The following is a 102,399-nucleotide window of genomic DNA, read 5'->3' on the forward strand; positions in this document are numbered from 1 at the left end:
CGCCACTACGCACACGTTGACTGCCCGGGCCACGCCGACTACGTCAAGAACATGATTACCGGTGCTGCCCAGATGGACGGCGCTATCCTGGTTTGCTCGGCCGCTGACGGCCCGATGCCGCAAACGCGTGAGCACATCCTGTTGGCCCGTCAGGTTGGCGTGCCGTACATCATCGTGTTCCTGAACAAGTGCGACATGGTCGACGACGCCGAGCTGCTCGAGCTGGTCGAAATGGAAGTGCGCGAGCTTCTCTCGAAGTACGACTTCCCGGGCGACGACACCCCGATCATCAAGGGTTCGGCAAAGCTGGCACTGGAAGGCGACAAGGGCGAGCTGGGCGAAGTGGCCATCATGAACCTGGCCGACGCACTGGATTCGTACATCCCGACGCCGGAGCGCGCTGTCGACAAGCCGTTCCTGATGCCGGTGGAAGACGTGTTCTCGATCTCGGGTCGCGGCACGGTGGTGACGGGTCGTATCGAGTCGGGCGTGGTCAAGGTCGGCGAAGAAATCGAAATCGTCGGTATCAAGATGGATGGCGACAAGCCGCACATCGACAAGACGACCTGCACGGGCGTTGAAATGTTCCGTAAGCTGCTCGACCAAGGTCAAGCAGGCGACAACGTCGGTATTCTGCTGCGCGGCACGAAGCGTGAAGACGTTCAGCGTGGTCAGGTTCTGGCCAAGCCGGGCTCGATCAAGCCGCACATGGAATTCACGGCCGAAGTGTATGTGCTGTCGAAGGACGAAGGTGGTCGTCACACCCCGTTCTTCAACAACTATCGTCCGCAGTTCTACTTCCGTACGACGGACGTGACGGGCTCGATCAGCCTGCCGGCCGACAAGGAAATGGTGATGCCGGGTGACAACGTGTCGATCGCTGTCAAGCTGATCGCCCCGATCGCCATGACCGAAGGTCTGCGCTTCGCAATCCGCGAAGGCGGCCGTACGGTCGGTTCGGGCGTCGTTGCCAAGATCGTTGCCTAATTGACGATCTGATGAAGCGGTTGCCGGTTCGCCGGTAGCCGCTTCTCGCAGGTTTTTTGCTCTTTGTGATTTACCCGGCGCCCGAACGAGGGTTGCCATGCTCTTTGGAGAATTTCCATGCAAAACCAAAAGATTCGTATCCGCCTGAAGGCTTTCGACTATCGCCTGATCGACCAATCGGCAGCCGAAATCGTTGAAACCGCCAAGCGTACCGGCGCAATCGTCAAGGGCCCGGTGCCCCTGCCGACGCGTATCGAGCGTTTCGACATCCTGCGTTCGCCGCACGTCAACAAGACGTCGCGCGACCAGCTCGAAATCCGCACGCACCAACGCCTGATGGACATCGTCGATCCGACGGACAAGACCGTTGATGCGCTGATGAAGCTCGACCTGCCGGCTGGCGTCGACGTCGAAATCAAGCTGCAGTAAGGCTTGCGAGCGGTTTCGCTCTTGAAAGCCCCGCCAATGCTGGACCCGGCGGGGCTTTTGTTATGTGATTTAGCAACACTTGTCAAGCGATAAAAGTCCGCCTATAATGGCGGGCTCAAGTGTAGTTTTGAAAAGATGGCCCACGTCCGTGGACCATCCTTTTGTCATTTAGCCCCGGCCAATCGCAGTCGGGAATGGAGAAAATCATGAGCCTTGGCCTTGTCGGTCGCAAGGTTGGCATGACGCGTATTTTCACGGACGACGGCGATTCGATTCCCGTCACCGTGCTCGACGTGTCTAACAACCGCGTGACGCAAATCAAGACGGATGAAACGGACGGCTATACCGCCGTTCAAGTCACTTTCGGCAATCGCCGCGCCACGCGCGTGGTCAAAGCCGCCGCCGGTCACTTCGCGAAAGCAGGTGTCGAAGCCGGTGAAATCCTCAAGGAATTCCGCGTTGACGCTGCCAAAGCTGCTGAACTGCAGCCGGGCGCAGTCGTTGGCGTCGATCTGTTCCAAGTGGGCCAGAAGGTCGACGTGCAAGGCACCTCGATCGGTAAGGGCTACGCCGGTACCATCAAGCGTTACAACTTCGCTTCGGGCCGCGCATCGCACGGTAACTCGCGTTCGCACAACGTGCCGGGTTCGATCGGTATGGCGCAGGATCCGGGCCGTGTGTTCCCGGGTAAGCGCATGACGGGTCACCTGGGTGACGTCACCACGACGGTGCAGAATCTCGAAATCGCGCGCATTGACGCTGAACGTGGCCTGATCTTCGTGAAGGGTGCCGTTCCGGGCGCCAACGAAGGCAAGGTTTTCGTGACCTCGGCCGTCAAAGCCAAACTCGCGAAGGGAGCGTAACAATGGAACTGAAGCTCCTGAATGAGCAAGGTCAGGAAGGCGCTGCGGTCAACGCGTCGGACGTCGTGTTCGGCCGTGACTACAACGAAGCGCTGATCCATCAGGTTGTGGTGGCTTATCAAGCCAACGCCCGCAGCGGCAACCGTGCGCAGAAGGACCGTGAACAGGTCAAGCACACGACGAAGAAGCCGTGGCGTCAGAAGGGTACGGGCCGTGCTCGTGCCGGTATGTCGTCGAGCCCGCTGTGGCGCGGCGGTGGCCGTATCTTCCCGAATTCGCCGGAAGAGAACTTCACCCACAAGGTCAACAAGAAGATGTACCGCGCTGGTGTGTGCTCGATTCTGTCGCAGCTCGCCCGTGAAGGTCGTCTGTCGGTCGTCGAAGACATCAAGCTTGATGCCCCGAAGACCAAACTGCTCGCTGAAAAGATCAAGGCCATGGGTCTTGAGTCGGTGCTGCTGATCACGGATAGCGTGGACGAGAACCTGTTCCTGGCCTCGCGCAATCTGGCTCACGTTGCCGTCACCGAGCCGCGTTTCGCCGACCCGCTGTCGCTCATCTACTTCAAGAAGGTGCTGCTGACGAAGGGCGCGATCGCCAAGATTGAGGAGATGCTGTCATGAGCGACGTGCGTAAAAACGACCATCGTCTGTACCAGGTCTTGCTCGCGCCGGTGATCTCCGAGAAGGCGACGCTGGTGGCTGACAAGAATGAACAAGTGGTGTTCCAAGTTGCACGCGATGCGAACAAGCAAGAAGTGAAGGCTGCAGTTGAGCTTCTCTTCAAGGTTGAAGTCGAGTCGGTGCAAATCCTGAACCGTAAGGGCAAGCAAAAGCGCTTTGGCCGCTTCATGGGTCGTCGCGACCACGAGAAGAAGGCTTACGTGAGCTTGAAGCCGGGTCAGGAAATCAATTTTGAAGCGGAGGCCAAGTAATCATGGCACTCGTCAAAACGAAACCGACGTCGCCGGGCCGCCGTTCGCTGGTCAAGGTCGTCAACAAGGATCTGCATAAGGGCAAGCCGTTCGCCCCGCTGCTCGATACCAAGAGCAAGACCGCTGGTCGTAACAACAACGGTCACATCACCACCCGTCACATGGGTGGCGGTCACAAGCAGCACTACCGTATCGTCGACTTCCGTCGTAACAAGGACGGCATCACGGCGAAGGTTGAGCGTCTTGAGTATGACCCGAACCGCAGCGCGAACATCGCACTGCTGTGCTACGCCGACGGCGAGCGTCGTTACATCCTTGCACCGAAGGGCATGACCGTCGGCCAGCAAGTGGTGAGCGGCTCGGAAGCTCCGATCAAGGCTGGCAACACGCTGCCGATCCGTAACATTCCGGTCGGTACGACGATCCACGGCATTGAACTGCTGCCGGGCAAGGGCGCGCAAATCGCCCGTGCCGCCGGTACGTCGGCAATGCTGCTGGCACGCGAAGGCACGTACGCTCAAGTGCGTCTGCGTTCGGGTGAAGTGCGTCGCGTGCACATCGAGTGCCGCGCGACCATCGGTGAAGTCGGTAACGAAGAGCACAGCCTGCGCCAACTGGGCAAGGCCGGTGCAAAGCGTTGGCGCGGTATTCGCCCGACCGTTCGCGGTGTGGCGATGAACCCGGTGGATCACCCGCACGGTGGTGGTGAAGGTCGTACGGCTGCTGGTCGTCATCCGGTCAGCCCGTGGGGTCAGCATACCAAGGGTAAGCGTACCCGCTCGACCAAGCGCACCGACAGCATGATCGTTCAGCGTCGCAAGAAGCGTTAATTGGAGCTAGCAAATGACTCGTTCTGTTAAAAAAGGTCCGTTTTGCGACGCTCATCTGCTGAAGAAAGTGGAAGCAGCAGCCGCATCGCGTGACAAGAAGCCGATCAAAACCTGGTCGCGTCGTTCGACCGTCCTGCCCGATTTCATCGGCCTGACGATCGCCGTACACAATGGCCGTCAACACGTGCCGGTGTACGTGACGGAAAACATGGTCGGCCACAAGCTGGGTGAGTTCGCACTCACCCGTACCTTCAAGGGCCATGCGGCCGACAAGAAGGCGAAGAAATAAGGGGCCGATCATGGAAGTGAAAGCAATTCATCGCGGTGCCCGTATCTCGGCGCAGAAGACGCGTCTGGTCGCTGACCAGATCCGCGGCCTGCCGCTGGAGCGTGCGCTCAATGTTCTGACCTTCTCGCCGAAGAAGGCCGCGGTCATCATCAAGAAGGTGCTCGAGTCGGCTATCGCCAACGCCGAGCACAATGAAGGTGCTGACATTGACGAGCTGCGCGTTAAGGGCATCTTCGTTGACAAGGCGACCTCGCTCAAGCGTTTCACCGCGCGCGCCAAGGGCCGTGGTAACCGCATCGAGAAGCAAACCTGTCACATCACTGTGACGCTGGGCAACTAAGGGGTCACGATGGGACAGAAAATTCATCCGACTGGCTTCCGTCTGGCTGTCAGTCGTAACTGGGCTTCGCGTTGGTACGCGAACAACCAGGATTTCGCGAAAATGCTGCAGGAAGATATCGGCGTTCGCGATTACCTGAAGAAGAAGCTGAAGAACGCTTCGGTTGGCCGCGTGGTCATCGAACGTCCGGCCAAGAATGCTCGCATCACGATTTTCAGCTCGCGTCCGGGCGTTGTGATCGGCAAGAAGGGCGAGGACATCGAAATCCTCAAGGCTGAGCTGCAAAAGCGCATGGGCGTGCCCGTGCACGTGAACATCGAAGAAATCCGCAAGCCGGAAACCGATGCGCAGCTGATCGCCGACTCGATCGCTCAGCAGCTCGAGCGCCGTATCATGTTCCGTCGCGCAATGAAGCGCGCGATGCAGAACGCGATGCGTCTGGGTGCCCAAGGCATCAAGATCATGAGCGCTGGCCGTCTGAACGGCATCGAAATCGCTCGTACCGAGTGGTACCGTGAAGGTCGTGTGCCCCTGCACACCCTGCGCGCTGACATCGACTACGCAACCTCGGAAGCGAAGACGACGTACGGCATCATCGGTATCAAGGTGTGGGTGTACAAGGGTGACACGCTGGGCCGCAACGACGCTCCGGTGGCTGAAGAGCCGGCCGAAGAAAAGCGTCCGCGCCGCAACGCGCGTCCGGGCGACCGTCGCCCCCGTCGTGACGACGCTGGCGACAAGGCCGGTGCGAAGCGCGGTGGTGCACGCCGTCCGGCTGGCAAGCCTGAAGGCGACGCCAAGACTGGAGAATAATCATGCTGCAACCGAAACGCAGAAAGTATCGCAAAGAGCAGAAGGGCCGTAACACTGGCGTCGCCACCCGTGGCAACGAAGTGTCGTTCGGCGAATTCGGCCTGAAGGCGGTCGGTCGTGGTCGTCTGACGGCTCGTCAAATCGAAGCTGCTCGTCGTGCCATGACCCGCCACATCAAGCGCGGTGGTCGTATCTGGATTCGTATCTTCCCGGATAAGCCGATCTCGCAAAAGCCGGCAGAAGTGCGTATGGGTAACGGTAAGGGTAACCCGGAGTACTACGTCGCCGAGATTCAGCCGGGCAAGATGCTGTACGAAATGGACGGTGTGGATGAAGCGCTGGCGCGCGAGGCGTTCCGCCTGGCCGCAGCCAAGCTGCCGATTCAGACGACGTTCTTCGTACGTCGCCTTGGCGCCTGAAGGGAGAATTTGAAATGAAAGCATCCGAACTTCGTGCCAAGGATGTCGACGGCCTGAACAAGGAACTGTCGGATCTGTTGAAGGCCCAATTCGGTCTTCGCATGCAAGCGGGCACCCAACAGCTGAGCAACACCAGCCAGCTGAAGAAGGTGCGCAAGGACATCGCGCGTGTGCGTACCGTGTTGACTGAGAAGGCGAGCCAGAAATGAACGATACCGCTAAGACTTCGCTGAAGCGTACCCTCGTTGGTCGCGTCGTCAGCGATAAGATGGACAAGACGGTTACCGTGCTGATCGAGCGTCAAATGAAGCACCCGCTCTACGGCAAGTACATCGTGCGCTCGAAGAAGTACCACGCGCACGACGAAACCAACCAGTACAAGGAAGGCGACCTGGTCGAGATTCAAGAATCCCGTCCGCTGTCGAAGACCAAGGCCTGGACGGTTGCCCGTCTCGTGGAAGCTGCCCGTATCATCTAAGGCAGTCTGAAGCGAAGGCTTGACTTGCAAGTCCGGAATTATCATTGTATAATTCCGGACTTTCCGCTTCTTTCGCCAAAACCGGTCTTTGGTTTCGCAAGGGAGTGGATGGCTTCCGAAGCCGATTCGTATCCTCTACGGGTCTGGTCGAGGTAGCAAGGTTGTCCACTTTTGAACGACTCAACCCAAACGGCACCCTTTGGTGCTGACGGGGACCAAGACTGACCGACGCCTAGGTGTCGGATTAAGTTGGGAAGATAACACCATGATTCAAACTGAAACCCGGCTCGAAGTAGCCGACAACACCGGTGCGCGCGAAGTGATGTGCATCAAGGTGCTGGGCGGCTCCAAGCGTCGCTACGCCGGCATTGGCGACATCATCAAGGTCAGCGTGAAGGATGCTGCCCCGCGTGGTCGCGTCAAGAAGGGCGAAATCTACAACGCAGTGGTCGTGCGCACCGCCAAGGGCGTGCGTCGCCAGGACGGCTCGCTGGTCAAATTCGACGGCAACGCCGCCGTGCTGCTTAACACCAAGCTCGAGCCGATCGGCACCCGTATCTTCGGGCCGGTTACGCGTGAACTGCGTACCGAACGCTTCATGAAGATCGTGTCGCTGGCCCCGGAAGTGCTGTAAGGAGCCGACACATGAACAAGATTCGCAAGGGTGACCAAGTCATCGTTCTGACGGGCAAGGACAAGGCCAAGCGTGGCACGGTTCTCGCCGTTGATGGTGACAAGCTGGTCGTCGAGGGCGTGAACGTTGCCAAGAAGCACGTGAAGCCGAACCCGATGAAGGGCACGCAAGGTGGCGTGGTCGACAAGACGATGCCGATCCACGTTTCGAACGTGGCGCTGGTGGATGCCAATGGCAAGCCGTCGCGCGTGGGCATCAAGGTCGAAGACGGCAAGAAGGTCCGCTTCCTCAAGACGACCGGTGCGGTCGTCGGTGCCTAAGTCGCAGGGAGTATAGATAATGGCCCGTTTGCAAGAATTCTATAAGGACAAGATTGTCGCCGAGCTCACCAAGCAGTTCGGTTACAAGTCCGTCATGGAAGTGCCGCGCATCACCAAGATCACCCTGAACATGGGCCTTGGTCAAGCCGTGGCTGACAAGAAGATCATTGAGCACGCCGTTGGCGACCTGACGAAGATCGCCGGCCAGAAGCCGGTGGTGACGAAGGCTCGCAAGGCTATCGCCGGTTTCAAGATCCGCGAAGGTTACCCGATCGGTACGATGGTGACGCTGCGCGGCGAGCGTATGTTCGAATTCCTGGATCGTTTCATCACCGTGGCTCTGCCGCGCGTGCGTGACTTCCGTGGTATTTCGGGTCGTGCGTTCGACGGTCGTGGCAACTACAACATCGGTGTGAAGGAACAGATCATCTTCCCCGAAATCGAGTACGACAAAATCGACGCACTGCGTGGTCTGAACATCAGCATCACCACGACTGCGAAGACTGACGAAGAAGCCAAGGCTCTTCTGTCGGCGTTCAAATTCCCGTTCCGTAACTGAGGTAATCGTGGCTAAACTGGCACTTATCGAACGCGAAAAGAAGCGCGCCCGTCTGGCGGCGAAGTACGCTACCAAGCGTGCTGACCTCAAAGCGATCATCGAAGACACCAGCAAGTCGGAAGACGAGCGTTATGAAGCACGTCTGGCGCTGCAACAGCTGCCGCGTAACGCCAACCCGACGCGTCAACGCAATCGTTGCGAGCTGACCGGTCGTCCGCGCGGTACCTTCCGCAAATTCGGCCTGGCCCGTAACAAGATCCGTGAAATCGCCTTCCGTGGCGAAATCCCGGGCGTGACCAAAGCAAGCTGGTAATAGGAGAAGCACCATGAGCATGAGCGATCCTATCGCCGATATGCTGACTCGCATCCGCAACGCTCAGATGGTTGAGAAGGCATCGGTGAAGATGCCCTCGTCCAAGCTGAAGGTCTCGATCGCCAAGGTCCTGAAGGACGAAGGCTACATCGAAGACTTCGCGGTTGAAGCAGAAGAAACCAAGCCGGTGCTGAACATCGCACTGAAGTACTACGCTGGCCGTCCGGTGATCGAGCGCCTCGAGCGCGTTTCGCGCCCGGGTCTGCGTGTGTACAAGAGCCGCAACGACATCCCGCAGGTCATGAACGGCCTGGGCGTTGCAATCGTCTCGACCCCGAAGGGCGTGATGACGGATCGCAAGGCACGCGCCACTGGCGTGGGCGGCGAAGTCATCTGCTACGTGGCCTAACCGAGGAGAGTTGAAATGTCTCGAGTAGGTAAGAGTCCCATTGCACTGCCGAAGGGCGTTGAAGCAACGCTGGCTGGCAATGTGCTGACGATCAAGGGTGCCCTGGGTTCGCTGACCCGCGGCGTGAACACCCTCGTGAACGTCAAGATCGAAGACGGCACCATCACCTTCGCCCCGGCCGACGAAAGCCGCGAAGCGAACGCGCTGTATGGTACGGAACGTGCACTGGTCAACAATATGGTGACCGGTGTGAGCAAGGGTTTCGAAAAGAAGCTGCAACTCGTTGGCGTGGGTTACCGTGCCAAGGCTGAAGGTAACAACCTGAAGCTCGAGCTGGGTTTCTCGCACGATGTTGTGCATGCCATGCCGGAAGGCGTGAAGGCAGAGACCCCGACGCAGACGGAGATCATCATCAAGGGCGTTGATAAGCAACGCATCGGACAAGTGGCTGCGGAAGTTCGCGGTTACCGTCCGCCCGAGCCCTACAAGGGTAAGGGCGTCCGCTATGCGGACGAGGTGGTGATCCTCAAGGAAACCAAGAAGAAGTAAGGGTGCGAAACATGGACAAGAAACAATCTCGTGTGCGCCGCGCTCGCCAGACTCGTATCAAGCTGGCAGCTCAGAAGGTGCATCGCCTTTCCGTGCATCGCACCAACGTGCACATTTACGCGCAAGTTTTCTCGGAAGACGGCACGCAAGTGCTGGCCAGCGCTTCGACGCTGGAAGCCGAAGTGCGCAAGGAACTGGGCGACAAGGAAGGCAAGGGTGGCAACGCCGCCGCTGCTGCGTTGATCGGTCGTCGTATCGCCGAAAAGGCGAAGGCTGCCGGCATCGAAAGCGTGTCTTTCGACCGCTCGGGCTTCCGCTATCACGGTCGCGTCAAGGCTTTGGCCGACGCAGCCCGTGAAGCCGGCCTCAAGTTCTAAGTAAGGATCCGTCATGGCAAAGATGCAAGCGAAAGTTCAGGCTGACGAACGCGACGACGGCCTTCGCGAGAAGATGATCGCGGTCAACCGTGTCACGAAGGTTGTGAAGGGTGGCCGTATTCTCGGTTTTGCCGCGTTGACCGTGGTTGGTGACGGCGATGGCCGCATCGGCATGGGCAAGGGCAAGGCGAAGGAAGTCCCGGTTGCCGTTCAAAAGGCAATGGAACAAGCCCGCCGTAACATGTTCAAGGTCGCCTTGAAGAACGGCACCCTGCAACATAACGTTCTCGGCCAGCATGGCGCCTCGCGCGTCCTGATGTCGCCGGCGAAGGACGGTACCGGCGTGATCGCTGGTGGCCCGATGCGCGCGGTGTTCGAGGTGATGGGCGTGACCAACGTGGTGACGAAGAGCCTTGGCTCGACGAACCCGTACAACCTGGTCCGCGCCACGCTCGACGGCCTGAAGAAACAATCGACTCCTGCTGACATCGCCGCCAAGCGTGGCAAGTCGGTGGAAGAGATCCTCGGCTAAGGGTGATCAATATGTCGCAGCAAACTGTGAAAGTTAAGCTGGTCAAGAGCCTGATCGGTACGCGCGAAGAACATCGCGCCACCGTCAAGGGCCTGGGCCTGCGTCGCCTCAATTCGGTCAGCGAGTTGCAGGATACGCCCGCTGTGCGGGGCATGATCAACAAGGTCTCGTACCTTGTGAAGATCGTCGACTGAGCGAGGGCAAAATGGAATTGAATTCGATTAAGCCGGCAGAAGGCGCCAAGCACGCCAAGCGCCGCGTCGGCCGTGGCATCGGTTCGGGTCTGGGTAAAACCGCCGGCCGTGGTCACAAGGGTCAGAAGTCGCGTTCGGGTGGCTTCCACAAGGTGGGCTTCGAAGGCGGTCAAATGCCGCTGCAACGTCGTCTGCCGAAGCGTGGCTTCAAGTCGCTGACGCGTCGTTTCGTGGGCGAAGTTCGTCTGTCCGATCTGAACAGCCTGCCGGTCGATGAGATCGATCTGCTGGTGCTGAAGCAGGCCGGTCTGGTGAGCGAGCTGTCGCTGTCGGCCAAGATCATCGCCTCGGGCGAGATCACCCGCAAGGTCGTTGTGAAGGGTCTGGGCGTCACCAAGGGTGCGCTCACGGCAATTCAGGCGGCTGGCGGTTCGGTCGCTGAGTAAGTTAGGACACCCCGGAGCCATCATTGGCCAAGTCTCCTAATCTCGCTAAGCCTGGTACGCAGGGCCCGAAGTATGCGGATCTGCGCCGGCGGCTGGTTTTTCTGCTGCTGGCGTTGATCGTCTACCGTATTGGTGCGCATATCCCGGTGCCGGGCATCGACCCCGATCAGCTGGCGCAGTTGTTCCAGCGCCAGTCGGGCGGGATCCTGGGCATGTTCAACATGTTCTCTGGCGGTGCGTTGTCGCGTTTCACGATCTTCGCGCTGGGGATCATGCCGTACATTTCGGCGTCGATCATCATGCAGTTGCTGGCGATGGTTTCGCCGCAATTGGAAGCATTGCGTAAGGAAGGCCAGGCCGGACAACGCAAGATCACGCAGTACACCCGGTATTTCACGGTGGTGCTTGCGCTCTTCCAGGCAGCTGCAATCGCGGTGACGTTGGAGAGCGAGCCGGGGCTCGTCGTCGATCCGGGCATGTTGTTCCGCCTGACGACGGTGATCACGCTCGTGACCGGCACGATGTTCCTGATGTGGCTGGGTGAGCAGATCACCGAACGCGGCCTCGGTAACGGTATCTCGATCATCATCTTCGGTGGTATCGCGGCCGGTTTGCCGAACGCTGTGGGTGGCTTGTTCGAGCTCGTCGGTACCGGTTCGATCGGTCCGTTCTCGGCGATCGTGATCTGTGCCCTCGTGGTACTCGTGACGTTCTTCGTCGTTTTCGTGGAACGTGGTCAGCGCAAGATCCTTGTGAACTACGCGAAGCGTCAGGTCGGCAACAAGGTCTACGGTGGTCAGGCTTCGCACCTGCCGCTCAAGCTGAACATGGCAGGCGTGATTCCGCCGATCTTTGCATCGTCGATCATCCTGTTCCCGGCAACGATCGCGAACTGGTTCGGCGCGGGTGATAACGCGCGCTGGCTCAAGGACATCGCGGCGAAGTTGTCGCCGGGTCAGCCGATCTACGTGATGCTCTACGCACTGGCGATCGTGTTCTTCTGCTTCTTCTACACCGCACTGGTGTTCAACAGCAAGGAGACCGCCGAGAACCTGAAGAAGAGCGGAGCGTTTGTCCCGGGGATTCGTCCGGGCGACCAGACGGCGCGGTATATCGACAAGATCCTGACGCGCCTCACACTGGCCGGCGCAGCATACGTCACCCTGGTGTGTTTGCTGCCTGAGTTCCTGGTGTTGCGTTGGAATGTCCCGTTCTACTTCGGTGGAACCTCACTGCTGATTATCGTGGTGGTGACGATGGACTTCATGGCGCAAGTGCAGTCGTATGTGATGTCGCAACAGTATGAGTCGCTGCTCCGCAAGGCGAATTTCAAGGGCGGCAATAACATGACGCTTCGCTGATCCGGGATCATGTCGAAAGACGACGTTATTCAAATGCAGGGTGAGGTCCTTGAAAACCTCCCCAATGCCACCTTCCGGGTAAAGCTGGAAAATGGCCATGTAGTACTCGGACATATTTCCGGCAAGATGCGGATGCATTACATCCGCATCCTTCCTGGGGATAAGGTGACGGTAGAGTTGACGCCCTACGATCTGTCGCGTGCGCGGATCGTCTTCCGGGCGAAGTGATTAGAGAGAGGGAATTGTCATGAAAGTTTTGGCATCTGTTAAGTGCATCTGCCGCAATTGCAAGTTTGTGAAGCGCAAAGGCGTGCTGCGCGTGATCTGCAGCTCGGATCCGCGCCACAAGCAACGTCAGGGCTAATCGGCCTTTAACGCTATTTAGTTGGGGAATTACGAATGGCTCGTATCGCAGGGGTTAACATCCCGAACCACCAGCACACCGCTATCGGCCTGACGGCTATCTACGGTGTCGGTCGCACGCGCGCTCGTCAGATTTGCGACGCCGCTGGCGTGGCGTACTCGAAGAAGGTCAAGGACCTCGACGACGCCGATCTCGAAAAGCTGCGTGACCAGGTTGGTCAATACACGGTCGAAGGCGATCTGCGTCGTGAAGTGACCATGAGCATCAAGCGCCTGATGGATCTGGGCTGCTATCGTGGCATGCGTCACCGCAAGGGCCTGCCGCTCCGCGGTCAGCGCACCCGTACCAATGCGCGTACCCGTAAGGGCCCGCGTAAGGCCGGCGTCTCGCTGAAGAAGTAACCAGAGGATAGGAACTCATGGCTAAGCAACAGAACAACGCCGCTTCGCAGCGCGTTCGCAAGAAGGTCAAGAAGAGCGTTGCAGAAGGCGTCGTGCACGTCCACGCTTCGTTCAACAACACCATCATCACGATCACCGATCGTCAGGGCAATGCGCTGGCATGGGCGACGTCGGGTGGCCAGGGCTTCAAGGGTTCGCGTAAGTCGACCCCGTTTGCTGCCCAGGTTGCTGCTGAGTCGGCTGGTCGCGTGGCACTGGAATACGGCGTGAAGAACCTCGAAGTTCGCATCAAGGGCCCGGGCCCGGGTCGCGAATCGGCGGTTCGTGCGCTGAATGCGCTGGGTATCAAGATCACGGCCATCTCGGACGTGACGCCGGTCCCGCACAACGGCTGCCGCCCGCCGAAGCGTCGTCGTATCTAAGACGCTTCAGAAAATCCTGCTATAATCGCGGGTTCGCGCACGGTCTCGGCCGTGCGCGTAGTAATTTCTAAGACCACCGTCCGGTACATTGGTACCGGACTTGCGTAGTGGACAAAGTTCATTACGTCAAATTTTGAGATAAAGGAACAACCGTGGCACGTTATATCGGCCCGAAGGCCAAACTCTCCCGTCGTGAAGGTACTGACCTCTTCCTGAAGAGCGCACGTCGCTCGCTCGCCGACAAGTGCAAGCTGGATAGCAAGCCGGGTCAGCATGGCCGCACGTCGGGTGCTCGTACGTCGGACTACGGCAACCAGCTGCGCGAAAAGCAGAAGGTCAAGCGTATTTACGGCGTGCTTGAGCGTCAGTTCCGTCGTTATTTCGCGGAAGCCGACCGCGTCAAGGGCAACACGGGTGAAAACCTGCTGCAACTGCTCGAGTCGCGCCTGGACAACGTCGTGTACCGCATGGGCTTCGGCTCGACGCGCGCTGAAGCGCGCCAACTCGTTGGCCACAAGGCAATCGTGGTGAACGGTGTCGTGTCGAACATCCCGTCGATCAAGGTCAAGGCCGGCGACGTGATCGCCGTGCGCGAAAAGTCGAAGAAGCAAGTGCGTATTCAAGAAGCACTGACGCTGGCTGAGCAAGTCGGTTTCCCGATCTGGGTTTCGGTTGACGCCAAGAAGATGGAAGGCACTTTCAAGGCACTGCCGGAACGTAGCGATATCGCGGGCGACATCAACGAAAGCCTGATCGTCGAATTGTATTCGCGTTAATCCGTATGATGCTTGACGCGCCTCACGGCGCGTTTTGCGTTCCGTGCAGGTTGTCACCCATCAGCCTTATCGGTGTAACGAGCCGAGGGTATTGAAAAGGAAACCTATGCAAACCAGTTTGTTGAAGCCCAAGATCATTGCGGTTGAGCCGGTCGGTGAGCATCACGCCAAAGTCGTGATGGAGCCGTTCGAACGTGGCTATGGCCACACCTTGGGCAACGCGCTTCGCCGCGTGCTGTTGTCGTCGATGGTGGGCTATGCGCCGACCGAAGTGACGATCGCCGGCGTTGTGCATGAATATTCCACCATCGATGGTGTCCAGGAAGATGTCGTCAACTTCCTGTTGAACCTCAAGGGTGTCGTGTTCAAGCTGCATAACCGTGACGAAGTCACCGTTACGCTGCGCAAGGATGGTGAAGGTGTGGTGCGCGCTTCGGATATCGAAGTGCCGCATGATGTGGAACTGATCAACCCCGATCACGTGATCGCGCATCTGGCCAAGGGCGGCAAGCTCGACGTTCAGATCAAGATCGAGAAGGGTCGTGGTTATGTCCCGGGTAACGTGCGCCGTTATGGCGACGAGTCGGCCAAGGTTATCGGCCGTATCGTCCTCGACGCGTCGTTCTCGCCGGTCAAGCGCGTGAGCTATGCGGTCGAATCGGCCCGCGTGGAACAGCGTACCGACCTGGACAAGCTCGTGATGAACATCGAAACCAACGGTGTTGTGTCGCCGGAAGAAGCGATCCGTCAATCGGCTCGCATCCTCGTCGACCAGCTGTCGGTGTTCGCTGCGCTGGAAGGCACGGAAGCCACCAGCGAAGCGCCGTCGCGTGCGCCGCAGATCGATCCGATCCTGCTGCGTCCGGTGGACGATCTCGAGTTGACGGTGCGTTCGGCCAACTGCCTGAAGGCCGAAAACATCTACTACATCGGCGACCTGATCCAGCGTACCGAGAACGAATTGCTCAAGACCCCGAACCTGGGTCGCAAGTCGCTCAACGAGATCAAGGAAGTGCTTGCCTCGCGTGGTCTCACGCTCGGCATGAAGCTCGAAAACTGGCCGCCGGCCGGTCTCGAGAAGTAAAGTGTAATGACATGGCCGCCCTCGGGCGGCCGTGTTGCTACGTAAGTGCGGCGCGTCGGAGTGTTCCGATACGGCCGAATGCGAAGGTACCGGCCCGCGGTGTTTGTCACCGATAGAAGAGCTTGGTCGAAAACTCTGTTTAAAGGAAAGTTGAAATGCGTCACCGTCATGGTTTGCGTAAACTGAATCGTACCAGCAGCCACCGTCTGGCTATGCTGCGTAACATGTCGAACTCGCTGCTCCAGCACGAAGCCATCAAGACCACGCTGCCGAAGGCCAAGGAACTGCGTAAGGTCGTCGAGCCCCTCATCACGCTGGGCAAGAAGGACTCCGTGGCTAACCGTCGTCTGGCGTTCAACCGCCTGCGCGATCGTGACATGGTCACGAAGCTGTTCAACGAACTCGGCCCGCGTTTTGCCAACCGTCCGGGCGGCTACCTGCGTATCCTGAAGATGGGTTTCCGCGTGGGTGACAATGCGCCGATGGCTTTCGTCGAACTGCTGGATCGTCCGGAAGTTGACACGGAAGCGCCGGAAGTCGCTGAGTAAGCGATTTGCGCGACGGTCTTTCAAGACTGTCAGCCGTAAAGAAAAAGCCAGGTCATCGACCTGGCTTTTTTCATTTTGAGGCGTTGTCTGAGCGAGCGCTCGGACGCGTCTGGAAATCACCTACCATGCGCACACGTTTCGCAGTGTCGGTGTACAGTGAACAACCTTGCGCTTGAACGGTCTACCGCACATCATGGATGCCCTTCTTATCGTCATGACGACCTTCCCTGACGAGGCTAGCGCCGACGCGGCGACGGACGGCATGCTAGCTGGCCGTCTGGCGGCATGCGTCCAGCAACTGGCGCCAGTGCGTTCGAGCTATCGCTGGCAAGGCAAACGCGAAACGAGCGTCGAAGTGCCACTCATGATCAAAACGACTGCCGCGCGCTACAGCGCTTTGGAGCAGTACATCAAAGAACACCATCCTTATGACGTCCCGGAGATCGTCGCATGGCCGGCGAGTGTGGCGTTGCCCGCGTATGCGCGTTGGGTCGAGGATGAGACGCGGGGGGAATTGCATGTTTGACCTGAAGACGATGGCAGCACCGGGGCTCGATGGAGCGCATGGCTTCACCCGTGAGGCAATGAAGCATCGCGCTCAGCAACTGTGGTCGTTCGCGCTGATGATGCTGGTGATCGTGCTGACAGTGGGCGTGGGGCGTGCCCATGCCGCCGACGATTTCCTGGACCCGGACGTCGCCTTCAAGGTGTCGAAGACGGAACAGCCCGGCGCTGTGTTGTTGCACTTTGAAGTCGCCAAGGGCTATTACCTCTATCGGGAGCGATTTGCGTTTGCTGCCGATAATCCTGCGGTAACGCTTGGTACACCGGAATTTCCGAAAGGCGAAGTCAAGCATGACGAGACTTTCGGGAAGGACATGGAGGTGTACCACGAGCCGATCGAGGTGCGTATCCCGATCAGCAAGGCCAATGGCCCGTTCACGCTGAATGTGACGATGCAGGGTTGTGCGGACAAGGGGTTGTGTTACCCGCCGATGGACAAACCGCTGAAGATCTCTGCGGCTGCGGTGGGCGGTGCCGGAGGGAGTGGGGCGAGTGTTGTGCCGGGCGCCGGTGCAGCAACTCAGGCGCTGTTGGGCGGTAACTCGTCGGCGGCGAATGATGCGTCTACCGCTGCGCCGGTTGTGACCGCTAACGCTTCGGGCGGATGGTTGTCGGCTCGTGAAGATTACAGCGAAGCCGAGCGCATTCTCTCGGGCGGTAGCTTTGTGCTCGCTCTGGCTATCTTTTTTGCGCTCGGAGTTGGATTAGCTTTCACGCCTTGTGTGTTGCCCATGGTGCCGATTCTGTTGTCGATCGTGGCCGGGCAGGAAGCGAGTCGGGGCAAGGCGGTGCGTCTGGCTATCGCCTACGTCCTCGGTATGGCCATTGTGAACACGGTCATCGGGGTTGCCGCCGGCCTGCTCGGGCAAGGTTTGATTGCGTTCCTGCAAGCACCGTGGGTCCTCGCACTGTTTGCCCTACTGATGGTCATCCTATCGCTGTCGATGTTCGGCATGTACGAGATTCAGTTGCCTGCGGCATTGCGCGACAGAATCGACAACGCCGCACGCCAGCAAAAATCCGGGCAATGGATTGGCGCGGCGATGATGGGCGTGTTGTCGGGGCTGATCGTCAGCCCATGCGTCACGGCACCGCTGGCAGCGGCGCTCGCATTCATCGCCAAGACCGGAGACGCGGTGTTCGGCGGCGCAACGCTTTTCTCCCTGTCGCTGGGTATGGGGCTGCCGCTCGTGATTCTGGCTGGTGGAGGCGGTGCATTGCTGCCGCGCGCCGGGGCCTGGATGGACGGTGTGAAGCGCTTCTTCGGCTTCCTTCTGCTCGGTGTGGCGTTGTGGATCGTTCGCCCGCTGCTGGCAACGCCCGTGCTGTTGCTGGGGGCAGGCGTGCTCCTGCTGGTTGCCGCCACGTTCATGCGCGTTTTCGACAACTTACCGGATGGCGCGAGTGGCGCCCGTCGTCTGCTTAAGGGCCTGGGCGTTGCCGTTGCCTTGTTGGGGGCCGTCGCTCTGGTGGGCGCAGCGGCTGGCGCGCGCGATCCATTGACGCCGTTGGCGGGGTTGTCGGCGGTAGCCTCAGGGAGTGCCAATGCGGGTGCGCCGACAACGGAAGGCGTCAAGTTCCAGCGTGTACGCAGCAACGCTGAGCTGGATCAGGTGGTGGCGACGGCGGGGCGTCCGGTGATGTTCGACTTCTATGCGGACTGGTGCATTAGTTGTAAGGAAATGGAGCGCTTTGTTTTCACCGACCCGCGTGTCAAAGCGCGTCTGGATCAAATGGTGCTCGTGCAAGCCGACGTGACGGCCAACAACGCCGACGATCAGGCATTACTCAAGCGTTTTGGATTGTTTGGGCCGCCGGGGATTATCTTCTTCGACGCAAGCGGCAAGGAAGTCGCCGGGACGCGCGTCATTGGGGCTCAGTCTGCGGATCAATTTCTCCGAAGCCTCGACAAGGCATACGGCCCCGCCGTTTGATGCGGCTATTCAGGTGGATGTCGCGGTATCGGACAGCGCCACAAATTGCCGATATTTCGTTTTCGGCGGGAACGTCAGTCCGACGTCCCCGCTCACCATATCGGCAGACGCTCGCTTAGGCTTGCGAGCGAATCAGGCGTGCCGCGTCCAGCGCGAAGTACGTCAGGATGCCATCGGCGCCCGCACGCTTGAAGGCGAGCAGCGACTCCATCATGACCTTGTCGTGATCGAGCCAGCCGTTCTGCGCGGCGGCCTTTAGCATCGCGTATTCACCGCTCACCTGATAGGCATACGTGGGGAAGCGGAACTCATCCTTCACACGACGCACGATGTCGAGATACGGCATGCCCGGCTTGACCATTACCATGTCGGCACCCTCGTCGATATCGAGTGCGACTTCACGCAGCGCTTCGTCCGAATTGGCCGGGTCCATCTGGTAAGTCATCTTGTTGCTCTTACCGAGGTTCGCCGCCGAGCCGACGGCGTCGCGGAACGGGCCGTAGAAGGCGGATGCATATTTGGCGGCATACGCCATGATGCGCGTGTGGATGTAGCCGCCGGCTTCCAGGGCTTCGCGGATCGCGCCGATGCGACCGTCCATCATGTCGGAAGGTGCGACGATGTCCACACCGGCTTCAGCCTGAGTGAGCGCTTGCTGAACGAGGAGGCGCGTCGTCACGTCGTTGATGACGTAGCCATTCTCATCGAGCACGCCGTCCTGACCGTGACTCGTGTACGGATCGAGCGCGACGTCCGTCAACACACCGAGATCCGGGAAATTGCGCTTGAGCTCGCGAACGGCGCGAGGAATCAGGCCGTCAGGGTTGGTGGCTTCGATGCCATCGGGTGTCTTGAGCGAGGCTTCGATGTTCGGGAACAACGCGATGACGGGCACGCCGAGCGTGACGCATGTGTCGGCAACGCGCAGCAGTTCGTCGACGGAGACCCGTTCGACGCCGGGCATCGAATCGACGGCTTCACGGCGCTTCTCGCCTTCGAGCACGAACACCGGATAGATGAGGTCGTCGCAAGTCAGATGGTTTTCGCGCATCAGACGGCGCGAGAAGTCGTCGCGTCGCATGCGGCGCGGGCGAAGCAGGGGGTAGGAACTCATGCGATCGGTCCTTTGGACGAAGAATGGCGCGTCGGAAATTCCCACGAGTCGGTTGTTTTGACGTGTCCCGAAAACGGTGATGTCGTTGCGACTGGCTCAACGATTCCGTAAGAGGGAAGGCGCGCAAAAAAGGGCGCTTGCCGGGAAACTTTCGAACGCATGGTATATCATACCAACCGGATGTTCGCACTGTGTGTGACGTCCCCCGCTTCTCCTCCCTGAGCGGGCGCCTGTCGTTCTACGATAAGGCTTATTTAAACCCGCCGTGCCTACACGGCGGTTTTTTTATGTGCGCTCGAATCGTTGCAACGTCCGGGCAATGGTCAAGCAACGTCCCTGAACGGTGCGCGTTCTGTCGGTTTCTCGTCGGTATCGTCCATTCGGACGATGGTCGCCCTCTGTCGCTTCGCGCCATCGATCCAGTTCAGAACCAACCGACGTAGGGCCCAGCCCGCCGCGACGATTTGTCGCGCTCGGTATGTGCGTTGAACGTCTACCTTAGAAAGCTGGCGTGTCGAGCGAAAATGGCGTTTAAAACGCTAAACCGTAACCGGAGTCAGTGTCTTGCCATCGCGGCAAGCCACCCGTCGGATACGTCAGGATATACGCCGGATGTGCCGGATCTGCGGGGGATATCCGACGAGGAAAGGCTTACTTTTTCGCAGCGTCTCGTGCCGGAATGGCGAGCCAGTCCTCGAGCACGCGCTGCGCGGCATCGACACCGGTCCGCTTGAGCGACGAGAACAACTGCGCCGTGAATTGCGGTGGCACAGACGGATCGTCGGACGGCAGGCCGTCGGTGCGCGGCAACGCGGACAGACGCTTTTGCGTCTCGCGCAGCACGTTCGTGGATTCCTGGCGCGTGAGCTTGTCGGCCTTCGTCAGCAGCGCGTGGATGGGGCGCCCCGTCGGCATGAACCAGTCGATGAGCTCGCAGTCCAGGTCCGTGAACGGACGGCGCGAGTCCATCACGAGCACCAGGCCGCGCAACTGCGGGCGCTGCACCAGATAGTCGCCGAGAAGCTGCTGCCAGTGCACCTTTACGCCGCCGCCGACCTCGGCATAGCCGTAACCGGGCAAATCGACGAGATAGCCGTAAAGGTGCTCAAGGTGAGCGATCTCGAAATAGTTGATGTGTTGCGTGCGGCCCGGCGTCTTGCTGGAGAACGCAAGACGCTTCTGATTGCACAGGATGTTGAGCGCGCTGGACTTGCCCGCGTTCGAGCGGCCCGCGAAGGCGACCTCGGGCACGGCCGTGGGCGGCAGGTCGCGCAAATGATTGACGGTCGTAAAGAAGCGGGCTTGATGAAGTAGGGACATGACGGAAACCGGGGAGCGCAGCAACCATTGGCATCGGGCTGCAACGCGGGCGCAGGCACGCAAAAACGGCAGGTTCGGCGCCCGCCGGCGACAGGCCGGGAAGCCCCGTTCTGCGGCCTTCTACATGGAATCCCCTAAAGCCGGGGAAAGTCTTTATTGTACAATATGAAAGTTAACCTTGGCCTTGCCAGGGCTTGCCCGAACGTCTCGCGCGCCGTGAGGTTGGAGGAGAAACGCGGCGTCGGACGGTGAGTTCGAACGACCGATTTCCCGACAAAACAGATATAAGGTGTGCGAATGAACCGAGGAGTGTGGAAGTCTCTCGCTGCAACACCATTGGCGCTGGCATGCTTTCTTCTGAGCGGTGCAGGACAAGCCGCCGAGCCTCAGACGCCCGCCAAACCCGATCTGGCCCGGGGGCAGGCCATCGCCAGTCAGGTCTGCGCCGCGTGCCACGCGGCCGACGGCAACAGCACCGGTGGGGCTTATCCGAAGCTGGCCGGTCAACATTCCGAATATCTCTACAAGCAGCTCGTCGACTTCAAGGCGCAGCCCGGCAAGACTCCCGCGCGTAACAACCCCATCATGGCCGGTATGGTCGCGGCGCTCTCCGATCAGGACATGCACAACGTGTCGGCGTACTTCGCGTCACAGACGGCAAAACCGGGGGCCGCGCGCAACAAGGACACCGTGCCGCTCGGCGAGAAGATTTACCGTGGCGGCATCGCGGAGAAGGGCGTGCCGGCCTGCGCCGCGTGTCATGGCCCGACGGGCGCAGGCATGCCGTCGCAGTACCCGCGTCTGTCCGGTCAGTGGGCGGAGTACACCGCGGCTCAGCTCGTGGCGTTCCGCGATGAAACGCGCGGCAACAACGCGCCGATGCACACCATCGGTGGCCGTCTGTCAGACAAGGAAATCAAAGCCGTCGCGGATTACATCGCCGGTCTGCGCTAAGCGTGATGATCGGGAGCCCTGCCCTGACACCATGTGAACGTCAGGGTATATTCGCTGACTTATAACGAAACCAGTCACGGCGCCGCAGAGCGACGGGAGCGAACTGGTTTAGCATACACAGGGTGGCGGGCGCGTGAGATACGCGTCCCCGCCCTTTTTTGTTGTCGGAAACAGGATGAGCATCAGTACCTCCGGAATGCAGATCAAGGGAGCGCAACGATGGGTGCGCGACGGCGTCGAGCTGGTCAGCTCGATGCGCTTCGCCATCAGTCTGCTCACCGTGCTCGCGATTGCCAGCATCGTTGGCACCGTGCTCAAGCAGGGCGACCCTTACCCCAATTACGTCAATCAGTTCGGTCCGTTCTGGGCCGACGTCTTTCGCTCGCTCGGGCTGTACACCGTGTACAGCTCGTGGTGGTTCCTGCTGATCCTCTTCTTCCTGATGGCGTCGACGACGCTGTGCATCGTGCGCAACGCGCCGAAGATGATCGCGGACATTCGGAGCTGGCGCGATCACGTGCGCGAAGGCAGCCTGCGTGCGTTCGGTCACAAGGCCGAATACGTCGGGCCGTTGTCGCGTGTCGATCTGCTCAAGCGGGTGACGGGCTATCTCGGACATCGCGGTTACCGCTTCGTCGTGCGTGAGCGCGAAGGCGCGACGCTCGTGGCCGCGAAAGCCGGGGCGATCAACAAGATCGGCTACATCTTCGCGCACAGTGCGATCGTCATCATCTGTCTGGGTGGCCTCGTGGACAGCGATCTGCTGATTCGTGCCCAGATGGCGCTGTTCGGCAAATCGCCGCTGCAAGGCAATGCAGTGATCGCGCAGATTCCGGAGACACATCGTCTTTCGCCGAACAACCCCGCTTTCCGCGGCTACGCATTCGTGCCGGAAGGCGGCAAATCGACGACGGCGATTCTGAATTTTCAGGATGGCTCGGTGGTGCAGGATCTGCCGTTCGCCATCGAACTGAAGAAATTCCACGTCGATTACTACTCGACCGGCATGCCCAAGCTCTTCGCGAGCGACATCGTGGTGACCGATCCCGAGACCGGCAAGACGATGGATGCGACCGTGAAGGTCAACGAGCCTTTCATTTACAAGGGCGTGGCGATTTATCAGTCGAGCTTCGAGGACGGCGGCAGCAAACTGAAGCTCACCGGTTACCCCATGCACGGCGCGACGGATCGCACCTTCGCGTTTTCCGGCGACATCGGCGGCTCGACCCAACTGCGCGGCGGTGCGGCCGGCAAGGACGAGTACACGGTCGAGTTCAGCGACTTCCGCGCCATCAACGTCGAGAACATCAGCAATGGCAGCGGCGAGCGCGACGTGCGCGGCGTGGCCCGCAAGTCGCTGCGCGATGACCTGAGTGCGCAACTCGGTTCCGGCGCGCGCTCCGATCTGAGCAAGGACCTGCGCAACGTCGGCCCGTCCGTGCAGTACAAGGTACGCGACCGTAGCGGTCAGGCGAAGGAGTACCGCAATTACATGCTGCCGATTCTGGTGGAAGACGGCGAGCGTGTATTCATGACGGGGGTGCGTGACACCCCGGATGGCCCGTTCCAGTATCTGCGCATCCCGGCGGACGCCGATGGCTCCGTCAAACAATGGATGCTGTTGCGCGCCGCCCTTCAGGATGACGGTGCCCGCGGCGAGGCTGCGCGTCGGTTCGCGGCGCAGTCGCTGCCGGCGCAAACGTCTGCCGAACTGCGTGGTCAGTTGCAGGAGAGTGCCAAGCGTGAGCTGGATCTGTTCGCGGGGGCGATTCCGGCGAGCAAGGATGGCCATGCTACGGGCGGTTTGCAGGCGATCGCCGAATTCGTGAACGAGAAGGTACCGCCGGAGCAGCAGTCGAACGCAGCGGTCATGTTCCGACGCATTCTGGACGGCGCGATCTGGCAGCTCTGGCAGGTCGCCCGCGAGAAGGCCGGTCAGCCCGAAATGGCGCCGGCGCCGGAGAGCGAGCGATTCGTGCACACGGCTACCAACGCGCTGTCCGACAATTTCCTGTACGACGCACCGGTCTTCCTGCAGCTCGATTCGTTCGAGCAAATCCAGGCCAGCGTCTTCCAGCTCACGCGATCCCCGGGTAAAAAGATCGTGTATCTTGGCAGCTTACTGCTGGTGCTCGGCATTTTCTCGATGTTCTACGTGCGCGAGCGGCGTTTGTGGCTGTGGGTCAAGGACACGCCGGAGGGTGGCAGTTCGGTGTTGATGGCGGTGTCGACGACGCGTCGCACACTGGACTTCGAAAAGGAATTCGCCCGCACGAAGGCGGAGATGGACGAGATCGTCACAAAACGATGAGGGTGAGACAGATGGAGTTATCCCAGGGCTATTCAGAGATCTCGTGGCTGCGCCGCCGCAGTATCGGCGACTGGTTGTTCGCGCTTGCGCTGGCAATCGGTGCGGGTTTCGCGCTCAACCGCTACGGTCACTACATGGATTACTACGAGCACACGATTCTGGTGCTCGCGGTGCCGACCTTTGCCGTGCTTGGCTGGCATTGGCGCTCAGTGCGCTGGCTGATGGCCGGGATCGCAATCCTCGCGCTTTCGGGCATCGGGATGTATCACCATGATCTCGCGCGCGCCGATCAGGCCTTCTTTCTGAAGTACTTTCTGTCCAGTCAGTCCGCCATTCTGTGGATGAGCGCGCTGTTTTTCCTGTCGACACTCTTCTACTGGGGCGGCCTGCTGGCCCGTTCGCCGTTCGGGGCGAGTGTGGGCTCGTCGTTGTGCTGGGCGGCCGTGCTGCTCGGCTTCACCGGCATGATGGTGCGTTGGTACGAGTCGTATCTCGTCGGCGCGGACGTCGGTCACATCCCCATCTCGAACCTGTACGAAGTGTTCGTGCTGTTCTGCCTGATCACGGCGCTGTTTTACCTGTATTACGAGCAACGCTACGAAACGCGCTCGCTCGGACCGTTCGTGTTGCTGGTGATCAGCGCGGCCGTGGGTTTCAACCTCTGGTACAGCGTGGCGCGCAGCGCTTACGAGATTCAGCCGCTGGTACCCGCGCTTCAGAGCTGGTGGATGAAGATCCACGTGCCGGCGAACTTCATCGGCTATGGCACGTTTGCACTGGCGGCGATGGTGGCCGTGGCGTATCTGCTCAAGTCGAGTGAAAACAAGCGTCTGGTTGCGAAGGGCAAGCCGCTCGATAGCGGGTTCTTCTCGTCGCGCCTGCCATCGCTCGAATTGCTCGACGATGTGATGTACAAGGCGATCGCCGTCGGTTTTGCGTTCTTCACGATTGCGACGATTCTCGGCGCACTCTGGGCGGCAGACGCCTGGGGCGGCTACTGGAGCTGGGATCCCAAGGAGACGTGGGCACTGATCGTCTGGCTGAACTACGCAGCGTGGTTGCACATGCGCCTCATGAAGGGGCTGCGTGGCGTGGTCGCCGCGTGGTGGTCGCTGACGGGGCTGCTGATCACGACGTTTGCGTTCCTTGGCGTGAACATGTTCCTGTCGGGATTGCATAGTTACGGACAGCTCTGACGCATAAGGCTGGCGTCTGAATTTGACGATCCGGGCGATCCAGGCCGTTCGGGCTCGAAAAGCCGCCGCACCGAGGTGCCGGCGGCTTTTTTCATCGTGACGTATGATTTCCCGCAGTGTCACCTCGGGAACGACGTCAATCGCGCGTCAGTCATACCGGGCACGAGGCATCTCGGCAATATCGGCACATCAGGCGAGCCTGGAGGGCGCATCATGAGTACGAACAAGTCGCTTCTGCGCGGGGCGAACATCCCGGCTAGCCACATTACGCCGCGTGACGTGGCGACCGGGCGGCGGCGTTTCCTGCAGGCTTCGAGCGTCGGGTTGACGGGCCTGGGGGGCGCCGCGCTGGGCCTCCTGCCTTCGGGGGCCTTTGCGGCTGACAGCCCGGGCACCGGACTGAGCAAGCTCGCGGCGACACGCAATACGCGATATGTCGTCACCGACAAGCCGACCGACATCAAGGATGTCACCACCTACAACAACTTCTACGAATTCGGCACCGACAAGTCCGACCCGGCGCGGCGTGCAGGCACGCTCAAGCCGCGTCCGTGGCAGGTGGCCATCGAGGGAGCGGTGAAACAGCCGAAGGTCTACGACCTCGATGCGTTGCTCAAACTGGCGCCGCTCGAAGAGCGCGTCTATCGGCACCGCTGCGTGGAAGGCTGGTCGATGGTCATTCCGTGGATTGGTTACTCGCTGTCCGAGCTCATCAAACAGGTGCAGCCCACGGGCAACGCGAAATACGTGGAGTTCGTCACGCTGGCCGATCCGAAGCAGATGCCCGGGCTGTCGTATCCGGTGTTGAGCTGGCCGTATGTGGAAGGCTTGCGGATGGACGAAGCCATGCACCCGCTCTCGCTGCTGACGTTCGGTCTGTATGGCGAGGTATTGCCGAATCAGAACGGCGCGCCGGTACGCATGGTGGTGCCCTGGAAATACGGCTTCAAGAGTGCCAAGTCCATTGTGAAGATCCGTTTCGTCGAGAAAATGCCGCTGACGAGCTGGAATCGTGCCGCATCGGACGAGTATGGTTTCTACTCGAACGTGAATCCGGAAGTCGATCATCCGCGCTGGAGTCAGGCTACCGAACGTCGCATTGGCGACGGCGGCATTTTCACCCCCAAGCGCAAGACACTGATGTTCAACGGATACGGTGAACAGGTCGCCAGCCTGTATCAGGGCATGGATCTGCGCAAATTCTTCTGAGCTTCCCAGCGGATACGCCGTGCCGACATCCCCTTCTCATTCGTCCGGCGAGCCCGGGCACGGGCGCAACGATGCGCAAGCGACACCGACAGTCGGCCCGGCGACCCGTGCCGGCGTTACCAGGCGTCCCGCGCAACGCTGGCTCGTGTGGGTCAAAGCGGTGGTTTTCCTGCTCGCGCTGGTGCCGCTGCTGCGGCTTGTCATCTATGGCGCGACGGACCAGTTGGGCGCAAATCCCGTCGAATTCATCACCCGATCGACAGGGACCTGGACGCTGGTGATGCTCTGCATCACGCTGGCCATCACCCCCGTGCGCCGCATGACCGGCATGACCTGGTTATTGCGATGCAGACGCATGCTCGGACTGTTCGCGTTTTTCTACGGCGCGCTGCATTTCGCGACGTATTTCTGGCTGGATCAGTGGTTTGACTGGACGAGTATCTTGCGCGACGTCACCGGCAAACGCCCGTTTATCACCGTGGGGTTTGCGGCGTTCGTGCTGATGGTGCCGCTGGCGCTGACGTCCCCGCACGCGATGGTGCGATGGCTGGGCGGGCGGCGCTGGCAACAACTGCATCGCGCGATTTACGCGATTGCCGTGCTAGCGATCCTGCATTACTGGTGGATGAAGGCGGGCAAGAACGACCTTGCCCAACCGGCGATCTATGCGATCGTTGTGGCGGGCCTGCTTGGCGCCCGCGTGATCTGGGCGCTGCGCAGGCCGCGAACTCAGACGTTGCCGGGCAGCAGTCGCTCGCCGGCAAACAGCGATTCGACCGTCTCGCGTTCGCGCACGAGATAGGCGTCGTTGCCATCGACCATGACTTCGGCCGCACGCGGACGCGTGTTGTAGTTGGAGCTCATCGTAAAGCCGTAAGCGCCGGCCGAGCGAATCGCGAGCAGATCATCCGGCTCGATGGCCAGCGCCCGGTCGCGACCGAGCCAGTCACCGCTTTCGCAAACGGGGCCGACGACATCGTAGGTACTTGCCTCGCCCGTGCGGCGTGCGACCGGGTCAATGCGGTGATACGCCTCGTACATTGCCGGACGCGCCAGATCATTCATCGCCGCGTCGACGATGGCAAAGTTCTTGGTCTCGCCGTGCTTGAGGAATTCCACGCGCGTGAGCAGTACACCGGCATTACCCACGAGCGAGCGGCCCGGTTCGAACAGCACCTGCCGATGGCCGTGACCGCGCTTGGCGATGTGGTCGAGCAGCGTCGTGGCGAATGCCGTGATATCCGGCGGGGTTTCGTCCGTATAGGTGATGCCCAGACCACCCCCCACGTCGATGTGATGCAGCGAGATACCTGCGGTTTCGAGCTTTTCGACGAGATCGAGGACCTTGTCGGTGGCGTCGAGATACGGTGAGATCTCGGTGATTTGCGACCCGATGTGGCAATCGATGCCGACAACTTCGAGGTGCGGCATGGCGGCCGCCGCACGATAGGCGTCGAACGCTTCTTCATAGGCCACGCCGAACTTGTTGCCGCGCAGGCCTGTGGAAATATAGGGGTGCGTCTTGGCGTCGACGTTCGGATTCACGCGCAACGAGACACGTGCACGCTTGCCCATCTGCCCCGCCACTGCATTGAGCCGGTCGAGTTCCGGGCGCGATTCCACGTTGAAGCAGAACACGTCCTTTTCCAATGCGTAGCGCATTTCGTCCGCGTGCTTGCCGACACCGGAAAACACGGCGCGCCTGGGATCGCCACCCGCGGCGATGACACGCGCGAGTTCGCCGGCCGACACGATGTCGAAGCCTGCACCGAGTTTGGCGAAGACGCCGAGCACTGCGAGGTTCGAGTTGGCCTTGGCTGCGTAGTGCACCGCCGCGTTACGGCCTTCGCATGCTTTGGCATAGGCCTGATAGGCCTGCGTCAGGGCCGCCTTCGAATAGACGTAGAGCGGGGTGCCGAAGCGTTCGGCAAGCGCGGGGAGGGCTACGCCCTCGGCGTGGAGTACGTCGTCGCGGTAGGAGAAAATGGCGTCGGACATCGCAGAAACTCGGTAATCAACTGGGCAACTAGGGGGCGCCGGTCGCGTCGGGGGGATTTCGCCTCGGCGCGTCGAGGCCGATCTCGCGGATGTCGGCCATCGTCGGCAAATTTTCGCTTATTCCGCTCACTCCGGCTTGGCCGGCGGTTGCACGGTTGCCGGCGGCACATCGACCGACGGTCCGCGCTGCGGCTCGGCCACACGCGGCGGCGGCGGGACCGGCGCACCTGGCGGTGGCGTCGGTTTCACGGGGCGCGCCGGGAGGTACAGCGGGCCAGCCTGGCCACAACCGGCCAGTGCGCTCAAAAGGGCAATCGACGCTACAATCGCGCAGGTTCGAATAGGTGCAGTCATGGGGGTATCGCCGCGTGGTGCGGCATGCAAACGATGACGCAAACCGTGGAGTTTAGCATGACGGAAAGTGAATTCCTGGCGCTCGCAGAGGCAGTGCTGGCGCAGGTCGAAGCGGCTGTCGAAGGCGTGGTCGACAATAGCGACGTGGATATCGATTGCGAGCGTACGGGCAACGTACTGACGCTCGAATTCGACGATGGCAGCAAGATCATCGTCAACGTGCAAACGCCGATGAGCGAGATCTGGATCGCTGCGCGTTCGGGCGGTTTCCATTTCCGCCTGAAAGGCGACAAATGGCGCGATACGCGCGACGACTCCGAGTTGTTCGAAGCCCTGTCGCGCTTCGCATCGCAGCAAGCCGGTGAGACGGTGACGTTTCAGGCTGGCTGAGGAGTTACCGGCCTAACGGCCGCCCCCAAGCCAGTCCGCAAGCCCTGAGCGATATCAGGGCTTGCTGTTGAACATATCCAGGATGCGTTGTCGCTCCTGACGATCGACCGGCGCTGGTGCCGGTGACGGCGCGTGCGACGGTGCAGGTACCGCGCCCGGCTGAGCCGGCATCTGGCCGGGCAGCGCGCCCGACGGTCCCGGAGATGCCGAGCCGTCCGGTGCCGTGTCAGCGCTCAGCCCCACCGTGCTGACGGCGCGTCCCGGCGGATAGTCGTCGTAGAAATAGTCCCCATTGGCCTGAATGACGCCCGGCGGAATCGCACGGGTCGACTCCGGCACCCCGCGCAACGCCTTCGACATGTAGTCGATCCAGATCGGCAGTGCCAGACCGCCACCGGTTTCGCGGTCCCCCAGATTGCGCGGTTGATCGAAGCCGATCCACGCAACGCCCACCAACTGAGATTGATAGCCGGCGAACCACGCGTCGTGGGAATCGTTCGTCGTCCCGGTCTTGCCGGCGAGATCGCTGCGCTTGAGTGCGTTGGTCTTGGCCGCAGTGCCGCGTGTCGCCACGTCGTGCAGCATCGAATTCATGATGAACGCGTTCCGTGCCGGGATCGCCCGAATCGACTCGTCACCGGCCGGCGTCGGCTTCTCCTCCATGATCACGTTGCCCTTCGAGTCGGTGATGCGCGCCACGATAAAGGGGTTCACCCGGAAGCCGCCATTCGCGAACACGGCATAACCGCTAGCCATTTGCAGCGGCGTGACCATGCCTGCGCCAAGTGCCATCGGCAGGTAGGCCGGATGCTTGTCCGCCTCGAAGCCGAATCGGCCGATGAACTTCTGCGCATACCCCGGCGTGATGCTTTGCAGGATGCGGATCGACACGAGGTTGCGTGAGCGCATGAGTGCGACGCGCATCGGCTCCGGTCCGTCGAAACCGCCACCATAGTTCTTCGGCTCCCACGGCTGCCCGCCCGTCTGCGCCGCCGAGAAATACAGCGGGCCGTCGTTAATGATCGTGGCGGGGGCAAAACCCTTCTCGAGCGCAGCCGAGTAAATGAACGGCTTGAAGCTCGATCCCGGCTGACGCCATGCTTGCGTCACGTGGTTGAACTTGTTGCGGTTGAAGTCGAAGCCCCCGACCAGCGAGCGGATGGCGCCGTTTTGCGGATCGAGCGACACGAACGCCGCTTCGATGTCCGGCATCTGCACGATGCGCCAGTTGTCCTTCGCGTCCTTCGTGACGCGGATGACCGAGCCCGGGCGAATCTTCTGCTTCGGTTGCGCCTTGGCGCTCAGACCGGCTGCTGCAAAGCGCAGCCCGTCGCCCGTGACGGTGACGTCGTCGCCGTTGAGCAGAACCGCCTTGACCTGCTGCGGGGCTGCCGACAGTACGACCGCCGCGACCATGTCACCGCTGTCCGGATGCTCGACCAGTGTGTCGTCGATCAACTGTTCGCGCTCGTCCTTGTCACTCGGCAAATCGATGTTGGCTTCCGGGCCACGATAGCCGTGGCGCAGTTCATACGCCATGACGCCCGCACGCAGTGCTTCGTAAGCCGCTTCCTGATCGGCCGAATTGATCGTCGTGTAGACGTTGAAGCCGCGCGTGTAAATCTCGTCCTTGAACTGTGCGTAGAGCAACTGACGGACCATTTCGGCGACATAGCCGGCATGCACGCTGAATTCGCTACCCAGCCCGCGCACCACCAGTTCCTGCGCGATGGCCTGCTCGTATTCGGCTTTCGAGGCATACCCAAGGTCATACATCCGCTTGAGGATGTATTCCTGACGCACGCGAGCGCGCTTGTAATTGACGATCGGGTTATAGGCCGACGGTGCCTTCGGGAGTCCGGCAAGCATCGCGGCTTCGGCGAGCGTGATGTCCTTGAGGTCCTTGCCGAAATACACGCGGGCCGCGCTGGCGAAGCCGTAAGCACGCTCGCCGAGATAGATCTGATTCATGTACAGCTCGAGAATCTGATCCTTCGACAGACGCGATTCAATCTTGTAGGCGAGCAGCGCCTCGTAAATCTTGCGCGTGTATGTCTTCTCGCTCGACAGGAAGAAGTTGCGCGCCACCTGCATGGTGATCGTACTGGCCCCTTGCGACGAGCCGCCACGCGTGAAGTTGGCGACGCCCGCACGGAAGATGCCGATGAAGTCGACGCCACCGTGCTGATAGAAGCGATCGTCCTCGATGGCGAGCACGGCTTTCTTCATGACATCGGGGATGTCGGCAAAGCGCACGAGATTGCGGCGCTCCTCGCCGAATTCACCGATCTGGATCTCGTCGGCCGTATAGATACGCAGCGGAATCTTCGGCCGGTAATCGACGATCGTGTCCAGCGACGGCAATTGCGGCGTCATCACCACCAGGATGTACCCCGCGAGCAACGCGCCACATACGACCATCGCGGCGATAAGGCCTACGAACCAAAGGGCGAGGCGCAGCCAGATGGAGCGGCGCGGTTTGGGCGGGCGCTTGTCGCGGGGTGTCTCGGTTTGGGGTGTGCTTGCCATGGGGGAACCGGAAAAAACGATGGGCCGATTATAACGAACGACCCGTGACCTCCCTCGGCAGCTCCCCGAAATCGGAGTTCGCGCCTATGAGGACTAAGAATCCGCCGAGTGAAAAACGGCGCAAATTCCGAAAGCGCATTTTTCTCGCCGTGCTAACGCCGAGATTCGGAATCGTCCGATTGGACGGTCGCACCGTGCCCGCTAGCATCGATCGCATCGATAGGGCGAGAGACGGGAGGAGATCATGGTCGCAGCGATTTTGCGCGGTGTGCGTTACGTGGGCAATCAACTGGCGGCGGCGTTGCCCCGCAACGACGGCGGCGCTTGCGGTATTCACTTTGACGCGGGGGGTATGCAATTCGTTCGCATGGCACGCACGACAGGGGGAGAGCCGTGGGGTCTGAGTGCTTGTGGGAGTGCTGTCATCGACGATGGCATGTTGAACGGCGCACAGATTGCCAAGCCGGAAGCATTGGCACGCAGGCTGGGCGAGTTGCTGGAGCGGCTGGAAATCGAACCGCAGGACTTGCAGGGTGACACGATTGTCATGGCGCTTCCCTCGCAGGGACTCAGGAGCCAGGTCATCGACTATCCCGCTGATCTGCCGCCGCGCGCGCTACGTGCATGGTGCGAGCGGCGCGCTGCCCTGCTGTTGCCCGGCGACGGCACTGTCGATTCGAGAAGCCGTGTCGGTGTGACGTGGGCCGAGCCCGGCAGTCATCGCCTTAGGTTGTACGCGTGTGAAGCGGCGTTGGCGGATGACAGGGTTGCCGTGCTGGAAATGGCGGGGCTGCGCACGCATGCGATGGATGCGGCGCACAGGGCGGGGCGTCGGGCATTCCGATGGGCCCGAACGAAAATGCATGGCGTATCGCAGCCGGAATCCGCGTCGGCGGCACATTCAAATGTCCCGCCCGTCGCGTTGCTACAGATCGACGCGCAGGAGGTCGATCTGGCGGTTTTCAACGGGCAGACATGTGTCGCAGACGTTCGCGAGCGGTTTGACGGCGTCAATGCCCATTCAGAAGCCCTGGCAAGCGTAGTGCGGACGTTGTTGGGGGCGTTGCCTGTCGTCCCGCAAATCCTTCACGTGACGGCGAGAGGGGCAAGTCCGAGCGAACTTGAGGATATCTGCGTCGCCATAGCCGCCACATGTGGTGTCGAAGTCGGTGCTTTCGATCCGCTGAGCCATCTGACGCCCGCAGGTTCTTCCATGTCACGTTTCCACGCGCCAGCACAGCGGACGGTACTCACCGTGCCGTTTGGGCTCGCATTGCGTGCCATGTCGATACGAGGCATGTCATGCGAATGAGTGCTGAATTGCCGCCGCTCGACTTCCTTCCCACGTTGGCACAGCGACGACAGCGCGACTTCCGCCGTCAATGGCGTATCTGGCTGGGTATTGCTGCGTGTGGCGCATTCGCATCGCTGGGGCCCATCGCCTGGGATGAGCATCAACGTCGGGAGTCGAAGTTGCAACGCGTGGCATTGCGAGCGGCGAGCGAGAAGTTGAGTGCCGAGGTGAGGGCGTTCGATACCACGGTGCGCAAGCTTGGCGAGATGCAGGCGCATCGCAGGGCAACGTCCGCTTTGGTCGGGCGGCGGCAACCTGCCGCACAGCGATTGCTGGATGTCATGAGGGCGTGTGCCGACGGTGTCAGATTGACGTTGGTGAAGACGGTCGACGAGCACCTGCGACTGGAGGGGTATGCAACGACACAGTCGCGTGTGCGAGAGACGCAGAAACGGTTGCGCGCGTTGCCGTGGGTGCGCAAGGTTGCAGAAGTGGAGTCGAGCGTGGTGCCGGAAAGCGTCAGACGGCAATGGGCCGCCGGGCAGGCGTCTGCCGCTATGCCCAACGTGCGTCGTTTCACGTTACGCATCGAACTCCGGCAGGTGCCTGTGCCGGTGGTGTTGGCGGGAGTGACCGACATCGATGCCGACGTTGATCGGCCGGTAACGGAGGAGGTGCCCGATGTACGGTGACAAACACCCGCCGGACGACGTTCGCGACACGTTTCATGACATGAGCGAGCGATGGGGCGCGCTATGGCGTCGATGGACGGCTATCTCGCCGGCAGAGTGGGCATTGTCTGTGCAGTGGGCGCTGGCGGTGCTGGCCGGGATGGCCGGGCTCGCGCTGGCGTGGTCGATATGGTGGCTGGTGGGACTGCCGACGTGGGCGACCTTGAGGAACGATCTTGGAGTCGAGCGGCAAACATTGGAACGAGCCAACGACGCGGCGCGTCGGCTGCCGGATCTTGCAGCGCGGCTGCGAAATGCAGAGGCGGAGACGATTGCCTGGCGACGGTTGCTACCGATCGCCAGACCGATGGCTGAGGGGGACACAACGGAGGGAGACACCGAAATGTCGAGGCAGGCATCGCACGATCCGTCTGCGCTGGAGCGGGCGACGGGTGGCGAGACGCGCAATGATGCGGGCGCGATCGGGCGGAGCGACGCTAGTGACTCGAACGACGAAATCGACGACACAGATGAGGCTGTCGCCGCCTGGCGTACCGATCTTGAGCGGCTTGTTGCAGGTTCGGGGCTGGTGCTGGAATTCGCCCGGCCGGGGCCCTCTGAAACGTCCGGTGATCTTATGGTCGAGCGGGCAGAGATGCGCGTTCGGGGGACTGTCGCCAACTTGCTTGGCTGGCTTGGCGAGATCGACACCGTGCCGCGCCACCTTGCGGTCGGACAGTTTGCCATTCAAGGGCCTCGAATGCCCACCGGTCCGGTGGGCGGCACGGCCCATTCCGAAGACACGGAAGCGACGTTGACCGTCATGGTGTCCGCCTATCTTTGGCAGCGTCCCGCCGAGCGGGGGAGGGTCAACGTGCAGGCGAATCTGACGTGGCCCGCGTTGCCTGTGCCGCCTCGGCAGTGGCAAATGCCCTCGGACACTATCGATGTCTTTCGCACGCCGCTAACCCGCCGCGCGGCGCAGGACGCGGTCACGATGGTCGCGTCAACAGCGGCGGCATCGGTCGACGAGGCGGGGCCCGTCGGTTCGATGCGTCTGGGCTCTCGGCATCTCGTCCTCCAGCGTGCCGGCCCGACCGGGCTCACGGCGACGTGGCGCGATCAGGCGCCGACGCGCGGTGGCGCATCTCCTGAGCATGACACGACCTCTGTCGACGTGACACTCAGTGGCGTGGAGACTGGCGATGCGTTGAGGGCGTTTGCACGTCTGACCGGGCGCAGTGTCGTCATCGGCGAGCGCGTGACCGGGCGTCTCGACATGGAGGTGCAGGGGGTGTCTGCCGCAACGGCGTTCGACGTCATGATCCGAAGTGCGGGACTCGGTGTGCAATCGCTCAATGGCGTGGACTGGATCGCGCCTCGCGCTGATTTGCTGGCCGACGAGCAGACGCAACTGGAAGCGGCGGCGAAACGCGAAGCGCTGCTGCCGTTGGCGGCACGGCGCTTTACGCTGAACTACCCGCGTGCGCTGGCGCTGAGAGACATCATTCTTGGGGAAAAGGACAGCAAGGGGCAGCGATTGTTGTCCTCGCGTGGCAGTCTGATCGCGGATCCGCGTACGAACCAGTTGTTCGTGACTGACCTGCCTGAAAAGCTCGACGCGCTCGCGTCGTTTATTGCCCGCATCGACGTTCCTGTCCGCCAGGTGCTGATCGAGGCGCGCATCGTCGAGGCGGATGACCGGTTCAGCGAGTCGCTTGGGGTGCGGCTTGCCGGGCGTCAGGGTGGCGCCGGGTCAGGGGGTACCGAAGGCCGGCTGCCGGCTGCGACCGGTGCAGGCGATTTCCGACTCGCACCCGATTCGACGGGCGCGGCCGGAGGGAGTCGGGGGAACAGGGAGGCTGGAGGATTTGGCGGGGCAGGTGGAGGCGGTGGTATGGGCACGAATCGCGATGAAACGAGCGCACCGGGTAGCGCAATGGACGTCGGGCTGTCTGCGGCGGCGCTGGCAGGTGTGACGCCGCCAAGCCTCGCGATCACGCTGTTCGGGCGGTCCGCAAGCCGCTTTCTGCAACTGGAACTCTCTGCGCTGGAGACCAGCGGTCAAGGGCGGGTCGTATCGCGGCCGCGTGTCGTCACCGCTGACAAGGTGCAAGCGCTCATCGAGCAGGGTACGGAGTTGCCGTATCAGACGCGTAGCGGACGTCGCGGTGTGGCCTCCGTCCAGTTTCGCAAAGCCACGTTGCGGCTGGAGGTCACTCCCCTGATCACACCGGACGGTCAGGTGATTCTCGACGTCGACGTACGAAAGGACAGTGTCGGGCAGGCCGTGGTCGAGGGGTTTGCTGTCGATACCCGGCACGTTCGCACGCAGGTCCAGGTCGAAAACGGCGGGACGGTCGCCATCGGCGGGATTTATCAGGAGGTGCGCCGAGACAGCCGTGCCGCCGTGCCATGGTTGGGCGAGGTGCCGCTACTCGGCGCGCTTTTCCGTAACCGCGCCAATGAAGACCGCCGGACGGAATTGCTGGTATTCCTGACGCCGAGTGTGGTGCCGGAGGGCAGCCGAGAGGCCGACGCGTCGGCCGAGGCGAGCGGCCTTGCGTCGGCTGTTCGCCCGATGGGGAGGCCGTCTGTCGGGCCTTCCCGGTTGCCGGAGCCCGTGACGGAGAGCGTGCGAGACCCGGTTCCAGGCCCCATTCTCGATGACCTGCCGGCCGCGCATCCCCGTCTCATCGGGGTGTTCCCCGAGGCGACGCGTTCCGCACGCCCGACGCAGATACCGGTATCATCAGGGATTGGAACCCAAATATCAGCGATTTATGCTGGAAAACGTAATACTTGTCGGACTGATGGGGGCGGGCAAGACCACGGTTGGACGCGCCGTCGCGCGACGTCTCGGGCGGCAGTTCTATGACTCCGACCATGAGATCGAGGCGCGTACCGGCGTGCGCATTCCGGTCATCTTCGAGCACGAAGGCGAGGAAGGCTTTCGTCAGCGCGAGACCCAGACCATCGACGAACTCACTCAACGCAGCGGAATTGTCCTTGCCACCGGCGGGGGCGCGGTGCTGCGCGCGGAAAACCGCGAGTACATCAAATCGCGCGGAACGGTGGTGTATCTGCGCGCCAATCCGCATGACCTCTGGTTGCGCACACGTCGCGACAAGAATCGTCCGTTGCTGCAAACCGCCGATCCGCGTGCACGACTCGAACAGCTCTATCAGGAGCGCGATGCGCTTTACCGCGAATGCGCGACGTTCATCATCGAAACAGGACGACCGAGCGTCAACGCCCTGGTCAACATGGTGCTGATGCAGTTGGAAGTCGCGGGCATCGTTCCGAGCGCTGCGGATCTCGCGGTTTCTGAGGCGTCGGACGCCTCGGAGATGCCGGAAGGGGCGCAAGGCGATACGACGTCGCTGCATCCCGCTGTCGGCGCCAGTGACGCCGTTGGCGAAGTGGATGTCAACGACGCCAACCGCGCCGGTGACGATATGCCTGATGCCTCCGGTACTACCGATACCCCCGGTGCTTCCGGTGCAATATCGAGCGCAGCGCACGCGGGACAGCGGAGCGTAGGTGACATCGGTTTGCCTCAGACGAGTGCTGGCGGTGCGGTGCCTTCCGAGCCGCTGTTATCCGGGCGTGATACCTTTCCTCGCTGATATCGGCCGACATCGACCGTTATCGCTGAACATGACAACAAGCCAACAAGTGGCATGAAAGCGGCATGATTACCCTGAAACTCGAGCTTGGCGAGCGCGCCTACCCCATCCACATCGGCACGGAACTGCTGAAGCAGGACGCGTTGTTTGCGCCGCACATTCGCGGCACGCATGCCGTGATCGTCACGAACACGACCGTCGCGCCGCTGTATGCCGAGCAGGTTGCGCAAACGCTGCAACGGCTGGGCAAGCGTGTCGTGACCGCCGTGCTGCCCGATGGCGAAGCCCACAAGAACTGGCAGACGCTCAACCTGATCTTCGACGAGCTCCTCGGCGCTCAGGCAGACCGCAAGGCCACGCTGATCGCACTGGGCGGCGGCGTGGTGGGCGATATGACCGGATTCGCGGCCGCTTGCTACATGCGCGGCGTGCCCTTCGTGCAGGTACCGACGACGCTGCTCTCGCAGGTCGATTCTTCGGTGGGCGGCAAGACGGGGATCAATCATCCGCTGGGCAAGAACATGATCGGTGCGTTCTGGCAGCCGAGCGCTGTGCTGGCCGATATCGGTACGCTGTCCACCTTGCCCGATCGCGAACTGGCCGCAGGGATGGCGGAAGTCATCAAACACGGCGTGATTGCCGACGAGAAGTATTTCGACTGGATCGAGGCCAATATCGACCTGCTGAACGGTCGTGACACGGCGGCGCTCACGTATGCCGTGCAGCGCTCGTGCGAGATCAAGGCCGCCGTTGTGGCCAGCGACGAGCGCGAGCAGGGACTGCGCGCGACATTGAACTTCGGGCACACGTTCGGCCATGCCATCGAAGCCGGGCTCGGCTATGGCGAGTGGCTGCATGGTGAGGCCGTGGGCTGCGGTATGGTGATGGCCGCCGATCTGTCGGCCCGCCTGGGATTCATCGACGACGCCATGGTGCCCCGCATCAAGGCCCTGGTCGCAGCGGCCAAACTGCCGGTCGTCGGCCCGGATCTCGGCGAAGACCGTTACATCGATCTCATGCGTGTCGACAAGAAGGCCGAAGGCGGCGATATCCGCTTCGTGCTGCTCAACCGGTTGGGGCAAGCGTTCATGACGAGCGTGCCCGATGCCGAACTCCGCGCCACGCTGCGCGCCAACGTCTGAGCATGGAGGGCTGGCGATGATCGATTACGAAGCGTCGCTTGCCCCATATGCGGCGCGCTCCAACGCGTCACGTGGACGGCGGTTCGCGGAAGCGGCCCCCTCCACACGGACCGAGTTCCAGCGTGATCGCGACCGTATCATTCACTCGACGGCGTTTCGTCGCCTCGAGTACAAGACGCAGGTCTTCGTCAATCACGAAGGCGACCTGTTTCGCACGCGTCTCACGCACAGCCTCGAAGTCGCGCAGATCGGCCGTTCGATTGCGCGGAATTTGCGGGTGAATGAGGACCTCGTCGAAGCGGTGGCGCTGGCGCATGACCTCGGGCACACACCTTTCGGTCACGCCGGGCAAGACGCGCTGAACGCGTGCATGCAGGACTACGGCGGGTTCGAGCACAACCTTCAGAGCCTCATCGTGGTCGATGAACTCGAAGAGCACTACGGTGGTTTCAACGGCCTGAATCTTTGCTTCGAGACGCGAGAGGGCATTCTCAAGCATTGTTCGCGCGCGAATGCGCGGGGACTCGGTGAACTGGGCGAGCGCTTTCTCAAGGGGCGCCAGCCGGGCATCGAAGCGCAGATCGCCAATCTGGCGGACGAGATTGCCTACAACAATCACGATATCGACGACGGTGTGCGCTCGGGTTTGCTGGCGCTGGAACAGCTCGACGAAGTGCCGCTATGGAATCGCTATTGCGCCGAGGCGAGGCGCGAGTGGCCGGACATCTCGGGGCGTCGGCTGGTGCACGAAACCACCCGCCGTATCATCAACGCGCTGATCGTCGACCTGATTGCGACGACGCGTCAGCGCGTGGCAGACGCGTCGCCATTCTCCATGGATGACGTGCGCGCTTCAGGCCCGCTGGTGGCGTTCAGCCCCGAAATGCGGGAGCAGGCGGGCAGCCTCAAACGGTTTCTGTTCGATAACCTGTACCGGCACTATCTCGTGATGCGCATGGCCGCGAAGGCACAGCGCATCGTGCAGGAATTGTTCGACGCGTTCCTCTCGGACCCGAGGTTGCTGCCGCCGAACTACCGTCCGGAGAATCCGGCAGATCAGCCTCGCTGGATCGCCCACTACGTCGCAGGGATGACGGATCGCTACGCGATCAAGGAATACCGAAGACTTTTCGCCGTCGAGCCGACGCTCTGAGCGACTAAGAACCCAACAGCGTGGGCGTGAGACGATCAGGCCCACCAAAAACAAACAGCCGGCAATGAGCAATTGCCGGCTGTTTGTTTTTCTACCGCGACAACGACGCGATGAACCGTGGCGCGTCGTCGCGAATCCCGCAACGATGGATTAGCTGCGCCCGGCGATAAAGCCGAGGACCAACGCGACCGCCGCTACCGTTCCGACCGTTTGCCACGGACGTTCATGCACGTACCCATCGGCTTCTTCCCAGACTTCGTTGGCGCGATGGCGCAAGTTGGCACGTGCATCGCCAAAATCGCTGCGCGCCTGACGCAGCTTGTCGCCGATTTCAGCACGCAGTGCTTCGACGTCAGACGCCGATTTGGCGTTGGACAATGCGTGATCCAGATCGTCGAGCAAATCCTTTACGCGGGAGGACACATCGCTGCTCGCCAGGCGCGCTGCGCGTGCCGTGCGTCGTCCGGCGAAGCGTGCATCTTCCAGGCCGCTGTTGATGGCCGTTTCCGCTTTCGAGGTAATTCCCATTTTCAGACTCCCAAGAGGTGGTATTGAAATGCGGCGTCCGGTAGACCCGGGGGGAGACCGACGCCGGTGGAACCCTGAGGCGAGCGGCCATTATGGCGCGACCCGCTTGCGTGCGTACACCATGGAAAGACAGCCAGCCAAAAAAGAAAGTTGCAGCCGTTTGGCTGAAGATGGTGTCGGAATGCGCTGACTTGGGGGCGATCGATGGCGGGGAGTCCCAGAAATGCAAAAACGCCGCACGAGGCGGCGTTTTTGGTACAACTTGACGCGTCTTTCGTCGCGCTGCAGCAGCTTAGAAGCGATAGCCCAGCGACAGGAACGTCACCACCGGGTTCAGCTTCACCTTGGCTTCGCTCGTCGTCGTGATCGGGCCACGGGTCGTCGTCAGCTTGGCCGTGGTGCTCACCGGGATGTACGACACCGAGAATGCCAGCGTCCAGTGCTTGTCGACGTTCCAGTTAAGACCCGCGTTGAACACCGGTGCCCAGGAGTTCGTCAGCGAGGCCGTCGTGTTTCCGCCCGGGCCACCGGTCAGTGCGTTGCTGGCCAGCGACTGGAAGCCCGGCGTCAGTTCGATGTTCGAGTAGAAGAAGTAGCTCGCACCAATACCGACGAACGGACGCCACGTGTCGTTAGCCTGACCGAAGTAATACTTCAGCAACAGGGCGGGGCTCCATTGCTTGGCCGACGCCAGTGATCCGCCACCCGGCAGCGCCAGGTTGCCCTGACCGTACAGGCGGAACTTCGGCGGAATCCCGAAAACACCTTCCACTGCGATGTTGTCGGTGAAGAAGTGCGTCAGCGTGATGCCGAGCGTATCTGCGTCGTCGACCTGAGCCCCCGTATTACCCAGACGGCTGTTCACGAGCCCCGCCAGACCCGGAACATTCGAACCGGTCACGTGCAGCGGATCACTCGAAACCTGGGGCGAGAGATGGAACCAACCCAGGTTGATAACGTTATCCCCGGCTTGCTGTGCGAAGGCGGCCCCCGATGCCGTCAGCATAGCCGCGGCAGCAATCGTCAAATGCTTCAACTTCATCGATTCGTCTCCTGCTCAAGATTCTTTATTGTCGAGAATTTCGTTAAATGAAATTCAGGGCCATTATGCCGACCGTGCAAAGTGGCGGATAGCAAGAGTCTGGAGGTCACGCTCTAATGGTGTTGTATCCGCGCATCGACCTATGGAATGCCCCTAGAAAAAAGCGCTGGACGAAAGAAAAGCGCGCCTTTATATGTCAGGCACGCTTTAGGAATTCACTGCGGAGTCCGATATTCTGGCCGCAAATAGCGGAACGCAATTGGCGTCCCGCCTGCTGGGTTTAGAACTTGTAGCCGAGCGATACGAACGTCACAATCGGATTGAGCTTGATTTCGGCGTCCGAGGACGAGAGTACTGTTCCGTCCTGCGCCTTGATCTTGATGTTCGCAGTGGTTTTGAGTGGCAGGTAGGAGACCGATGCGCTCGCCACCCAGTGCTTGTCGAATGCATAAGAAACGCCGGCATTGAATACCGGTTGCCATGAGGCCGACGATTTGGCTTCGACGGTCGTAGGACCGTTATGACCGGAAGTAAAAGCGAGCACACTGCCGAAATTCTGATTCAGCGCCGATTCAAAACTCGGATTGAGATTCACGTTCGTAAAGAACGTGTAACTCACGCCGACTCCCAGAAAAGGGCGCCACGTCGAATTGGCTTGTCCGAAGTAATACTGAAGCACGAGCGCCGGGCTCCATTGGCGCACGCTTTGCACGATCGGGTTGTTTTGTGCCGCGCCGAGGTCGATACTCGTGAGCGCGCCGGCCAGTCCTGGGGGCGCAATCACGCCCTGACCGGTCAGCTTGAACTTGGCGGGAACACCCGCCACCGTTTGCAGCGCGATGTTGTCGGTGAAGAAGTGCGTGACGACCAGGCCGAGGGTATCGGCGTTGCTGACCTTCGCGCCGCTGCCAGGTGAAGTAAAGTTCGAAGGCACGAGGGTGGGCGTAAGCCCTTCCTGCGTGACGCTGGTGGTCATGGGTTTGCTGGAGTCCTGCGGGGCAATGTGGAACCAGCCGAGGTTGACGACGTTGTCGCCGGCCTGTTGTGCACTGGCGCTGGTGGACGCCAGGGAAATGCCGAGTCCGAGCGCGCAAAGGCACGCCGCGGACCGATAGGTCCGAGTTGTCATTTGTCTTTCCTCCCAAGATTATTTATTTATTTTTCGATGCATTATGCGCTTGGGATTTCAGGGCGCAATCGTCGGATCTAGAACTTTTGTACGAATCGACGGGGTTTGGCTAGATATCAGTATTTAAAGAGATTTTTCATGGTAAATCTCTCTCGTGAATCGTGATGTCGAGCTTTAAAGCATTACATTTGAATCAGCATGGCCCGATTACCGAGACTCTTTATTCCGCGCCAGCCGCAGCATGTGATTCTGCGTGGCAATAACCGGCAGGCCATCTTCGTCGACGACGAGGATCGGCGCGTTTTTCACGAGCGTCTGCGCGACGCCGCGCGCGCCAATGGTCTGGCGATTCATGCCTGGTGCATGATGCCGAACCACCTGCACCTGGTCGCGACACCCAATGACGAGCGCAGCTTGCCGGCGACATTGCAGGCGGTCGGCCGCTATTACGTGCTCTATTTCAACCGGCGTCATCAGCGCACTGGCACCCTATGGGAGGGCCGGTATCGCGCCACGGTGATCGAGGCGGAGCACTATTTGCTGCTCGCCAGCCGTTACGTCGAACTCAATCCGGTGCGCGCGGGGCTGGTCGATGCTCCGGGTAACTACCTGTGGTCGAGTTACAACCATCACGTCGGCCTGACCGTCGACAGTCTGGTGACCGATCACGCGCTTTACTGGGCGCTGGGCAATACGCCTTTCGAGCGTCAACGGGCTTACGCAGAGGGGTTCTCGATTCCACTGCCGGCGCACGAGGTGGACGCATTGCGTACAGCAACGCAAAAGGGGTGGCTCCTCGGCGGACCCGAGTATCAGGCCCGGATGTCGCTGGCCGCCAATCGCCGGGTGAGTCCGCTGACGCGCGGTCGTCCCCGCAAATCGACACCTCCCGCCCTCTGATGTTGTTTTTCGGCAGGTCGGTTCTGGCCTGCCGCTTCCCCTTTCTCTCGCCGCCAAGCATTTGAAATCACGGATTTTTCTATCGATCCGCTTGCGCGCGAATTTAATCTGACCCCAATAAAAACAAGCCTGCTTTTGGTGCGGTTTTTAATTGGAATCTGACCCCTTTAAATTCTTTTGTCATTGTGAATTTCATGGCGTATATTCCAACTTCGGCCGATTGGTGCGATGCGGAAAACCGTGCGCGCTGAGTCGGCCCCCTGTGGCGACGCACGAGAACGACCTTCGACGCACGCGAATCCGCAGCGCTGGCCTGCCCGGCCAACCCCACTTAACCCGGTCGACCGCGACGAGCATGCGCGCGGCGGCCTCGCCAAGAGACGGTGTAACTCGTGGAAAAGAAACAACAACCGATTGCGACGGCAGCAGCGCTGCCGGGTGAGGCGTACTTGGCGCCGGACGCACAGGGCATGTATGACCCGGCCAATGAACACGATGCCTGCGGTGTCGGCTTCGTGGCGCACATCAAGGGCGTGAAGAGCCACGCCATCGTCGAGCAGGGTCTGAAGATTCTCGAGAACCTCGATCACCGGGGCGCCGTCGGTGCCGACCCGCTGATGGGGGACGGCGCAGGTATCCTGCTTCAGATTCCCGACCAGTTTTTCCGCGAAGAGATGGCCAGGCAGGGCGTGACCCTGCCGCCCGCCGGCGAATACGGCGTGGGCATGATCTTCCTGCCGAAGGAACACGCGTCGCGCCTGGCCTGCGAACAGGAACTGGAGCGCACCGTGAAGGCGGAAGGTCAGGTCGTGCTGGGCTGGCGCGATGTCGCGATCGATCGCGACATGCCGATGTCGCCCAACGTGAAGGCCACCGAGCCGGTGATCCGCCAGATCTTCATCGGTCGCGGTCAGGACATCATGGTGACGGACGCTCTCGAGCGTAAGCTGTACGTCATCCGCAAGACCGCCAGCCACCGCATTCAGGCGCTCAAGCTCAAGCACGGCAAGGAATACTTCGTGCCGTCGATGTCGGCGCGCACGATCGTCTACAAGGGCCTGCTGCTGTGCGATCAGGTCGGCCGCTACTACCGCGATCTGTCCGATCCGCGCACTGTCTCGGCACTCGCCCTCGTTCACCAGCGTTTCTCGACGAACACGTTCCCCGCATGGGAGCTGGCGCACCCGTACCGCATGGTGGCGCACAACGGTGAAATCAACACCGTGAAGGGCAACGTGAACTGGATCAACGCCCGCACGGGCGCGATCTCGTCGGCCGTACTCGGCAACGATCTGCAAAAGCTGTGGCCGCTGATCTACCCGGGCCAGTCGGACACTGCGTCGTTCGACAACTGCCTCGAAATGCTCACGATGGCCGGCTACCCGCTCGCCCACGCCGTGATGATGATGATCCCGGAAGCCTGGGAGCAGCACACGCTGATGGACGAGAACCGCCGCGCGTTCTACGAGTACCACGCCGCCATGATGGAGCCGTGGGACGGCCCCGCTGCCATCGCGTTCACCGATGGTCGTCAGATCGGCGCCACGCTCGACCGTAACGGTCTGCGTCCGGCGCGTTTCGTGATCACCGACGACGACGTCGTCATCCTCGCGTCGGAATCGGGCGTGCTGCCGATTCCCGAGTCGAAGATCGTCAAGAAGTGGCGCCTGCAACCGGGCAAGATGTTCCTGATCGACATGGATCAGGGCCGCATCATCGACGACAAGGAACTCAAGGACAACCTCGCCAACGCGAAGCCGTACAAGAGCTGGATCGACGCCGTGCGCATCAAGCTCGACGAGATCGAGCCGAAGGTCGAGGAAGCCGGCGTGCATCACGACACGGCAACGCCGCTGCTCGACTTGCAGCAGGCATTCGGCTACACGCAGGAAGAAGTGAAGGTGCTGATGACGCCGATGGCGATCAACGGCGAAGAAGCCGTGGGCTCGATGGGCAACGACAGCCCGCTCGCGGTCATGAGCAACAAGAATAAGACGCTCTATCACTACTTCCGCCAGTTGTTCGCGCAGGTGACGAACCCGCCGATCGACCCGATCCGCGAAAACATGGTGATGTCGCTGGTGTCGTTCATCGGCCCGAAGCCGAACCTGCTCGACACGAACAACATCAACCCGCCGATGCGTCTCGAAGTGTCGCAGCCGGTGCTGGATTTCAAGGAAATCTCGAAGATCCGTCACATCGACAAGTACACCGGCGGCAAATTCCGCTCGTACGAGTTGAACATCTGCTATCCGGTCGCGTGGGGCAAGGAAGGCATCGAAGCCCGCCTCGCGTCGCTGTGCGCCGAAGCGGTCGACGCCGTGAAATCGGGTTACAACATCCTCATCGTCTCGGACCGTCTGACGAACCGCGAACAAGTCGCCATGCCGGCGCTGCTCGCCACGTCCGCCGTGCACCAGCACCTGGTCGCACAAGGCCTGCGCACGAGCACGGGTCTCGTGGTGGAAACCGGTTCGGCACGTGAAGTTCACCACTTCGCACTGCTCGCGGGCTACGGCGCGGAAGCCGTCCACCCGTACCTGGCGATGGAAACGCTCGCGCAGATCGCACGCAAGCAAGGCGGCGACCTGACGCCCGAGAAGGCGATCAAGCACTTCGTGAAGGCCGTGGGCAAGGGCCTGCACAAGGTCATGTCGAAGATGGGCATCTCCACGTACATGTCGTACACGGGCGCCCAGATTTTCGAAGCCATCGGCCTGTCGCAGGAACTGATCCAGAAGTACTTCCAGGGCACGGCGTCGAACGTCGGTGGTATCGGCATCTTCGAGGTGGCCGAGGAAGCGGTGCGCCTGCATCGCGACGCCTTCGGCGACAACCCGGTGCTCTCGAACATGCTCGACGCCGGCGGCGAATACGCGTTCCGCATTCGTGGCGAAGACCACATGTGGTCGCCGGATGCCATCGCCAAGCTCCAGCACTCGACCCGTTCGAACTCGTACCAGACGTACAAGGAATACGCGAACCTCATCAACGACCAGAGCAAGCGTCACATGACGCTGCGCGGTCTGTTCGAGTTCCGCGTCGATCCGCAACGCGCGATTCCGCTCGATCAGGTCGAGTCGGCCAAGGACATCGTGAAGCGTTTCGCCACGGGCGCCATGTCGCTCGGCTCGATCTCGACCGAAGCGCACGCTACGCTGGCCGTCGCCATGAACCGTATCGGCGGCAAGTCGAACACGGGTGAAGGCGGCGAGGATCCGCGTCGTTATCGCAACGAACTCAAGGGTATTCCGATCAAGAAGGGCGAATCGCTCGCTTCGATCGTGGGTCGCGACGTCATCGAGACCGACATCGAACTGCAAGACGGCGACTCGCTGCGCTCGAAGATCAAGCAGGTCGCATCGGGCCGCTTCGGTGTGACGGCAGACTATCTGGTCTCCGCAGACCAGATCCAGATCAAGATGGCGCAGGGCGCGAAGCCGGGCGAAGGCGGTCAGTTGCCGGGTCACAAGGTGACCGAGTACATCGGCAAGCTGCGCTACTCGGTGCCGGGCGTGGGTCTGATCTCGCCGCCCCCGCACCACGACATCTACTCGATCGAAGATCTGGCACAGCTCATTCACGATCTGAAGAACGTGAATGCTTCATCGTCGATCTCGGTGAAGCTCGTGTCGGAAGTCGGCGTGGGCACGGTGGCTGCCGGTGTCGCGAAGGCCAAGGCCGATCACGTGGTGATCGCCGGTCACGACGGCGGTACGGGCGCCTCGCCGCTCTCGTCGGTGAAGTACGCCGGTACGCCGTGGGAACTGGGTCTGGCCGAGACGCAGCAAACGCTGGTGCTCAACCGTCTGCGCGGCCGTATTCGCGTGCAGGCCGACGGTCAGATGAAGACCGGCCGTGACGTGGTGATCGGTGCCTTGCTCGGCGCCGACGAATTCGGCTTCGCGACGGCGCCGCTCGTCGTCGAGGGCTGCATCATGATGCGCAAGTGCCACCTGAACACCTGCCCGGTCGGCGTTGCGACGCAGGATCCGGTGCTGCGCAAGAAATTCCAGGGCAAGCCGGAACATGTCGTCAATTACTTCTTCTTCGTGGCCGAGGAAGTGCGCGAGATCATGGCGCAACTGGGCATCGCGAAGTTCGACGACCTGATCGGCCGCGCCGATCTGCTCAACACCAAGGCCGGTGTCGAGCACTGGAAGGCGAAGGGTCTGGATTTCGCCCGTATCTTCTATCTGCCGGAAGTGGAAGCCGACGTGCCGCGTCTGCACGTCGAGACGCAGGACCACGGTCTGGCCGGTGCGCTCGATCACGCACTGATCGAGAAGGCGCTGCCGGCGCTGGAGAAGGGCGAGCACGTCTCGTTCATCCAGCCGGTGCGTAACCGTAACCGTACGGTCGGCGCCATGCTCTCGGGCGAAGTGGCCAAGCGTTACGGTCACGAAGGCCTGCCGCAAGACACCATCCACGTGCAGCTCAAGGGCACGGCGGGGCAGAGCTTCGGCGCGTTCCTCGCACGCGGCATCACGCTGGATCTGGTCGGCGACGGTAACGACTATGTGGGCAAGGGCCTGTCGGGTGGCCGCATCATCGTGCGCCCGACCAACGACTTCCGCGGCAATGCCGAAGACAACATCATCGTGGGCAACACCGTGATGATCGGCGCCATCGAAGGCGAAGCGTTCTTCAACGGCGTGGCCGGCGAGCGTTTCTGCGTGCGTAACTCGGGCGCCACGGCGGTCGTGGAAGGCACGGGCGACCACGGTTGCGAATACATGACGGGCGGTACGGTGGTCGTGCTGGGCGAGACCGGCCGTAACTTCGCGGCCGGTATGTCGGGCGGTGTGGCCTACGTGTATGACGTCGACGGCTCGTTCGCCGCCAAGTGCAACACGGCGATGGTCGCCCTCGATCCGGTGCTGCCGCACGGTGAGCAGGAGCGCACCGTGAGCGAAGGCCTCTGGCATCGCGGCCAGACGGACGAGGCGCTGCTGCGCGAGCTCATCGAGCGTCACTTCCAGTACACGGGCTCCACGCGCGCCAAGGCGCTGCTCGAAGACTGGGACGGCGCACGCCGCAAGTTCGTGAAGGTGTTCCCGAGCGAATACAAACGCGCGTTGGGCGAAATGGCCAAGGCGGGCGACAAACAAGCACTGGCGGCCTGAGTCCGCTGGCGCGGCAACGCCGCGCGGGGTGAGGGCCCCGCAGGCGTGCCGCGCGCGGGTGAGGCACGGTAACCACAAAACTTTCCGACTGAAGAAACATGGGCAAGGTCACAGGTTTTCTCGAATTCGAGCGCCAGAGCGAGTCGTACGAAGCACCGCTGGCACGCGTCAAGCATTACAAGGAGTTCGTGCTCGCGCTCTCCGACGATCAGGCAAAGGTGCAGGGCGCACGCTGCATGGACTGCGGCATTCCGTTCTGCAACAACGGTTGCCCGGTCAACAACATCATTCCCGACTTCAACGATCTGGTGTATCGCCAGGACTGGAAGTCGGCCATCTCGGTGCTGCACTCGACCAATAACTTCCCGGAATTCACGGGACGTATCTGCCCGGCGCCGTGTGAAGCGGCCTGCACGCTGAACATCAACAGCGACGCCGTGGGCATCAAGTCGATCGAGCACGCGATCATCGACAAAGCCTGGAGCGAAGGCTGGGTCGAGCCGCAACCGGCCCGGCACAAGACCGGCAAGACGGTCGCCGTCGTCGGTTCGGGCCCAGCGGGCATGGCGGTGGCGCAGCAGCTCGCGCGCGCCGGTCACGACGTCACCGTGTTCGAGAAGAATGATCGCGTGGGCGGCCTGCTGCGTTACGGCATCCCCGACTTCAAGCTGGAGAAGTGGCTGATCGATCGCCGCATGCGCCAGATGGAAGCCGAAGGCGTGACGTTCCGCACCGGTGTCTACGTGGGCAAGGACGCCCCCGAAGCGCACATCAACAACTTCTCCAAAGAGACGATCTCGCCGGAGCAGTTGCAGGCGCAGTTCGACGCCGTGGTCATCGCCGGTGGCGCTGAACAGCCGCGCGATCTGCCGGTGCCGGGCCGCGAACTCGAAGGCATTCATTTCGCGATGGAATTCCTGCCGCAGCAGAACAAGGTCAACGCGGGCGACAAGCTGGCGAACCAGATGCTGGCTACGGGCAAGAACGTGATCGTGATCGGCGGCGGCGACACCGGTTCCGACTGCGTGGGCACGTCGAATCGTCATGGCGCCAAGAGCGTGACGCAGTTCGAACTGCTGCCGCAACCGCCGGAGCAGGAAAACAAGCCGATGGTGTGGCCGTACTGGCCGACCAAGCTGCGCACGTCATCGAGCCACGAAGAGGGCTGCGAGCGCGACTGGTCGGTGGCGACGAAGCGCTTCGAAGGCAAGAACGGCAAGGTCGAAAAGCTGATCGCCGTGCGTCTCGAATGGAAGGACGGCAAGATGCAGGAAGTACCGGGCTCGGAATTCGAACTCAAGGCCGATCTGGTGCTGCTGGCCATGGGCTTCGTCTCGCCGCTGCAAACGGTGCTCGACGCGTTCGGCGTGGATAAGGATGCGCGTGGCAACGTGCGTTCGTCGACCGAAGGCGAGCGTGCCTATACGACGAACCTGCCGAAGGTCTTCGCGGCCGGCGACGTGCGTCGCGGTCAATCGCTGGTGGTGTGGGCGATTCGCGAGGGCCGTCAGTGCGCCCGCGCGGTGGACGAGTTCCTGATGGGCCACTCGGAACTGCCGCGCTAAATCCCGGCACGTGTTTCGAGGCGCGCCTTCGGGTGCGCCGGGCCTGAATGACTAAGCTGGTGTGTCGGTAATGCCTGCCAAAACCACAAATACGGGGTGGTTGTGAGGTTGAGAGGAGGGGGCGCGGAGGTAGGCATCTGCGTCGCTGTGAAGAAGCCGTCCGGATGGTAACGTCCGGACGGTTTTTTCTTGCCTGTTCCTCTGGTGAGGCCGCCAGTCATTAAGCGCCCTTTGGTCTGTGAAATTCTGTAGGTTGCTAAATATAAGACGTCATACAACAAGACGTCACTGTGACGCCTCCACATGCGAAGAAACTCTCCCAACATGTGCAAACTTCAAGCCTGATAAGGCTTTTGGCGCTGACATCGCAAATCGTCGAAAAGACTAGGGATTATCCGTAAACGACGTAATTCAGCATTGTCATCGTACATCGTCTCACGTAGGATGCCTCTCCAAGCAAGCCTCTCGCTTGCCATAAAAATATCCACGGAGAGAGACAACCATCATGGCACTGAAGATCAAAGGCCTGCGCTGGTGGATGATCGGACTGCTGACGCTCGGCACGGTCATGAACTACCTCGCGCGCAGCTCGCTTGCCGTTGCCGCCCCCACGGTGATGAAGGATCTCCACATCACGACCCAGCAATATGGCTGGATCACGGGCGCCTTCCTTGTGCTGTATCCGATCGGTGCCCCCATCACCGGTTATCTGATGGACCGCATCGGCCTGCGCATGGGCTTCCTGATTTGCGGCGTGATGTGGTCGGTGGTGTGCATGCTGCACGGTCTGGCTGACGGCTGGATCGGCCTGTTCGTGCTGCGCGGTCTGCTGGGTCTGGCCGAAGCGTCGTTCATTCCGGCGGGCATGCGTGCCGCCGCATTCTGGTTCCCGACGAAGGAGCGCGCGCTCGCGGCGGGCATCTTCAACATCGGCACGTCCATCGGGGCGATTCTCGCGCCGCCGCTCATCGCGTGGTCGATCCTGCGCTACAACTGGGAGACGGCGTTCGTGATCGCCGGCGCGCTGGGCCTCGTGTGGGGCGTGCTGTGGTTCGCGTTCTACCGCCATCCGACCGATCACCCGGCACTCACGCAGGCGGAGTCGGACTACATCAACGAAGGCCGTGCTGTCGACGCCGCCGCAGACGCCCGCAAGCCGAACCTCCTCTCGATCCTGCGTCAGCGCAACTTCTGGGGTATCGCACTGCCGCGCTTCTTCGCCGATCCGGTGTGGGGCACGATCGTGTTCTGGATGCCGCTATACCTCAATCAGGCGCGCGGTTTCGACCTGAAGACGATTGCGGCCACGGCCTGGCTGCCGTTCGTGGCGGCGGATATCGGCTGCCTGATGGGCGGCACGGTGTCGATGTGGCTGAACAAGCATTTCAAGATCACCATCTTCAACGGCAAGCGTGTGGTGTTCACCATCGGTGCGCTCGTCATGACGGCGATGTGCGGCGTGGGCTTCGTCAAAGACCCGATGATGGCGATCTTCCTGCTGTGCCTCGGCGGCTTTGCGCACCAGACGTTGTCCGTCACCGTGATTTCGATGTCGGCCGACCTGTTCCCGCGTAACGAAGTGGCGACGGTCACGGGCCTTGCGGGCCTGTCCGCCGGTATCGGCAACCTGCTCTTCACGCTGGTGATCGGCACGTTCGTGACGGCAGTGGGCTACGCACCGTTCTTCGTGGCGCTGGGCCTGGGCGACATCATCGGCGCAGTGATTCTGTGGACGGTGGTCAAGCCCCATATCTCGGGAACGGCCACGCCGGCGCCGGTGAACCCGCGTACCCAGGTCGACGTGAGTCGTACGGCCAATGCCTAGCCAGCGAACTTCGCCTGTCCGGTGCGATGATGCGGGACGACGCCATTCCCGCCATCGTCACCCGAAGATTTGACGTACGCCGCGCCGCACACTCCCCCTTGGGGGTGCGGCGCGGCGTCGGTTTTGTTGTAGCGATGTCACCCACAAGCCGTGCGCGGCAAGCGTGCATCGCGATTTACCGATGAATCAGGAGCAATAAGGAATCACTATGAGCCAGACTTCCGGCAAACCCTTCCGTCGTCTTCTGCTGACCGGCGCAGCGGGCAATCTCGGCAAACAACTGCGCGGCAAGCTCGCCGAGTGGGCGGACATCGTGCGCGTGAGCGACATCGTGCCGATCACCGACACGGCTCCGCACGAAGAAGCCATGCAGGTCGACCTCGCCGACCGCGCGGCCGTCCATGCGTTGCTCGAAGGGGTGGACGCCCTGGTGCATCTCGGCGGCGTGTCCGTCGAAGCGCCGTTCGACGACATCATGCAGGCGAACATCCTCGGGCTGTACAACGTCTACAGCGCAGCGCAGAAGCAAGGCGTCAAGCGCATCGTCTACGCCAGCTCGAACCATGCGGTCGGTTTCCATCCCGTGACGGAAGTGCTCGACATCGACGCACCGCACCGTCCGGACGGCATGTACGGCATCTCGAAGTGCTTCGGCGAAGACCTCTCGCGTTACTACTTCGATCGCTTCGGTCTCGAGACCGTGTGTCTGCGTATCGGCTCGTCGTTCGAGCAGCCGAAGAACCCGCGCATGATGGTGACGTACCTGAGCTATCGCGATTTCGTCGAACTCGTGCGTTGCTCGCTGTTCACGAACCGTGTGGGCCACGCGATCATTTACGGCGTGTCGAACAACCCGACGCTGTGGGTCGACAACACCAAGGCCGCATTCCTCGGCTTCCGTGCGCAAGACAGCTCGGCCGAGTTCGCCGGTCTGTTCCCGGCCAAGGCGCCGGACCCGCAAATGGACGACTGGACGCAGCGCTTCCAGGGCGGCCCGTTCGTACTGATGGGGCCGATGGAGCCGAAGGCGTGAGTGTGTCCGGCGTGTCGGGTATTTCCATCGAGCGACTCGAACCGTCGCGTGCGGCGCCGCACGCCGTCGGCGAGAGCCCGTTATGGCGCGCCGACGAACAGGCGCTCTACTGGGTCGACATTCCCGCGAAGCAATTGCATCGCGTGACGCCCGCCGACGGTGAGCATCGCGAGTGGACATTCCCCGAGCAGGTCGCCTGCTTCTCGTTCGACGCGTCGGGCACGTTGCTCGCCGCGTGCGAGACCGGGCTGTTCGCGGTGCGGCTGGGTGCGCCGGGGCAGGTGCCGGCGTCCGCGTGGGAACGGCTCGCTGCGCCGGTGTTTCCGGCGTCGGGCATGCGCTTCAACGATGGCCGTTGCGATCGTCAGGGCCGCTTCTGGGCCGGGACGATGGTCGCCGACATGTCGCTCGCGAGCGACGCAGGTTCGCTGTTCCGCTTCGACGCGCAGGGACGGCTGTCCGCTCCGCTCGTCGACGGTCTGGTGACGCAGAACGGTCTGGGCTTCTCGCCGGACAGCCGCACGATGTATCTGAGCGACTCGCATCCGACGGTGCGTCGCGTGTGGGCGTTCGACTTCGATGCCGAGCGCGGTGCGATCAGCAACCGGCGTCTGTTCGTCGACATGCACCAGTATCCGGGACGCCCCGACGGCGCGGCTGTCGACGCCGACGGCGGTTACTGGACGTGTGCCAACGACGGCAGCCGTCTGCTGCGATTCACGCCGGCGGGGGCGCTCGATCGCGAGATCGTGCTGCCGGTGTCGAAGCCGTCGATGTGCGCGTTCGGGGGACGAGATTTCGACACGCTGTTCGTGACGTCCATTCGTCCGGGGACGAACGCGAACGAACACGACGGCCACGTATTTGCCGTGCGATGCGGCGTGCAGGGATTGCCGGAAACGCCTTACGCCGGAACATTGGCGGGTACTTTGCCCGGGGCGACGGCAGGCAGTGTGTAGGCGGGGGTACGAAGGTGGCGACGCCGCAAAGAACGACATAAGCGGCGCGCACTGAAGCGGTTCCGGAGGGCTGGCTTACACAAATGGCTATCCGGTGAGGCGGCGGGACGTCGGTCGATCGTGGTGTTCGATCCGGCGTCCCGTTTTGCCATCTGGCGAACTTAATGCACGAAGTCGGTCGTGACGAGCGACTTGCCGCGCGTTTCCGGCAGCAGCAACGCGCACACGACAACCAGCAGATAACCGCCGCCCGCCACCATGCCGATGGCCTTCACGAGCGAGCCGGTCTGGGCGAGCGTGCCCACGGCAATCGGGAAGAACGAGCCGATCCCACGCCCGAGGTTGTAGCAGAAGCCCTGGCCCGAGCCGCGGATGTGGTTCGGATACAGCTCGGTCAGATACGCGCCGATGCCCGCGAAAATCCCCTGCACGACGATGCCAAGCGGGAAGCCGAGCAACAGCATGGCGCTGTCGGTAATGGGCAGCATCGTGTAGACCATGCCGAGCACGAACGAGGCGATGGCGAAGAAGATGAATGCGCCACGGCGCCCGAGCTTGTCGGAGAGAATCGCGCCGACGATGTAGCCCACGAACGAGCCGACGATCAGCACGATCAGGTAAGCGCTCGTGTTGAACACCGACAGACCGCGCACCGTTTTCAGATACGTGGGCAGCCACGTGGTGATCGCGTAGTAGCCGCCGAGCATCCCGGTGCACAGCAGGCTGCCGAGGATCGTCGTCTTCAGATGGTCGCGCGAGAAAATCTGGGTGAAGTTGCCCTGCAACTGGCCTTCGGCGATCTTGCGACGCGTCTGCGTGAAGATCTCAGGGTCCGACACGTTGCGGCGCACGTACGTGATCCACAGCGCCGGCACGATACCGATCCAGAAGCACGCGCGCCATGCCGTGCCTTCGTCGAGCACCGCGAAGAAGAACCAGTACAGCAGCGCGGCGGCAGCCCAGCCGACCGACCAGCTGCTTTGCACGGTGCCGACCGCTTTCGCACGATGCTGCGGCGAGCGGATCATCTCGCCCATCATCATCGTGACGACCGTCCATTCACCGCCGAAGCCGATGCCCTGCAACGTGCGCGTGACGAGCAACTGCCAGAACGAGTTCGTGAAGCCGGAGAGGAACGTGAACAGGCAGAACGTGGCGATGGTCCATTGCAGCACGCGCACGCGGCCGAAGCGGTCCGCGAGAATCCCCGCAAGCCATCCCCCGACGGCCGAGGAGATCAGCGAACTGGTCGCGATCATGCCGGCCTCGCCCTTCGTCATGCCCCATGCGGCGATGAGCGTGGGGATCAGGAACGAATAGATCATGAAGTCGAACGCGTCGACGGCATAGCCGCCGAAGCCCGCATACAGGGCCTTGCGCTCCTTCGTGTTGAGTTCGTTGAACCAGGAAAAAAATGCCATGAAGACTCCTCGGTGGATCGTGTGCTTGTCGTTATGTGCGTGACGTGTGGTGATTGTCATTCGATGCATGGCATCGATGTTTGAGTCCACGTCTGACTCGGGAAAGCGGGTAACTGATGGCGGTATGGCGGATCGCGGACGGCATCACAGCGTGAGACCGCCATCGACATGAATGACTTGTCCGGTGATCTGCCGGGCGTGCGGGCCGAGCAGGAAGACGGCGAGCGCGGCGATGTCGTCGGGTTCGCACAAACGACCGGTAGGGGTGGCATCGGCGGCGCGTTGCCATGCGGCCGGATCGATCGCCGAGTGGCCGCTGTCCTTGCGCGTGTAACCGGGCGCGACGCAGTTGATCGTCACACCCGCGCGCGCGTGTTCGGCGGCGGCGCTTTTCGCGAGGGCTTCGATGGCGGCCTTGGCGGCGGCCGTCGCCGGAAAGCCCGGCTGATTCGGTGCAAAGCGGTGCGCGACGAACGAGCTGACGGCGACGACGCTCCCGAATGGCGAGCGTTGCAGGTCGGGCAGCGCGTGGCGCAGCAGCGCGGCGAACGCGCCCGGCATGGCGGCGAGCGTGCGGGCGAAGGCCTCGTCGTCGATGTCGGCCACGGACTGGCGCGTTGCGAAACCGGCGTTGCTCACGCACTGGTCGATGGGGCCGAAGGCGTCATGTGCGGCGTCGACGAGGCGAGCCGCCATCGAGGTGTCCGTCAGATCGCCGTACCACACGGCGCAGTGCGCACCGAGGGCTTCGCAATGGCGACGCACGTCCGCCAGTCGCGCCTGACTCTCATCGGACGCGCCACGGGTGTGCAACAGCAAACGGGTATCGGGGGAGGCGAGACGGCGGGCGATGGCCGCACCGATGCCGGAGGCGGCGCCGGTCACGACGATGGTGCGTCCGGCGGGCGGCTGCACGGGCAGCGGCTGGCCGGATGAAGAAACTGGGGTAGTCACGGTGAGCCCGGGTGAAGCCTAGGGGGTGCTCGTGATTATGCCAAACGCCCGGCGCGCCGGACCAGACGCGTCAATATTATTTATGAAGTGAACGAACCGGGGCGCAGCACCCGTGCCTGCGTGCTCCCCGGCGTCCGATCCATCGTGCCGATCGACATCCACAACCTAGCTCGCGGCCGCCACCGGCGACGACTCGACGCCACCGAGTGCAGGCAGCGTCATGGTGTGCTGATGGAAGCGACCGAGCGTTTCCCGATGCGCCACACTCACGATGGCCGTGCCCGGCAGCCGTGCATGCAGGGCATCGTACACGGCCGCTTCGGTCTCGACGTCTAGCGCGCTGGTCGCTTCATCAAGGAACAGATAGTCCGGTTTTTGCAGCAATGCGCGGGCGGCGGCGAGTCGCTGTTGTTCGCCACCCGACAGACGTCGCGCCCAGTGCGCGGAGGTCTGCAATTCGTCGCTGTATTGCGACAGATTCACCGCACTCAGTGCGTCGCGGCATTCGGCGTCCGTGAAGGTGTCGGGCGGCGACGGGAACGCCAGCGCGGCCTTGAGTGTGTCGATGGGCAGGTAGCTCTGCTGCGAGAGGAAGAGTACGCGGGCGTTGGCGGGGACTTCGATGCGTCCGCTGCCGAAGGGCCACAGCCCCGCGAGTGCGCGCAGCATGGTGCTCTTGCCGCAGCCCGAGCGTCCGCGAACCAGCCAGCGCGAGCCCGGCGTGAATGCGAACGAACCCGCCACCGTCAGCGGTGTGCCATTGGGCAGCGACAGCTTGAGATCGGCCGCCGCGTAGGCCGGGGCGTCGTTGACCGTCGCCACCGAGATGCCGCCCTTCTGGGCCGTTTGGGCCGTTTGCGGGGCTTCGTCGATCACGCGCGTGAATTCGCGCAGACGGTTGATCGTCGCCTTCCAGTCGGCCAGCGTCTGGAAGCTGTTCACGAACCACGAGAAGCCGTCGCTCACCTGACCGAAGGCGTCGATGATGCGCATCAGCACGCCCAGCGTGAATGCGCCCGCGAAATAGCGCGGCGCGGCCGCCATGATCGGGAAGACGATGGCGATCTGCGCATAGATCGAGTTCGCGAAGATCAGGCGCTTGGTCACGACCATGATCTGCCACCAGTTGTCGCGCACCGCACCGAACGCGCCTTTCAGCCGCGACAACTCCGCGCCTTCGCCGCGATAGAGCGCGACTTGCTCGGCCGATTCACGCAGACGCACCAGCAGGAAACGGAAGTCGGCTTCGACCTGCTGCTGGCGATAGCTCAGCCCCACGAGCGGGCGACCGACCTTGAAGATGAAGAACGAGCCGACGATGGCATACAACGCCGCGACCCACACCATGTAGCCCGGGATCGTGACGTTCATGCCGCCGAGCGCGAAGGACAGCGCGCCGGAAATCGTCCAGAGAATGGTGATGAAGGAGAACAGCGAGACGAGCGTGGTGAGCAGGTCGAGCGACAGCGCGAGCGACGAACTGACGAGCGTGCGGATGTCCTCGGAAATACGCTGGTCGGGGTTGTCGGCGAGGTGATCGCGCTCGATCCGGTAATACGCCTGATGGGCGAACCACTTGGTCAGGTTGGCGTCGGTGACCCACTGACGCCAGCGGATTTCGAGCATCTGCCGAAAGTAGGTACGAAACGTCGCGATGATGATGAAGCTGAACGCCAGCACCGCGAACTCGGCGAGCGACGACTTGAAGACCGGCCAGTTACGTTTGTCGAGTGCGTCGTAGAAGCTGGCGTTCCACGCGTTGAGTCGCACGTTGATGAACACGACCGCCAGATTGAGCGCGATGACGAGGGCGAGCAGCCGTCGGCCCTCCCAGCGCTTTTCCGACACCCAATACGGTCGGATCAGTTGCCACGCGCTGGGATGCTTCGGCGGTCTGGGCGCAGGCGTGGCGGTGACGCCGGAGGCCGGGGCGGCGGGCGGTGTGGGGGACATCGGCGTCTTGGCCATGATCGTCAGGCGGCGTGGCCGCGGTGTGGCTACGTTGTCGAGCGCCGTCGGGCGCCATCTTTGGCTGATTGGACCGCAGTTCCCGATGGTGCGTTGCAGGATTTACGGCCTGAGACGCGTGTGACGGGGATTTTCAGTTTACGGACCGTTACAAGGGCCGGGAGATTCGTCGAAAAACGAGACGCCAAGTACGGTAAATCGCGTGCGAACGCCCGGGAAGCCAGCTTGCACGGGCGTCGGCATCTATGTTGTAATGGCTCCGGGCGAAACAGGGGTGCTCCGTAACTGACGTAGGCGGGACGCAGGCGATGGCTTACCATGCGTCACCATGTCAGAGATCATGCGGGGCTGAGAGAGACCCTTTGCACCCGACCCGGGTAATACCGGCGTGGGAAGTTTCCGACTCCTCCAGTGGGGTAAGGTGTCCAACACCGTTTCGTCCTTTTGCTTTCATGAGGAAAGGACCCCATGCGTTGCCTTCCACAACACCCAACGAATTCCCGTGAGTGCCTGCGCGCCTTGATGGCTTGCGTGCGCTCCACGCGTTCCACGGCTAAGCACGTATGAGCGCGGCCGCTTCACGTCCTGCCGGGCGTCCCGACGTCGCCGTGCTGGGCGGCGGGCTGTCCGGCCGTCTGCTGGCCTGGCAACTGATTCGCGCCGGTGCGCGCGTGGCGCTCTACGAGCGGGGCGACGCCGATGGTTCGTCCGCCGCCGGCTGGGTGGCCGCCGCCATGCTCGCGCCGCTGGCCGAAGCCGCCGTGGCCGAGCCGAGCATCGTCGAGATGGGCGCCGTCGGTCTGGAGCGCTGGCCCGGACTCATCGACGGACTGCCCGAACACGTCTTCTTCCAACGCAACGGCACGCTGGTCGTGTGGCATCAGCCCGACCGCGCCGAAGCCGTCATGTTCGATCGCCGCATGCGCGCCAACGCGCCGCCGGAACTGCTGCGCGGTGGCGTCGAGCGCATTGCGGGCGCGCAACTGAAAGAGGTTGAGCCGGCGCTCGCCGGGCGCTTCCAGGAAGGGTGGCTGCTGCCGAACGAAGGGCAACTGGATAACCGCCAGTTGCTGCGTGCACTTGCCGCCGGGCTGGAAAAGGCGGGCGCCGAGCTGCACTGGCGTACCGAGATCGCGGAAGGCGAATATCCCGACGCCGGTCTGGTCGTCGACTGCCGGGGGCTGGGCGCCCGCGAGGCGCTCACGCAACTGCGCGGCGTGCGCGGTGAGGTGGTGCGCATTCACGCGCCGGGGATCGGGTTGCGACGTCCGGTGCGCTTGCTGCATCCGCGCTATCCGATCTACATCGCACCGAAGGAAAACGATCTGTACGTGATCGGCGCGACCGAACTCGAATCGGAAGACATGTCGCCGATGACGGTGCGCTCGGCGCTCGAACTGCTCTCGGCCGCGCACTCGCTGAATCCGGCGTTCGGCGAGGCGCGTATCGTCGAGCTGAACGTCAATTGCCGTCCGGCGCTGCCCGACCATCTGCCGCGTGTGCAGTGGGACGGGGCGCGGTTGCTGCGCGTGAACGGTCTTTACCGTCACGGCTATCTGCTGGCGCCGGCGGTCACGGGAGAAGCCTGCGCGCTGGCGCAGGCATTGATGCAAACGACGGGCGCGCCAACGGGCATCGGGCAAGCGTTCGACTGGGAGACGTGGCGAGCGAGCCGGCCTTGGCCGGACTTGTTCCGTCAGGTATGAGAGGAAGGTGCAGGCGATGGACATCCATATCAATCAACAGACACTGAGCGTGGCCGAGACTGCGACGCTGGCCGAGGCGCTCGCCGCCTACGGCGCCAAACCGCCGTTCGCGGCGGCGATCAACGGGCAGTTCGTGCCCAAGACGCAATACGCCGCGCGCGCGCTCGCGCAGGGCGACAAGATCGACGTCGTGCAACCGGTGGCCGGAGGCTGAAATGAACGCATTCACGGAATCGAACAACGTGGCCGCCAGCAGCACGCGCGACGCGCTCACGCTTTACGACACCCGCTTCGGCAGCCGCTTCCTGCTCGGCACGGCGCGTTACCCGTCGCTGCAAGCGCTTAACGACTCGATCGACGCCGCCCGTCCGGGCATGGTGACAGTAGCGTTGCGCCGTCAGTTGTCGGGCACGGGCGCGCAGGCGTCCGAAGGGCATTTCTGGGAGACGCTGCGCCGCCTGGCGGTGCCGGTGCTGCCCAATACCGCCGGTTGCCACTCGGTGGAAGAGGCCGTGACGACGGCGCAAATGGCGCGCGAAGTCTTCGAGACCGACTGGATCAAGCTCGAACTCATCGGCGACGACTACACGCTTCAGCCCGACCCGTTCGGTCTCGTGACGGCGGCCGAGCAACTCATTCGTGACGGCTTCAAGGTGCTGCCGTACTGCACGGAAGATCTGGTGCTGTGCCGCCGTCTGCTGGACGTCGGCTGTCAGGCGCTGATGCCGTGGGGCGCCCCGATCGGCACGGGCAAGGGCGTGATCAATCCGTATGGCCTGCGTCTGCTGCGCGACCGGTTGCCGGACACGCCGCTGATCGTCGACGCGGGTCTGGGCCTGCCGTCGCACGCCTGTCAGGTGATGGAGTGGGGCTACGACGGCGTGCTGCTCAACACCGCTGTGGCGCTTGCCGCGCAGCCGGTCGAGATGGCCGGGGCGTTCGCCGGGGCGATCAAGGCCGGACGTGCCGCATGGCTCGCGGGGCCGATGGCCGAGCGCGAGAGCGCCGAAGCGAGCACGCCGGTCGTCGGGGTGCCGTTCTGGCATCAGACAGGCGCCTGATCGCGACCTGTACAGACAGACCACTGCCGGACGTTAGACCAACAAGGACTTTTCATGACGACGCACGCTGGCGCCGCCGGACTTTCGCACGTCCAGTGCCTGCCTACCGACGAACCTCTCGCGAACGCATGGCGGCAGGCGGCCGACGAGATTCGCGCACGGCTTGCGCCGTGGCCGTCGAGCGCGACGTCGCCTGACTGGCGTCTGCATGCCAGCACGCCCGAAGCCGCAACCCAAGGTGACGTGGTCTGGCTGCCGCTCGTGCCCGAGCACGGGTTGGGCACGATGGCATCCGTCAAGGTGGAGGCGTGGCGTGCGAGCGGCGCGGTCGTGCTGTGCACCAGCGCGACGGCGCAGGGGCATGTGCAGGACACGCTCTACACGAACGACGGCATCTATCGCGTGACGGGCGTCGACGATCCGGCGTTCTTCCCGGCGTTTGCCGCGTTCCTCGACTGCGGTTTCGAACCCCACGATGCGCTCGTGCTGGCCCGCGCCTGGCGCACCGACGGCAGTCATGCGGGCAAGGGAGATGCCGATACGCTGGGTGCATGGCCGACCCGGTTGGAGACGTTCCCTACCGTGCTCGGACAAGTGCCGTCGCCGGGACGCTTCCCCGAGTGCCCGGCGCGCCTCGGGCTCTATCCGGTGCTGCCCGACGCTGACTGGTGCGAGCGCATGGCCGAGCTTCAGGTCGGCACGGTGCAGTTGCGCATCAAGGACCCGGCGCATCCCAAATTGCGTTCGGAGATTGAACGGACGGTTGCCGCCGGACGACGCGTGACGCACGACAGCGCGTGGTTCATCAACGATCACTGGCGCGAAGCCGCGCAAGCCGGGGCGTACGGGGTGCATCTCGGTCAGGAAGACATGGCGGCGCTCTCGGCCGACGAAGTCGCCGCACTGCACGCGAGCGGCATGCGTCTGGGCATCAGCACGCACGGCTATTACGAGATGCTGGCCGCGCATCATTTCCGTCCGAGCTATCTGGCCGTCGGCGCCGTGTTTCCGACCACGACCAAAGTGATTGCCACGGCCCCGCAAGGGCTGGCGAAGCTCGCGCGTTACGTGAAGCTCATCGCGCCGCATTACCCGCTCGTGGCGATCGGCGGCATCGATGCGATCAATCTGCCACAGGTGCTCGCTACCGGTGTGGGAAGTACGGCGGTCGTGCGCGCCGTGACGGAAGCGTCCGATGTGGCGGGTGCGGTGAAAGGGATGCAGCAGGCATTCGCGCGACAGGCTTGAGCCGGTCGTGTCCTGAGCGTTCGGTGATGCGCGCAGCGACGGTGCCGTGCAGGCCGCGAGATGGCGTCGGCCGAGGATCGCAAGGCTACAGCGTGCGGGTCATGAATACCGCGCCGTTTCCGTAGCCTGCGAGTTTGGCGGCGATTTGCGGGGAGACGTCTGCCATCACCTCGTAACCGAAGCGCGCCCAGAATCCCTGTGACTGCTGCACCGCGACAAGGGCCGATGCCTGCAAGCCGAGCGATTGCGCGGCGCTCAGCGCGGCCGCGTAGAGCTGACCGGCGACGCCCGCGCCCCGGGTGCGCGGCGCCAGTGCCATGTCGTGCACGTACCAACAGTCGGCGCGTGTCGGCAGGGTGTCGAGAACGGTGTCCAGCGGCGGCGGGGCGCTCAGATGCCACGGGTGCGTGAAGAGGTAGCCTGCGAGGTCGTCGCGGGGCGCCCCGGCATCGACCGCGACCCAGCACGTGCCCGGCGACAGTCTTAAGCGCGATTCCAGCGTGGCTTCCGATTCGAGCATCACCTCACCGTAAGCGAGTGCCTGCACGTCCAGTACGTGGGGAAGGTCGCCGATTCGCATCGGACGGATCCGAAAGTTCGGCGTCACCGCAGAATGCGACCGTATGGGAGGGAAAGGCTTGGGGCTGGGAGATGACATCCCGATCAACGATTTATTGCGTGAAACGTCGTATTGTAGCAACGGCGCAACACCGGTGTCCCGATGCGTGCAGATAAGTCCTTGCCACCGTTAGGTTTTTGCATCGTTGCGCACGTTGGAACGTGATGCGGCGAACCGGCGCGGGACCTGTAAAATCCCGCCGAGCTACGCCGTTCCTTGCTTTCGCCGATTGGGCTTGGACGGCATCGATTGGTAATCCCCCCTATAATTGGCGTTTTGCGCCGCACTATAAGATCTGAAACGTGCCTATCCCGAATCCGGAAAATCTGCTCGAATTACGCGACGTCAGCTTCGGTTATGGCGAACGTCTCGTGCTTTCCGGGCTGAATATGCGGTTTCCCCGCGGCAAGGTCATTGCCGTCATGGGCGGTTCGGGCTGCGGCAAGACGACCGTCCTGCGCCTGATCGGGGGGCTCGTGCATGCCAGTCGCGGTGAAGTCGACTTCGACGGCACGGACGTCTCCACGCTCGATCGCGATGGCTGGTATCGCCTGCGTCGTCGCATGGGCATGCTGTTTCAGTTCGGCGCGCTCTTCACCGACATGACGGTGTTCGACAACGTCGCGTTCCCGCTGCGCGAGCATACCCGTCTCGACGAAGACCTGATTCGCGATCTCGTGCTGATGAAGCTCAATGCCGTGGGCCTGCGTGGCGCACGCGACATGAAGCCGGCCGAGATTTCCGGCGGGATGGCGCGTCGTGTGGCGCTCGCCCGCACCATCGCGCTGGACCCGGATCTCGTCATGTACGACGAGCCGTTCACCGGGCTGGATCCGATTTCGATGGGCATCACCGCGAACCTGATTCGTAAGCTCAATGACGCGCTGGGCGCGACGTCGATCATCGTGTCGCATGACGTTGCGGAGACGTTCGCCATCGCCGACTACATCTATTTCATTAGTGAAGGCCGCATTGCCGCCGAGGGTTCGCCCGATGCGCTGCGTGCCTCGAACGATCCGACGGTGCGCCAGTTCATCGACGCTCAGCCGGACGGCCCCGTGAAGTTCCAGTATCCCGCGCCGCCGCTGGCGGAAGATTTCGGCATCGGAGCGCGTGCATGATCACCACTATCGGCAGTTTCGTTCGCGGCCACGTTGAGCGCCTGGGCTACGGCGCCCGCATGTTCCTGCGCATGCTCACGTCGAGCGGCGCGTTGCTGCGCCGGCCGCGTCTGGTGACCGATCAGATTCACTTCGTCGGTAACTACTCGTTCGTGATCATTGCCGTCTCGGGGTTGTTCGTCGGCTTCGTGCTCGGCCTGCAAGGCTATTACACACTCAACAAGTACGGCTCGGAGCAGGCACTCGGTCTGCTCGTGGCGCTTTCGCTGGTGCGCGAGTTGGGACCGGTGGTCACGGCGCTGTTGTTTGCGGGGCGTGCGGGTACGTCGCTCACCGCCGAGATCGGTCTGATGAAGGCGGGCGAACAACTGACCGCGATGGAGATGATGGCGATCGATCCGATCGCCCGCGTGGTCGCGCCGCGCTTCTGGGCGGGCGTCATCGCCATGCCGATTCTCGCGGCGATCTTCTCGGCGATCGGTATCTTCGGCGGTTATCTCGTCGGCGTACAACTGATCGGCGTGGATTCCGGCGCGTTCTGGTCGCAGATGCAAGGCGGCGTGGACGTGTGGTCGGACGTCGCGAACGGCGTCGTCAAGAGTATCGTGTTCGGCATTGCCGTCACGTTCATTGCGCTGTATCAGGGCTTCGAAGCACAGCCGACGCCGGAAGGCGTGTCGCGTGCTACGACGCGTACGGTCGTGCAGGCATCGCTGGCGGTTCTCGGCCTCGACTTCCTGCTCACGGCTCTTATGTTCAGCTAACGGGCCGGCTCGCCTGCCAATAGATAGACAGACAGTTTGCGCACACTGACACAATGAAAAAACACCCCCTCGACTTCTGGGTTGGCCTGTTCGTGGTTATCGGCTTCGCAGCGCTGCTGTTCCTTGCGCTCAAGGCCGGCAATCTGAGTTCGCTTTCGTTCTCGAATACATACCCGGTGACGGTGCGCTTCGACAACATCGGCGGTTTGAAGCCGCGCGCTGCCGTGAAGAGTGCCGGCGTGGTGGTGGGCCGCGTAGGGTCGATCCAGTTCGACGACAAGCGCTACCTGGCCGACGTCACGCTCAACATCGATTCGCAATATCAGTTCCCGAAGGACTCGTCGGCGAAGATTCTGACGTCGGGTCTGCTCGGCGAGCAATACATCGGGCTCGAACCCGGGGGTGATGATCAGATGCTCAAGGGCGGTGATACGATCACGCTCACGCAGTCTGCCATCGTGCTCGAGAACCTGATCGGCCAGTTCCTGTACAACAAGGCAGCAGACGCCGGCGGCGCCCAATCGGGCGGTGCTTCGGCGGCACCGGCGACGGCACCCGCACCGACGCCAGGGGCAGCAACGGCAACCCAAGGAAAATAAGAGAAAATGACCAGCTTCCGTACTTCGGCAGTGTTGGCCGCCGGCGCGTTGGCGCTGGCCGGATGCGCCACCGTTACCAATCCCAATCCCGCCGACCCCGTCGAAGGTTTCAACCGTTCGATGTACAAGTTCAACGACACGCTCGACAAAGCGGTGCTCGTGCCGGTCGCGAAGGGTTACCGTTTCACCGTGCCGGAACCGGCGCGTGACATGGTCACGAACTTCTTCTCCAACGTGGGCGACGTATACAACTTCGCCAACAACCTGCTTCAGCTGGAAGTCACGGCCGCTGTGCAGGATCTGATGCGTATCACGATCAACACGGTGTTCGGCGTCGGCGGTCTGGTCGACTTCGCTACGCCGGCCGGTCTGCCCAAGCACAGCCAGGACTTCGGCGTGACGCTGGGCAAGTGGGGCGTGCCTGACGGTCCATACCTCGTGCTGCCGCTGCTTGGACCGAGCACGGTGCGCGACACGGTCGGTATGGCCGGCAACATGTTCATCGACCCGACTTCGTACATCAAGCCGGACTGGGTGAGCTACTCGCTGTATGGCGTTCGCCTCGTGAACACGCGCGCCAACCTGCTCGACGCGTCGAACCTGCTCGAAGCCGCTGCGCTCGATCCGTACTCGTTCACGCGCGACGCGTATCTGGCCCGTCGTAAGTATCTGATCAACGGCGGTGCATCGAACGACGCCTCCCTGCCGAACTACGAAGAGGAAGACGGCGCTGCCGGTGCCGCAGGTGCGGCCGGGGCAGCCGGCGGTACGAGCGGTCAGCCGATGCCCGCCAAGCCTGCGTCCGGTGCCAGCGCACCGGCGCCGGCTTCGGGCGCGCAAGGCGAGTCGGAAGTGCCGCAAGGTTCGCCGGTGCCGGGCAAGATGGTGCCGGGGGGTCTGCCGTTCCGTCGCTGAGCAGGTCTCGGCATGGACCTGACCGGTCGTGACTCGCTAATGCCTCGCTAGCGTCGCCGATCGCAAGTCCTTCGGCGTCGATCTGAAAAAATGAAGGGACGCCCCGCAGGCCGGGGCGTCGACGGCAGATGTCCTGCTCGATGGCGGGGCAACAGTTTGTTACACGACACTGCCGTCATTCCGAGAACTCCCGACGCGACGCGGGTATCCAAACCCGCAACACTCGTCACTCGAAAGAGGAAGTCCACAATGAAGAAGTTCTGGCTCATTCCCGTCATGGCTTTCATGACGTACACCGCCGCCGGCTCGGCGATGGCACAGGCTCAGGCCCCCGATGCGCTCGTCAAGCAGACCGTCACCGAAGTGATGGCTGCCGCCAAGAGCGACCCGAACATCCAGAAGGGCGATCTGAACAGCATCACGCGTCTGGTCGAGCAGAAGATCCTGCCGCACGCGGACTTCACGCGCACCACCCAACTGGCTACCGGCCCGGCATGGCGTCAGGCGACCCCGCAACAACGTGAGCTGCTTACGGCGCAGTTCAAGACGTTGCTGCTGCGCACGTACGCCGGCGCCATTGCGCAGATTCGCGATCAGCAGGTCGACTACAAGCCGTTCCGTGGTCAGCCGAGCGATACCGATGCCGTGGTGTACACCAGCGTCATCAACAACGGTCAGCCGATCGAACTCGATTACCGTCTGTACAAGACGCAAACCGGCGAATGGAAGCTGTACGACCTGAACGTGCTCGGCGCCTGGCTGATCCAGACGTACAAGACGCAGTTCAGCGAGAAGATCAACCAGTCGGGCATCGACGGGCTGATTCAGTTCCTGACCCAGCGTAACCAACAACTCGCAGGTGGCAAGTAAGTCCATGCTCGCGTTGCAGACCGACCTGACTCACGATACTGCCGGCGACGTCCTCGCGCAGGCCATCGATCGCATCGACGCGGGCGAGACCCAGGTCGACTGCGCCGGGCTCACGCGTTTCGACTCGTCGGCGCTGGCGGTGCTGCTGGCGTTGCGCCGTCACGCGAGTCGGCGGGGCGCGACGTTGGCGTTCACTAACTTGCCGACAGGCTTGGCCAGTCTCGCGCTGGTGTACGGTGTCGACCATCTGCTCTCGAGCTGATTCGTTTGGCCGCACTGCCGCCTGACGAAGAAGCGCCGTCTCCGAACGGCGCTTTTTTTATGGGCGTGCGCGAACTGGCGCGAACGTGTGGTGGCGCGCAGTCACCGTGAAGCACCTTGGGCGCGATCCCTGCGTTACCGGGGTTACAGCGCCGGACCCCGGGGTGTGAGCACGGCCGCCACCGGCTTCCTTTATAATCAGGGGTTTTCTGCCGATTTTTGGGCAGTGACCCCCTCCCGGGCATCGACGTTGCCATCATGGCAGCGCATGCGATCCCAAAAACAATAATGGCGTACCCGTCGATACGGGTGCGTGCAGTCCATGGCCGCCATCGAAATCCGTAACGTCAAAAAACGCTATCAGGCGTTGCAGGCGCTCAAAGGCGTCAGCTTCTCGATCGAAGAAGGCGAATTCTTCGGTCTGCTCGGGCCCAACGGCGCGGGCAAGACTACGCTGATCAGCATTCTCGCGGGCCTTGCGCGCGCGGATTCGGGCAACATCAGCGTGCTCGGTCACGATGTGGTGCGCGACTACCGCAACGCCCGTCGCAAGCTCGGCGTGGTGCCGCAGGAGCTCGTCTTCGATCCCTTCTTCTCGGTGCGCGAAACGCTGCGTATTCAGTCCGGCTATTTCGGACTCAAGCGTAACGACGACTGGATCGACGAAGTGATGGCTAACCTCGATTTGACCGACAAGGCGAACGCGAACATGCGTCAGCTCTCGGGCGGCATGAAGCGACGCGTGCTGGTGGCGCAGGCGCTGGTGCATCGCCCGCCGGTGATCGTGCTCGACGAGCCGACCGCCGGCGTCGACGTCGAACTGCGTCAGACACTCTGGAAGTTCATCTCGCGCCTGAATCGCGAAGGTCACACCATCGTGCTGACCACCCACTATCTCGAAGAAGCCGAAGCGCTGTGCGACCGCATCGCCATGCTCAAGCGCGGTGAAGTCGTAGCGCTCGAACGTACCGCGTCGCTGTTGCAGCGGTTCGCCGGCACGCGCCTCGTGCTGCGCTTCAAGCAAGGCACGTTGCCTGCCGAGCTGCGTCCGTTGCTGGTCGACGGCCAGGATACGGGCGGGCATCAGTTCGCGTTGCGTCTGTCGGGCTGCGACGAAGTGGAATCCATTCTCGCCACCTGCCGTGCGGCGGGCGGTATCGTCGAGGACATCGACATTCAGAAGGCCGATCTCGAGGACGTATTCGTGCAGATCATGTCGGGCTCGCGTGCACAGGAGGTGACGGCATGATCGGCTTTCGCACGCTGTTCTACAAGGAAGTGCTGCGCTTCTGGAAGGTGAGCTTTCAGACCGTGGCCGCGCCGGTGCTCACCGCGCTGCTGTATCTCATGATCTTCGGCCACGTGCTCGAAGATCGCGTGAAGGTCTACGACCAGATCACGTACACGTCCTTCCTCGTGCCCGGGCTGGTAATGATGAGCGTGTTGCAGAACGCGTTCGCGAACAGTTCGTCGTCGCTGATCCAGTCGAAGATCACGGGCAATCTCGTGTTCGTGCTGCTGCCGCCGCTCTCGCACTGGGAGATGTTCGGTGCGTACGTGCTGGCAGCGGTCGTGCGCGGGCTGGCGGTCGGCTTCGGTGTCTTCGTGGTGACGGTGACGTTCACGCATCTCACGTTTGCCGCACCGCTGTGGATCATTAGCTTCGCCTTCCTCGGCGCGGCGATTCTCGGCACGCTGGGGCTGATCGCGGGCATCTGGGCCGAGAAGTTCGACCAGCTCGCCGCGTTTCAGAACTTCCTGATCATGCCGGCGACGTTCCTCGCGGGCGTGTTTTACTCGATTCATTCGCTGCCGCCTTTGTGGCAGGCTGTCTCGCATTTCAACCCGTTCTTCTACATGATCGACGGGTTCCGGTACGGCTTCTTCGGCGTGTCCGACGTGGCCCCGACGACGAGCCTCACCGTTGTCGGCGCGACTTTCCTGATACTCGCAACCGTGGCGCTCAATCTGCTGCGCCGCGGCTACAAACTGCGTCACTGAACTTCTCCAGGATCAGCAATGCTGCCTACCCCCGAACAAATCAAACAGTACATCGAAGCCGGTCTGGCTTGCGAGCACGTGGCCGTCGAAGGTGACGGTCAGCACTTCTTCGCGACCATCGTGAGCGCACAGTTCGAAGGCAAGCGCCTCATCGCGCGCCACCAACTCGTGTATGGCGCGCTGGGCGATCGCATGAAGGCCGAAATCCACGCGCTCTCGATGAAGACGCTCACGCCGGCGGAGTATCAGGCGCAATGAGGATTACGCAAGAAAGCGCTGGCGCCGCCGGCAACGGTGAGGTTGTCGCCGGCGAGCGAGTGGCCGCGGACCACCTGGAAATCGAGGGCGGCGAGCGGCTGGCAGGAGAGATTACGGTCTCGGGCGCCAAGAACGCGGCGCTGCCCATCCTGTGCGCGAGCCTGTTGACGGCTGAGCCGCTGGTGCTGGGCAATGTCCCGGATCTGCACGACGTGCGCACCATGCTCACGCTGCTCGCGCGCATGGGCGTGAAGGTCGAGCGCCACGGCGAGTCCGTGACGCTGGATGCTTCGCAGATCACCGAACCGGCAGCGCCGTACGATCTGGTCAAGACCATGCGGGCGTCGATCCTGGTGCTCGGCCCGCTGCTCGCCCGTTGCGGCGAAGCGCGTGTGTCGCTGCCCGGCGGTTGCGCCATCGGCGCGCGGCCCGTCGATCAGCACATCAAGGGCTTGCAGAAGATGGGCGCCGAGATCACGCTCACGCACGGCGACATCGTCGCGCGCGTGTCGCGTCTGCGCGGCGAGACGCTGGTGACCGACATGATCACCGTCACGGGCACGGAAAACCTGCTCATGGCGGCGACGCTGGCCGACGGCGTGACCGTGCTGGCCAATGCCGCGCGTGAGCCGGAAGTGACCGATCTGGCCCATCTGCTCGTGAAGATGGGCGCGAAGATCGAAGGCATCGGCACCGATCGTCTGGTGGTGACGGGTGTGGCTCGTCTGCATGGGGCGACGCACGACGTCGTGCCCGATCGTATCGAGGCGGGCACGTTCCTGTGCGCGGCCGTTGCCACGCGCGGGGATATCACGCTGCGCCGTGTGGTTCCGGGTACGCTCGACGCCGTCATCGAGAAGCTGCGGGAAACCGGCGCGAACGTAACCGGCGGTGCAGACTGGCTGCGCGTGCAGATGGATCGTCGCGCGCAGGCGGTGAGTTTCCGGACGTCCGAGTACCCGGCGTTCCCGACCGACATGCAGGCGCAGTTCATGGCGCTGAACTGTATTGCGCAAGGCGCGTCGCAGGTCGTCGAGACGATCTTCGAGAACCGCTTCATGCACGTGCAGGAATTGACGCGTCTGGGCGCGAATATCGGTATCGAAGGCAACACGGCGCGCATTTCGGGCGTCGAGCGCCTGTCCGGTGCGCATGTCATGGCCACCGACCTGCGTGCGTCCGCCAGCCTGATCGTCGCGGGGCTGACGGCCGATGGCCGCACGCTCGTCGACCGTATTCATCACCTCGATCGCGGCTATCATCGTATCGAGGCCAAGTTGTGCGCCGTGGGCGCGCGAATCCGGCGTGTCGAAGCACGCCAGGGAGAGATTGCATGAGTTCCGCCAAGTCGGCTACGTCGGCCAAGCCGCTAGCCCAACCGTTGACGCTGGCGCTCTCGAAAGGGCGTATCTTTACGGAGACGCTGCCGTTGCTGGCAGCCGCCGGCATCGAAGTCACGGAAGACCCGGAGACCTCGCGCAAGCTGATTCTGCCGACGACCGATCCGAATCTGCGCGTCATCATCGTACGGGCGACGGACGTGCCGACGTACGTGCAGTACGGCGCGGCCGACTTCGGCGTGGCGGGCAAGGACGTGCTCATCGAGCACGGCGGCGGCGGTCTGTACCAGCCGATCGATTTGAACATTGCGCGTTGCCGCATGTCTGTGGCTGTACCGAACGGCTTCGATTATGCCAACGCGGTACGTCAGGGCGCGCGCCTGCGGGTGGCGACCAAGTACGTGCATGTGGCGCGCGAGCACTTCGCCGCCAAGGGCGTGCACGTCGACCTGATCAAGCTGTATGGCTCGATGGAGCTGGGCCCGCTCGTGGGTCTGGCCGACGCGATCGTCGATCTGGTGAGCACCGGCGGCACGCTGCGGGCCAACAATCTGGTGGAAGTGGAGGAGATCATGGACATCTCGTCCCGCCTCGTGATCAATCAGGCTGCGCTCAAGTTGAAGCGCGAGTCGTTGCAGCCTATTCTGGATGCCTTCGAGCAGGCGTCCCGGCAAACAGCATGAAACTCGACATTCGCAAACTCGATTCGACCGCCGAAGGCTTCGCGAAGCAGTTGCGCGACGTGCTCGCGTTCGAGGCGAGCGAAGACGCCGCCATCGACCGTGCGGCCGCTGAAATCCTCGCCGATGTGAAGACCCGCGGTGACGCGGCCGTCATCGAATACACCAACAAGTTCGACCGTCTGAGCGCGCCCGACATGGCGGCGCTGGAACTGCCGGCCGACGTGCTGGCCGCCGCGCTCGAGAGCCTTGAGCCGAAGCGTCGCGCAGCCCTCGAAGCTGCGGCCGCGCGCGTGCGTGCCTATCACGAGAAGCAGCGCATCGAATGCGGCAGCCATAGCTGGCAGTACACCGAGTCCGACGGCACGGTGCTGGGCCAGAAGGTCACGCCGCTCGATCGCGTGGGCATCTACGTGCCGGGCGGCAAGGCGGCGTACCCGTCTTCCGTGCTGATGAACGCCATTCCGGCGCGCGTGGCGGGCGTCAAGGAAATCGTCATGGTCGTGCCCACGCCGGATGGCGTGCAGAACCCGCTGGTGCTCGCCGCGGCGCACATCGCCGGGGTGGACCGCGTGTTTACCATTGGTGGCGCGCAGGCGGTCGGCGCGCTGGCGTACGGCACCGAGACGGTGCCGGCGGTGGACAAGATCGTCGGCCCGGGCAATGCCTTCGTGGCCGCGGCCAAGCGTCGTGTGTTCGGTACCGTCGGTATCGACATGATCGCCGGTCCGTCGGAAATTCTCGTGATCTGCGACGGCTCGACGGACCCCGACTGGGTCGCGATGGACCTGTTCTCGCAAGCCGAGCACGACGAACTCGCGCAGTCGATCCTGCTGTGCCCCGACGCCGATTACATCGCCCGCGTGTACGCCTCGCTGGAGCGTCAGATCGACGACATGCCGCGTCGCGACGTGATCGCCGCATCGCTGCAAGGCCGTGGCGCGCTCGTGAAGGTGCGCGATATGGCGGAAGCCTGCGAGATCGCCAACGTGATCGCGCCCGAGCACCTCGAAATCTCCGCCGAGACGCCGCAGCAGTGGGGCGACAAGATCCGCCACGCCGGTGCGATCTTCCTCGGCAAGTTCACGAGCGAAAGCCTGGGCGACTACTGTGCCGGTCCGAACCACGTGCTGCCGACGTCGCGCACTGCGCGTTTCTCGTCGCCGCTGGGCGTGTACGACTTCATCAAGCGTTCGAGCCTCATCGAAGTGAGCGAGGGCGGTGCCCGCATGCTCGGCGAGATCGCGGCCGAACTGGCGTACGGCGAAGGCCTGCAAGCGCACGCGCGCAGCGCCGAATACCGTCTGCATCACGAGTCCTGACATGCGCGACGACGCCCTGCGGCCCGCGTATTGTCAAACGACGCCGGCCACGGCCCGGCGTCGGACCCGCGCAAACGCCTCCCTTTCCCTGTTGTTGTTGCCGCTGCCAGCCCGCTTGATGCGGGCTGCGCTGCACGCTGTCGTGTCTATCGTTGGCCTGTTCGGCTTCGGGCTGGCTGCCAGCACGGCCGCGCATGCGGCCGGTAATTACTGTCAGCACGCCACGTTCGAGGGCGCCTCCGTCGAGAAGATGACGGTGTGCGTGCGACGTCAGGCGTTCGATAACGACGTCTACGTGCTACGTCTGGACGGCAAGACCGCGCTGCGCGGCACCGACGACGAGGTCGCGCACGGCGTGTTCGGCCGTGTGGGCAACCGCCTCGTCGCCATGCGTTGCGAAGCCGAGGAGTCTCGGACCCGGGTGAGCCCAGCCGTGGCGCAGGCGTTGTCGTGGCAGACCGGTGTGCGCGTGCAGCGTATTACCGATGCGCTCGGCAGCGTTGAGACCGGTCGACGCTGTACCGTCAAGATCGACGGTGCGGACGCCGGGTTGCTCACGTTCGCGTTCAACTGACACTCATCTTCGGCCAACGTCATTCCTTCACACTCATCGCCATGTCCGTCAGCCAAGTGATCCGCCCCGATGTGCTCGCCATGAGCACGTACCCCGTGCCCGATGCCAGCGGCTTCCTCAAGCTCGACGCCATGGAGAATCCTTACGGCCTGCCCGACGCGCTGCGCGCCGCGCTGGGGCAGCGGCTGGCCGACGTGGCGCTCAACCGCTACCCGGCACCGCGCCCGCAGGCGTTGCTGGAGAAGCTCGCCCGCATGATGCGCGTGCCGGCCGGGGCGAAGCTGCTGTTGGGCAATGGCTCGGACGAAATCATCAGCATGATCGCCATGGCGACGGCGCGTCCGGGCGCGGCGATCATCGCGCCGATGCCGGGGTTCGTGATGTACGAGATGTCGTCGCGCTTTGCGGGCATCGAGTTCGTCGGCGTGCCGCTGCGTCCCGATTTTTCGCTCGATATGCCAGCGATGCTGGGTGCGATCGCGGCGCACCCGGGCGCGGTGGTGTATCTGGCGTATCCGAACAACCCGACGGGCAACCTGTTCGCCGACGCGGATATCGAGACGCTGGTGCGTGCCGCCGGCAATGGGCTCGTGGTGATCGACGAGGCGTACCAGCCGTTTGCCGGCAAGACGTGGATGCCGCGCGTGATGGAGTTCCCGAACCTGCTGGTCATGCGCACCGTCTCGAAGCTCGGGCTGGCGGGCATCCGTCTGGGCTATGTCGCCGGTAGCGCCGAGTGGCTGGACCAGCTCGACAAGGTGCGTCCGCCCTATAACGTCAACGTGTTGACGCAGGCGTGCGCCGAATTCATGCTCGATCATCTCGACGTGCTCGACGCCCAGGCGGCCGAATTGCGCGCTGAGCGCGCGCGGCTGGCGGCTGCCGTGGCGGCGCTGCCGGGGGTGACGGTGTTCCCCAGCGACGCCAATTTCCTGCTGGTGCGTGTGCCGGAAGCCGACAAAACCCACGCTGGCCTGCTCGCGCACAAGGTGTTGATCAAAAACGTGGGTAAAATGCACGTATTGCTGGCCAATTGCCTCAGATTGACGGTCGGCACCCCCACGGAGAATGCAGCCATGGTCAACGCCCTGGCGGCATCGCTCTAACAAGCTATACGACGAGAACTCACCATCATGCGCATTGCGGAAGTCGTTCGCGATACCAGCGAAACGCAAATACGCGTCAAGATCGACCTGGACGGCACCGGCCGTAAGACCCTCGATACCGGCGTGCCGTTTCTGGACCACATGCTCGACCAGATCGCGCGCCACGGCCTCATCGATATGGATATCGAGGCCAAGGGCGATACCTACATCGACGACCACCATACGGTGGAAGACGTCGGTATCACGCTGGGCATGGCAGTTGCCAAGGCCATCGGCGACAAGAAGGGTATCGTGCGCTACGGCCATAGCTACGTGCCGCTCGACGAAGCGCTCTCGCGCGTGGTGATCGACTTCTCGGGTCGTCCGGGCCTCGAATTCCATGTGCCTTTCACGCGTGCTCGCGTGGGCAACTTCGACGTCGACCTGCTCATCGAATTTTTCCGCGGCTTCGTGAATCACGCGGGCGTTACGCTCCATATCGACAACCTGCGCGGCATCAACGCCCATCACCAGTGCGAAACGGTGTTCAAGGCGTTCGGTCGCGCGCTGCGCATGGCGGTCGAGATCGATCCGCGTGCGGCGGGTGTCGTGCCGTCCACGAAGGGTAGCCTCTGAAGGTTGCGAAAGGTCTGTGAGCGGTTCGTGATGCCAGCCTGAGCGGCGTCACGCGCCGGATAGCCCGCCGGACGAAAGCCCGGTGCCCCTGCGAAGATTCATCGACCGGCCGGACGCCGGTGATCGTGCCCCATGCGCTCCGGATCGTCCGGTGGCCTCCTATGACGCTCGACGCCTTCAAGTTCTTCATCTCGCTGCTGGCGCTGATCAACCCGCTTGGGGCGATCCCGCTGTTCATCAGCCTGACGTCCGCGCAGACGCGCGAAGAGAAGCGCCATACGATCAAGGTCGCGGCGATTGCCGTGGCGCTGGTGGTCGCGGGGTCGGGCCTGTTCGGTGAGACGATCATCCGCTTCTTCGGCATTTCGATTGCGTCGCTGGAAGTCGGCGGCGGGGTCATCATGTTGCTCATGGCGGTGAACATGATCAACGCGCAGACGGGCAACACCCGGGCGACGGCGGAAGAGCGTCATGAAGCGGAGGAGCGGCCGAACATCGCCGTGGTGCCGCTCGCGATCCCGCTGCTGACCGGTCCGGGCACGATCAGTACCGTGATCATCTACTCGGGACGCGCGCACGGCTGGGCGCAGATTCTGGCGCTCATGGCGATCGGCGTGGGTGTCGGGGCGGTGTGCTGGGTGGCGTTGCGCAGTGCGAGCCGGATCGAAGGCTGGCTCGGGCGCACGGGCATCAACATCGGCACGCGTCTGATGGGGTTGATCCTCTCGGCGCTGGCCGTGGAATTCATTATCGATGGTTTGAAAATACTGCTGCCGGGTTTGAGATGAATAAGATTGCGATTGTCGACTACGGAATGGGCAACCTGCGCTCGGTCTATCAGGCGCTGCGGGCCGCAGCCCCCGAGGCCGACGTGAGCATCAGCAGCGACGCCGCCGAGATTCGCGCCGCCGACCGCGTGGTGCTGCCGGGTCAGGGCGCGATGCGCGACTGCATGGGCTGCCTGAACGAATCGGGGCTGCGCGAGGCGGTTGTCGAAGCCGCCGCCACCAAGCCGATGTTCGGCGTGTGCGTGGGCGAGCAGATGCTGTTCGACATGTCGGACGAGGGCAACACGCCCGCGCTCGGCCTGCTGCCGGGGCGCGTGGTGCGTTTCGAGCTCGAAGGTCAGGTGCAGGACGACGGCTCGCGCTTCAAGGTGCCGCAGATGGGCTGGAACCGCGTGCGCCAGACGCAGGGCGGTCACCCGATCTGGGCCGGCGTGCCCGACGACAGCTACTTCTACTTCGTGCACAGCTACTACGTTGTGCCCGCCAAGCCTGAACTGACGGCCGGCGAGACGGTCTACGGAGTGCCCTTTACCTGTGCTGTGGCCCAAGATAATATCTTCGCCACTCAGTTTCACCCGGAAAAGAGCGCCCAGGCCGGCCTTGCGCTTTATCGCAATTTTGCGCAGTGGAAGCCCTGATGAAATCCCGTGCGGTATGGTGGCTCCCGGTTTCCTCCCAGAGCGTGCTCTCCATCACGGCTTATACTGTGTCATGTTGATGAACCCGATCCCGATGCGCCGTTGTCCGGCAAGACCGGGGTCGGTTTTGTGTTGTCCGCGTACTTCGCGAATCCCTTTTACTTCCCACTAGCGACGTTTCACGATTGCCTATGCTGCTCATCCCGGCCATCGACCTTAAAGACGGTCAATGTGTTCGCCTCAAACAAGGCGACATGGATCAAGCCACCGTATTCTCGGAGGACCCCGCCGCCATGGCCCGACATTGGGTCGATCAGGGCGCGCGCCGTCTCCATCTGGTGGACTTGAACGGCGCATTTGCTGGCAAGCCGCGTAACGAAGCGGCCATCCGCGCCATCATTCAGGAAGTGGGCGCCGACATCCCAGTGCAACTGGGCGGCGGCATTCGTGACCTGGGTACCATCGAGCGCTACCTCGACGACGGTCTGTCGTACGTCATCATCGGTACGGCGGCGGTGAAGAACCCGGGCTTCCTGCGCGATGCGTGCAGCGCGTTCGGCGGCCACATCATCGTCGGCCTCGACGCCAAGGACGGCAAGGTCGCCACCGACGGCTGGAGCAAGCTCACCGGCCACGAAGTCGTGGATCTGGCGCGCAAGTTCGAGGATTACGGCGTCGAGTCGATCATCTACACCGACATTGGCCGCGACGGCATGCTCCAGGGCATCAACATCGACGCGACCGTGCGCCTCGCGCAGGCCGTGACGGTGCCGGTGATCGCCAGCGGCGGCCTGTCGAATCTGGGCGATATCGATGCCCTGTGCAAGGTCGAAAGTGAAGGCGTCGAAGGCGTCATCTGCGGCCGTGCCATCTACTCGGGCGACCTGAATTTCTCGTCGGCGCAAACGCGTGCAGACGAGCTTTCCGAAGGAGCGGCATAAGCGGGACGACGGCTAGCGCCGTCTCGCTTGCCAACATCATGGCTCTCGCTAAACGCATCATCCCGTGTCTGGACGTGACGGCCGGCCGCGTGGTCAAGGGCGTCAACTTCGTCGAACTTCGCGACGCGGGCGACCCCGTCGAGATCGCTCGCCGTTACGACGAGCAGGGCGCCGACGAACTGACGTTCCTCGACATCACCGCGACCTCCGACGGACGCGACCTCATCTTGCCGATCATCGAAGCGGTGGCCGCGCAGGTCTTCATCCCGCTGACGGTGGGCGGCGGCGTGCGCGAAGTGGCGGACGTGCGACGTCTGCTCAACGCGGGCGCCGACAAGGTCAGCATGAACTCGTCGGCGGTGGCGAACCCGCAACTGGTGGCCGACGCGGCTGCCAAGTACGGCTCGCAATGCATTGTCGTGGCGATCGACGCCAAGCGTGTCTCGGCCGACGGCGAAGCGCCGCGCTGGGAAGTCTTCACGCACGGCGGGCGCAAGAACACGGGCCTCGACGCCGTGGCCTGGGCGAAGCAGATCGAGGCGCTGGGCGCCGGTGAGATCCTGCTCACGAGCATGGATCGCGACGGCACCAAGAGCGGCTTCGACCTGGCGCTCACGCGCGCGGTGTCCGATGCCGTGAGCATTCCCGTGATCGCCTCGGGCGGCGTGGGGTCGCTGGCCGATCTGGCCAACGGGGTGACCGAAGGCCATGCGGACGCCGTGCTCGCAGCGAGCATCTTCCACTATGGTGAGCACACGGTCGGCGAAGCGAAGCGCTTCATGGCCGACAAGGGCATTTCGGTACGCCTCTGAACGGAAATCGACGCATCATGACCCAGGATTGGCTGAACAAGGTAAGTTGGGACGCGCAGGGCCTCGTGCCCGTGATCGCGCAGGAAGTCGGCAGCAACGACGTGTTGATGTTCGCCTGGATGAACCGGGAAGCGCTGGCGCGCACGGTGGAACTTGGCGAAGCCGTCTATTACTCGCGCTCGCGCAAGCGTCTGTGGCATAAGGGCGAAGAGTCGGGCCACGTGCAGAAGGTGCACGAGATCCGTCTCGATTGCGATGAAGACGTGGTGCTGCTCAAGGTGACGCAGAACGACGGGATCGCGTGCCATACCGGCCGTCATTCCTGCTTCTTCCAGAAGTTCGAGGGCAACGTCGAGGAAGGTCAGTGGACCACCGTCGAGCCGGTGCTCAAGGACCCCAGCAAGATCTACGACAAGTGAGCGCCATGAACGATACGCTCGAACGTGTTGCCGAAGTGATCGCCTCGCGCCGCGGCGGCGATCCTGACAAGTCGTATGTTGCCCGTCTGTTTCAAAAGGGCGACGACGCCATTTGCAAGAAGATCGGCGAAGAAGCCACGGAAGTCGTGCTCGCGGCCAAGGACATCCGCATTGGCGGGGCCGACGATCTGCGTCAGAAGCTGGTCAACGAGACGGCCGATCTGTGGTTTCACTGCATGGTGCTGCTCGCGCATCACGACCTGAGTCCGAACGAAGTGCTCGCCGAGCTGGCGCGCCGCGAAGGATTGTCGGGACTTGTCGAGAAAGCACAACGCGGTACGCGCGGCGAACACGCGGACTGATTCTGCGGTTTCGCCGGCGACATTTTCATCTGTCCGACACTGCTGCCCCCGACCGTTTTGTGACGTCGGGGCGCGCAGGCTCTCAGTAGGAGGCGCTTCATGAACGATCCGCATAGCCCCGGCTCGTCCGGCTCCCCCGGCAGCCCGGACCATCCCTATACCCCCTATACCACTCAACCGCCCAATATCGTGAATGCGCCTACCGAGGAGCAGGAGCGTGCGATGCGCAAGCTCACGCACGTGCTCTACGCGCTCTATGCCTTGTTCTGGCTCACGGGCGGCGTGACGGCCATCGTGGCCATCATCATCAACTACATCAAACGCGACGACGCGGTCGGTACGCTTTACGCTTCCCACTTCACCTGGCAGATCCGCACCTTCTGGTGGTCGGTGGTCTGGGGCGTGATCGGTTTCGCGCTGGCGTTCGTGCTTGTCGGCTTTGCGATTCTCTGGGCGTTGCTCATCTGGACGCTGTACCGGATCGTCAAGGGCTGGCTCTATCTGAACGACGGCAAACCCATGTATGTGAAGCGCGTCTGACGACAGGGCGGCGCTTCGATCCCACGCAAAGTACAAAGAGCCATAGAGGACGACACACGCATGACGCACGACAACTGTATCTTCTGCAAAATCGTCGCCGGGCAGATCCCGAGCGCTCAGGTCTACGCCGACGACGATGTCGTGGTGTTCAAGGACATCAATCCGGCGGCGGACCTGCATTTGCTGATGGTGCCGCGCAAGCACATCGCCACGTTGCAGGACTGCCAGCCGGAAGATCAGGCGCTGCTGGGCAAGATGATGCTGCTCGCGCCGAAGCTGGCGGCGGAGCAGGGATATCGCTTCGACGGCGATGCGTCGAACATCGAGGGCAACGGGTTTCGCGTCGTGATGAACACCGGGCCCGGCGGCGGCCAGGAGGTTTATCATCTTCACATGCACATTCTGGCCGGACCGCGGCCGTGGAAGCGCATGTAAGCGCGTAGGAAAGACGGGTTTTCCGGGAATAACGCGACATCTTGCCGCGTTATATGCCGGGAACGTGCAACGCTCCCGCATCGGGAAAGGTTTCACGAAACATTTATTTCTACCCGGCGCCGTGCCCGGTTACGATGCTGGACGTGACGTGTGATGTGCCACAATGGGGCACGTGGTCGCGAAACACGGGGCAAACACAGCGCACGGCGCGGCAGGCCATGAGGCCGCCGGCCGTCGGGCTCGATAAAACCTCGCCGCGAAGCGGCAGAGGTCAGCAAACGCAAGGAGAGTGGTCATGGGTTCGTTGAGTATTTGGCACTGGCTGATCGTGCTGGTGATCGTGATGATGGTTTTCGGCACCAAGAAGCTGCGTAACATCGGCAGCGACCTCGGTGGCGCGGTCAAGGGCTTCAAGGACGGCATGAAGGAAGGCGAAGGCGCCCCCGGTGCCAAGGAAGACCCGGCGGCTGCCAAGGAACTGCGCGATTCGACCACCATCGACGTGCAGGCCAAGGACGCGAGCAATCACAAGCAAGGCTAAGCCGGCGTCGACATGATCGATCTCGGTCTTTCCAAACTGATGTTGATCGGCGTGGTTGCGCTGGTCGTGATCGGTCCTGAGCGTCTGCCCAAGGTCGCTCGCACTGCGGGCGCGCTCTTCGGGCGCGCGCAACGCTACATCAACGACGTGAAGGCGGAAGTGAGCCGCGAGATGGAACTCGACGAGCTGCGCAACATGCGCACCCAGTTCGAGGACGCGGCCCGCAGCGCTCAAAACACCGTTCAGAAGCAGTTGCATGAGCAGGAGGCGTCGCTTAACGACGCCTGGGCGAGCGCGACCGGCACGTCTTCCAGCGAAATCGCCGGTGGCGGCACCGATGCCGCGACCGGATATTCCGACAGCTATCTCGCCGAACCGGTGGTGACGTCGAGCATTCGCGCGTCGACCAAGCGCCGCAACTGGCGTGTGCGTCGGGCCGCTACGCCCATCTGGTTCAAGCAGGCGAGCACCACGCGTACGCGCGTACAGTCGGGGGCGGCACGCGTGGCGCGTCACACACCGGCCAGGCTGCGCCGGCCCGTCAAGTTCTTCTGAGGGATCACGAGGCCTTCCGAGACCTGTCGAGACCCCCGCGCGAGCTTCCGAGATCAACCGCCCGAACTTCCCGCCATCTGGCCCTGTGCCGGCTTCATTCCTGGATAAGTCGACGTGAGCGACGAGAAACAAATCCCCGACGGGGGCGCCGAAGAGACCTTCATCTCGCACCTGATCGAGCTGCGTAACCGCATCATTCGTGCGGGTACGGCGGTGATCGTGGTGTTCCTTTCGCTGGTCTACTGGGCGCCGGACATCTTCCGGCTGCTTGCCCGTCCGCTCACGCAGTCGCTGCCGGCCGACGGCAAGCTGATCGTCACCGACATCACCGGTTCGTTCTTCGTGCCGATGAAAGTCACGCTGATGGTCGCGTTCGTGATCGCGCTGCCGATCGTGCTGTATCAGATCTGGGCGTTCATCGCGCCGGGTCTGTATCAGCATGAAAAGAAGCTGGTGATGCCGCTGGTCGTGAGCAGCTACACGCTGTTTCTGATCGGCATGGCGTTCGCGTACTTCCTCGTCTTCCCGACGGTGTTCCACTTCATCGCGCATTACAACCAGCCGTTGGGCGCGGAGATGAACACCGATATCGACAATTACCTGAGTTTTGTCCTCACGATGTTCATGGCGTTCGGCGTGACGTTCGAGGTGCCGGTGGTCGTCGTGGTGCTCGCGCGCATGGGCGTGGTGAGTATCGAAAAGCTCAAGCAGATTCGTCCGTACGTGGTGGTCGGGGCGTTCGTGCTCGCGGCCGTGGTGACGCCGCCGGACATCCTCTCGCAACTGCTGCTTGCCGTGCCGCTGTGTATTCTTTACGAGCTCGGGCTGATTGCTGCCCGTTTGTTCGTCAAGCAAGGACAGCAGCCGCAGAGCGGTGAGAAGAGCGATAGCGAAGGGAACGGGGAAGCCACGTCGTAATCGTCCGATCGGACGGTAGTGCAGCGGGACCGTTTCCCCAAAGCAGCATCGCCACAAAAAGCACGGGTATCGTCCCGTGCTTTTTTGTTGCCCGCAGATACTGACGCACGACGCACGGCTCCGAGCACCTGTCACCGGCGCGCCGATTCGTGGATGGCGCTCGGCAGTCGTTCGGCTAAGACGTCACGGCACGTGTCCACGGGCGCTCAAACGACAACGGCCGCGCCGAAGCGCAGCCGTCTTGTCTTTCTCCGGGGCAGTGCCCCGACGCCGGACATCCGTCCGGGCGTCGTGCCGATCAGTCGGCGTTGTTTTCTTCGCTGCCGTCGTCGTCGTCCTGCACCGCGCGCTTGGGCGGGGGCGGACGCTTGCCGATCGTCACCGTCAGGTCCAGCTCCTTCTTCTTGCGCGTGACATGCAGCTTGGCCTGCGCGCCCGGCTTGATCTGGGCGATGACGTTGAGCAGTTCGGTCGTGTCGCGAATCGACTCGTCGTTCACCTTCGTCAGGATATCGCCCGGCTGAACACCCGCCTTGTCGGCCGGACCGCCCTGCACGACACCCGCGATGATGACGCCCGAATCCTGCTGAAGCCCGAACGACTCGGCGATATCGGACGTGATGTCCTGCGGCTCGACCCCGACCCAGCCGCGCGTGACGCCGCCGGTCGTGATGATGCTCTCCAGTACCGAGCGGGCCGTCGACACGGGAATCGCGAAGCCAATGCCCATATTGCCGCCGCTACGCGAGTAAATGGCCGTGTTGATGCCCAGCAGGTTGCCGTTCACGTCCACCAGCGCACCGCCCGAGTTGCCGGGGTTGATCGCGGCATCCGTCTGAATGAAGTTCTCGAACGTGCTGATGTCGAGGTGATTACGACCAAGCGCGCTGATGATGCCCATCGTGACCGTCTGACCGACGCCGAACGGGTTGCCGATGGCGAGCACCACATCGCCCACGCGCACCTGATCCATCCTGCCGAGCGTGATGGCGGGCAGATTGTCGAGCGTGATCTTGAGCACGGCCAGATCGGTCTCGGGGTCGCTGCCGACCAGCTTGGCGCGGGCCTTGCGACCGTCGGCGAGCGCGACTTCGATCTCGTCGGCGCCGTCCACCACGTGGTGATTCGTGAGAATATAGCCCTCGCTGCTCACGATCACGCCGGAACCGAGACTCGACACCGGGTCCTGACGCACCGTGCCGCCGCCGTCACCGAAGAAATAGCGGAACAGCGGATCATCGAGGCGCGGATCGCGATTCTGCTTTTGTTCCTTGCTGGAAAAAATGCTGACGACCGCGGGCATGGCCTTTTGCGCGCCGTCGGCGTACGAGCCGGTCGCCGGCTTGTCGGACAGGCTTGGTGCGACTTCCTGCAAGGCGATGATCGGATTGGCCAGTTGCTTGCCGAACGAACCCTGGCGTTGCAGCCACTGAGGCTTGAGAGTGGCGATGATGAAGAGCAACGCAAGCAGCACGGTGACCGCTTGCGCGAACAGTAGCCAGAAGCGTCTGAGCATGAAAGAGCGAGACCTTATATGAATCGTGTTGAACTCGAATTGTATCTGAACGATACCCTGCAAATCGCGCAATTTCGCGATTACTGCCCCAACGGCCTACAGGTCGAAGGGCGCGCCCAGATCCAGAAGATCGCCACCGGTGTGACCGCCAGTCTGGCCTTTCTCGAGGCCGCGCGAGACTGGGGCGCCGATGCCGTCCTCGTTCATCATGGTTATTTCTGGAAGAACGAAGATGCCCGCATTACCGGGATGAAACGCAAGCGTCTCGGGCTGCTGATCGGTCACGACATCAACCTGTTCGCTTTCCACCTGCCGCTCGACGCGCATCCCGAACTGGGCAATAACGCACAACTCGGTAAATTGCTGGGGTTCGCCGATGATGGCGGCCGCTTTGGCCCCGATCAGCTCGGATGGCTCGGCACGCCGGCGCAACCGACGACGCTGGCGGCCCTTGCCGCTCACGTCGACCAGCAATTGGGACGCAAGCCGCTGATGCTGGGCGATCCGGCGCGCGAAATTCGCCGTGTGGCGTGGTGCACGGGCGGGGCGCAAGGCTTCTTCGAAGCGGCGATCGCTGCCGGGGCTGACGTGTATATCAGCGGTGAAGTGTCCGAGCCGACGCAACATCTCGCGCTGGAGAGCGGCGTGGGATATCTCGCGGCGGGCCATCACGCGACCGAGCGCGGCGGCGCGAGGGCCGTTGGCGAGCACCTCGCCGGGCGGTTCGGCCTCGAACATCGCTTCTTCGATATGCCGAACCCGGCCTGATAGCGCCGCTCGTCCCAAGGGGGGCGCACGGGAGAGACCCTTGGCGGGAGCGGGGGCAAGGGCGGCCAGCATGCCGCCGACCGGCCCCATGGGACACCTGATGCCCTAGCTTTACCCGTTCTGCTTCTTGAGGCTATCGCGGATTTCGCGCAGCAGAACGATGTCTTCCGGCGTCGGGGCCGGGGCGGCGGCGGCTTCCGGCGCCGGGCGCTTGAGGCGGTTGATCTGCTTGACCATCAGGAAAATGATGAACGCCAGAATCAGGAAGTTCAGGGCCACGGTAATGAAGTTGCCGTACCCGAATACCGCCACGCCGGCCTTGGTGAGGTCGGCGTAAGACGTCGGATTCCCCTTGAAGTCCGGCGGGATCGAACCCAGCAGGATGAACTTGCTGGAGAAGTCCAGCCCGCCGAAGATCGCACCGACGATCGGCATGATCAGGTCTTTGACCACCGAATCGACGATCTTGCCGAACGCGCCGCCGATGATCACACCGACGGCCAGATCGACCACATTGCCCTTGACGGCAAATTCCTTGAATTCCGACATGAAGCTCATGCCATTCCTCCGCTGTTTTTGATGAATGGCCGGGGGGAGCATCGCTGCACCAGCCATCACGAATTGGCATTGATTTGACCGGTAATCTCATGCGGGTCTCGGGATGACGGCATCGCCGACGTCGATTAAAACGTCCATCAATGTCACGCGATTGCCACAGGCCACGCACGATGTCACCGGGGCGAGACAAGGAAAATGATGACTAAATGTCGTGCACGCGTCAACGAAAGCGGCGATCATAGCGGTTCTCGTGCAGCATCCCAGAAGCGAAACCCCGGGTGGGCGGTAGCCACCCGCAGGGTACGTTAATCCTTTGAAAATACGCGAAAACCACTAGGAGACTGGGGCGTTTTGCCGTTGTTTCAGGCATTTACGCTCGCGTATGATTTAAGGTTGACGGAAATACAAATTCAACCGTGTGGGGCTTGTGATGAGTGACAATCAGAAATGTGCCGTCGACAGCAACCGCCGGAACCTGTTGATTGCAACGTCCGTAGCTGGAGGCGTGGGCGGCGTTGTAACGTTGGTTCCTTTCGTCAGTTCCCTGCAACCCTCGGAGCGCGCCAAGGCTGGCGGAGCCCCCGTCGAAGCTGATATCAGCGGGCTCAAACCGGGCGAAAAGATGACGGTGGCGTGGCGCGGTCTTCCGGTCTGGATCGTGCGTCGGACGCCAGATGAAATGGCTTCGCTGTCCAAAGTGACGCCGGAGCTGGCCGATCCGGACTCCAAGCTGACGTTTACCTTCCCGATACCCGAATACGCTAAGAACGAATTTCGGACGCGCGTCGAGCACAAGGACCTCCTGGTGGTCATCGGCGTGTGCACGCATTTGGGTTGCATTCCTTCCGGGCCATATCAGGCGGGCGCCGAGGCAGCGCTGGGCAAAGATCCGGGCTTCCTGTGCCCATGCCATGGCTCGACCTACGACATGTCCGGCCGCGTCTTCAAGAACAAGCCGGCGCCAATGAATCTCGACGTTCCTCGTTTCATGTTCGTGAACGACACCAAGATCGTGATCGGTAAAGACGAAAAAGGAGAAGCGTAATCATGGCCGCCGACAAACAGGTCGACACGACGGGCTTGCTGGGCTGGATCGATCGCCGGTTTCCGCTCACACAGCTCTGGAAGGACCACGCGTCCGAGTATTACGCCCCCAAGAACTTCAATTTCTGGTACTTCTTCGGCTCGCTGGCCATGCTGGTGCTGGTGATCCAGATCCTCACCGGCATTTTTCTGGTGATGAACTACAAGCCCGACGCCAACCTCGCGTTCGCGTCGGTCGAGTACATCATGCGTGAAGTGCCGTGGGGCTGGCTCATCCGCTACATGCACTCGACGGGCGCCTCGATGTTTTTCGTCGTGGTGTATCTGCACATGTTCCGGGGGCTGCTGTACGGGTCGTACCGCAAGCCGCGCGAGCTGGTGTGGGTGTTCGGCTGTCTGATCTTCCTGTGCCTGATGGCAGAAGCGTTCATGGGCTATCTGCTGCCGTGGGGCCAGATGTCGTACTGGGGCGCGCAGGTGATCGTGAACCTGTTCTCGGCCATCCCGTTCATCGGCCCGGACCTGTCGCTGTGGATTCGCGGCGACTACGTCGTCTCCGACGCCACGCTCAACCGCTTCTTCGCGTTCCATGTGATCGCGATCCCGCTGGTGCTCATCGGGCTGATCGTCGCGCACATCATCGCGCTGCACGAAGTCGGCTCGAACAACCCGGACGGTGTCGAGATCAAGGACAAGAAGGACGCCAACGGCCGACCGCTCGACGGTATTCCGTTCCATCCGTATTACACGGTGCATGACATCATGGGCGTGGGCGTGTTCCTGATGGTGTTCTCGGCCATCGTGTTCTTCGCGCCGACGATGGGTGGGTACTTCCTTGAAGCCAATAACTTCATTCCGTCCGACCCGCTCAAGACCCCGCCGCACATCGCCCCGGTGTGGTATTTCACGCCGTTCTACTCGATGCTGCGGGCCACGACCGACGACTTCAAGTACGTGTTGATGGGGGTTGCGGTGCTGGTTACCGCCGTCTGGTGGATCAAGGGCAAGGCCGCGGTGACGACCAAGGTTGCGGCGTCCGGCGGTGTCGTGCTGCTGCTGGTGTTCATGTTCCTGACGGAAGCCAAGTTCTGGGGCGTGGTGGTGATGGGCGGCGCGGTGGTGACGCTGTTCTTCCTGCCGTGGCTGGACCATAGCCCTGTGAAGTCGATCCGTTACCGTCCGGGATTCCACAAGGTGCTGTTGGGTATTCTCGTCGTCGTTTTCTTCGTGCTGGGTTATTTGGGGATTCAGGGCCCCACGCCCGTGAAGACGGCCATCTCGCAGATCGGTGCGCTGTATTACTTCGGATTCTTCTGGCTGATGCCGCTGTGGAGCAAGTGCGGCACCTTCAAGCCGGTGCCGGAGCGCGTGACCTTCGCGGCGCACTGAGCGCACTCAAACGACGACTAGGGATATCAAGATGAGAAAACTGTTGCTTATCCTGGCGCTCCTGAGTGGCTTCACGGCGCCGGCCATGGCTGAAGAAGGCGGGGCGCTGGACACTGCGCCCAATCGCATCGATGATCTGGCATCGCTGCAAAGGGGCGCCAAGCTGTTCGTGAATTACTGCCTGAACTGCCACTCGGCGGCGTCGATGCGGTATTCGCGTCTCAAGGATCTGGGGCTTTCGGAAGCGGAGATCAAGAACAATCTCCTCTTTACGACCGACAAGATCGGCGAAACGATGACCGTGGCCATGCGCGCGGCGGACGCCAAGGACTGGTTCGGTTCGGCGCCGCCGGACCTGTCGGTCGAGGCCCGGGCACGCGGCACGGACTGGCTGTACACCTACTTGCGTACCTTCTATCGGGACGATTCCCGTCCGACGGGCTGGAACAACCTGGCGTTTCCCAATGTGGGCATGCCGAACCCGTTCTGGCAGTTGCAGGGACAGCGGGGTTTGAAGCACGTGGAGGGCGCGGAGCATGGTCCTGCGCAGTTCGTGCAGATCACTCAAGGGACGATGAAACCGGTGGAATTTGATTCTGCTATGGCGGATTTGGTATCTTATCTGGATTGGATGTCGGAACCGGCGCAGCGAACGCGCCGGCAGTTGGGTGTCTGGGTTCTGTTGTTCCTGGGACTCTTTACGGTACTTGCCTGGCGCCTGAATTCGGCCTATTGGAAGGACGTGAAGTAAAATAACGTCTGTACGACGGGGCCAGGGTTTGGGAAGCGTCGGTTTCCCGCCCCGGCCCCGTTGGTTTTTAAGGAAGACGCGCTATGATGGTTTTGTACTCGGGCACGACGTGCCCCTTCTCCCAGCGTTGCCGGCTGGTTCTGTTCGAAAAGGGCATGGATTTCGAAATCCGTGACGTCGATCTGTTCAACAAGCCGGAAGACATTGCGGTGATGAACCCGTACGGTCAGGTGCCGATCCTTGTGGAGCGCGACCTGATTCTGTACGAATCGAACATCATCAATGAGTACATTGACGAACGTTTCCCGCATCCGCAGCTGATGCCGGCCGATCCGGTGCAGCGTGCGCGTGCGCGCCTGTTCCTGTTCAACTTCGAGAAAGAGCTGTTCGTGCATGTGAGCGCGCTCGAGAACGAGAAGGGCAAGGCGGCGGAGAAGAATCACGAGAAGGCACGTCAATCGATTCGCGATCGTCTGACGCAGTTGGCGCCGATTTTCGTGAAGAACAAGTACATGCTGGGTGAAGAGTTCTCGATGCTCGACGTGGCGATCGCACCGCTGCTGTGGCGTCTGGATCACTACGGCATCGAGTTGTCGAAGAATGCTGCGCCGTTGATGAAGTATGCCGAGCGGATTTTCAGCCGTCCGGCGTACATTGAAGCACTGACGCCGTCCGAAAAGGTCATGCGTCGTTAATGCGTTGATTTGCCCGCTGGCGATGCCGGTCTGTCGAGTGAGATGGACGGGTTTCGCGGCGGGATACGTTGGTTATATGCCTGAAACGTCTACCAAGCCTTACTTACTGCGCGCGCTGTACGAGTGGTGTACCGACAATGGTTACACGCCGTATCTGGCCGTGCATGTCGATGCCAAAACGCGGGTGCCGCGCGAGTTTGTGAAAGATGGCGAGATCGTGCTGAACATCAGCTTCGACGCCACGAGCGGTTTGCAGATGGGCAACGACTGGATCGAATTCAGCGCTCGCTTCGGCGGTATCTCACAGAAGGTGGAAGTGCAGGTGCCGAACGTGCTGGCGATTTATGCTCGTGAGAACGGTCAGGGGATGGCCTTCCCGGTCGACAAGCAGGCAAGTGCGGACGAAAGTCCGGAGCTGGAAGCGGTACCGCCGGTGCAGGAGTTGGCCGAGGACGATCCGGATCCAACGCGCCCGGGCGGTAATAGCCCGGCTGGCGGCAACGCCGGACGCGCACATCTGAAGGTGGTGAAGTAATTCGCGGTGCGGGTCTGCTGGCGTGATGCTTTTTCAGCATCGCACGGCATGACAGCAAAAGCGAACGATTTTGCACTGACAGGTAGTCGCAGTGACCGGTGAATCGGTTACAATACACGACTTCGCCGGCTTAGCTCATCTGGTAGAGCAGTTGATTTGTAATCATCAGGTGGCGGGTTCGAGTCCTGCAGCCGGCACCAAATACAGCAAGGGGTTACGAGATTTCTCGTAACCCCTTTGCGTTTCTAAAATCACCAACGCGTTTCCAATCTGGTCCCCAGCGATGGCCTTTCAAGCCGTTGCCGCGCGAGTCGTGAATCACCATGCCCCTGCGAGGCCGTCGAGCTGACGACAGGGCACCGGTCGTGAGCACTTCGTCACCATCACTTCGCGGAGCGTCACGCGTTCAACGTCCTTATCGGCCTGTTCCTGGCGCCCAACGGCGTCGTGGTTCCGATAGTTCGATCGTTGTGCAATCCAGCTCGCGCAGTGAAATTCCACGCCCTTGTGATTTCGCGAGCCCGGAACGCGCGCGGAAGCCTAATCCCATATTCGCCGCGGAGTAGTTTTGATACTGTTGTGGCCGTAAATTGCGTAGATATTTCCGGGACACACGTGATCCGGAATGCCATGCAACTGCGGGGAACTAACGGGAAAAGACCAGCATTCTGCATGCAAAAAATCGCCGCGGATGTCATTAAATCTCATTCTGGATTGATGCGCGATGCAGATCGGCGCCGCATATATGCGAAGCCAAAAGTTTTCAGAAGTCCTGAATTAAAGCGTTTGCTATGAAAATAAAATTGACTGCGGAGTTATTTGGGACCTTCTGGCTCGTGTTCGGCGGCTGCGGAAGTGCGGTGCTTGCGGCAGGTTTTCCGAATCTTAGTATCGGCTTTGCCGGTGTTGCACTAGCTTTTGGTCTAACCGTGCTGACGATGGCATATGCCGTTGGCGGTATCTCCGGTGGACATTTCAACCCCGCGGTTACGCTGGGCATAGCGGCCGCAGGACGAATGTCCTGGCGCGATGTTCTCCCGTATTGGGCCGCACAGGTGATCGGTGGCGTGGCCGCCGCCGCACTGCTTTACGTCATCGCCAGCGACGCCCCCGGTTTTGAACCCGGCGGATTTGCGTCTAACGGCTATGGTGATTTGTCGCCGGGGAACTACGGGTTGTTATCGGCGGCGCTGATCGAAATCACGCTAACCGCCGGCTTCCTCATTGTGATTCTTGGGTCGACGCATAAGCTCGCGCCTGTCGGGTTTGGTCCGCTGGCCATCGGCCTGGCGCTGACGTTGATTCACCTGATCTCGATCCCTGTGACCAACACATCGGTCAATCCGGCACGCTCGACAGCAGTCGCTCTTTTTGCCCGGACCGACGCCCTCGGTCAGCTTTGGCTCTTTTGGGCGGCGCCGCTTGTCGGCGGCGCGTTAGGCGCAATAATCTGGCGTTTCCTGATTAAGAGGCAGGATTCCTGAGCGAGCGGCTCGCCCGATTTTGGGTTGGGATGCGCTCGCCGTGCGCGATCAGAACTGCGCGGTAAGCGAGAATCCGACAGTAGCGTGTGCGGTTTGAAACGAAGTTGGCTTATAGATTGGGGTGCCGGCAAAGACTTCACCAGTGACAAAACCGAATGGGAGCTTGGTATTGCCGCGTACGCCGATGACTGCGCCCGCAAGCTGTGTCCCGGCCAGGTACTGCGTGTTGGGGCCGCTGACACGCCCGTAATCCACACCGGCGAAGAGCGATACGCCAGACGCGCTGAGTGCCCACTGCAATTCGTTGCGCCAGTAAAAGCCCTTTTCCGCAGCAAGGGATGATTCACCGTCAAATCCACGAACGGTATAGCGGCTGCCGATACTCATGTCGTCGATGTAGTGCAGCACGTCGCCGGTGAATTGCCCGTGAAATGTCGTGACGTAGCGAAGTGGCAATTGACCGAGCGGCAGTGACAGGTTCGCGTCAAGTACCGCCATCTTGAAGCGATACGTTGGCGTGCCAGGCAAGGCGTTATCCGGCGCAGCCCCGAGCCCCGACACGCTTTGACGATAAGCAAGGGTGCCGTCGAATTGCCCGGCACCGATGTAGCGACGATTCGAGATACCGAACTCGATGAAAGTATTGTTCCGATACTGCTGATCGATTTCAGCATCCTCGAGGAAACTGCGTCCAAAGCGCTTGCTTAATCGAACGTGCGCACTCAGCACATTGCTCTGGCTGCGCTGAAGTACCCGCGACAGTTTGAAATCGAGATTCTGCGACTGTCCACGAGTCACGAAAGTGTCGTTCACACCTGCGATTTGTTGGTTATACCGATTGGCGTAAGCGGCCACCGTCGCAGTCCAAAATCCCCACGGAATCGAGTAAAAAGCATTCCATCCGTTCGATCCGAAGCGCTTGTCAGCGAACGACAGATCATGTGTCGCGCCGACATTCAGGATGTCGTTCAGACCCAGGGGATTGTCGATGCCGAGGGCGAGGCTACCCTGCAATTTCCCCGTATCGCGAGACCCTGAGTTGTCGACCGAGGCGACGACGCTCCATCGCTTTGTTCGCTTGACGTCGATGACGACATCGCTTTCTCCGGGCGCTTCCGTCGGCACGATCTGCATCGTCACGTCCTGACTCGCGATGCGCTTCATCTGCTCGAGCCCCTGCTCCAGATCGCGCAGTTCGAGGAGATCGCCTGGGCGTGTGGGGAACGCCGTTTGCCAAGTGCCGTATTGCGATGCATCAGAGAAGCGGATGTCCCCGATGAGGCCGGGAACGAGCGTGAGCTTCAGTTCTCCTGTCGTGAGGTCCTGCTCGGGCACGAGAACGCGTGTTGTCACATAGCCCTTGGCCAGAATCGCCCTGGTAAGCCCGGCTGTTATCGCTGCAATGCCCTCGCGGCCGACGCATTCGCCCCGATAGTGCGCAAGCCAGTCCGTAGCGAACGCAAATGGATCGAGAGGAAGCGATGACGCACCGGCGGCTTGCGCACGTTTGCGGAGTGTCTCTGGAACGTGCAACGAAAATCTTTCGACCGAAAAACATGGGGCTTCTACGGGAAGCGCCGGGAATCCATCTGCAGCGGAAATCGCCGAGCGCACCGTTGGCGCACTGATCGCGGCGGCGCGTTCCTGCGCCTGGCGCTGTTGTTCAAGCAACTGCTGCTGGCGGGCGTTTGTCGCGGCGGCATCTACGGCCGGCGGCGCGGCTTGCGCAAGGGCAACGCCGGGAAGCGAAGCGAACGACACCGCCAGCGCGCAAAGCAGGCGACGGACATTCGTTACGGAGCGGTGCGAAGCGAGATTCATTGCGAAGCGGCGGTGGTGATTCGCGGTGCCAGGGCGAGCGTTATCGCGCCATCCAAAGATGGGGGTGGAATGCGAAGCAAAGTGTGAGCGGCGTGTCCTGATGTGGACCGCCGAAATCAGGCGTCGGACTCTAACATGATCCCCGTGCTATTTGCTTTGGATTATTTATTTATCGGAATGTTACAGGTGAAAGTCTATTTCATAAAGGCAGTTTAGTCGTACAAACAAATACTAAATTATTGAGTACTATTCGACATGCGAAGTTTGTATCGATAGAAGTAGAAATCGGGCGAAGACCCTACTAAAAATAGTCGTACAAAAGATCAGATGAAATCACAAGTCAATCGCCGTGCCCACGGCGTGATTCGGGGAAATCGGGCAGAGGGCGGCCTTCAGCGCGCCATGGTGCGCGCGCTTGTTCTGGCGCAGGTCGTTGCGCCGGTGTCAGTTCGCGCGCAGGTCGTCGCGGCTCCGGGAGCCAATGCGCCCAGTGTTGCGCAGACGGCAAACGGACTGCAGCAAGTCAACATCACTGCGCCGACGGCGGCCGGGGTGTCGAAAAACGTCTACTCGCAATTCGACGTGCCGCGCCAAGGCGTAATTCTCAATAACTCGCCATCGATCGTGAACACGCAACAGGCCGGGTATGTCAATGGCAACCCGAATCTGGCGCGAGATCAGGCTGCCCGCGTCATCCTGAACCAGGTCAACAGCAATTCGCCGAGTCAGTTACGTGGTTACCTTGAGGTGGCCGGGAAGGCTGCGCAGGTCGTCGTGGCGAACAGCGCCGGGATCATGGTCGACGGTGGCGGGTTCATCAACACCACGCGTGCGGTACTGACCACCGGTATCCCGATCATGGGCGGGGACGGTAGCCTGGCCGGCTATCAGGTCAATGGCGGGCGTCTGGTGATTCAGGGAGACGGCCTGAACGCGGCGAATGTCGATCAGGTAGACCTCATCGCACGCGCCGTTCAGGTCAACGCTGCGTTGCATGCAAAGCAACTCAATGTGGTAACGGGCACGAATCGTGTCGATCACGAAACGCTTGCGGTGCAGAAGACGGCGGGCGACGGTGTCGCACCCGACGTGGCTGTGGACGTCGGTCAGTTAGGCGGGATGTACGCGCAGCGCATCTTTCTCGTGGGCACGGAAAATGGTGTCGGCGTTTCCAACAAGGGCGTGATTGCGGCGCAGGCTGGCGATCTTACGTTGACGACCGAGGGCAAGCTCGTCACGACAGGAAGGGCAGAGGCGACAGGCAATGTGAGCTTGAACGCCCGGACAGGTATCGACAATCAGGGCAGTGTCTACGCGGGCGGATTGGCAGACGTCCGCACGGGCGGCATCCTTGATAACAGCGGTGTACTGAGCGCATCGGGGAATCTGATCGCGCAGGCTGCCGGTCTGACGTCGCGCGGCACGCTCGGAGCCGGTATCGACACCGCTGGTCAGCCGACACTCACGGGCAATCTGAGTGTGACGGCCTCCGGAAAGGTGGTCGCGACCGGGCGCAACGTCGCTCGCGGCGACATGACATTCGTCGCCGATGCGCTGGACCTTTCCGGTAGTCGTACGGATGCGAGTCAAAGCTTGTCGCTGACGTCACGGGCAGGCGATATCGACCTTCAGCGCGCCATTGTCACGGCTTCCAACGCGCTGAGCGTGAAGGCCGCGCAAGGCGTCCTCAATGCAAACGGGGCATTGGCGGCCGACACGATCACGTTGACAGCGCTGGGCAGTATCGACAACACCGATGCACAAATGGCCGCGAGAACGCGGCTTGACGTCACCGGGGCAAGTCTCGATAACCAGCGCGGCTTGATGCAGTCAGGTGGGCTTCTCAAGGTCAGGGGTGCGTCGCTGAACAACACCGCCGGGCGCGTAGTATCGCTCGGTGGCGACGGCAATTCGATCGACATCGACGGCGAATTGCGCAACGCGGCGGGCACGAACGGACTCGGCGCAGCCGGCGGGGTCATCGGCACCAACGGCGACCTGCGCCTGCATGCCGGCTCCCTGATCAATGCCGCGCAACTCGTTGCTGCGACGACGATGACCCTTACGTCCGGGCAACTGGACAACACCAACGGGACACTCTCCGGCGCACAAATCGATGTGAGCGCCGATGGTGCTCTGACCAATCGTCAGGGCGTAATTTCCGCGACGACATCGACCCTTCGCGCTGGAAAACTCGTCAACGATCATGGGCTGATCGACGCGGACACCTTGTCGTTGTCGGTGTCGGGCGATGCGTCCAACCGTTCGGGAGAGATCAAGCAGTACGGCGATTCGGGTCAGACCATCAAAGTCGAAGGCGCGCTGGACAACAGTGCTGGCACGGTAGCGACCAAGGCCGCCGAGCTGGCGCTGAACGTCGGACAACTGGTCAACGACCAGGGGAAGATTAGTCATCTCGGCAACGGCACCTTGTCGGTCGTGTCGACGGGTGACGTCACAAACCTGGCCGGTCTGCTGGGAAGTCTGGGCGCGCTCCGGATCTCGGCGGCGCGCATCGACAACACGGGCGGCGAACTGAGTGCGGGCGATTCCGCGTGGCTTACCGCCACGGCGAACATCGTCAATCGCAATGGCGGTGTGGTGTACGGCGCGAAAGGTCTGACGGTTTCGGCGGCCACCGACATCGATAATGCGGCAGGATCGATTCAGGCCGGTGGCGCCGTCAAGCTGGATACCAATGGCACGCTCATCAATGCCGGCGGTCGTGTCAGTGCTAACGGCGCGCACGATGCACTAACGGTGACCGTCGGTAGTTTCGTGAATGCCGCCGGGCAGTTGACGAATGCCGGAGACGGCGATACCGCTGTGACGGCAGCTCGGGACGTGGGCAACGCCGGCGGAACGATCGGTGGCAACGGCAGGCTGAGCGTCGATGCGGCGACTCTGAGCAACCTCTCGGGAGGCAAGATCATTGGCGGCGGAGACGTTCTGCTGGGTGTCGTCGGCTTGCTCGACAACTCGGCGGGGCAGTTGTTCGGCGGCATGTCACTGACGGTGACGCAAGCCACCGCACGCTTGAACAATGCGGGCGGCACCATCGAGAGTCGTGGCGACGTCTCGTTGCAGGTCGCTTCGCTCGATAACGGTAGCGGCGTCATTCGCTCGAACCGCGACGTGGGCGTAGGCGGCGCCATGAACGGTGCGGGACAAATGACGGCGGGTCGCAATCTGACGCTTGCCGCCATCGGCGACTACGTGAACGCATCCGCCAACCGTCTGCGTGCGGACGGCATCTTCAAGCTCACGTCGACGGGACGCTTCACCAACGATGGCACGCTCACGGCACCCGGCACGCTCGACGTACAAGCCGCCCAGATCGTCAATAACGCGAATGGCTCGATCAATGCGACGACGACACAACTGAGTGCTGCGGGCCTGTTCTCCAATTCCGGCAACATCAGTGGCGATACGGTGCGGCTCAAGGCGAACTACTTCTTCAATGGCTACGGTGTACTGGGTAACGACGTGCAGATCGATGCCGTCGATATCGAGAACAACAGCGCGTCCGCGATTATGGGGGGCGCGAGGCGGCTCGCGCTATATGCGTCGAACTCCGTCTCCAACTACGACGGGGCATTGCTCTACAGCACGGGCGACATCGAGATTGCGCGTGACGGCACACGCGACGGACAGGGGCTGCTCGCCAATCAGATGGCGTTGCTAACCAACCGTTCGGCAAACATCGTTGCCGACGGCAATCTGGACATTGCGGCTCGCGTGGTCAACAACTCGCGCACGAGCATCGTGACGCAGCCGGGAACGCCGCAATCCACGACGCAGGGCTTCAGTCTCTACACGGCGGGGTTGACCGGTGGCGAAGACACGCTCATGCACATGAGCCTGACGTTCCCCGAATGGTTCTGGAGCGGAAGCCGGGCGCCGATATCGTCGTCTCTGCTGCAGGCGCTTGCCAGACCGCTGACAGTCGACATTCCGAAGTCTCAGGTGACGAATGTGGATCTCGCGGCGAAGACCTTCAGTCTGACGAAGCCGCTCGAAGAGTCATATCAGGACATGACGACGCAAGGCAAGGGCTCGTGCGACGATCATGGTCAGTGTGGATCGTCCACCAAGACGCGCGAAGTTGGCAAGAACCCGACCCAGTACTTCAACAGCATCGTCGATAACGGGGACAGCTACCGTGTCGTGTTCTGGCCGGATTGGGACCCGAACACGATGATCCGGCCGGATCAGGCAATCTCCCGCGGCGATCTGGGGATCGACCAGCGAGACTACAACGAAATCACGCGCATCGTCACGACGACACGAACGCGTGACGAACTCATCAGTGCATCTCCCGAAGCGAAGCTACAGGCACAGGGATCGATTCGCATCAATGCCGATAGCGGTGAGATCAACAACCAGTCGTCGACGATGACGGCAGGGCGTGATCTGATTCGACGAGCGACCGGCGGGTCCGTCAACGACGTTGGCATCACTTTGCAGGAGACAGTGACACAGACGCAGACGTCGACCTTCTACTGGCATCAGAAATCGGGCGGCGACAGTGACCAGCAGACGGTGGCCTACCCCGTCACGCCGTTGCCGCCGACCACACTTGCATCGCTTCCGGCGATTGCCGTGGGCAATCAGTCCGTGCAATCCACTGGTCGGAACATCACGGTGTCGAGCGTGGACCCTTCCGGTAACACCGTGGGTAGCGCAGGCGTGACTGGGGGGAATGCGACGGGAACCCAGTTGGGCAACTTGTCGGGCGCGGTGGCCAACCGTCAGACGCTAGGCTCGTCTGCGCAGGCGATTCCCGGCTTGACCTTGCCAAAAAACGCGCTGTTCCAATTGCGTTCGGCACCGGGGCAGACCTATCTCGTCGCCACAGATTCGCGTTTCACCGATTACGGCAAATTCATCTCCAGCGACTACATGCTCACTGGGCTGAATCTCGATCCGCAGACAACGCAGAAGCGCATCGGCGACGGCTTCTATGAAACGCAATTGGTGCGGGATCAGATCACGGCGCTGACGGGCAAGACATTGCTCGCGGGTTACACCAATTATCTCGATGAGTACACGGCGTTACTCAACAACGGTGTGACGTACGGAAAGCAGTTCGGGTTGAACGTTGGCGTGGCTTTGTCGGAAGCGCAGATGAAGCAACTGACCAGCGACATGGTGTGGCTGGTCTCGCAAGACGTGACGCTGCCAGATGGGTCCGTTCAGTCGGTGCTGGTCCCGCAGGTGTATCTGGCGCAGGCCAACACCGTCGATCTGACGAACACCGGGGCATTGGTCGCGGGCGGGAGTGTGAAGCTTGCCGCGACGGGCGACGTGAAGAACAGTGGCCAGATCGTCAGCGACACCGCGACGACGATTCTGGGCGACGCCATCGTCAACCTCGGCGTCATCGGTAGCGGTGGCACGACCGCGCTCTCGTCGTTCGGCGATATCCGGAACACCGGCGGGCGCATTGGCGGCAAGGACGTCGTGGTGCAGGCGGGCCGCGACCTCATCAACGAATCCACCACGCTCACCCAGACCGCAGGGACGGACAACGGTGGCACCTTTACGTCGTCCGCATCGGCCACCGGTATCGGTGCAGTCGGCATCATCTCGGGATCGAACAGCGCCACCGCCGTGGCGGCGCGCGACGTCACCCTCAATGCGGGCGCGATCGCCAGCGATGGCGCTGTGGTGGTTGCGGCGGGACGCGACATCAATGCCAACACATTGACGGCCGGTCAGTCGCAGATCGTCGGTACGACCGATGGGCAGAACGGTGGTCGTGATGTCATTGTGCAGAACGTCGGCAGTGCGATCTCCGCTGGCGGAAATTTGACGACGGTCTCAGGGCGCGACACCACGTTGAGCGGAACGACAGTGGCCGCAGGTGGCAATGCGACGGTACTCGCGGGCAATGACGTCACGGTCACGGCGGTCAAGGATTCGCACACGCACGACGAGCGTTCCTTCGGCGGCACGTTGCAGTACACGAAGTCGTCGCTGGACGAGGCGGTCAATGGTGCGTCTGTGAGCGGGGGCAACCACGTGCTGATCGGCGCGGGGCAGGCGAGCGCCGTCGGTGGCGTGCTCGGCGCGTATCAGATCAGTCCGGTCGCGGCCTCGTCAGGCACCGGAAATCTGTCGGTGCTGGGTTCATCCGTGTCGTCGCAGGGCAATGGGACCATCGCATTGGCGGCGACGGGCGACGTCAATATCGGCACGGTGACGGAGACCCACGATAGTCGGAATTGGCAGCACGATAGCAGTTCCGGATTCCTCTCCAAAACGGAGGAGACGTCGTCATCCAGCTCACATCAGACGATTGCGGTCGGATCGACCGTGTCCGGCAATGCAGTGGGCGTGTCGGCGGGCCGGGACCTCGTCGTGAGTGGTTCAACGGTCGTTGGCACGCAGGATGTCGCTTTGCAGGCCGGACGCGATGTGCGCATCGAGTCGGCGCAGAACGAGAGCCAGAGCAGCTCGTTCTATGAGAAGAAGAGTTCTGGCTTGGGTTCGTCGGGCGGTGTGGGTATTTCGTACGGCAAGAACGAGCAACGTGACCAGACTAACGACAGCAGCGTGACGCAGACGGGCAGCATGGTTGGCAGCCTGAACGGCAGTGTCAGTATCGTGGCGGGCAACGACTTGCTGGTCAGAGGCAGCGACATCATGGCAGCCGGCGATATCACCGGCATCGGTCAGAACGTCACGATCGAATCGGCGCTCAATCAGCAACATCATGACGAGACGCATGAGTTCAAGAGTTCGGGTTTTACGTTGGCAGTGAAGTCGCCGGTCATCGACGCGGTGCAAAACGTGACGAATCAGGTCAAGGCAGCGGTGGACTCGGGCGGGGATGCCCGCGTCTCCGCGCTACGCGGGTATGCGGCGGCCAGCGGCGCGGTGGGTGCATTCGGCGAGGCCAAAGGTGCGCTGAGTATGCTCGAGGCAGGCAAAACACCGGAGGCCAAAGTCGAGCTGAGTTTCGGTTCGTCGAGCAGCAAGTCGACGTCGTCCGTCGATACGACGCAGAACGTGTCGAGCAACATCAGATCGGGCGGCACGACAGCGTTTGTCGCCACTGGCGACGCCGCGTCGGGCAAAGGTAACGTCAACATCATCGGCTCGAACATCGATGCGAAGGACGTCCTCCTGCAAGCCAACAACCAGGTCAATGTCCTGAGCAGCAAGGACACGGAGTCGACGCGCAGCGACAACGAGTCGAAGGGCGGTAGTTTTGGCGTGTCGTTCGGCACCAGTGGCTGGGGGGTATCGGCGTCGTTCTCGAAGTCCAACGGCGACGCCAACTCGGATTCGACGTTCCAGAACAACTCTCACATCAATGCGAGCAATACGGCGGTGATTGTGAGCGGCGGCGATACGAATATCGTCGGCGGCAACGTGAATGCCGACAAGGTGATTGCGCGTGTGGGCGGCGATCTGAACATCGCCAGCGTGCAGGACACGAGCGAGAGTTCCGCGCATCAGCAGAGCGTGGGCGGCGGGTTCAGCGCGAGCATGGGCGGCGCGTCGGGCAGCTTCAGCTATTCGCGCGGTAACGCGAGCGGCAACTATGCGGGTGTGGTTGAGCAAGCAGGGATTCAGGCGGGCTCTGGCGGGTTTGACATCAATGTTGCGGGCAATACGGATCTGAAGGGCTCGTATATCGCCAGCACGGCAGACCCGTCGAAGAACCAACTCACGACGGGCACACTGACGTTCTCCGACATCCAGAACCATTCGGACTACAGTGCTAACAGCTTCGGCTTTGGCGGTGGAGGCACGTTCGGCAATGGCGGTGCAAACGAGCGGACGACGGGACCGAGTTCGGGCAAGAACACGGGCGGCCTTGCACCGATGCTGCCGCAGTCCGAGAGCGGCAGCGAGCGTGGCGTGACGCGCAGCGGTGTGAGTGACGGCACCATCACGCTGACGAACGGCGCGAACCAGACGCAGGATCTGGCGAGCCTGAATCGCGATACATCAAACCTGAATGAAACGGTGAACCGCACACCGGATTTGCAGAACCTGCTTAACGATCAATCGCGCTTGATGGCGGCGGCGACGGCGGCTGGGGAAGCGGTTGCGCGGGATATTGGGACGTATGCAGATAAGAAGCGAGACGCGGCACAAAAGCTGGCCGATGCTACGACCGATCCGGAGTTGAAGGCGCAGTATCAGAAGGAAGCGGACGACTGGAAGGAGGGCGGCGACTACCGTGCGGCGATGCATGCGGCGGGTGGAGCGATCATTGCAGGCTTAGGTGGCGGGAATGCGCTCGGTGGTGCGTTAGGCGCGGGGTTGACGTCGAAGCTCGGCGGGACACTGAACGAACTGAGCGAGAACATTCAGAAGGCCCGTCCGACAGGCAACGCCGACATCGATCAAGCGTTGGCGCAGATCGTGGCGACCGGTGTTGGTACTGCGGTGGGGGCTGCGGTTGGTGGGAGTTCTGGTGCGTTCACCGGGTATAACGTCGATCGGTTTAATCGGCAGTTGCATCCGGACGAATACGCGATGGCGAAGAAGAATGCGAAAGTCGTTGCTAAGCAGCTCGGTATCAGTGAGCAGGATGCGGAAGGTCGAATCGTTGCGGAACTGCTACGCAATTCGGACAAGCAGGCATCCGACGCAGCGGGCGGTGTGCATGACTACGAAGTTCGCGCGATCATCGGCTGTCAGAACCTGAACTGCGATGGCTACAAGTCCGACCCGCAATATGCAAACAACAGCTACAACAGCCAGTACATCGCGAGTAATCAGAAAGCATATGACGCTGGACAGGGAAAACTTACCCAGGGCCTCACCTACAACGACCTCGTGAAATACAATGTCAAGAACAACCCGATCAGCACGGCAATCGCAGGCGCGGGCATGATCGCGTTGGGTGGTGTAGTCGCTGGCGGCGTTCCTTCGGCAATAGCGATGATTACGGGCGGAGGAATAGGCGCTGGCGTGAATACGGGGGCCCAGTACGTGTTCAACAATGGGCAAATCAGTCTCGTTGACACGGCTATGGCGGGCGTGACCGGAGCTCTGACCTTCGGAACTGGATTGCTACCTGGTTTCTTGATAAACACAGGCGGAGCGCTCGCTGGCTCCGCGATTAAAGGTGACAATCCGAATATGAGTATGGCAGGCGCTGCAGCTGGAACGGTCGCAGGCTACGGCATTGGCGGAAAGGTGGAGAGCGCTATGGGCAATCGTGTGAACCCTTGGTACAGAGCAGAATGGGTTGATATCGGCCTCGGCATTTCGAAGTACGTTCCGCCAAGTGCAATCCCTTCGGTTGCCGGAACAACGGCGGGTGCAGTCGCATCGGAATCGACTAACGCCGGAGTAAATGCTGGTCCCAACTTAATGCCGAAGAACAAATGAGCACACGTCTTTCGCGAAGCCTCAGAGCCTTTATCAGCTATCTGCTTGTGTTTCTAATTACCTATTCGTTCTGCGGATTGGTTATCGAGCTCATTTGGCTTCCAATTGTTGCATGGATGCACAATTACGACGGTTACCTTTGGCCGTCAAAGTCGCGCATCTACGCCTGGTGCAAGCTGGTTCCTTTCGCGACCATCGTCTCCGGTGTCGGAGTTTGGATCTACGATCGCAAGCGCATCGGCTGGTAATTGAACCGCACGACATTCCTCGGCTATGAAAATTCAAAAGAGGTCTACGGCTCTAGCAGTGCGAATTTACCTGCCCATGACAAACGGGGCCAAGTTTAGTTTGCGATAGATCTGACCTCGTCAGGTGGGGGGCGGCATCAGCCGGCGCATCGAATGATGTTTCACGCCGATAGCCGTGTGCGCGCCGCCAGTTCGGCTAACCTGCATGAGCGCACACGCTCGCCGTTGGCTCAAACCACGCTCCATCGCAAAGCGGGCTTGCTCACAGCGAACCTGCGCGCTCACCACTTTTTTGCACCGATCTCCTTCAAGACCTGAATATCCAGCGCTTGGTCGGCGAC

At 62.0% G+C, this 102,399-nt stretch carries 103 protein-coding genes, 1 tRNA gene, 2 pseudogenes and 1 riboswitch; of the genes and pseudogenes, 90 read left to right on the top strand and 16 right to left on the bottom strand.

Annotation, left to right across the window (positions count from 1 at the left end; translation table 11 throughout):
- The 32 genes from tuf to dsbD all read left to right on the top strand — a co-directional run.
- The coding region (gene tuf, locus C5N93_RS01185; RefSeq protein WP_242557991.1) for an elongation factor Tu at window positions 1–987 on the top strand (987 nt) is incomplete at its 5' end.
- A gap of 117 nt (window positions 988–1,104) precedes the next feature.
- A complete protein-coding gene (gene rpsJ, locus C5N93_RS01190; protein ID WP_010804138.1) occupies window positions 1,105–1,416 on the top strand; it encodes a 30S ribosomal protein S10 in 312 nt (103 codons plus the stop codon).
- A 206-nt stretch (window positions 1,417–1,622) separates the two neighbouring features.
- Window positions 1,623–2,279 (top strand): 50S ribosomal protein L3, encoded by a 657-nt coding sequence (gene rplC, locus C5N93_RS01195; RefSeq protein WP_069342364.1) that lies wholly within the window; start codon window positions 1,623–1,625, stop codon window positions 2,277–2,279.
- 2 nt (window positions 2,280–2,281) lie between these two features.
- Complete coding sequence (rplD, locus tag C5N93_RS01200; RefSeq protein ID WP_010804136.1) at window positions 2,282–2,902, top strand: 50S ribosomal protein L4; 621 nt, start codon at window positions 2,282–2,284, stop codon at window positions 2,900–2,902.
- The gene (gene rplW, locus C5N93_RS01205; RefSeq protein ID WP_010804135.1) at window positions 2,899–3,213 is read left to right on the top strand and encodes a 50S ribosomal protein L23; all 315 of its coding nucleotides are present in this window, start codon (window positions 2,899–2,901) and stop codon (window positions 3,211–3,213) included. Before rplD ends, rplW begins: the two co-directional genes overlap by 4 nt.
- 2 nt (window positions 3,214–3,215) lie before the next feature.
- Window positions 3,216–4,043, top strand: a complete 828-nt coding sequence (gene rplB / locus C5N93_RS01210; RefSeq protein ID WP_044457326.1) for a 50S ribosomal protein L2 — start codon at window positions 3,216–3,218, stop codon at window positions 4,041–4,043.
- 13 nt (window positions 4,044–4,056) lie between these two features.
- Window positions 4,057–4,332, top strand: coding sequence for a 30S ribosomal protein S19 (rpsS, locus tag C5N93_RS01215; protein WP_010804133.1), 276 nt, complete (start codon window positions 4,057–4,059; stop codon window positions 4,330–4,332).
- Window positions 4,333–4,342: 10 nt separating this feature from the next.
- Window positions 4,343–4,672, top strand: a complete 330-nt coding sequence (gene rplV, locus C5N93_RS01220; RefSeq protein WP_039393726.1) for a 50S ribosomal protein L22 — start codon at window positions 4,343–4,345, stop codon at window positions 4,670–4,672.
- Between the two features lie 9 nt (window positions 4,673–4,681).
- On the top strand, window positions 4,682–5,485 hold the full coding sequence (gene rpsC / locus C5N93_RS01225; protein WP_039393724.1) for a 30S ribosomal protein S3: 804 nt from the start codon (window positions 4,682–4,684) through the stop codon (window positions 5,483–5,485).
- A gap of 2 nt (window positions 5,486–5,487) precedes the next feature.
- A complete protein-coding gene (gene rplP, locus C5N93_RS01230; protein ID WP_010804130.1) occupies window positions 5,488–5,904 on the top strand; it encodes a 50S ribosomal protein L16 in 417 nt (138 codons plus the stop codon).
- A 14-nt stretch (window positions 5,905–5,918) separates the two neighbouring features.
- Entirely contained in the window at window positions 5,919–6,113 is a 195-nt protein-coding gene (gene rpmC, locus C5N93_RS01235) for a 50S ribosomal protein L29 (RefSeq protein WP_010804129.1), read from the top strand.
- On the top strand, window positions 6,110–6,382 hold the full coding sequence (gene rpsQ / locus C5N93_RS01240; RefSeq protein WP_039393722.1) for a 30S ribosomal protein S17: 273 nt from the start codon (window positions 6,110–6,112) through the stop codon (window positions 6,380–6,382). The genes rpmC and rpsQ overlap by 4 nt, the downstream gene beginning before the upstream one ends.
- A 265-nt stretch (window positions 6,383–6,647) precedes the next feature.
- Window positions 6,648–7,016 carry a 50S ribosomal protein L14 gene (gene rplN, locus C5N93_RS01245; RefSeq protein ID WP_010804127.1) on the top strand — a complete coding sequence of 123 codons (369 nt, stop codon included), beginning with the start codon at window positions 6,648–6,650 and terminating at the stop codon, window positions 7,014–7,016.
- A gap of 11 nt (window positions 7,017–7,027) precedes the next feature.
- A complete protein-coding gene (gene rplX, locus C5N93_RS01250) occupies window positions 7,028–7,336 on the top strand; it encodes a 50S ribosomal protein L24 (protein WP_023593828.1) in 309 nt (102 codons plus the stop codon).
- Between the two features lie 19 nt (window positions 7,337–7,355).
- Window positions 7,356–7,895 carry a 50S ribosomal protein L5 gene (gene rplE / locus C5N93_RS01255; protein ID WP_023593829.1) on the top strand — a complete coding sequence of 180 codons (540 nt, stop codon included), beginning with the start codon at window positions 7,356–7,358 and terminating at the stop codon, window positions 7,893–7,895.
- A gap of 7 nt (window positions 7,896–7,902) precedes the next feature.
- Window positions 7,903–8,208 carry a 30S ribosomal protein S14 gene (rpsN, locus tag C5N93_RS01260; RefSeq protein ID WP_069342363.1) on the top strand — a complete coding sequence of 102 codons (306 nt, stop codon included), beginning with the start codon at window positions 7,903–7,905 and terminating at the stop codon, window positions 8,206–8,208.
- Window positions 8,209–8,221: 13 nt separating this feature from the next.
- Entirely contained in the window at window positions 8,222–8,617 is a 396-nt protein-coding gene (gene rpsH / locus C5N93_RS01265; protein ID WP_010804123.1) for a 30S ribosomal protein S8, read from the top strand.
- 15 nt (window positions 8,618–8,632) lie between these two features.
- A complete protein-coding gene (rplF, locus tag C5N93_RS01270) occupies window positions 8,633–9,166 on the top strand; it encodes a 50S ribosomal protein L6 (RefSeq protein ID WP_150722474.1) in 534 nt (177 codons plus the stop codon).
- A gap of 11 nt (window positions 9,167–9,177) precedes the next feature.
- A complete protein-coding gene (gene rplR, locus C5N93_RS01275; protein WP_039393713.1) occupies window positions 9,178–9,543 on the top strand; it encodes a 50S ribosomal protein L18 in 366 nt (121 codons plus the stop codon).
- A 13-nt stretch (window positions 9,544–9,556) separates the two neighbouring features.
- Window positions 9,557–10,075 carry a 30S ribosomal protein S5 gene (rpsE, locus tag C5N93_RS01280; RefSeq protein ID WP_039393711.1) on the top strand — a complete coding sequence of 173 codons (519 nt, stop codon included), beginning with the start codon at window positions 9,557–9,559 and terminating at the stop codon, window positions 10,073–10,075.
- An 11-nt stretch (window positions 10,076–10,086) separates the two neighbouring features.
- Window positions 10,087–10,269, top strand: coding sequence for a 50S ribosomal protein L30 (rpmD, locus tag C5N93_RS01285; protein ID WP_010804119.1), 183 nt, complete (start codon window positions 10,087–10,089; stop codon window positions 10,267–10,269).
- 11 nt (window positions 10,270–10,280) lie between these two features.
- The gene (gene rplO / locus C5N93_RS01290; RefSeq protein ID WP_039406343.1) at window positions 10,281–10,715 is read left to right on the top strand and encodes a 50S ribosomal protein L15; all 435 of its coding nucleotides are present in this window, start codon (window positions 10,281–10,283) and stop codon (window positions 10,713–10,715) included.
- A 23-nt stretch (window positions 10,716–10,738) separates the two neighbouring features.
- Window positions 10,739–12,076, top strand: coding sequence for a preprotein translocase subunit SecY (secY, locus tag C5N93_RS01295; RefSeq protein ID WP_010804117.1), 1,338 nt, complete (start codon window positions 10,739–10,741; stop codon window positions 12,074–12,076).
- 9 nt (window positions 12,077–12,085) lie between these two features.
- Window positions 12,086–12,304, top strand: a complete 219-nt coding sequence (gene infA / locus C5N93_RS01300; protein WP_010804116.1) for a translation initiation factor IF-1 — start codon at window positions 12,086–12,088, stop codon at window positions 12,302–12,304.
- Window positions 12,305–12,323: 19 nt separating this feature from the next.
- The gene (rpmJ, locus tag C5N93_RS01305; protein ID WP_010804115.1) at window positions 12,324–12,440 is read left to right on the top strand and encodes a 50S ribosomal protein L36; all 117 of its coding nucleotides are present in this window, start codon (window positions 12,324–12,326) and stop codon (window positions 12,438–12,440) included.
- 35 nt (window positions 12,441–12,475) lie between these two features.
- Window positions 12,476–12,841, top strand: a complete 366-nt coding sequence (gene rpsM, locus C5N93_RS01310) for a 30S ribosomal protein S13 (RefSeq protein WP_069342360.1) — start codon at window positions 12,476–12,478, stop codon at window positions 12,839–12,841.
- Between the two features lie 17 nt (window positions 12,842–12,858).
- Window positions 12,859–13,263, top strand: coding sequence for a 30S ribosomal protein S11 (gene rpsK / locus C5N93_RS01315; RefSeq protein WP_010804113.1), 405 nt, complete (start codon window positions 12,859–12,861; stop codon window positions 13,261–13,263).
- 152 nt (window positions 13,264–13,415) lie between these two features.
- Window positions 13,416–14,039 (top strand): 30S ribosomal protein S4, encoded by a 624-nt coding sequence (gene rpsD, locus C5N93_RS01320; RefSeq protein ID WP_069342359.1) that lies wholly within the window; start codon window positions 13,416–13,418, stop codon window positions 14,037–14,039.
- A 106-nt stretch (window positions 14,040–14,145) separates the two neighbouring features.
- Complete coding sequence (rpoA, locus tag C5N93_RS01325; protein WP_047906203.1) at window positions 14,146–15,123, top strand: DNA-directed RNA polymerase subunit alpha; 978 nt, start codon at window positions 14,146–14,148, stop codon at window positions 15,121–15,123.
- Between the two features lie 155 nt (window positions 15,124–15,278).
- A complete protein-coding gene (rplQ, locus tag C5N93_RS01330; RefSeq protein ID WP_069342358.1) occupies window positions 15,279–15,671 on the top strand; it encodes a 50S ribosomal protein L17 in 393 nt (130 codons plus the stop codon).
- 193 nt (window positions 15,672–15,864) lie between these two features.
- Window positions 15,865–16,197 (top strand): divalent-cation tolerance protein CutA, encoded by a 333-nt coding sequence (gene cutA / locus C5N93_RS01335; RefSeq protein ID WP_242557992.1) that lies wholly within the window; start codon window positions 15,865–15,867, stop codon window positions 16,195–16,197.
- A complete protein-coding gene (gene dsbD / locus C5N93_RS01340; protein WP_242557993.1) occupies window positions 16,190–18,169 on the top strand; it encodes a protein-disulfide reductase DsbD in 1,980 nt (659 codons plus the stop codon). Before cutA ends, dsbD begins: the two co-directional genes overlap by 8 nt.
- Window positions 18,170–18,284: 115 nt before the next feature.
- Here the strand turns inward: dsbD and hemB are convergent, their stop codons facing one another.
- Entirely contained in the window at window positions 18,285–19,283 is a 999-nt protein-coding gene (gene hemB / locus C5N93_RS01345) for a porphobilinogen synthase (protein WP_242557994.1), read from the bottom strand.
- Between the two features lie 651 nt (window positions 19,284–19,934).
- The gene (gene yihA, locus C5N93_RS01350; protein ID WP_242557995.1) at window positions 19,935–20,603 is read right to left on the bottom strand and encodes a ribosome biogenesis GTP-binding protein YihA/YsxC; all 669 of its coding nucleotides are present in this window, start codon (window positions 20,601–20,603) and stop codon (window positions 19,935–19,937) included.
- Between the two features lie 297 nt (window positions 20,604–20,900).
- Between yihA and C5N93_RS01355 the strand changes: the two genes are divergently transcribed.
- From C5N93_RS01355 to msrQ, 5 genes are all read left to right on the top strand, one after another.
- Entirely contained in the window at window positions 20,901–21,557 is a 657-nt protein-coding gene (locus C5N93_RS01355) for a c-type cytochrome (protein WP_242557996.1), read from the top strand.
- Between the two features lie 175 nt (window positions 21,558–21,732).
- Entirely contained in the window at window positions 21,733–23,868 is a 2,136-nt protein-coding gene (locus tag C5N93_RS01360) for a cytochrome c biogenesis protein ResB (protein ID WP_242557997.1), read from the top strand.
- 11 nt (window positions 23,869–23,879) lie between these two features.
- A complete protein-coding gene (gene ccsB / locus C5N93_RS01365) occupies window positions 23,880–25,064 on the top strand; it encodes a c-type cytochrome biogenesis protein CcsB (protein ID WP_069342352.1) in 1,185 nt (394 codons plus the stop codon).
- A 213-nt stretch (window positions 25,065–25,277) separates the two neighbouring features.
- The gene (gene msrP / locus C5N93_RS01370) at window positions 25,278–26,273 is read left to right on the top strand and encodes a protein-methionine-sulfoxide reductase catalytic subunit MsrP (protein ID WP_242557998.1); all 996 of its coding nucleotides are present in this window, start codon (window positions 25,278–25,280) and stop codon (window positions 26,271–26,273) included.
- Window positions 26,274–26,418: 145 nt separating this feature from the next.
- Window positions 26,419–27,075, top strand: coding sequence for a protein-methionine-sulfoxide reductase heme-binding subunit MsrQ (gene msrQ / locus C5N93_RS01375; protein WP_242558033.1), 657 nt, complete (start codon window positions 26,419–26,421; stop codon window positions 27,073–27,075).
- Here msrQ and lysA read toward each other — a convergent pair.
- Both lysA and C5N93_RS01385 read right to left on the bottom strand, forming a co-directional pair.
- Window positions 27,003–28,271 carry a diaminopimelate decarboxylase gene (gene lysA, locus C5N93_RS01380; protein ID WP_242557999.1) on the bottom strand — a complete coding sequence of 423 codons (1,269 nt, stop codon included), beginning with the start codon at window positions 28,269–28,271 and terminating at the stop codon, window positions 27,003–27,005. The genes msrQ and lysA overlap by 73 nt on opposite strands.
- A gap of 126 nt (window positions 28,272–28,397) precedes the next feature.
- On the bottom strand, window positions 28,398–28,625 hold the full coding sequence (locus C5N93_RS01385) for a lipoprotein (RefSeq protein ID WP_242558000.1): 228 nt from the start codon (window positions 28,623–28,625) through the stop codon (window positions 28,398–28,400).
- A 57-nt stretch (window positions 28,626–28,682) separates the two neighbouring features.
- Here C5N93_RS01385 and cyaY point away from each other — a divergent pair, with 57 nt between their 5' ends.
- Window positions 28,683–29,015 carry an iron donor protein CyaY gene (cyaY, locus tag C5N93_RS01390; RefSeq protein WP_242558001.1) on the top strand — a complete coding sequence of 111 codons (333 nt, stop codon included), beginning with the start codon at window positions 28,683–28,685 and terminating at the stop codon, window positions 29,013–29,015.
- A 54-nt stretch (window positions 29,016–29,069) separates the two neighbouring features.
- Here cyaY and C5N93_RS01395 read toward each other — a convergent pair whose 3' ends face one another.
- The gene (locus tag C5N93_RS01395) at window positions 29,070–31,544 is read right to left on the bottom strand and encodes a penicillin-binding protein 1A (protein WP_242558002.1); all 2,475 of its coding nucleotides are present in this window, start codon (window positions 31,542–31,544) and stop codon (window positions 29,070–29,072) included.
- Between the two features lie 439 nt (window positions 31,545–31,983).
- On the opposite strand from C5N93_RS01395, the gene C5N93_RS01400 reads away from it, so the two are divergent.
- The 6 genes and pseudogenes from C5N93_RS01400 (at window position 31,984) to C5N93_RS01425 (ending at window position 39,433) form a co-directional block, all read left to right on the top strand.
- Window positions 31,984–32,856 carry a hypothetical protein gene (locus C5N93_RS01400; protein WP_242558003.1) on the top strand — a complete coding sequence of 291 codons (873 nt, stop codon included), beginning with the start codon at window positions 31,984–31,986 and terminating at the stop codon, window positions 32,854–32,856.
- Entirely contained in the window at window positions 32,847–33,530 is a 684-nt protein-coding gene (locus C5N93_RS01405; RefSeq protein ID WP_242558004.1) for a PilN domain-containing protein, read from the top strand. The genes C5N93_RS01400 and C5N93_RS01405 overlap by 10 nt, the downstream gene beginning before the upstream one ends.
- Window positions 33,520–36,387: a type IV pilus secretin PilQ gene (pilQ, locus tag C5N93_RS01410; protein ID WP_242558005.1), complete on the top strand. Its 2,868-nt coding sequence runs from the start codon at window positions 33,520–33,522 to the stop codon at window positions 36,385–36,387. The genes C5N93_RS01405 and pilQ overlap by 11 nt, the downstream gene beginning before the upstream one ends.
- Window positions 36,293–36,811, top strand: a pseudogene (locus C5N93_RS01415) (shikimate kinase); the annotation flags it as partial. The gene pilQ and the pseudogene C5N93_RS01415, both read left to right, overlap by 95 nt.
- 392 nt (window positions 36,812–37,203) lie before the next feature.
- Complete coding sequence (gene aroB / locus C5N93_RS01420; protein WP_150722460.1) at window positions 37,204–38,280, top strand: 3-dehydroquinate synthase; 1,077 nt, start codon at window positions 37,204–37,206, stop codon at window positions 38,278–38,280.
- A gap of 16 nt (window positions 38,281–38,296) precedes the next feature.
- Window positions 38,297–39,433 (top strand): deoxyguanosinetriphosphate triphosphohydrolase, encoded by a 1,137-nt coding sequence (locus C5N93_RS01425; protein ID WP_242558006.1) that lies wholly within the window; start codon window positions 38,297–38,299, stop codon window positions 39,431–39,433.
- Between the two features lie 150 nt (window positions 39,434–39,583).
- Here C5N93_RS01425 and C5N93_RS01430 read toward each other — a convergent pair whose 3' ends face one another.
- The 3 genes from C5N93_RS01430 to C5N93_RS01440 form a co-directional block, all read right to left on the bottom strand.
- Window positions 39,584–39,961 (bottom strand): DUF883 domain-containing protein, encoded by a 378-nt coding sequence (locus tag C5N93_RS01430; protein WP_242558007.1) that lies wholly within the window; start codon window positions 39,959–39,961, stop codon window positions 39,584–39,586.
- Window positions 39,962–40,253: 292 nt separating this feature from the next.
- Window positions 40,254–41,003: an OmpW family outer membrane protein gene (locus tag C5N93_RS01435; protein WP_242558008.1), complete on the bottom strand. Its 750-nt coding sequence runs from the start codon at window positions 41,001–41,003 to the stop codon at window positions 40,254–40,256.
- Between the two features lie 280 nt (window positions 41,004–41,283).
- The gene (locus tag C5N93_RS01440) at window positions 41,284–42,132 is read right to left on the bottom strand and encodes an OmpW family outer membrane protein (protein ID WP_150722456.1); all 849 of its coding nucleotides are present in this window, start codon (window positions 42,130–42,132) and stop codon (window positions 41,284–41,286) included.
- 198 nt (window positions 42,133–42,330) lie between these two features.
- Here C5N93_RS01440 and C5N93_RS01445 point away from each other — a divergent pair, with 198 nt between their 5' ends.
- From C5N93_RS01445 to C5N93_RS01470, 6 genes are all read left to right on the top strand, one after another.
- Window positions 42,331–43,032 carry a transposase gene (locus C5N93_RS01445; protein ID WP_242558009.1) on the top strand — a complete coding sequence of 234 codons (702 nt, stop codon included), beginning with the start codon at window positions 42,331–42,333 and terminating at the stop codon, window positions 43,030–43,032.
- Window positions 43,033–43,502: 470 nt separating this feature from the next.
- Window positions 43,503–48,158, top strand: coding sequence for a glutamate synthase-related protein (locus C5N93_RS01450; RefSeq protein WP_242558034.1), 4,656 nt, complete (start codon window positions 43,503–43,505; stop codon window positions 48,156–48,158).
- Window positions 48,159–48,256: 98 nt separating this feature from the next.
- Entirely contained in the window at window positions 48,257–49,723 is a 1,467-nt protein-coding gene (locus C5N93_RS01455) for a glutamate synthase subunit beta (protein ID WP_242558010.1), read from the top strand.
- A gap of 505 nt (window positions 49,724–50,228) precedes the next feature.
- Complete coding sequence (locus C5N93_RS01460) at window positions 50,229–51,548, top strand: MFS transporter (RefSeq protein ID WP_242558011.1); 1,320 nt, start codon at window positions 50,229–50,231, stop codon at window positions 51,546–51,548.
- A gap of 208 nt (window positions 51,549–51,756) precedes the next feature.
- Window positions 51,757–52,581 carry an NAD(P)-dependent oxidoreductase gene (locus C5N93_RS01465; protein WP_069342336.1) on the top strand — a complete coding sequence of 275 codons (825 nt, stop codon included), beginning with the start codon at window positions 51,757–51,759 and terminating at the stop codon, window positions 52,579–52,581.
- Between the two features lie 11 nt (window positions 52,582–52,592).
- Entirely contained in the window at window positions 52,593–53,540 is a 948-nt protein-coding gene (locus tag C5N93_RS01470; RefSeq protein ID WP_242558035.1) for an SMP-30/gluconolactonase/LRE family protein, read from the top strand.
- 161 nt (window positions 53,541–53,701) lie between these two features.
- Here C5N93_RS01470 and C5N93_RS01475 read toward each other — a convergent pair whose 3' ends face one another.
- The 3 genes from C5N93_RS01475 to C5N93_RS01485 form a co-directional block, all read right to left on the bottom strand.
- Window positions 53,702–54,961: an MFS transporter gene (locus C5N93_RS01475; protein ID WP_150722452.1), complete on the bottom strand. Its 1,260-nt coding sequence runs from the start codon at window positions 54,959–54,961 to the stop codon at window positions 53,702–53,704.
- Between the two features lie 144 nt (window positions 54,962–55,105).
- The gene (locus tag C5N93_RS01480) at window positions 55,106–55,876 is read right to left on the bottom strand and encodes an SDR family oxidoreductase (protein WP_242558036.1); all 771 of its coding nucleotides are present in this window, start codon (window positions 55,874–55,876) and stop codon (window positions 55,106–55,108) included.
- Window positions 55,877–56,080: 204 nt separating this feature from the next.
- A complete protein-coding gene (locus tag C5N93_RS01485; protein ID WP_242558012.1) occupies window positions 56,081–57,868 on the bottom strand; it encodes an ABC transporter ATP-binding protein/permease in 1,788 nt (595 codons plus the stop codon).
- A 275-nt stretch (window positions 57,869–58,143) separates the two neighbouring features.
- A riboswitch (TPP riboswitch) is annotated at window positions 58,144–58,295 on the top strand.
- A 151-nt stretch (window positions 58,296–58,446) separates the two neighbouring features.
- On the opposite strand from C5N93_RS01485, the gene C5N93_RS01490 reads away from it, so the two are divergent.
- From C5N93_RS01490 to C5N93_RS01505, 4 genes are read left to right on the top strand one after another with little or no spacing between them, the layout of a single operon-like run.
- Window positions 58,447–59,589 (top strand): FAD-dependent oxidoreductase, encoded by a 1,143-nt coding sequence (locus tag C5N93_RS01490; protein WP_242558013.1) that lies wholly within the window; start codon window positions 58,447–58,449, stop codon window positions 59,587–59,589.
- A gap of 16 nt (window positions 59,590–59,605) precedes the next feature.
- Window positions 59,606–59,803, top strand: a complete 198-nt coding sequence (gene thiS, locus C5N93_RS01495) for a sulfur carrier protein ThiS (RefSeq protein ID WP_069342332.1) — start codon at window positions 59,606–59,608, stop codon at window positions 59,801–59,803.
- Between the two features lie 28 nt (window positions 59,804–59,831).
- Window positions 59,832–60,650 carry a thiazole synthase gene (locus C5N93_RS01500; protein ID WP_174981315.1) on the top strand — a complete coding sequence of 273 codons (819 nt, stop codon included), beginning with the start codon at window positions 59,832–59,834 and terminating at the stop codon, window positions 60,648–60,650.
- Window positions 60,651–60,704: 54 nt separating this feature from the next.
- Entirely contained in the window at window positions 60,705–61,898 is a 1,194-nt protein-coding gene (locus C5N93_RS01505) for a thiamine phosphate synthase (protein ID WP_242558014.1), read from the top strand.
- Between the two features lie 85 nt (window positions 61,899–61,983).
- Here the strand turns inward: C5N93_RS01505 and C5N93_RS01510 are convergent, their stop codons facing one another.
- Entirely contained in the window at window positions 61,984–62,478 is a 495-nt protein-coding gene (locus tag C5N93_RS01510; RefSeq protein WP_242558015.1) for a GNAT family N-acetyltransferase, read from the bottom strand.
- A gap of 347 nt (window positions 62,479–62,825) precedes the next feature.
- On the opposite strand from C5N93_RS01510, the gene C5N93_RS01515 reads away from it, so the two are divergent.
- The 26 genes from C5N93_RS01515 (at window position 62,826) to tatC (ending at window position 81,892) form a co-directional block, all read left to right on the top strand.
- Entirely contained in the window at window positions 62,826–63,638 is an 813-nt protein-coding gene (locus tag C5N93_RS01515; RefSeq protein WP_150722516.1) for an ABC transporter ATP-binding protein, read from the top strand.
- A complete protein-coding gene (mlaE, locus tag C5N93_RS01520) occupies window positions 63,635–64,402 on the top strand; it encodes a lipid asymmetry maintenance ABC transporter permease subunit MlaE (protein WP_069342330.1) in 768 nt (255 codons plus the stop codon). The genes C5N93_RS01515 and mlaE overlap by 4 nt, the downstream gene beginning before the upstream one ends.
- 53 nt (window positions 64,403–64,455) lie before the next feature.
- On the top strand, window positions 64,456–65,001 hold the full coding sequence (gene mlaD, locus C5N93_RS01525) for an outer membrane lipid asymmetry maintenance protein MlaD (protein ID WP_242558016.1): 546 nt from the start codon (window positions 64,456–64,458) through the stop codon (window positions 64,999–65,001).
- 6 nt (window positions 65,002–65,007) lie between these two features.
- Window positions 65,008–65,916, top strand: a complete 909-nt coding sequence (locus tag C5N93_RS01530) for a VacJ family lipoprotein (protein ID WP_242558017.1) — start codon at window positions 65,008–65,010, stop codon at window positions 65,914–65,916.
- Between the two features lie 249 nt (window positions 65,917–66,165).
- Window positions 66,166–66,786 carry an ABC transporter substrate-binding protein gene (locus tag C5N93_RS01535; protein WP_242558018.1) on the top strand — a complete coding sequence of 207 codons (621 nt, stop codon included), beginning with the start codon at window positions 66,166–66,168 and terminating at the stop codon, window positions 66,784–66,786.
- 4 nt (window positions 66,787–66,790) lie between these two features.
- A complete protein-coding gene (locus tag C5N93_RS01540) occupies window positions 66,791–67,048 on the top strand; it encodes an STAS domain-containing protein (RefSeq protein ID WP_069342326.1) in 258 nt (85 codons plus the stop codon).
- Window positions 67,049–67,369: 321 nt separating this feature from the next.
- Entirely contained in the window at window positions 67,370–68,296 is a 927-nt protein-coding gene (locus C5N93_RS01545; protein ID WP_069342325.1) for an ABC transporter ATP-binding protein, read from the top strand.
- Complete coding sequence (locus tag C5N93_RS01550) at window positions 68,293–69,048, top strand: ABC transporter permease (protein WP_139133194.1); 756 nt, start codon at window positions 68,293–68,295, stop codon at window positions 69,046–69,048. Before C5N93_RS01545 ends, C5N93_RS01550 begins: the two co-directional genes overlap by 4 nt.
- Before the next feature lie 18 nt (window positions 69,049–69,066).
- Entirely contained in the window at window positions 69,067–69,306 is a 240-nt protein-coding gene (locus C5N93_RS01555; protein WP_044457291.1) for a BolA family protein, read from the top strand.
- Window positions 69,303–70,643: a UDP-N-acetylglucosamine 1-carboxyvinyltransferase gene (murA, locus tag C5N93_RS01560; RefSeq protein ID WP_242558019.1), complete on the top strand. Its 1,341-nt coding sequence runs from the start codon at window positions 69,303–69,305 to the stop codon at window positions 70,641–70,643. The genes C5N93_RS01555 and murA overlap by 4 nt, the downstream gene beginning before the upstream one ends.
- Window positions 70,640–71,329: an ATP phosphoribosyltransferase gene (gene hisG / locus C5N93_RS01565; protein WP_044457289.1), complete on the top strand. Its 690-nt coding sequence runs from the start codon at window positions 70,640–70,642 to the stop codon at window positions 71,327–71,329. Before murA ends, hisG begins: the two co-directional genes overlap by 4 nt.
- Window positions 71,326–72,648 carry a histidinol dehydrogenase gene (hisD, locus tag C5N93_RS01570; RefSeq protein ID WP_242558020.1) on the top strand — a complete coding sequence of 441 codons (1,323 nt, stop codon included), beginning with the start codon at window positions 71,326–71,328 and terminating at the stop codon, window positions 72,646–72,648. The genes hisG and hisD overlap by 4 nt, the downstream gene beginning before the upstream one ends.
- Window positions 72,649–72,790: 142 nt before the next feature.
- A complete protein-coding gene (locus C5N93_RS01575; protein ID WP_242558021.1) occupies window positions 72,791–73,222 on the top strand; it encodes a hypothetical protein in 432 nt (143 codons plus the stop codon).
- Between the two features lie 41 nt (window positions 73,223–73,263).
- Window positions 73,264–74,328, top strand: coding sequence for a histidinol-phosphate transaminase (gene hisC / locus C5N93_RS01580; RefSeq protein WP_242558022.1), 1,065 nt, complete (start codon window positions 73,264–73,266; stop codon window positions 74,326–74,328).
- A gap of 27 nt (window positions 74,329–74,355) precedes the next feature.
- Entirely contained in the window at window positions 74,356–74,943 is a 588-nt protein-coding gene (hisB, locus tag C5N93_RS01585) for an imidazoleglycerol-phosphate dehydratase HisB (RefSeq protein WP_047906164.1), read from the top strand.
- 161 nt (window positions 74,944–75,104) lie between these two features.
- A complete protein-coding gene (locus C5N93_RS01590; protein ID WP_150722440.1) occupies window positions 75,105–75,731 on the top strand; it encodes a MarC family protein in 627 nt (208 codons plus the stop codon).
- Complete coding sequence (hisH, locus tag C5N93_RS01595; protein ID WP_242558023.1) at window positions 75,728–76,369, top strand: imidazole glycerol phosphate synthase subunit HisH; 642 nt, start codon at window positions 75,728–75,730, stop codon at window positions 76,367–76,369. Before C5N93_RS01590 ends, hisH begins: the two co-directional genes overlap by 4 nt.
- Window positions 76,370–76,560: 191 nt before the next feature.
- Window positions 76,561–77,310 (top strand): 1-(5-phosphoribosyl)-5-[(5-phosphoribosylamino)methylideneamino]imidazole-4-carboxamide isomerase, encoded by a 750-nt coding sequence (gene hisA / locus C5N93_RS01600; protein ID WP_069342318.1) that lies wholly within the window; start codon window positions 76,561–76,563, stop codon window positions 77,308–77,310.
- A gap of 38 nt (window positions 77,311–77,348) precedes the next feature.
- Entirely contained in the window at window positions 77,349–78,122 is a 774-nt protein-coding gene (gene hisF / locus C5N93_RS01605) for an imidazole glycerol phosphate synthase subunit HisF (protein WP_039393600.1), read from the top strand.
- A gap of 17 nt (window positions 78,123–78,139) precedes the next feature.
- Window positions 78,140–78,541: a phosphoribosyl-AMP cyclohydrolase gene (gene hisI, locus C5N93_RS01610; protein WP_069342316.1), complete on the top strand. Its 402-nt coding sequence runs from the start codon at window positions 78,140–78,142 to the stop codon at window positions 78,539–78,541.
- 5 nt (window positions 78,542–78,546) lie between these two features.
- On the top strand, window positions 78,547–78,903 hold the full coding sequence (locus C5N93_RS01615) for a phosphoribosyl-ATP diphosphatase (RefSeq protein ID WP_242558024.1): 357 nt from the start codon (window positions 78,547–78,549) through the stop codon (window positions 78,901–78,903).
- 222 nt (window positions 78,904–79,125) lie between these two features.
- On the top strand, window positions 79,126–79,443 hold the full coding sequence (locus C5N93_RS01620; protein WP_069342314.1) for a hypothetical protein: 318 nt from the start codon (window positions 79,126–79,128) through the stop codon (window positions 79,441–79,443).
- 60 nt (window positions 79,444–79,503) lie between these two features.
- Window positions 79,504–79,878 carry a histidine triad nucleotide-binding protein gene (locus C5N93_RS01625; protein ID WP_069342313.1) on the top strand — a complete coding sequence of 125 codons (375 nt, stop codon included), beginning with the start codon at window positions 79,504–79,506 and terminating at the stop codon, window positions 79,876–79,878.
- Window positions 79,879–80,173: 295 nt separating this feature from the next.
- Window positions 80,174–80,419 carry a Sec-independent protein translocase subunit TatA gene (gene tatA, locus C5N93_RS01630; protein ID WP_069342312.1) on the top strand — a complete coding sequence of 82 codons (246 nt, stop codon included), beginning with the start codon at window positions 80,174–80,176 and terminating at the stop codon, window positions 80,417–80,419.
- A gap of 12 nt (window positions 80,420–80,431) precedes the next feature.
- Entirely contained in the window at window positions 80,432–80,974 is a 543-nt protein-coding gene (gene tatB / locus C5N93_RS01635; protein WP_242558025.1) for a Sec-independent protein translocase protein TatB, read from the top strand.
- A 114-nt stretch (window positions 80,975–81,088) separates the two neighbouring features.
- Window positions 81,089–81,892, top strand: coding sequence for a twin-arginine translocase subunit TatC (gene tatC / locus C5N93_RS01640; protein ID WP_069342310.1), 804 nt, complete (start codon window positions 81,089–81,091; stop codon window positions 81,890–81,892).
- A gap of 298 nt (window positions 81,893–82,190) precedes the next feature.
- Here the strand turns inward: tatC and C5N93_RS01645 are convergent, their stop codons facing one another.
- Window positions 82,191–83,408 carry a Do family serine endopeptidase gene (locus C5N93_RS01645; RefSeq protein ID WP_242558026.1) on the bottom strand — a complete coding sequence of 406 codons (1,218 nt, stop codon included), beginning with the start codon at window positions 83,406–83,408 and terminating at the stop codon, window positions 82,191–82,193.
- An 18-nt stretch (window positions 83,409–83,426) separates the two neighbouring features.
- On the opposite strand from C5N93_RS01645, the gene C5N93_RS01650 reads away from it, so the two are divergent.
- On the top strand, window positions 83,427–84,176 hold the full coding sequence (locus tag C5N93_RS01650; protein ID WP_242558027.1) for a Nif3-like dinuclear metal center hexameric protein: 750 nt from the start codon (window positions 83,427–83,429) through the stop codon (window positions 84,174–84,176).
- Between the two features lie 111 nt (window positions 84,177–84,287).
- Here C5N93_RS01650 and mscL read toward each other — a convergent pair whose 3' ends face one another.
- Entirely contained in the window at window positions 84,288–84,734 is a 447-nt protein-coding gene (gene mscL, locus C5N93_RS01655) for a large conductance mechanosensitive channel protein MscL (protein ID WP_150722433.1), read from the bottom strand.
- A 430-nt stretch (window positions 84,735–85,164) separates the two neighbouring features.
- On the opposite strand from mscL, the gene petA reads away from it, so the two are divergent.
- From petA to aqpZ, 7 genes are all read left to right on the top strand, one after another.
- Complete coding sequence (gene petA, locus C5N93_RS01660) at window positions 85,165–85,779, top strand: ubiquinol-cytochrome c reductase iron-sulfur subunit (protein WP_242558028.1); 615 nt, start codon at window positions 85,165–85,167, stop codon at window positions 85,777–85,779.
- A 2-nt stretch (window positions 85,780–85,781) separates the two neighbouring features.
- Window positions 85,782–87,167, top strand: a complete 1,386-nt coding sequence (locus C5N93_RS01665; protein ID WP_242558029.1) for a cytochrome bc complex cytochrome b subunit — start codon at window positions 85,782–85,784, stop codon at window positions 87,165–87,167.
- A gap of 31 nt (window positions 87,168–87,198) precedes the next feature.
- Window positions 87,199–87,918 carry a cytochrome c1 gene (locus C5N93_RS01670; protein ID WP_150722430.1) on the top strand — a complete coding sequence of 240 codons (720 nt, stop codon included), beginning with the start codon at window positions 87,199–87,201 and terminating at the stop codon, window positions 87,916–87,918.
- An 83-nt stretch (window positions 87,919–88,001) separates the two neighbouring features.
- Window positions 88,002–88,613 (top strand): glutathione S-transferase N-terminal domain-containing protein, encoded by a 612-nt coding sequence (locus C5N93_RS01675; RefSeq protein WP_069342303.1) that lies wholly within the window; start codon window positions 88,002–88,004, stop codon window positions 88,611–88,613.
- Window positions 88,614–88,689: 76 nt separating this feature from the next.
- Window positions 88,690–89,148, top strand: a complete 459-nt coding sequence (locus tag C5N93_RS01680) for a ClpXP protease specificity-enhancing factor (RefSeq protein ID WP_069342302.1) — start codon at window positions 88,690–88,692, stop codon at window positions 89,146–89,148.
- Window positions 89,149–89,272: 124 nt separating this feature from the next.
- Window positions 89,273–89,348 (top strand) — tRNA-Thr (locus C5N93_RS01685).
- A 591-nt stretch (window positions 89,349–89,939) separates the two neighbouring features.
- Window positions 89,940–90,632 (top strand): aquaporin Z, encoded by a 693-nt coding sequence (gene aqpZ, locus C5N93_RS01690; protein ID WP_242558030.1) that lies wholly within the window; start codon window positions 89,940–89,942, stop codon window positions 90,630–90,632.
- 48 nt (window positions 90,633–90,680) lie between these two features.
- Here aqpZ and C5N93_RS01695 read toward each other — a convergent pair whose 3' ends face one another.
- Window positions 90,681–92,453, bottom strand: coding sequence for a ShlB/FhaC/HecB family hemolysin secretion/activation protein (locus tag C5N93_RS01695; RefSeq protein ID WP_242558031.1), 1,773 nt, complete (start codon window positions 92,451–92,453; stop codon window positions 90,681–90,683).
- 327 nt (window positions 92,454–92,780) lie between these two features.
- Between C5N93_RS01695 and C5N93_RS01700 the strand changes: the two genes are divergently transcribed.
- Together C5N93_RS01700 and C5N93_RS01705 are read left to right on the top strand one after the other, a co-directional pair.
- Window positions 92,781–101,810, top strand: coding sequence for a hemagglutinin repeat-containing protein (locus tag C5N93_RS01700; RefSeq protein ID WP_242558032.1), 9,030 nt, complete (start codon window positions 92,781–92,783; stop codon window positions 101,808–101,810).
- Window positions 101,807–102,058, top strand: a complete 252-nt coding sequence (locus C5N93_RS01705; RefSeq protein ID WP_023595420.1) for a hypothetical protein — start codon at window positions 101,807–101,809, stop codon at window positions 102,056–102,058. Before C5N93_RS01700 ends, C5N93_RS01705 begins: the two co-directional genes overlap by 4 nt.
- A 198-nt stretch (window positions 102,059–102,256) precedes the next feature.
- On the opposite strand, the pseudogene C5N93_RS01710 reads toward C5N93_RS01705, so the two are convergent.
- Window positions 102,257–102,399: pseudogene (locus C5N93_RS01710) on the bottom strand (IS3 family transposase); the annotation flags it as partial.

The organism is Pandoraea sp. LA3, assembly GCF_022696215.1.
Taxonomy (GTDB): Bacteria; Pseudomonadota; Gammaproteobacteria; order Burkholderiales; family Burkholderiaceae; genus Pandoraea; species Pandoraea capi.

Excerpts from the sequence above, each read along its gene's own strand:
- rplF (WP_150722474.1), top strand. The coding sequence starts at position 8,633 with ATGTCTCGAGTAGGTAAGAGTCCCATTGCACTGCCGAAGGGCGTTGAA.
- mlaE (WP_069342330.1), top strand. The coding sequence starts at position 63,635 with ATGATCACCACTATCGGCAGTTTCGTTCGCGGCCACGTTGAGCGCCTG.
- rplQ (WP_069342358.1), top strand. The coding sequence starts at position 15,279 with ATGCGTCACCGTCATGGTTTGCGTAAACTGAATCGTACCAGCAGCCAC.
- aroB (WP_150722460.1), top strand. The coding sequence starts at position 37,204 with ATGATTACCCTGAAACTCGAGCTTGGCGAGCGCGCCTACCCCATCCAC.
- rpsQ (WP_039393722.1), top strand. The coding sequence starts at position 6,110 with ATGAACGATACCGCTAAGACTTCGCTGAAGCGTACCCTCGTTGGTCGC.
- C5N93_RS01615 (WP_242558024.1), top strand. The coding sequence starts at position 78,547 with ATGAACGATACGCTCGAACGTGTTGCCGAAGTGATCGCCTCGCGCCGC.
- C5N93_RS01535 (WP_242558018.1), top strand. The coding sequence starts at position 66,166 with ATGAAGAAGTTCTGGCTCATTCCCGTCATGGCTTTCATGACGTACACC.
- C5N93_RS01505 (WP_242558014.1), top strand. The coding sequence starts at position 60,705 with ATGACGACGCACGCTGGCGCCGCCGGACTTTCGCACGTCCAGTGCCTG.
- rplR (WP_039393713.1), top strand. The coding sequence starts at position 9,178 with ATGGACAAGAAACAATCTCGTGTGCGCCGCGCTCGCCAGACTCGTATC.
- C5N93_RS01680 (WP_069342302.1), top strand. The coding sequence starts at position 88,690 with ATGCCTGAAACGTCTACCAAGCCTTACTTACTGCGCGCGCTGTACGAG.
- rplE (WP_023593829.1), top strand. The coding sequence starts at position 7,356 with ATGGCCCGTTTGCAAGAATTCTATAAGGACAAGATTGTCGCCGAGCTC.
- yihA (WP_242557995.1), bottom strand. The coding sequence starts at position 20,603 with ATGTCCCTACTTCATCAAGCCCGCTTCTTTACGACCGTCAATCATTTG.
- rpmJ (WP_010804115.1), top strand. The coding sequence starts at position 12,324 with ATGAAAGTTTTGGCATCTGTTAAGTGCATCTGCCGCAATTGCAAGTTT.
- tatA (WP_069342312.1), top strand. The coding sequence starts at position 80,174 with ATGGGTTCGTTGAGTATTTGGCACTGGCTGATCGTGCTGGTGATCGTG.
- hisA (WP_069342318.1), top strand. The coding sequence starts at position 76,561 with ATGCTGCTCATCCCGGCCATCGACCTTAAAGACGGTCAATGTGTTCGC.
- rpsK (WP_010804113.1), top strand. The coding sequence starts at position 12,859 with ATGGCTAAGCAACAGAACAACGCCGCTTCGCAGCGCGTTCGCAAGAAG.
- rpsS (WP_010804133.1), top strand. The coding sequence starts at position 4,057 with ATGACTCGTTCTGTTAAAAAAGGTCCGTTTTGCGACGCTCATCTGCTG.
- hisH (WP_242558023.1), top strand. The coding sequence starts at position 75,728 with ATGAATAAGATTGCGATTGTCGACTACGGAATGGGCAACCTGCGCTCG.
- ccsB (WP_069342352.1), top strand. The coding sequence starts at position 23,880 with ATGGAGTTATCCCAGGGCTATTCAGAGATCTCGTGGCTGCGCCGCCGC.
- rplB (WP_044457326.1), top strand. The coding sequence starts at position 3,216 with ATGGCACTCGTCAAAACGAAACCGACGTCGCCGGGCCGCCGTTCGCTG.
- C5N93_RS01355 (WP_242557996.1), top strand. The coding sequence starts at position 20,901 with ATGAACCGAGGAGTGTGGAAGTCTCTCGCTGCAACACCATTGGCGCTG.
- rplN (WP_010804127.1), top strand. The coding sequence starts at position 6,648 with ATGATTCAAACTGAAACCCGGCTCGAAGTAGCCGACAACACCGGTGCG.
- C5N93_RS01665 (WP_242558029.1), top strand. The coding sequence starts at position 85,782 with ATGGCCGCCGACAAACAGGTCGACACGACGGGCTTGCTGGGCTGGATC.
- C5N93_RS01510 (WP_242558015.1), bottom strand. The coding sequence starts at position 62,478 with ATGCGAATCGGCGACCTTCCCCACGTACTGGACGTGCAGGCACTCGCT.
- C5N93_RS01590 (WP_150722440.1), top strand. The coding sequence starts at position 75,105 with ATGACGCTCGACGCCTTCAAGTTCTTCATCTCGCTGCTGGCGCTGATC.
- mlaD (WP_242558016.1), top strand. The coding sequence starts at position 64,456 with ATGAAAAAACACCCCCTCGACTTCTGGGTTGGCCTGTTCGTGGTTATC.
- rpsM (WP_069342360.1), top strand. The coding sequence starts at position 12,476 with ATGGCTCGTATCGCAGGGGTTAACATCCCGAACCACCAGCACACCGCT.
- cutA (WP_242557992.1), top strand. The coding sequence starts at position 15,865 with ATGGATGCCCTTCTTATCGTCATGACGACCTTCCCTGACGAGGCTAGC.
- C5N93_RS01465 (WP_069342336.1), top strand. The coding sequence starts at position 51,757 with ATGAGCCAGACTTCCGGCAAACCCTTCCGTCGTCTTCTGCTGACCGGC.
- rpsJ (WP_010804138.1), top strand. The coding sequence starts at position 1,105 with ATGCAAAACCAAAAGATTCGTATCCGCCTGAAGGCTTTCGACTATCGC.
- C5N93_RS01700 (WP_242558032.1), top strand. The coding sequence starts at position 92,781 with ATGAAATCACAAGTCAATCGCCGTGCCCACGGCGTGATTCGGGGAAAT.
- rplC (WP_069342364.1), top strand. The coding sequence starts at position 1,623 with ATGAGCCTTGGCCTTGTCGGTCGCAAGGTTGGCATGACGCGTATTTTC.
- C5N93_RS01670 (WP_150722430.1), top strand. The coding sequence starts at position 87,199 with ATGAGAAAACTGTTGCTTATCCTGGCGCTCCTGAGTGGCTTCACGGCG.
- C5N93_RS01440 (WP_150722456.1), bottom strand. The coding sequence starts at position 42,132 with ATGACAACTCGGACCTATCGGTCCGCGGCGTGCCTTTGCGCGCTCGGA.
- pilQ (WP_242558005.1), top strand. The coding sequence starts at position 33,520 with ATGTACGGTGACAAACACCCGCCGGACGACGTTCGCGACACGTTTCAT.
- hisD (WP_242558020.1), top strand. The coding sequence starts at position 71,326 with ATGAAACTCGACATTCGCAAACTCGATTCGACCGCCGAAGGCTTCGCG.
- C5N93_RS01425 (WP_242558006.1), top strand. The coding sequence starts at position 38,297 with ATGATCGATTACGAAGCGTCGCTTGCCCCATATGCGGCGCGCTCCAAC.
- C5N93_RS01430 (WP_242558007.1), bottom strand. The coding sequence starts at position 39,961 with ATGGGAATTACCTCGAAAGCGGAAACGGCCATCAACAGCGGCCTGGAA.
- rpsC (WP_039393724.1), top strand. The coding sequence starts at position 4,682 with ATGGGACAGAAAATTCATCCGACTGGCTTCCGTCTGGCTGTCAGTCGT.
- hisF (WP_039393600.1), top strand. The coding sequence starts at position 77,349 with ATGGCTCTCGCTAAACGCATCATCCCGTGTCTGGACGTGACGGCCGGC.
- C5N93_RS01450 (WP_242558034.1), top strand. The coding sequence starts at position 43,503 with ATGTATGACCCGGCCAATGAACACGATGCCTGCGGTGTCGGCTTCGTG.
- C5N93_RS01485 (WP_242558012.1), bottom strand. The coding sequence starts at position 57,868 with ATGTCCCCCACACCGCCCGCCGCCCCGGCCTCCGGCGTCACCGCCACG.
- rpmC (WP_010804129.1), top strand. The coding sequence starts at position 5,919 with ATGAAAGCATCCGAACTTCGTGCCAAGGATGTCGACGGCCTGAACAAG.
- C5N93_RS01475 (WP_150722452.1), bottom strand. The coding sequence starts at position 54,961 with ATGGCATTTTTTTCCTGGTTCAACGAACTCAACACGAAGGAGCGCAAG.
- rplV (WP_039393726.1), top strand. The coding sequence starts at position 4,343 with ATGGAAGTGAAAGCAATTCATCGCGGTGCCCGTATCTCGGCGCAGAAG.
- mscL (WP_150722433.1), bottom strand. The coding sequence starts at position 84,734 with ATGAGCTTCATGTCGGAATTCAAGGAATTTGCCGTCAAGGGCAATGTG.
- C5N93_RS01530 (WP_242558017.1), top strand. The coding sequence starts at position 65,008 with ATGACCAGCTTCCGTACTTCGGCAGTGTTGGCCGCCGGCGCGTTGGCG.
- msrP (WP_242557998.1), top strand. The coding sequence starts at position 25,278 with ATGAGTACGAACAAGTCGCTTCTGCGCGGGGCGAACATCCCGGCTAGC.
- C5N93_RS01625 (WP_069342313.1), top strand. The coding sequence starts at position 79,504 with ATGACGCACGACAACTGTATCTTCTGCAAAATCGTCGCCGGGCAGATC.
- hemB (WP_242557994.1), bottom strand. The coding sequence starts at position 19,283 with ATGAGTTCCTACCCCCTGCTTCGCCCGCGCCGCATGCGACGCGACGAC.
- hisC (WP_242558022.1), top strand. The coding sequence starts at position 73,264 with ATGTCCGTCAGCCAAGTGATCCGCCCCGATGTGCTCGCCATGAGCACG.
- hisB (WP_047906164.1), top strand. The coding sequence starts at position 74,356 with ATGCGCATTGCGGAAGTCGTTCGCGATACCAGCGAAACGCAAATACGC.
- cyaY (WP_242558001.1), top strand. The coding sequence starts at position 28,683 with ATGACGGAAAGTGAATTCCTGGCGCTCGCAGAGGCAGTGCTGGCGCAG.
- rpoA (WP_047906203.1), top strand. The coding sequence starts at position 14,146 with ATGCAAACCAGTTTGTTGAAGCCCAAGATCATTGCGGTTGAGCCGGTC.
- aqpZ (WP_242558030.1), top strand. The coding sequence starts at position 89,940 with ATGAAAATAAAATTGACTGCGGAGTTATTTGGGACCTTCTGGCTCGTG.
- rpsH (WP_010804123.1), top strand. The coding sequence starts at position 8,222 with ATGAGCATGAGCGATCCTATCGCCGATATGCTGACTCGCATCCGCAAC.
- hisG (WP_044457289.1), top strand. The coding sequence starts at position 70,640 with ATGAGTTCCGCCAAGTCGGCTACGTCGGCCAAGCCGCTAGCCCAACCG.
- C5N93_RS01395 (WP_242558002.1), bottom strand. The coding sequence starts at position 31,544 with ATGGCAAGCACACCCCAAACCGAGACACCCCGCGACAAGCGCCCGCCC.
- C5N93_RS01445 (WP_242558009.1), top strand. The coding sequence starts at position 42,331 with ATGGCCCGATTACCGAGACTCTTTATTCCGCGCCAGCCGCAGCATGTG.
- C5N93_RS01675 (WP_069342303.1), top strand. The coding sequence starts at position 88,002 with ATGATGGTTTTGTACTCGGGCACGACGTGCCCCTTCTCCCAGCGTTGC.
- C5N93_RS01435 (WP_242558008.1), bottom strand. The coding sequence starts at position 41,003 with ATGAAGTTGAAGCATTTGACGATTGCTGCCGCGGCTATGCTGACGGCA.
- C5N93_RS01650 (WP_242558027.1), top strand. The coding sequence starts at position 83,427 with ATGAATCGTGTTGAACTCGAATTGTATCTGAACGATACCCTGCAAATC.
- infA (WP_010804116.1), top strand. The coding sequence starts at position 12,086 with ATGTCGAAAGACGACGTTATTCAAATGCAGGGTGAGGTCCTTGAAAAC.
- tatB (WP_242558025.1), top strand. The coding sequence starts at position 80,432 with ATGATCGATCTCGGTCTTTCCAAACTGATGTTGATCGGCGTGGTTGCG.
- hisI (WP_069342316.1), top strand. The coding sequence starts at position 78,140 with ATGACCCAGGATTGGCTGAACAAGGTAAGTTGGGACGCGCAGGGCCTC.
- C5N93_RS01385 (WP_242558000.1), bottom strand. The coding sequence starts at position 28,625 with ATGACTGCACCTATTCGAACCTGCGCGATTGTAGCGTCGATTGCCCTT.
- C5N93_RS01460 (WP_242558011.1), top strand. The coding sequence starts at position 50,229 with ATGGCACTGAAGATCAAAGGCCTGCGCTGGTGGATGATCGGACTGCTG.
- rplD (WP_010804136.1), top strand. The coding sequence starts at position 2,282 with ATGGAACTGAAGCTCCTGAATGAGCAAGGTCAGGAAGGCGCTGCGGTC.
- C5N93_RS01360 (WP_242557997.1), top strand. The coding sequence starts at position 21,733 with ATGAGCATCAGTACCTCCGGAATGCAGATCAAGGGAGCGCAACGATGG.
- C5N93_RS01645 (WP_242558026.1), bottom strand. The coding sequence starts at position 83,408 with ATGCTCAGACGCTTCTGGCTACTGTTCGCGCAAGCGGTCACCGTGCTG.
- lysA (WP_242557999.1), bottom strand. The coding sequence starts at position 28,271 with ATGTCCGACGCCATTTTCTCCTACCGCGACGACGTACTCCACGCCGAG.
- rplP (WP_010804130.1), top strand. The coding sequence starts at position 5,488 with ATGCTGCAACCGAAACGCAGAAAGTATCGCAAAGAGCAGAAGGGCCGT.
- dsbD (WP_242557993.1), top strand. The coding sequence starts at position 16,190 with ATGTTTGACCTGAAGACGATGGCAGCACCGGGGCTCGATGGAGCGCAT.
- C5N93_RS01550 (WP_139133194.1), top strand. The coding sequence starts at position 68,293 with ATGATCGGCTTTCGCACGCTGTTCTACAAGGAAGTGCTGCGCTTCTGG.
- thiS (WP_069342332.1), top strand. The coding sequence starts at position 59,606 with ATGGACATCCATATCAATCAACAGACACTGAGCGTGGCCGAGACTGCG.
- rplW (WP_010804135.1), top strand. The coding sequence starts at position 2,899 with ATGAGCGACGTGCGTAAAAACGACCATCGTCTGTACCAGGTCTTGCTC.
- rplO (WP_039406343.1), top strand. The coding sequence starts at position 10,281 with ATGGAATTGAATTCGATTAAGCCGGCAGAAGGCGCCAAGCACGCCAAG.
- petA (WP_242558028.1), top strand. The coding sequence starts at position 85,165 with ATGAGTGACAATCAGAAATGTGCCGTCGACAGCAACCGCCGGAACCTG.
- C5N93_RS01405 (WP_242558004.1), top strand. The coding sequence starts at position 32,847 with ATGCGAATGAGTGCTGAATTGCCGCCGCTCGACTTCCTTCCCACGTTG.
- C5N93_RS01555 (WP_044457291.1), top strand. The coding sequence starts at position 69,067 with ATGCTGCCTACCCCCGAACAAATCAAACAGTACATCGAAGCCGGTCTG.
- C5N93_RS01705 (WP_023595420.1), top strand. The coding sequence starts at position 101,807 with ATGAGCACACGTCTTTCGCGAAGCCTCAGAGCCTTTATCAGCTATCTG.
- rplX (WP_023593828.1), top strand. The coding sequence starts at position 7,028 with ATGAACAAGATTCGCAAGGGTGACCAAGTCATCGTTCTGACGGGCAAG.
- C5N93_RS01620 (WP_069342314.1), top strand. The coding sequence starts at position 79,126 with ATGCGCAAGCTCACGCACGTGCTCTACGCGCTCTATGCCTTGTTCTGG.
- rpmD (WP_010804119.1), top strand. The coding sequence starts at position 10,087 with ATGTCGCAGCAAACTGTGAAAGTTAAGCTGGTCAAGAGCCTGATCGGT.
- rpsE (WP_039393711.1), top strand. The coding sequence starts at position 9,557 with ATGGCAAAGATGCAAGCGAAAGTTCAGGCTGACGAACGCGACGACGGC.
- C5N93_RS01695 (WP_242558031.1), bottom strand. The coding sequence starts at position 92,453 with ATGAATCTCGCTTCGCACCGCTCCGTAACGAATGTCCGTCGCCTGCTT.
- C5N93_RS01540 (WP_069342326.1), top strand. The coding sequence starts at position 66,791 with ATGCTCGCGTTGCAGACCGACCTGACTCACGATACTGCCGGCGACGTC.
- C5N93_RS01545 (WP_069342325.1), top strand. The coding sequence starts at position 67,370 with ATGGCCGCCATCGAAATCCGTAACGTCAAAAAACGCTATCAGGCGTTG.
- C5N93_RS01455 (WP_242558010.1), top strand. The coding sequence starts at position 48,257 with ATGGGCAAGGTCACAGGTTTTCTCGAATTCGAGCGCCAGAGCGAGTCG.
- C5N93_RS01490 (WP_242558013.1), top strand. The coding sequence starts at position 58,447 with ATGAGCGCGGCCGCTTCACGTCCTGCCGGGCGTCCCGACGTCGCCGTG.
- murA (WP_242558019.1), top strand. The coding sequence starts at position 69,303 with ATGAGGATTACGCAAGAAAGCGCTGGCGCCGCCGGCAACGGTGAGGTT.